Genomic DNA, 108,205 nt, shown 5'->3' on the forward strand with positions numbered 1-108,205 from the left:
ACGGTGGAGTTCCGCGTGGCCGAGGACGCGACCCTCGCGCCCGGCACCAAGCTCGATATCGGGCATTTCGTGGCCGGTCAGAAGATCGACGTCACTGGCGTGACCCAGGGCAAGGGCTTCGCCGGCGCCATGAAGCGCTGGAACTTCTCGGGCCTCGAGGCGTCGCACGGCGTCTCGATCAGCCACCGTTCGCATGGTTCGACCGGCAACCGTCAGGATCCGGGCAAGACCTTCAAGAACAAGAAGATGGCCGGCCATATGGGCGGCGAGCGCGTGACGACGCAGAACCTGGTCATTGCCGGGCATGATGCGGAGCGCGGGCTGCTTCTGGTGAAGGGTGCCATTCCGGGCTCGAAGGGCAGCTACGTGCTGGTGCGCGATGCGGTGAAGCATGCGCGTCATGCCGATGCGCCGTACCCGGCAGGGCTTGCCGCAGACGCTGGGGCGCAAGGGTAAAGATCATGGCGATCCAGCTTCCTGTCATCAATCTCGACAACGCCTCCGTCGGCCAGGTCGACCTGCCGGAGGCGCTGTTCGGCGTCGCCCCGCGGGCCGACATCATGGCCCGCGTGGTGCATTGGCAGCTCGCCAAGCGCCGCGCCGGGACCCACAAGGCCAAGGGCATGGGCGAAGTGTCCGGCACCACCAAGAAGCCGTACCGGCAGAAGGGCACCGGCAATGCGCGCCAGGGCTCGCTGCGTGCGCCGCAGTACCGCAAGGGTGGCGTCGTGCACGGGCCGGTGGTGCGTGACCACGGCTATAACCTGAACAAGAAGGTCCGCCGCCTCGGCCTGATCTGCGCGCTTTCCGCCAAGGTGGCGGCCGGCAAGCTAGTCGTGCTGGATGCGGCCACCGCCAGCGACGAGGCCAAGACCTCGGCGATGGTGGCGCAGCTGAAGAAGCTGGGCTGGGACAGCGCGCTGGTGGTGGATGCGACGGTGGATGCGGGCTTCGCCCGGGTCACGCGTAACATCCCCAAGATCGATGTGCTGCCGACCATCGGCGCCAATGTCTATGACATCCTGAACCACGACGTGCTCGCGGTGACGCGCGCCGGCCTCGAGGCTCTGGCGGCGCGGCTGAACGGCGCGACCAAGGAGTCCGAGGCATGAGCGAGACGGCAACCAAGCCGCGCGGCAAGGTCCTGTCCGCGGAGCGCCTGTACCAGGTGATCCTGGCGCCGGTGGTGACGGAGAAGGCGACGCGACTGAACGAGAGCAGCCAGGTCACCTTCAAGGTGACGCTCGACGCGACCAAGCCGGAGATCCGGCAGGCGGTCGAGAAGCTGTTCAGCGTGAATGTCGAGGCGGTGAACACGCTGGTGATGAAGGGCAAGGCCAAGCGGTTCCGCGGTCGCAAGGGCCAGCGGTCCGATTGGAAGAAGGCGGTGGTCAAGCTGCAGGCCGGCCAGACCATCGACCTCACGACGGGGCTCGCGTAACGCCATGGCACTGAAGCATTTTAATCCCGTCACCCCGTCGCTGCGCGGGACGGTCCTTGTGGACCGTTCCGACCTGTGGAAGGGCAAGCCGGTCAAGGGCCTGACCGAGGGCAAGTCGCACTCGGGCGGCCGCAACAACCATGGCCGCACGACGGTCCGGTTCCGGGGCGGCGGACACAAGCAGTCCTACCGCATCGTCGACTTCAAGCGACGCAAGTTCGATGTGGCCGCGACGGTCGAGCGTCTGGAATATGACCCGAACCGTACGGCCTGGATCGCGCTGCTGAAGTATGCCGATGGCGAGCTGGCCTACATCATCGCGCCGCAGCGCCTGAAGGCGGGCGACAGCGTGGTGTCGGGCGAGAAGGTCGACATCAAGCCCGGCAATGCAATGCCGCTGGCGAATATCCCGGTCGGCACCATCATCCATTGCCTGGAGATGAAGCCGGGTGCGGGCGCCAAGATCGCGCGCTCCGCTGGCACCTTCTGCCAGCTGGTCGGCAAGGATGCCGGCTATGCGCAGGTCAAGCTGATGTCTGGTGAGGTTCGCCTGGTGCGGGCCGAGTGCATGGCCGCCATCGGCGCCGTGTCCAACCCGGACAACAGCAACCAGGAGATCGGCAAGGCCGGCCGCAAGCGTTGGATGGGCTTCCGCCCGCACAACCGCGGCGTGGTCATGAACCCGGTCGACCATCCGCATGGTGGTGGTGAGGGCCGGACGTCCGGCGGCCGCCATCCGGTTACCCCGTGGGGCAAGCCCACCAAGGGTGCCAAGACCCGTAACAACAAGCGTACGGACCGGCTTATCGTCCGGCGCCGCAACGCGACGAAGGGCTGACGGCGATGTCGCGCAGCGTCTGGAAGGGGCCGTTCGTCGACGGCTACCTGCTCAACAAGGCAGAGGCAGCCCGCGCTTCGGGTCGCAACGAGATCATCAAGATCTGGTCGCGCCGGAGCACGATCCTGCCGCAATTCGTCGGCCTGACCTTCGGTGTCTACAACGGCAAGAAGTTCATCCCGGTGCAGGTGAACGAGAACATGGTGGGCCACAAGTTCGGCGAGTTCTCGCCGACGCGCACCTTCACCGGACATTCGTCCGACAAGAAGGCGAAGCGAGGCTGACATGAGCAAGCCGAAGCACGAGCGCGGTCTCGCTGAGACCGAGGCGCAGGCGATCGCGAAGAACATTCGCATCAGCCCGCGCAAGCTGAACCTGGTGGCGGGGCTGATCCGCGGCCGCACGGCGCAGGACGCCGTCGCGACGCTGACCTTCTCCAAGCGCCGCATCGCCCAGACCGTCCGCAAGACGCTGGAGAGCGCGATCGCGAATGCCGAGAACAACCACAGCCTGGATGTCGACCGCCTGGTCGTCACCAAGGCCGAGGTCGGCCGCGCCGTGGTGATGAAGCGTTTCCATGCGCGTGGCCGCGGCCGCTCCTCGCAGGTCGAGAAGTGGTTCAGCCATCTGAAGATCGTGGTGGCGGAGCAGACTGTTCCGGCGCCGGCGGCACAGCAGGAGGCCGCGTAACATGGGTCACAAAGTCAATCCGATCGGTCTCCGGCTCGGCATCAACCGCACCTGGGACAGCCGCTGGTTCGCGGAGCGCGACTATGCGCGGATGCTGCATGAGGACCTGAAGCTGCGGAAGACGCTGCGTGAGCGCCTGAAGGGCGCAGGCGTCAGCCGCGTGGTCATCGAGCGTCCGGCGAAGAAGCCCCGCGTGACGATCCATGCCGCCCGTCCGGGCGTCGTGATCGGCAAGAAGGGCGCCGACATCGAGAACCTGCGCAAGGACCTGGCGAAGATGGCCGGGGCCGAGGTCTCGCTGAACATCGTCGAGATCCGCAAGCCGGAGATCGACAGCACGCTGGTGGCCGAGAGCATCGCGCAGCAGCTGGAGCGCCGCGTGGCCTTCCGCCGCGCCATGAAGCGCGCCGTGCAGTCCGCCATGCGCCTCGGCGCCGGCGGCATCCGCATCAACTGCTCCGGCCGTCTGGGCGGGGCGGAGATTGCGCGCATGGAGTGGTACCGCGAAGGCCGCGTGCCGCTGCACACGCTGCGCGCGGATATCGATTTCGGGACGGCGACCGCGAAGACCACCTACGGCACCTGCGGTGTCAAGGTGTGGATCTTCAAGGGCGAGGTCATGGCCCATGATCCGATGGCGCAGGACAAGCGCGCCGCGGAACAAGCGCCTCAGCGCTGAGAGTAATGCATCATGCTGCAGCCTAAGCGCACGACGTTTCGCAAGGCCCATAAGGGCCGCATCAAGGGTATCGCCCGTGGCGGCTTTACCCTGACCTTCGGCGGTTTCGGCCTGAAGGCGCTGGAGCCCGAGCGGGTGACGGCGCGGCAGATCGAGGCAGCGCGGCGCGCCATCACGCGCGCCATGAAGCGCCAGGGGCGGGTGTGGATCCGGATCTTCCCGGATGTGCCCGTCTCGACCAAGCCGGCCGAAGTCCGCATGGGCTCCGGCAAGGGCGCGCCGGAGTACTGGGTGGCACGGGTCAAGCCGGGCCGCATCATGTTCGAGCTCGACGGTGTCTCTGGTGAGATCGCCCGTGAGGCGCTCGAGCTCGGGGCGGCGAAGCTGCCGATCAAGACGAAGATCGTGACGCGCCTCGGCGCCACGGCGGAGGCCTGAGATGGCGGAGACGAAGATCGCGGACGTGCGGGCCAAGTCCCCGGACGAGCTGCAGGAGATGCTGGTGAACCTGCGGAAGGAGCAGTTCAACCTGCGCTTCCAGCGGGCCACCGGGCAACTGGAGGCGACGGGCCGCATCAAGCAGGTGCGGCGCGACATTGCCCGGGCGAAGACGATCATGGCCGAGCGCGCCCGCGCTTCGGCAAAGCAAGCTTAAGGGGTTCGGGCGATGCCGAGGCGCGTCCTCACGGGCCGGGTGGTCAGCGACAAGACCGACAAGACGATCACCGTCTTGGTCGAGCGTCGCGTGATGCATCCGCTCTACAAGAAGTTCATCCGCCGTTCCAAGAAGTACGCTGCGCATGACGCGGCGAACCTCTGCAAGGAAGGCGACCTGGTGTCGATCGAGGAATGCCGCCCGATCAGCAAGAACAAGTCCTGGCTGGTCATCGCGCGGAATGGCGATGCGGTTGAGCGTCCGGAGGGCTTCGATGCCCCGGTCGTCGCCGCGAAGCCTGCCGCCGATGCGCCTGCTTCGGCAAGCTGAGGCGGATAGGACATGATCCAGGTCGAATCCAACCTCGACGTCGCCGACAATTCCGGCGCGCGCCGCGTCCAGTGCATCAAGGTGCTGGGCGGGTCGAAGCGCCGCACGGCTTCCGTCGGTGACATCATCGTCGTTTCCGTCAAGGAAGCGATCCCCCGCGCCAAGGTAAAGAAGGGCGAGGTGCATCGCGCCGTCATCGTCCGCACGGCCTATCCCGTGCGGCGCATCGACGGCACTGCGATCCGCTTCGACAACAATGCCGCGGTGCTGATCAACAAGCAGGGCGAGCCGATCGGAACCCGTATCTTCGGACCGGTCGTGCGCGAGCTGCGTGGGCGCAAGTTCATGAAGATCATCTCGCTGGCGCCGGAGGTCCTGTAAGGCCATGGCCGCGAAGATCAAGAAGGGCGACCGGGTCGAGGTTCTCGCCGGTCGCGACAAGGGCAAGAAGGGCGATGTCATTCGCGTCGTGCCCGAGGAAAACCGCGCCTTCGTGCAGGGCGTGAACATGGTGAAGCGCCATACCAAGCCGCAGGGCATGGGCAAGCCGGGTGGCATCGTGGAGAAGGAGGGTCCGATCGACCTCTCCAACCTCGCGCTGATCGACCCGGTGTCCGGCAAGGCCACGCGGGTGGGCTTCAAGGTGCTTGAGGATGGCCGCAAGGTTCGCGTGGCCAGGCCTTCGGGTGAGGTGATCGACCGATGAGCGGAACCAAGAAGGGCGGCAAGGCTCCGGCCAAGTCCACCCCGCCGAAGAAGTCCAATGCGCCGGCCGCCGCCAAGGGTGGCGAGCAGCGCGTCGCGCCGGCCGCCCCGGCGGCGGTGGCCAAGGCCGGTGCGGCCAAGGCTTCCCCGGCCGAGCTGCCGCGCATGCGGCGCCGGTATGAGGACGAGATCCGCAAGGCGCTCTCCGCCGAGTTCGGCTACAAGAACCCGATGGAAGTGCCGAAGCTCGAGAAGATCGTCATCAACATGGGTGTGGGCGAAGCCGCCGGCGACCAGAAGAAGCTCGATGCGGCGGTGGCGGACCTGATGGCGATCTCCGGCCAGAAGCCGGTGAAGACCAAGGCGCGCAAGGCGATCGCGGGCTTCAAGATCCGCGAAGGCCAGGCGATCGGCTGCAAGGTCACGCTGCGCAAGGGCCGGATGTTCGAGTTCCTCGACCGCCTGGTGACCATCGCCCTGCCGCGCGTGCGCGACTTCCGTGGTATCCCGGGCAATCGTGGCTTCGACGGCCGTGGCAACTATGCCATGGGCCTGAAGGAGCAGATCGTGTTCCCCGAGATCAACTACGACAAGGTGGACACGGTGCGCGGCATGGACATCCAGTTCGTGACCACCGCGAAGACCGACAAGGAAGCCAAGGCCCTGCTCAAGGCCTTCGACCTTCCTTTCGCCAACTGATTTGGAAAACCGCCCGGCATCGCGCCGGGCAGGTTCCGGAGGATTTTAGACGGCATGGCCAAGACCTCGTCTGTCGAGAAGAACAAGCGTCGTGAACGGCTCTCGAAGCTGCATGCGCCCAAGCGCGCCGCCCTCAAGGCGGTGGTGATGGACCGCGATCTGCCGGTGGAGGAGCGCTTCGAAGCGACGCTGAAGCTGGCGCAGCTGCCGCGCAACGGCGCCAAGGTGCGCGTGCGCCTGCGTTGCGAGCTCACCGGCCGTCCCCGCGGGAACTACCGCAAGTTCAAGCTCAGCCGTAACCAGCTCCGTGATCTCGCCAATACTGGCCAGATCCCCGGGCTGGTTAAGGCCAGCTGGTAAGGAGGGCCGCGAATGTCGCTGTCCGATCCGCTGGGTGACATGCTCACCCGTATCCGCAATGCTCAGCGTGCGCGGCAGAGCCGCTGCGTGGCGCCGGCCTCGAAGCTGCGGGAGAATGTTCTCGATGTGCTGAAGCGCGAGGGTTACATCCGCGCCTTCGCCACGGAGCAGCTCCGCCCCGGCATCAAGGTGATCAGCATCGAGCTGAAGTATTCTGAGGGCGAGCCCGCCATCAAGGAAATCGCGCGCGTGTCCAAGCCGGGCCGCCGCGTCTATTCCAAGATCGCGGAGCTGCCGAAGTTCTACTCCGGCCTCGGCATCTCCATCCTGTCCACGCCGAAGGGCGTGATGAGCGACAATGAGGCCCGCGCTGCCAATGTTGGCGGCGAAGTCCTCTGCCGCGTATTCTGACGGGAGGATAGGCATGTCTCGCGTCGGCAAATATCCGGTCCCGGTTCCGGCAGGCGTCCAGGTGGCGCTGCAGGACCGCAAGATCGTGGCCAAGGGCAAGAACGGCGAGCTTTCGCTGGACCTGACCGAGGAAGTGGACGTCACCATCGAGGGTGGCCAGGTGGCGGTGGCGCCGCGTGGGTCGGACCGCAAGGCCCGCACCATGTGGGGCACCACGCGCAGCCTGATCCAGTCCATGGTGACGGGCGTCTCCACCGGCTTCACCCGGAACATGGAGATCACCGGCACCGGTTATCGTGCGGCGGTGCAGGGGAAGGAGCTGGTGCTCAACCTCGGCTACAGCCACGATATCCGCTATCCCATCCCGGCGGGCATCAAGATCACCTGCGAGAAGCCGACCTCCATCAAGGTGGAAGGCGCGGACAAGCGCCAGGTTGGCCAGGTGGCCTCTGAGATCCGCGCGTATCGCGGCCCCGAGCCCTACAAGGGCAAGGGCGTGCGCTACGACAACGAGGTGATCCTCCGGAAGGAGGGTAAGAAGAAGTAATGGCCGACAAGAAGCTCGCACTGACGGCGCGCCGCCGCTCGCGGCTGCGCTACCAGCTCAAGATGAAGTCCGGCGGGCGCGTGCGCCTGTCCGTCTTCCGCTCGGGCAAGCACATCTACGCCCAGGTCATCGACGATAAGGCTGGCCGCACCCTGGCGGCTGCCTCCTCGCTCGAGAAGGCGATGCGGGAGGAGCTGAAGACCGGCGCCGACCGCGATGCCGCGGCGGCCGTGGGCAAGCTGGTGGCGGAGCGCGCGCTCGCCGCCGGCGTGGTGGAAGTGGTGTTCGATCGCGGGCCGTATATCTATCACGGCCGGGTCAAGGCTCTCGCGGAGGCTGCCCGCGAGGGCGGCCTCTCCTTCTGAGGAGTTCGGGAATGGCACGGGAACCCAGGAGCGGCGAGGGCGGCGGTGGCGGTGAGGGCGGCGATCGCCGTCGGGGCCGCGGTCGCGACCGCAACGAGAACCGGCAGGAGCGGCAGGACGGCGACGAGCTGAAGGACAAGCTCGTCACGATCAACCGCGTGGCCAAGGTGGTGAAGGGCGGCCGTCGCTTCAGCTTCGCGGCGCTCGTGGTCGTCGGCGACCAGAAGGGCCGCGTCGGCTGGGGTGCCGGCAAGGCGCGCGAGGTGCCGGAGGCGATCCGCAAGGCGACGGAGCGTGCGAAGCGCACGATGATCCGCGTGCCGATGCGCGAAGGCCGCACGCTGCACCACGACCAGGTGGGCGAGTTCGGCGCTGGCCGCGTGATCCTGCGCGCCGCCCCGGCCGGTACCGGCATCATCGCCGGCGGCCCGATGCGCGCGGTGTTCGAGACGCTGGGCATGGGCGATGTCGTCGCCAAGTGCACCGGCACGACGAACCCGCATAACATGGTGAAGGCGACCTTCGCCGCGCTCGGCCGCTGCACCAGCCCGCGGGCTGTGGCCGCGCGCCGCGGCAAGAAGGTCTCGGACCTGCTGGGCCCGCGCAAGGATGCGGATCCGGCGGCGGAGGCGGTGGCCAATGTCTGAGAGCAAGAAGACCGTGAAGGTGACCCAGACCGGGTCGCCGATCGGCCGGAAGCCGGGTCAGCGGGAGACGCTGATCGGCCTCGGCCTCAACAAGATCCGCCGGAGCAGCGAGCTGGAGGATACTCCCGCGGTGCGCGGCATGATCCGGAAGGTCGCCCACCTGGTGAAGGTGGACGGGGAATAACATGAAGCTCAACGAAATCCGCGACAACGACGGCGCCCGGCCGAAGTTCAAGCGCATCGGCCGGGGCATCGGCTCCGGCAAGGGCAAGACCTCCGGCCGCGGCGTGAAGGGTCAGAAGGCCCGCACGGGCGTGACGCTGAATGGGTTCGAGGGCGGCCAGCTCCCGATCTATCGGCGCCTGCCGAAGCGCGGCTTCGTCAACCCGTTCCGCAAGCTGTATGCGCCGCTGAACCTCGGCACGCTGGACAAGGCGATCGCCGAAGGGCGCCTGCCGTCCGAGGGTGCGATCGACGAGGCGATGCTGCAGGCGGCCGGCGTGGTCAGCAATGCGCCGCGCTATGCCGGCGTGCGGCTGCTCGGGACCGGTGCGATCACCCGCGCGGTGACGCTGACCGTCTCCGGTGCCTCTGCCACGGCTGCGGCGGCGATCGCGGCGGCCGGTGGCACGCTGACCGTTCTGGTCGCGCCCGCCGAAGCCCCGGCCGAGGGCTGAGGCTTCTGCCAGGCTTTCGCCGCCCTTGCACCCGCCGGGTGCGGGCGGCACTTTAGGGGAGCTGCGACGCGGCGTCCCGGGCCCGCCTTCTGGCGTGGCTTGGGGGCGCCGCTTTCGCGAGGAGGGATCGCATATGGCGTCCGCCGCCGAACAGCTTGCGGCCAATCTGAACCTCGGGGTGCTGGCCAAGGCGACCGAGCTGAAGAACCGGCTGTGGTTCACCCTGGGCGCTCTGATCGTCTACCGGATCGGCTCCTATGTGCCGGTGCCCGGGGTCGATGCCGGGGTCATGGCCGAGCTGCTGGCCCAGATGGGCGGCGGCATCCTCGGCATGTTCGACATGTTCACCGGCGGTTCGCTGGGGCGCATGACGATCTTCGCGCTCAACATCATGCCCTACATCTCGGCCAGCATCATCGTGCAGCTGATGACCGCCGCCATCCCGTCCTGGGAGGCCTTGAAGAAGGAAGGCGAGTCGGGCCGCAAGAAGCTGAACCAGTACACCCGCTACCTGACGCTGTTCATCGCCATCTTCCAGGCCTATGGCATCGCCGTGGGGCTGGAGAGCCTGCGCGGCAGCTTCGGCGCGGCGGTGCATGATCCGGGCTGGTTCTTCCGCATCTCGACCGTCATCACGCTGGTCGGCGGCACCATGTTCCTGATGTGGCTGGGCGAACAGATCACCGCCCGCGGCATCGGCAACGGCATCAGCCTGATCATCTTCGCCGGCATCGTGGCGAACCTGCCCTCGGCGCTGGCCAGCACGCTGGAGCTGGGCCGGACCGGCGCGCTGTCCACGTTCTTCATCATCGCCTTCCTGGCCATCGCGCTGCTGGTCATCGCCTTCGTGGTCTTCATCGAGCGCGCCCAGCGGCGCATTCCCGTGCAGTATCCGAAGCGCCAGGTCGGCAACCGGATGTTCGGCGGCGAGAACACCCATCTGCCACTGAAGCTGAACACCGCCGGCGTCATGCCGCCGATCTTCGCTTCCTCCCTGCTGCTGCTGCCGGCGACCTTCGCCGCCTTCCGCACCGACCAGACGGAGCAGTCCTGGGTCACCGACGTGGCGAATCTGCTGGCGCACGGGCAGCCGCTGTACATGGCGCTGTACCTGGCGCTGATCGTCTTCTTCGCCTTCTTCTACACCGCGGTGGTCTTCAACCCGCAGGAGACCGCGGACAACCTCCGCAAGTATGGCGGCTTCGTTCCGGGCATCCGGCCGGGCCAGCCGACGGCGCAGTATTTCGACCGCGTGCTGACGCGGCTGACGGCGGTGGGCGCCATCTACCTGGCCATCGTCTGCATCCTGCCGGAACTGCTGATCGCGAATTACGGCGTGCCCTTCTACTTCGGCGGCACCTCGCTCCTGATCATCGTCTCCGTCACCATGGACACGGTGGCCCAGGTGCAGTCACACTTGTTCGCCCATCAGTATGAGGGGCTGATCAAGAAGGCACGGCTCGGTGGCCGCGGCACGCAACCTGGGGGACGCGGTCGATGAGATTGATTCTGCTGGGGCCCCCGGGCGCCGGCAAGGGCACCCAGGCCAAGCGGCTGGAGGAGCGCTACGGCGTGGTCCAGATCGCCACCGGGGATATGCTGCGCGCCGAGGTGAAGTCGGGCTCCGCCATCGGACTGGAGGCCAAGGCGATCATGGAGCGCGGTGAGCTGGTGCCGGATAGCATCCTGATCGGCATGCTGGCCGCCCGCGTGCAGGCGCCGGATGTGCAGAAGGGCTTCATCCTGGACGGCTTCCCGCGCACCGTGCCGCAGGCCCAGGCGCTGGACGGCATGCTGGCCGAGAAGGCGTTGCCGCTGGACCAGGTGATTGAGCTGAAGGTGGATGACGCGGCCCTGGTCGAGCGAATCGCCGGCCGCTTCACCTGCGCCAAATGTGGCGAGGGGTACCACGACCGCTTCAAGGCCCCGAAGACGCCCGGCACCTGCGATGTCTGCGGCGGCACGGAATTCACCCGTCGCGCCGATGACAGGGCGGAGACGGTGGCCGCGCGGCTGGAAGCCTATCACCGGCAGACCGCGCCGCTGCTGCCGCATTACGCGGCGCAGGGGAAGCTGCAGCAGGTGGATGGCATGGCGGAGATGGACGAGGTGACGCGGCAATTGGCCGCGCTGCTCGACCGGAAACCCTTCTGACTTGACTCCCCTGGCGGGGTCGGTGTAGCACCCGGGCCCTGCGGTTCGGAGGTTCCTCCGGCCGCTCTTCGCCGTTGCATGCCCGGTTGGGGTCGGTTCGCGGGAGTCGCGGCCCGCACCCAGGGTGGGCAGGGCCAGGGTGGGCCGGTCCCCTGGGGGCTGTTTTGTTTCGGGCTGCAGGCCCGGTTTTTGGAGCGGGCCGCAAGCCCGGTTTTTGAAGCGGGTCTTCGGCCCGATGAGGAGAGAGGCACCGTGGCGCGTATCGCCGGCGTGAACATCCCAACCAACAAGCGGGTGCTCATCTCGCTCCGCTACATCTATGGCATCGGTCCGCAGAACGCGAAGGTGATCTGCGAGCAGCTCGGGATCCCCGAGGATCGCCGCGTGAACCAGATGACGGACGAAGAGATCCTCCGCGTGCGCGAGCTGATCGACCGGGAATACCGCGTCGAGGGCGACCTCCGCCGTGAAGAGGCGATGAACAAGAAGCGGCTGATGGACATGGCCTGCTACCGCGGCCTCCGCCACCGCAAGGGCCTGCCCGTCCGTGGCCAGCGCACGCACACCAATGCGCGCACCCGCAAGGGCAAGGCCGTGGCGATCGCCGGCAAGAAGAAGGTGACGAAGTAAGATGGCGCGCGAACCCCGCGGCGGTGCCGGCTCCCGTCCCCGCAAGAAGGAGAGGAAGAACATTTCCTCTGGCGTGGCGCATGTCCTCGCCTCCTTCAACAATACCGTGGTGACCATCACCGACGCGCAGGGCAATGCGATCGCCTGGTCGTCGGCTGGTAGCCAGGGCTTCAAGGGCAGCCGCAAGAGCACGCCCTATGCCGCCCAGGTGGCCGCCGAGGATGCCGGCAAGAAGGCCCGCGAGCATGGCATGGAGACGCTGGAGATCCAGGTCTCCGGTCCCGGCTCGGGGCGTGAATCGGCGCTGCGCGCGCTTCAGGCCGTTGGCTTCTACGTCACGGCCATCCGCGACGTGACGCCCATCCCGCACAATGGCTGCCGCCCCCGGAAGCGCCGCCGCGTCTGATTTGGACGCGGGTGGTGCATCGGTGCAGGCAGGGGAATAGACCGTGATCGAGAAGAACTGGCGTTCGCTGATCGAGACCAAGAAGGACGTCGAGCTCGGCGCCGATCCGACGCGGCTCGCGACGCTGATCGCCGAGCCGCTGGAGCGCGGCTTCGGCATGACGCTGGGCAATGCGCTGCGGCGCATCCTGCTGTCCTCCCTGCAGGGCGCGGCCGTGACGGCCGTGCGCATCGATGGCGCGCTGCATGAATTCAGCAGCCTCCAGGGCGTGCGGGAAGACGTGACGGACATCGTCCTGAACGTGAAGCAGCTGGCCGTGCGTATGCAGGGCGATGGGCCGAAGCGTCTGCAGCTGACCGCCACGGGGCCGGGCGAGGTCACCGCCGGCCAGATCCAGACCACGGGCGATATCGAGATCGCGAACCCCGACTTGGTGATCTGCTCGCTCGATGACGGCGCCAAGCTGTCCATGGAGCTGACGGTCGACACCGGCAAGGGCTATGTCCCGGCCAGCGAGAACCGCCCCGAGGATGCGCCGATCGGCCTGATCCCGATCGATGCCATCTACTCCCCGGTGCGCCGCGTGGCCTATCAGGTTCAGCCCACCCGCGTCGGCCAGAAGACCGACTACGACAAGCTGGTCCTGACGGTCGAGACCGACGGCACGGTGACGCCGGAGGATGCGGTGGGCATCGCCGCCCGCATCCTGCAGGAGCAGCTGCAGCTCTTCATCAACTTCGAGGAGCCGCGCCAGCGTGTGGTGGAGGAGATCCGCGACGACCTCCCCTTCAACCGCAACCTGCTGCGCAAGGTCGACGAGCTGGAGCTTTCGGTCCGTTCGGCGAACTGCCTGAAGAACGACAACATCGTCTACATCGGCGACCTTGTTCAGAAGACCGAGCAGGAGATGCTCCGCACGCCGAACTTCGGCCGCAAGTCACTGAACGAGATCAAGGAAGTCCTCGCCTCCATGGGCCTCGGCCTGGGCATCACCGTGCCCGGCTGGCCGCCTGAGAATATCGAGGACCTGGCGAAGAAGCTCGAGGAGCCCTTCTGAGGGCTACTTTGGGCGGGCGGAGGGGCAGTCACGCTCCCCGACTAAGAGTGTGAAACTGCGCTGCACATCTACACCGGGCCCCCGCCGAGGCGGGGATTTCGGGTTCTCTAAGGAAACAGGACCATGCGTCACGGCGTATCCGGCCGTAAGCTCGGCGTCACCACCAGCCACCGGCTCGCGATGCTCCGCAGCATGGCGACTGCCCTGCTGAAGCACGAGCAGATCTCCACCACCCTGCCAAAGGCGAAAGAGCTGCGCCCCTATGTCGAGCGCATCATCACGCTCGGCAAGCGCGGTGACCTGCATGCGCGGCGCCAGGCCTATGCGCAGATTCGCGACCCGAAGGTGGTGGACAAGCTCTTCTCCACCATCGCGGATCGCTACAAGACCCGCGCCGGCGGCTATACCCGCGTGCTGAAGGCCGGCGTCCGTTACGGCGACGCGGCCGACATGGCGGTGATCGAGCTGATCGAGCGCGACGTCGCGGCCAAGGGCCTCGACAGCGGCCCGCGGCCGGAGACGGTGCCGAGCGAGGCGGACGAGGCCTGAGGCCTCATCCCCTTTCAGAGAAGCGAGACAGGGCGCCGCGAGGCGCCCTTTTTCATGCGCGCCAGCCATGGGCAAAGCCTGTCACCGCCATAGATCCATCCGGGGTTGAGGCAGTGATTGCGGTGTCGCTATGAATCCGGCACCGAGCCGGCGCGCAGGAGTCGCGACCTGGCGGCAATGCAGCGGGATGAGTGGCTGATGGCGAAGGAAGCAGCGGATCGGCTGAGCAGGCTGAGTGACAAGGTGCTTGACCAGGTGACAGGTGGCTTGGTTCCCCCGGGCCTGATCATCGTGACCAATCCGCACGCCTTCCCTGAGGGCTCGCAACCGCCGAACCTCGACGACACGATCATCAGCACCGACCGTGCAAACGTCATCAATGCCGGCGCCGGGGCCGATGGCATCGTCACCGGGGACTACCAGGACTTCATCCATGCGGGTGACGGCGCCGATTCGGTGCTTGCGGGGGGCGGCGACGATGTGATCCGCGGCGAAGGGGGCGCCGACCTGCTCTTCGGGGAGCGGGGCAACGACCTGTTCCTCTGGCGCAGCGGCGACGGGGCGGACACCATTGTGGGCGGCCAGGGCACGGACACGCTGGGGCTGACGCTGAATGCGCATGTCTCGCTCGAGGATGTCTTCGCCGGCCTGCAGATGGCGCCCGGCGGCAGCGCGCGGATCGAGGGCGATCGCATCGTCCTGGAGGGCGAGGCGGCGACGCTGATTGTGGAAGGCACCAGGCTCACGCTCTTCCAGCTCGAATACATCCAACTCACCCAGGAATCGCTGGAGGGCATGGCCGGCAACGACATCCGGACCGGGCATGACCGCGCCCAGATCCTGACCGGGGAGGGCGGCGACGACACGCTCGAAGGGGCGGGTGGGCAGGACACCATCGCCGGCGGTGTGGGCGATGATCTCATCATCTGGTCGCCCGGCGACGGCAATGACTGGATTTCGGGCGGGGATGGGCGCGACACGCTGCTGCTAAAGATCCCCGTCTCCTATCCGCTGGAGCAGGTGCTGGCCGGGATCGAGATGGCCGATGGCGCCCCGCGCCCCACAATCGTCGGGGACCAGATCTCGCTGCAGGGGTCTGGCACCCTCACCATCGGCGGCGAGACGATCCAGTTCTCTGGGATCGAGAGCATCCGCCTCTCACCGGTCTCGGCGGGCACGGCAGGGGATGACCTGATCCTCGGGCGCTCGATCGGCGAGGTGATCACGGGGGAGGCGGGCAACGATACGCTGATCGGCCAGGGCGGGGCGGACCGCATCGAGGGCGGCGCGGGCTCCGACCTGATCATCTGGTCGTCCGGCGATGGCTCGGACACGATCGATGGCGGGTCGGGCGTGGACACGCTGCGGCTGGAGGATTCCGGCTTCGCGACGGCGCAGGACCTGCTTGGCGCCATGGCCCTGCGGCCCGGCAGCGCCATGCCCTCGGTCCTGCCCGATGGGCGCCTGCAGGTGGCGGGCGTGACGGGCAGCATCGTCGTGCAGGGCCAGATCATCGAGTTCAGCAACATCGAATACATCGAGCTCGGCGGCTTCATGTACTTCCAGGGCCGAGGGGGCTGATCCGCGGGGCAGGATCACTCCTCCCGCGCCACATGGCGTCGCAGTTCCGGCCCGGGCACCATGCAGGTCTCGGTGCGCCCGAACAGGCGGTAGCGGTTGCGGGCGATGCGGTCATAGATCCAGTCGCGCAGCCGCTTCGGCACATGCCGCAGGTGCCGCGCCCAGCCATGGCGCGGCAGCCGGGACAACACCTGGATCGCCGCGTCCGACTTCATATAGGCGATGCCGTCGATCACCACGGCATTGCTCTCCGGCACCACCGGGTCGATGCCGAGCAGCCCCGCCAGCCGCTGGCCCAGCGGATCCTGCACGGCGGTGAAGCGGAAGCGCGCGGCCGGGTCGCGCGCCGCGACGAAGCGGAAGGCTGCCGAGCAGATGACGCAGACCCCGTCATACAGCACCGTGCCATCGGGGATGCCCTGCACCGGCCGCGGCGCCCAGCGATCCGGCCTCATCGCCGCCGCGCCCCGCGCAACTCCAGCCGCGTCAGCCAGAAGCCCGCGCCGATGATGATGGCCACCCCCAGCAGCATCCCCGGCTCCGGCACCTCGTCGAAGACCAGCCAGCCGAACAGGATCGCCCAGAGGATCATGGCATATTGCCAGGGCACCACCACGGGCGCCGGCGCTAGCGCCAGGGACCGCGTCACGGCCAGATGCGCCGCCACCCCCACCACCCCCAGCAGCATCAGCAGCCCCGCATCCACCCAACTCACCGGCACCCAGCCGAAGGGCGCCAGAACCAGGCCGAGGATCAGCGCCGCGCCCATCTGGTAGGTCGCCAGCACGGTGGCGGAGGTGCCGCGCAGTTCCCGCGTCGTCAGCAGATAGCCGGAATAGAGCAGCATGCCGACGATCGCGACCAGCGTCGGCAGCACCCCATTGTCCAGCCCCGCACCCAGCGCTACCACCACGCCGACGAAGCCCAGCACCACGGCGGCGAAGCGCTTGCGCTCCAGCCGCTCGCGCAGGATCACCGCGCTGCCCAGCGCCACGAAGATCGGCGTCGCCATCCAGAAGGCCATGGTATCCGCCAGCGGCATCATGGAGACGGCCCAGTAGAAGCAGGCCACCTCCAGCGTGCCGCAGACAATGCGCAGCAGTTGCAGCCGCGGCCGGGGCGGGCGCAGCAGCGGCACCGCGCCCTCCCGCGCGATCAGCGGCGCCAGCACCAGAAGGGCGGCGAGGCTGCGCAGCACCAGCACCTGCGCCACGGCATAGGTGGCGACCAGCCACTTGCCGAGCACATCGTTCAGCGAAAAGCCGAGCACCGCGACCGACATCAGCAGGATGCCGGCCAGGTTGCGGTTGAGGGCCTGTCTGGGCATCCGATTCAGACCTCCGGTGCTCGGCCCGTGCCGGACCTGCGCCCTGCGGTCATCGGATGCCTCACTCGGCGCGGATATTCGCCTCGCGCACCAGGGTTGCCATGCTGGCGCGGCCCTCGGACACGAAGCGGGCGAAGTCGGCGGGGCGGGTGGCCATGGGCACGCAGCCGATCTGCACCAGGCGCTGGCGAATGGCGGGCACGGCCACCGCCTCGACCAAGGCATCGGACAGCGCCTGCACCACCGCGGGCGGGGTACCGGCAGGGCCGAAGAGCCCGGCCCATTCGTTGGATTCGAAGCCCGCATGGCCGCTTTCGGCGATGGTCGGCACATCCGGCCGGCTTTCCACCCGTTCCAGCGTGCCCACCGCCAGGAAGCGCGCCCGCCCGGCATCCACCACAGGCCCGGCCGAGACCAGGGTGGTGAAGACCGCGTCGATCGCCCCCGAGGCCAGGTCCTGCGCCGCCGCTGCGCCGCCGCGATAGGGCACGTGGATCACCTCGATTCCCGCGCGCCGGGCGAAGGCCACGAGGCCCAGATGGCCCGCGGTCGCATTGCCCTGCGTGCCCACGGTGATCGCCCCCGGCCGCGCCTTCGCCGCCGCCACGAATTCCGCCAGCGTGGTCGCCGGGAAATCGGTCTTCACCGCGATGGCGGAAGGAAAGGCCACCACCAGGCTGATGGGCGTGAAGGCGGTGGCATAGTCGAAGGTCAGCCCGCGCAGCAGCGCCGGGTTCACGAGGTGGGAGGAGGCATCCCAGAGGAAGCTGTGCCCATCCGTCGCCCGCGCGATCTCCGCCCCGCCCAGGCTGCCGCTGGCGCCGGTGCGGTTCTCCACCACGAAGTTCTGGCCGAGTTTCTGGCCCATATGCGGCGTGATCACCCGCGCCGCGCTATCCGCCGCCCCACCGGCCGAGAAGGGCACGATCAGGCGGATGGAACGCTGCGGCCAGGCGGCCTGGGCTTGCGCCCGGGTGGCCAGGGCCAGGGCAGGGGCGGCGGCCAGCAGGGCGCGGCGGGTCGGTCGCATGGGGTCTCTCCAGTCAGGGAAGGGGGTCAACCGACCTCGATCTTCGCGTCGCGCACCAGCCGGCCCATGATCTCCCGCTGCTCCGCCACGTAGCGGGCGAAAGCCTCGGGTTCGGTGCCCACTGGCAGGGCGCCCAGCGTATCCAGGCGAGCGCGGACATTGGCATCGGCCAAGGCGTGCTTCGCCGCCTCATACAGCCGCTGCGTCACGGCGGGCGGCAGGCCGGCGGGGGCGTAGAGCCCGTTCCATTCGTTCAGCTCGTAGCCGGCAAAGCCCTGCTCGGCGACGGTGGGCACCTCCGGCAGGCTGGGGATGCGCGTGGCCGTGCTGACCGCCAGCGCCCGCAGCCGCCCATCCCGCGCCAATTGCAGGGAGGAGGAGACGGTACCGAAGACGAAGCTGATGGCACCCCCCAGCAGGTCCTGCAGCGCCGGCGTGCCGCCGCGATAGGGCACGTGCTGGATATCCAGCCCCGCCCGGTTGAGGAACAGCGCGGCCGCCAGATGCGCCGCCGTGGCATTGCCCGAGGAGCCGTAGGACAGGGACCCCTGCCGTGCCTTCGCCCATTCGACGAATTCCGGCAGCGTCTTCGCCGGCACCACCGCCGGGTTCACCACCAGCAATTGCGGCAGCACCACCACTTGGCTGATCGGGGTGAAGGCGGTGGCATAGTCGAAGGACAGGCCGCGCAGCAGATGCGGGTTCACCGTATGGGCCAGGGCGTCGATCATGATGGTCTGGCCATCCGGCGCGCTGCGCGCCAGCTCCGCCGCCGCAATCGAGCCGCCGGCCCCGGCCCGGTTCTCCACCACCACCGGCTGGCCGAGGAGCGCCCCCATCGGCGTCGCCAGCAGGCGGGAGGTGGTATCCACCCCGCCGCCGGGCGGATAGGGCGCCAGCAGGCGGATCGGGCGGGATGGGGCCCATTGGGCGGAAGCGGGAGGGGCCAGGAAGGGCGCGGCCAGCAGGCCGGCCGCCAGCGCGCGGCGGGTGAGGGTGGTCATGGCGCGTTCCTCCGCTGAGTTTGGCGCAACATGCCCGGGCGCACCGGTTCCCGCCACCCTGGATCGGGCTAGAATGGGGCGATGAGCAAACCGCCCGATCTCTTCGGCAGCGTGGAGGCCGAGGCGCCGGCCACCCCGCCCGGCCCCCGCCCCCTGGCCGACCGGCTGCGGCCGCGCAGCCTGGCCGAGGTGGTGGGCCAGGATCACCTGGTGGGGCCGGAGGGCACGGTCACCGGCATGCTGGCCCGCGGCAGTCTCTCCTCCATCATCCTCTGGGGGCCGCCGGGGGTGGGGAAGACCACCATCGCGCGGCTGCTGGCCGAAGCCGCGGGGCTGTCCTTCGTCGCGCTCTCGGCCGTGTTCTCGGGCGTGGCGGACCTGAAGCGCGCCTTCGACGAAGCCCGCATGCGCCGCCGCAATGGGCGCGGCACGCTGCTCTTCGTGGACGAGATCCACCGTTTCAACCGCGCGCAGCAGGACGGCTTCTTGCCCGTTGTCGAGGACGGGACAGTGACGCTGGTTGGCGCCACCACCGAAAACCCCTCCTTCGCCCTGAACGGCGCGCTGCTGTCGCGCTGCCAGGTGCTGGTGCTGAAGCGGCTGGATGAGGCCGCGCTGGCCGACCTGATGGCCCGCGCCGAGGCCGAGGAGGCCCGCCCCCTGCCGCTGATGCCGGAGGCCCGCGACAGCCTCGCCGGCATGGCCGATGGCGATGGCCGCTACCTGCTGAACATGGTGGAGCAGCTGCTGTCGCTGCCACCGGGCGGCGAGGCGCTGGACCCCGCGGCGCTCGCCGCACTGCTGGCGAAGCGCGCCGCGCTCTACGACAAGGACCGGGAGGAGCACTACAACCTCATCTCCGCGCTGCACAAATCGCTGCGCGGCTCGGACCCGGATGCGGCGCTCTACTGGTTCGCCCGCATGCTCACGGGCGGCGAGGACCCGCGCTACATCGCCCGCCGCCTGCTGCGTTTTGCCAGCGAGGATGTCGGCATGGCCGATCCCCGCGCGCTGCAGATCGCGCTTGCGGGGTGGGAGGCCTATGAGCGGCTGGGCTCGCCGGAAGGGGAACTGGCGCTGGCGCAGGTCGTCGTGCATCTCGGCACCGCGCCGAAATCCAATGCGCTGTATGCGGGGTTTGGCGCGGCGATGCGCGCCGCGAAGGAAACCGGCAGCTTGATGCCGCCGCCGAATATCCTGAATGCACCGACGAAGCTGATGAAGGAACTCGGCTACGGCGAGGGCTACGAATACGACCACGACGCCGAGGAAGGTTTTTCGGGCGCCGACTACTGGCCGCCGGGGATGCCGAGACAGCGCTTCTACAGCCCGACGGAGCGCGGGGCGGAGGCGGCGGTGGCGGCGCGGATGGCGGAGTGGGACGCGCTGCGGAAGAGGAAGCGCAAGCGGTGAACAGGCCCCACCTGAAAAGCCCTCTCCCCCAAACGGGGGGGGAGGGTTGGGTGGGGGGGGCCTCACAAGTTGGTCCGGGGCATCGCTGCCCCCCCACCCCACCCTCCCCCCTAAGCAGGGGGGAGGGCTCGTGACAAACCTCCTCCTCGTCGCCCTCGGCGGCGCCCTCGGCTCCGTCCTGCGCTACGCCATCTCGCTGCTCGCCGTTGCGCAATTCGGCACCGCCTTCCCCTGGGGCACCCTGGCCGTGAACATCCTCGGCAGCGCCGCCATCGGCCTGGCGGCCGCGTTGGGCGTGCAGGGGGAGTTGCGGCTGCTGCTGGTCACCGGCCTGCTCGGCGGCTTCACCACCTTCTCCGCCTTCAGCCTGGAGACGGGGCTGCTCTTCGAGCGCAGCCCCTGGCTCGCCGCCGCCTATGTCGCGGCGTCCCTGGTGCTGGGGCTGGCCGCCTTCGCGCTGACCTACGGGCTACTCCGCCGGTAGCCTATTCATCGGCATCCACGGCATTCGCCAAGAAGCGGCGCCGGTGCAGCGCCGCGCTGCCGAACTGGTTCGCCAGCACCATCGCCTTCCGCAGATACAGGCCGACATCGTATTCGTCCGTGTAGCCGATGGCGCCATGCAGCTGCACCGCGGCGCGCGTGACCAGCAGCGCGGCCTCCGCCGCCCGCACCTTGGCGCGGGAGACGGCGGCGCGGCGCGCTGCGGGGGTGGCGCCGGCATCGAGCGTGGCGGCCGCGGCCTCCACGCTAGCGCGGGTCAGTGTCACCTGGATCTGCAGATCCACCGCGCGGTGCTGCAGCGCCTGGAAACTGCCGATCGGCTTGCCGAATTGCTGGCGGGTGCGGAGGTAGTCGAGCGTCATCGCAAAACTGCGCTCCATCACGCCCAAAAGCATCGCGGCGGTCGCCAGCGCCGCCTCGTCCAGCGCCTGGTCCAGCGCCTCGACGGGCAGGGCGTCGATCCGCGTGCCGCCAGCGGTGATGCGGCCGTAGTGGCCACCATCCTGCGTCTCCAGGATCTCGGGCACGGCTTCCGCCGCATGCAGCGCAAAGCCGCCATCCTCCCGCACCGGCAGCAGGAAGCCAGTGGCGCCGGCCGCCATCGGCACGAAGACCCGCGCCGCCCCCGGCGTGCCGGGCGCCTCCAGCGTATCCGCACGCTCCTGCCAGGCCGTCAGCGGCAGCGCCTCGCCCGCCAGCAGCGCCTCCAGACCCGCGGTATCGCCACACCCCGCCAGCAGCGCGGCCGAGAGCACCCCCGGCACCAATGGCTCCGGCGCCAGGCCGCGGCCGAGCTCCTCCGCCAGCGCGCAATACTCGGCCATGCCGAGCCCCGTGCCGCCGAGCTCCTCCGACACGCGCAGCCCGACCCATCCCATCTCCGCCATCTGCCGCCACAGCGCGGCATCGAAGCCCGGCCGCGTGAAGCGCAGCGCGCGGACTCGGGACAGGTCGCCGCCGCGGGGTGCGACGGCGCCGGCGCTGTCGCGGATCATCTCGACCATGCTCATGCGACGATGCCCGCCTGGGCCAGCCGCTCGCTCTCGGCCGCCTCCGTGCCGAGCCATTCGGACAGCACCTCCGCCGTATGCTGCCCGAGGGCAGGCGGTGCGCGCCGATAGGCGACGGGCGTGTCGGAAAACCGCACCGGATTGGCGATGGTCGGCGCGCCATCCGGCGTCTGCGCAAACACCTCGCGATGCCGGATCTGCGGATCCTCCGCCACCGCCGCAAAATCGTTGATGGGGCCGGAGGAGACGCCAACGGCGTTCAGCGCATCCATCCACTCCTGCGCCCGCCGCTTGCGAAAAGCCTCCTGCAGGATCGGCAGCAGCACGTCCCGGTTCGCCATGCGCTGCGGATTGGTGGCGAAGCGCGGGTCGGCCGGCACGTCCAGCACCTGGCAGAGATTCGCGAATTGCCGGTCATTCCCCACAGCCACCATCAGAGGCCGGTCGGCGGTGGAGAAGGCCTGCCAGGGCGTGTTGATCTGGGACGCCGTGCCCGCCCGCACCGGCATGCGGCCGGAGACCAGGTGGTTCATCGCGATATGCGAATGCGCCGCCACCTGCGCATCCAGCAGCGCCAGGTCGATATGCTGCCCCTTGCCGCTCACGGTGTCGCGGTGATGCAGCGCGGCGAGGATGGCGACCGTCGCATACATCCCCGCATTGATGTCGGAGACGCTGTAGCCCACCACGGCCGGTCCTGCGCCCGGCTCGCCATCGGCCACGCCGGTCACGCTCATCAGCCCCGACATCGCCTGGAAGATCGGGTCGTAGCCCGGCAGCGCGGCATAGGGGCCGGACTGGCCGAAGCCGGTGATGGAGCAATAGACCAGCTTCGGATTCACCTCGGCCAGCGAGGCGTAATCGAGCCCGTATTTGCGCAAGCCACCGGTCTTGAAGTTCTCGATGAAGACATCGGCCTTCGCCGCCATGGCGCGCAGCAGCGCCGCGCCCTCGGGCTTGGCGATGTCCAGCGCGATGGAGCGCTTGTTGCGGTTCATCGCCAGGAAGGACGACGTCTCCCCCACCGGCTTCCCATCCGCGCCGGTCTTCCGAAACCCCATGCGCCGCACATCGTCGCCGCCGCCGGGCTGCTCGATCTTCACCACCTCCGCGCCGAAGTCGCCGAGCATCTGCGCCGCCCATGGCCCGGCGAAGACGCGCGTCATGTCCAGCACGCGGATTTTTGGCAGGGCACTCATGCGGGAAGATCCAGAACGGCGCGCGATAACACGTTGCGCAGGATTTCGGAGGAGCCGCCGAAGATGGTCGACGGCCGCGCCAGCAGGAATTGCCCCGCCGGATGCAGCGCCGGCCCCGGCATCGGGTGCAGCAGGCCCGCATGTTCGCCGGCCATGTCCAGCTGCGCGTCGGTGATGCGTTGGAACAGCTCGGTGGCGACGATCTTCAGGATCGAAACCTCCGCCCCCAGCGTCTCGCCGCGCTTCAGCGCCGCCGAGTAGCGTTCGTACAGCGCCTTCAGATCGGCCAGCTCCAGCCGGAAGCGCGCGTATTGATCGAGGAAGGCCGGATCCTCCGCCCGCCCCATCGCTTCCGCCAGCCGCTTCAGCGCGGCCAGCCCGTTGGCGGAGAGGTGCGGCGACCCGATGGCGATGCGCTCGAACCCCAGCAGCGCCTTGGCATAGGTCCAGCCCTTGTTGACCGCGCCGACCAGCATGTCCTTGGGCACGCGGACATTGTCGAAGAAGACCTCGCAGAACTCGTCATGCAGGTCGAGGTTCAGGATCGGCCGCACGGAAATGCCCGGGCTGTCCATCGGCAGCAGCAGGAACGAGATCCCCTCCTGCTTCTTCACCGTCTTGTCCGTGCGGGCGAGCACAAAGATCCAGTTGGCGTCGTTGGCGAAGGTGATCCAGGTTTTCTGGCCGTTCAGCACCCAGTGGTCGCCGGCATCCATCGCTTCCAGCCGCAGCGCGGCGAGGTCCGAGCCCGCATTCGGTTCGGAATAGCCCTGCGCCCAGATATCCTCGCCCGAGAGGATGCGCGGCAGGAAGCGCGCCTGCTGTTCGGCGGAGCCGTGCTTGATCAGCAGCGGCCCCAGCATCAGCACGCCCATGTCGCTGATCCGCGGCGCGCCGTGGCGCTCCAGCTCCTCGATCAGGATGAGCTGCTTGGCCGCATCCAGCCCCATGCCGCCATGCTCGACCGGCCAGGCCGGCGCCAGCCAGCCCTTTTCGGACAGCTTCAGATACCAGGGCTTGTTGTCCCGCCAATGCAGGCGGCGCTGCGGGTGGCGCAGCTCGGGCGGGCAGTTCGCCTCGATCCAGGCACGCACATGCGCGCGAAAGGCGACCTCGTCCAAGGCATCGAGGCTTTCGCCCATCATTTCCCCCGCTTAGGTCAGTTGCATGACCTTTATCCAGTGCCTGCGCGACTGTCCATCCCGTGCTATGGCCCCTTGCATGACCGTGCAGTTGAAGAAAGTCGCCGCCGATGAGGGCGATACCCGTCTGGACCGCTGGCTGAAGCGCCATGTGCCGGCGCTCACCCAGGGCGCGCTGCAGAAGATGCTGCGCACCGGCCAGATCCGCGTCGATGGCAAGCGGGCGGAGGCGAATACGCGCCTGCTCGCCGGCCAGGAAGTCCGCATCCCGCCCGTGACGGAAAACTCCAACGCCGCCCTGCCGCGCACGCCGAAACCGGTGGATGAGCGTGACGCCAAGGCCTTGCTGCGGATGATCATCCACAAGGATGCCGAGGTGCTGGTGCTGGACAAGCCGCATGGCCTGCCCGTGCAGGGCGGCCCCGGCATCACGAAACACCTGGACGGCATGCTGGACGCCCTGCAGCTGGATGCCGCCGAGCGCCCGCGCCTGGTGCACCGGCTGGACCGGGACACCTCGGGCGTGTTGGTGCTGGCCCGCACCGTGGGCTCGGCCGCGAAACTCGCCGCCGCCTTCCGCACGCGCGATGTGGAGAAGACCTATTGGGCCGTGGTCCTCGGCGAGCCCAGCCCGCCCGCCGGGCGCATCAACATGGCCCTCATCCGCCAGGGTGGTCCGCGCGGCGAACGCACCGCCCCGGCCGAGCAGGGCGATGACGGCGTGCATGCCATCACCGATTTCCGCACGCTGGATGCGGTGCGCCGCAAGGCCGCCTGGCTGGAGATGAAGCCGCTGACCGGCCGCACCCACCAGCTGCGCGTGCATGCGGCGGAGGCGCTGGGCTGCCCGATCGTCTCGGACGGCAAGTATGGCGGCATGGCCGCGCATATGGAGGGGCTGCCGCCGCAGCTGCACCTGCATGCCCGGGCGCTGCGCCTGCCGCATCCCACCGGCGGCTATCTGGAAGTGGCAGCGCCGCTGCCGCAGCACATGAAGGAAACCTTCGCCTTCCTGGGCTTCGAGGCGCCGCGCACGCCAAAGCCGCGCCGGGTGAGTTGAAGACCGCCGCTGCCTCTGCGTGAGGCTGGGATGGTAGGGTGGGGCATGATCAAGCCCTCTCCCCACCGCCGCCAGCGCCGCTGGCCCTGGATCCTTCTGGCCGTCGTCATCGGCCTGCCCGCCCTGGCACTGGGCGCCGCGCTGCTGCTGCTGGATGCCGAATCGCTGCGGCCGCGCCTGGTGGCCGCGGTGGAGCGCGCCACCGGCCGGACCTTCACGGTTGGCGAGATGCGCCTGGCCCTGTCGTTGGTGCCCACGGTCGAGCTGCGCGACGTCACCCTGTCCAACCCCGAGGGCGCGAGCCGCCCGAACATGCTGACAGCCAGCCGCGTCCAGGTGCAGGCCGCGCTGCTGCCGCTGCTGTCGCGCGAAATCCGCATCTCCCGCATTGAGCTGGAGCAGCCGGACCTGCTGCTGGAGGTCGACGCCCAGGGCCGCGGCAATTGGCAATTCGCCCGCGCGGCGCGCGAGGCCGCGCCCGCCGCCCCGGCGCCGGAACAGGCGGTTCAGCAGGCGCTGGCCCTCGGCATCGACGCCCTGCGGCTGGAAGGCGGCCGCATCGGCTGGCGCGACGCCCGCAATGGCATGGCGGAGACGGTGGAGATCACCCGGCTGGAGGCCACCGCACCGCTCGGCGGCGGCATGACCGCGGAAGGCGAGGTGGTGCTGCGCGGCCAGCCGGTGGCGCTGCGCGCGGAAACCGGCGGCCTCGCGGCCTTCGGCGGCCCGGCGCCCTGGCCGGTGGCCGCCACGCTCGGCATCGCCGGCGCCGAGGCGCGGGTGAATGGCACGCTCACCGGCCAGGCCTGGACCGGCACGGCGGAGGCGCGGGCGCCGGAGCTGGCGCGCCTGTCCCCCCTGCTGCCCGGCACCACCCTGCCGCCGCTGCGCGAGGTGACGGCCTCCGCCGCCGCCTCCGGCACCGGCGGCGCGGTCTCCGAGATCCGCGACCTGAAGCTGGCGGTGGGCGAATCCGACCTCGCCACGCTGCGCCCGGGCCTGGTGCTGCGCCGCGCGGAACTGGCCGCGCCGGGCCTCGCCGCGCCGATCACCCTCTCGGGCGAGCTGGTGCTGGATGGCCAGGTGCTGCGCCTGTCCGGCACGGCCGGCACGCCCGCGCTGCTGCTGGCCGGCGCCACGGGCCCGCTGCCGGTCGATCTGCGCCTGGAAGGCCAGGGAATCGCCGGCACCGCCCGCGGCACCATCGCCCAGCCGCGCGCATTGCGCGGCCTGGACCTGGCGGTGACGGCGGAGGCGGCGGATCTCGCGCCCTTCGGCCTGGAAGGGGCCGGTCGCATGGCCGGGCGGCTCGCCATGCCGGGCCCGGGCCTGGCCGGCGGCGCGCGCCTCACCGGCCTGACCGCCAGCCTGCCCGCCGCCGAGATGCGGGGCGACCTGGCGCTGGCCTCGGGCGCGCGCACCCGCGTCTCGGGCAGCCTCGCCTTCCCGCGGCTGGACATCGATGCGCTGCGCAATGCCCGCCCCGCGGCCGCGCCGGCCAGCCCGCCCCCGGCCAACCCCGCCCCGGCGGCGCCCGCCCCCGCGCCGGCGCCCGCCGCCAGCGACAACCGGGTGATCCCGTTCACCCCGCTGCCCTTCGCCGCGCTGCGCGGCTTCGATGCCGATCTGCGCCTGACCGCGCCCGAGGTCACCGCCGGCGGCCAGGAATGGCGGCAGGTCTCGGCGCGGCTGGTGGTGGACGGCGGCGAGGCCCGGCTGGCCCCCTTCACCGCGCAGACGCCCGCCGGCCCGCTGACGCTGGAGGTGCAGGCGGATGCGAACCAGACCCCGCCCCGCCTGCGCGTCGTGGCGCGCTCGCCGGGCCTCGATCTCGCCGCACTGTCGCGCGCCGCGGGGCGGGACCCGCTGTTGAACGGCCGCGCCCAGCTGGATGCGGACCTGGCCGGGCAGGGCGGGGATCTGCGCGCCGTGGCGGCGACGGCGGGCGGGCATCTGGGCCTGGCGCTGGTCGATGGCAGCCTGCCGCGCCGCCTGCTGCGCGCCTTGCCGCAGCAGGTGCTGGGCGCCGTGCTGCCCCCTGGCGACGGCGACATTCCGCTGCGCTGCTTCGCGCTGCGCGCGCCCGCCGAGGGCGGCGTGCTGCGGGTGGAGACGCTTTATGCCGAAGGCGCGCTCGGGCGGGTCGGCGGCGCCGGCACCATCGACATGCGCGACGAGACCCTGGCGCTGCGACTGCAGACGGATCTCCGCACCGCGCGCATCGCGCTGCGCGCGCCGGTGAACATCGCCGGGCGCTGGACCGCGCCGCGCGTGGGCGTGGAGCCGACGGCGGCCGCGGCGGCCGGCATCGGCGCTTTCCTCTCGCAGCAGGAAACGCCGGATCGCAACCTGCAGGCCCTCGCGCAGATCCTGGGCGCCGCCGGCAATCGCGGCGGCGCGGCGCCGGCGCTGGGCAGTTGCGGCCCAGCCCTGGCGGCGGCGCGTGGCGGCGTGGAAGGACCGGCGCCGACCACTGCTGGCGCACCGGAAGCGCCGGCGGAGGAGGCCGCGCCCGCGCCCCAGGGCACGCAGCAGGGCCAGCGTCCGACGGTGCCCAATGCCGCCGACCTTCTGCGCGGGCTGCTCGGCCGCTGACGGTTCCCAAGCCTCGGCTTCCGGCCTAATAGTGGCGCAGGGAGTGGCATGATGAATTGGAACCGCGTCCTGGGCGCGCTGCTCAACGGGGCCACCCGTTCGCCGCGCCGCCGCCGACGCAGCACCGGCCTGGGCGGCGGCAATGTGGCGCTGGCGCGCAACCTGGCGCGCCTCGCCACGGTGGCCATCGAGGCCATGTCGCGCCCCGGCCAGCCAGCCCCGCCCGCGCCGCGCCAGTCCCCCCGCCGGTCCGACGCCGGCCCGGCCCGCTCCGCCCGCCTGCCCGAATGGACCGCAGCACCTGCCCCGAGGCCTTCCCCCTATACGCCCCCCGCCGAGGCGCCGGAGGCGCCGATGGTGGAGGAGGCCGAGGGCCTGCTGCTGATCCGCGCCATGATCGCCGCCGCCAAGGCGGATGGCACGGTGGAGGCCGAGGAACGCCGCGCCATCGCCGAACAGCTGGACGGCGCCGGGCTGGATGCCGAGGAGCGCGACTTCGTCCTGGCCGATTTCGAGAAGCCGCTGACGCCCGAAGCCCTGGCACAGCAGGCGACGGACCCGATGATGCGGGCCAGGCTCTATGCCGCCGCGGTGGCGGCGATGGGCGAGATCACGGCGCCGGAGCGCGCCTGGCTGGACCGGCTGCGCCAGGCGCTCGGCCTGGACCGGCAGGCGGCGTCGACAATCGAGGAAAGGCTGGCGGCATGAGCGGCACGGATGGGCTGACCCGGGACCAGTTGGCGCTGCGCGCCCGCGCCCGCGAACTGGCGCAGGAGGCGGCGGCCCAGGCGGCGGAAACCGATCGCAGCGGCCAGTACCCCTGGCCGATGGTGAAGAAGATGGCGGAAGCCGGCTTCACCGGCCTGACCATCCCGCGCGAATGGGGCGGCCCCGGCGGGTCCGTGCTCGATGCCGTGCTGGTGGTGGAGGAATTCTCGAAGGCCTGCGCGGTCTGCGGGCGGATCGCGGTGGAGGCCAATATGGGCGCGGTGGGCGCCGTGATGGCCTATGGCACGGAGGCGCAGAAGAAGCTGGCCGCCGGACTGGTGCTGGCCGGCGACAAGCCCGCCATCTGCATCACCGAGCCCGAGGCCGGCTCCGCCGCCACCGAGATGGCGACCACGGCGGAGCGACGCGGCGACCGCTGGGTGATCAATGGCCGCAAGACCTGGATCACCGGCGGCGGTGTCTCCCGCCTCCACCTGATCTTCGCCCGCGTCATGGAAGACGGCGCCTTCAAGGGAATCGGCGGCTTCCTGGTGGTGCGGGACGGGGAGGGCCGCCCGGAAGGGCTGGTGGTCTCCCGCCGCATCCCCTCCCTCGGCCTCTGCGGCATGCCGGAGGCGGAGCTGGAATTTCGCGAGCTGGAAGTGGCGGACGATATGGTGCTGCGCGCCCCCGGTGGTTGGCAGCGCGGCTTCGGGCGGCTGATCGATGCCTATAACGGCCAGCGCGTCGGCGCGGCGACGGTGGCGCTCGGCCTGGCCGCCGGCGCCTATGAGCACGCCGTGGGGCGCGCCAACGACCGCCGGCAATTCGGCCGGCCGATCGCGGAATTCCAGGGCCTCGGCTGGATGCTGGCCGATATGTCGATCGAGGTGGAGGCCGCCCGCGCTTTGGTCCACCGCGCCGCCCGCAGCGCCGGACCGGCCGGCTTCCCGGACCGCCTCGCCGCCGCCCAGGCCAAGGTCTTTGCCAGCGAGATGGCGATCAGGGTCACCAATACCGCCCTGCAGGTCTGGGGTGCCGCGGGCTATTCCCGGGACAATCCCATGGAACGCTACCTGCGCGACGCCCGCATGTTTGCCATCGCCGGCGGCACCGCCCAGGTGCTGCGCAACCAGGTGGCTGAGCAGATTCTGGGCCGCAAGCTGCCGCAGACCCGGGACGGTTTTTTGCGCGTCATCGCGGAGGAGGGCGCGGCCGGGAAGCTCGCAGCCGACTGAGCCTGACCCGGAAGGTCGGCGGCTGAGGGCCGGTCGCGGATTTTTCGTTCTGGCCAGGACGGCAACGCCGCCGATGCTGGTTGCATCGGCAAGTTGCCGGACGCCGCCAGGGCCGAAAAGCCGCACTGGACCGACCCGCCGACCTTCTGGGTCAGGCTTGGAGGTTGACTCATCTCCCCCCGCCGCCTATCTCGCCCGCCTTCGCAGGACCATGACCATGAAGATCCGCAATAGCCTCAAGACCGCCAAGACGCGGGACAAGAACTGCATCGTGGTGCGCCGCCGTGGCCGCACCTATGTGCTGAACAAGAAGAATCCCCGGCTGAAGGCCCGCCAGGGCTGAAGCTGCGGCCCCCTGTTTAAGGGGGCGGTTCGGATTCGTCGCGCCGCGGCTGGGGCAACCCGGTCGCGGCGCGACGCATTTGAATTACATCGCGGCGCGACGCATTTGGCGCTCAGCGCGGATAGAGCCGCTCCTGGCCGCGCGCGCCGCTGCCGCCCTGGGTCCAGCTGCCGGTCAGCGTGCCGTCCCGCTGCAGCTCATGCAGCGCGACGCCCGTCTCCCCCTGGCGCGAGACATAGCCCACGGCCAGCCGCGATCCCTGGCGCAGCGCCAGGCCCTGGGTCACGCCGCTGCCGGTGCGCCAGGTCACCTGCCAGACCTCCGGCCCCACCGGCTTGAACTGCACCTCCCCCTGATAGACCGCGCCGTCACGGCCGCGGCCTTCCAGCACATAGGTGCCGGCCTGCTGCGCCAGGGCCGGCGCCGCGCACAGCGCCAGCAGGGCGGCGAGGATCAGCCGGGTCATCGCGGCGACAGCGTCTCGCGCCCCAGCCCGCCCTCCTGGCCCGAGGTCCAGAGGCCCACCAGGCTGCCATCCGGCCGCACCTCATACAGCGCGCTGCCCAGCACCCCGCCATGCCGATAGGCGACCGACAGCATGCCGCGGCTGTCGACCGCCACGCCCTGAATGGTCTCCCCGCCGACCCGCCAGGTGAGCCGCCAGGTCTGCGGGCCGGTCGGGCTGAGCTGGGCGGCGCCGGTATAGCGGCTGCCATCGGCGCCCACCCCCTCCACCACATAGGCGCCGGCGCGCTGCGCCTGGGCTCCGGTCGTGAATAGGAGGGGTGCCAACAATGTGGCGGTGGCGATCAGACGGCGCATGGCGAATCCTCCTTCGTGTCGGACGCGCATCATGACGCCGGATTGCGAAGGAATCCTGAGCCGCTTGCCGCCCCCGCCCGGCAAGGCCATCTTCATGCCAGCCAGCCGCCAAGGGAGCGCCCAGACGCCATGATCGCCCTGCCGCCGCCCAAGCCGGAGATCCTGGCCCGCCGCGATGAGATCGTGGCCGCGCTGCTCGGCCTGCTGTCCGCCGATGCCGTGATCCATGAGGCGCTGCGCATGCGCCCCTATGAGACCGATGGCCTGACCGCCTATCGCCAGATGCCGCTGGCGGTTGTGCTGCCCTCGACCACCGAGCAGGTGGCCGCGGTGATGCGCTACTGCCACCAGAACGGTATCCGCGTGGTCCCCCGCGGCGCCGGCACCAGCCTCTCGGGCGGAGCCCTGCCGCTGGAGGATGCGGTGGTGATCGGCGTGATGCGCATGAACCGCATCCTGGAGATCGACTTCGACGACCGGCTGGCGGTGGTGGAGGCGGGCGTGACCAACCTCGGCATCACCAAGGCGGTGGAGCATGAGGGCTTCTTCTACGCGCCCGACCCTTCCTCGCAGCTCGCCTGCATGATCGGCGGCAACGTCAACATGAATTCGGGCGGCGCGCATTGCCTGAAATACGGCGTCACCGCCAACAACCTGCTCGGGCTGAAGCTGGTGACGCCCACCGGCGAGATCGTCGAGGTCGGCGGCGACCACCTGGATTCGGCGGGCTATGACTGGCTCGGCCTGATGACGGGCAGCGAGGGCATGCTCGGCATCGTCACCGAGGTCACCGTCCGCATCCTGCGCGGCCCGGAAGGCGCGCGCGCCATGCTCGCCGCCTTCAAGGGCACGGAAATCGCGGGCGCGGCCGTCGATGCCATCATCGGCTCGGGCATCATCCCCGTCGCGCTGGAATTCATGGACAAGCCCTGCATCCATGCCTGCGAGGCCTTCGCCCATGCCGGCTATCCGCTGGATGCCGAGGCGATGCTGATCATCGAGGTGGAGGGCAGCGTGGCGGAGCAGGACGCGCTGCTCGGCCGCATCAAGGAGATCTGCGCCCGCTTCGACCCGATCAGCCTGAAGGTCGCGACCAGCGCCGAGGAATCGATGGCGATCTGGAAGGGCCGCAAGGGCGCCTTCGGCGCGGTGGGGCGCATCTCGCCGGACTATCTCTGCATGGACGGCACCATCCCGACCGGCGAGCTGCCCTTCGTGCTGAAGCGCATCGGCGAGATGAGCGTGCAATACGGGCTGCAGGTGGCGAATGTCTTCCATGCCGGCGACGGCAACCTCCATCCGCTGATCATGTTCGATGCCAACGACCCGGCCAGCTTCCGCAAGGCCGAGGATTTTGGCGCGGACATCCTGAAGCTGTGCGTGGAAGTCGGCGGCTGCCTGACCGGCGAACACGGCGTGGGCGTGGAGAAGCGGGACCTGATGGGCGTGCAGTTCCTGCCGCACGAACTGACGCAGCAGCGCGCCATCAAATCCGCCTTCGACCCGGGCTGGCTGCTGAACCCGCACAAGGTCTTCCCGCTGACCGAACACGCATGAGCGCCTTGCTGAGCCCGGCCGACGAGTCCGGCCTCATCGCCGCCGTGCAGCAGGCCATCGCCGCGCGCACGCCGCTGGCCATCGAGGGCCATGGCAGCAAGCGGGGCCTGCTGCGCCCGGTGCAGGCGGCGGCCACGCTGACCACGCGCGGGCTGACCGGCATCACCCTCTACAAGCCGACCGAGCTGGTGCTCTCGGCCCGCGCCGGCACGCCGCTGCCGGAGATCGAGGCGGCGCTGGCCGAGCAGGGGCAGATGCTGGCGCCGGAGCCGCCGGATACGCGCGGCCTTTTCGGCGTATCGGAAGCCGCCACCATCGGCGGCATCGTCGCCACCAACCTCTCCGGTCCGCGCCGCATCACGGCGGGGTCGATCCGCGACCATCTGCTCGGCATCCGCTTCGTCAACGGGGCGGGGGAGGTGGTGCGCAGTGGCGGGCGGGTGCTGAAGAACGTCACCGGCCTCGACCTCTGCAAGCTGCTGGCCGGCAGCCATGGCACGCTGGGCGTGCTGACCGAGGTGACGCTGAAGGTGCTGCCGGCCGCGCGCGCCAGCGCGACGCTGGCGGTCGCCGTGCCGGACCTGGCCGCCGGGGTGCGGGCGCTGTCCGCCGGCCTCACCAGCCCCTATGGCGTCACCGGCGCCGCGCTGCGGCTTCAGGCCCATGGCGCCACCGCGCTGCTGCGGCTGGAGGATTTTCCGGACTCCGTTACCTACCGCGCCAGCCGGCTGCGCGAGGATTTGTCCCCACTCGGCCAAGTGACGCTGCTGGAGGACTCCACGGCGCTCTGGCGCGGTATCCGCGATGCCGAGGCGCTGGGCGCAGCCGATGAGGATGCCATCTGGCGCCTCTCCCTCCGCCCCAGCGCCGCGCCCGCCCTGGCGGCGAAGCTTCAGGCGGCGTTCCGGGCAAAACTGCTGCTGGACTGGGGCGGCGGGCTGGTCTGGGTCGCGGGGCCGGCGACGGAGGCCGCGCATGCCGCCGTGATGCAGGCCACCTCCGCGGCGCGCGGCAGCTTCACCCTGTTCCGCGCCCCCGCGCCATTGCGCGCCGCCGTGCCCGTCCTGACCGAGGAGGCGCCGGCCCTGGCCGCGATCGGCGCCCGTGTGAAGGCGGCGCTCGATCCGCATGGCCTCTTCAATCCCGGCCGCATGAGGTCCAGCACGTGAGTCGTCCCCGCATTGCCATCCTCGGCCTGCACCTCGAGGTGAATGCCTTCTCCCCGCCCACCACGCGGCACGACTTCCAGCAGCAATCCTGGGCGGAGGGGGAGGAGATCACGGCGCAGGCGCGCGCCGCCACCAGCGCCCTGCCGGCCGAGATCCCCGGCTTCTATGCGCGGATGGACGCGACCGGGGAGTGGGAGCCGGTGCCCCTGATCCTCATCACCGCGCCGCCCGGCGGCATCATGGCGCCCGGCATCTTTCCGGAGTTCCTGGAGATCATCCAGACCGGCCTGGCGGCCGCCGGCCGCATCGACGGCGTCTATGTCGCCAGCCACGGCGCCAGCCGCGCGGCGGAGGAGGCGGATACCGATGGCGCCGTGCTGCAATTGCTGCGCGACCTGCTGGGGCCGGATGTGCCGATCGTCGGCACGCTCGACCTGCATTGCAATGTCTCCGACCGGCAGGTGGAACTCGCCGACCTGCTGATCGCCTATCGCACCAACCCCCATGTCGATATGCGGGAGCGCGCGGCCGAGGCCGCGGATGCGCTGCGCCGGATCCTGGAGACCGGCGAGCGGCCCGAGACGCATTTCATCCGCCTGCCGCTGACGCCGCCCACCGTCACCCTGCTGACGGCGGAGGAATCGCCCTATGCCGATGCGATCCGGGCAGGGGTCCTGGCGCGGGAGGAGGATCCGAACCTGCTCGGCGTCTCCGTCACCGGCGGCTTCGTCTATACCGATATCGCGAAATGCGGCCTCTGCGTCTGGGCCTCCGCCCGGCCCGGCCATGTCGGTGCCGCGGTGGATGTGGCGGAGCGGCTGTCGAACGACATCTGGCAGCAGCGCGCCGCCCTGTCCCGCAGCCTGACCCCGATCGAGGAGGCGGTGGCCGCGGCGGTGGCGGTGGGCACCGACACCGCCTTGCCGCGGCTGATCCTGGCCGATGTGGCGGATAATCCCGGTGGCGGTGGCGGCGGCAATACCACGGCGCTGCTGGCGGCACTCCACGCGGCGGGCGCGCGGGGCGTGGTCTTCGGCGTGCTGGTGGACCCGGACCTCGCCGCCGCCGCCCATGCGGCGGGGCAGGGTGCGCGGATCGAGGCGGTGGCCAATGCCACGCCCGGCCCCTTCGCCGAAACCTTCCGCGCCACGGCCCATGTTCGCGCCCTGTCGGATGGGGCCGGCATCGGCCGCCGCGGCACCCTCGCGGGACGCGCCTTCTCCATCGGGCCGGCGGCGCTGCTGGAGCTGGAGGGCAGCGGGTTGTTGCTGGCCGTGGGGTCGCTGCGGCGGCAGCTGCTGGACCCGGCGATGCTGGAGATCCTGGGGGTGGAGGTGGAGGCGGCGCGCACCATCGTGGTAAAGTCGCGCGGGCATTTCCGCGCCGGCTTCGACATCTATGCGACGCCCGACCGCATACTGGAGGTGGATGCGCCGGGCCTAGTCAGCCCGGTGCTGTCCCGCTTCGATTTCCGCGGCCTGCCGCGCCCGGTCTATCCGCTGGATGCGGAGGCAAGCTGGGGCTGAAGCCGGCGGTCAGGCCTGGCGGCGGTCGCCGCGGCGGCGGTCGGTGCGGATCTCGTCCGTGCCCACCGGCGGCGCGACCCGCAGCAGTGCCTGCTGGCGCGCGGCCTCGGCGGCGCCGAGCCAGGCGGCGCGGGTCTGGTTGTCGATCTCGGTGACGGGGCGGTGGTCGGTCATGGTCTCGCGCATTCTGCGGTTCCTCCAGATCGGTGGGGTGGCCTTGGCGGTCGTTGCGGCTCACGTTGCGTTTTGCAGCGCGTACCGCGACGAGAGCCTTTCACCCAGGTGAAGAGGCAAGCGCCATGCCGCGGCCAAGGTTCCCCTGGAGCCTCGCGCATCGGCGCACGGCGCCTTTCGCCGTGGCCTGCGTCAGCCTATGTTCAGCCCGGGTGGGGGACCGAGGATGCAGACCAGCTTCACCGAGGCCCAACTGCGGGACCCGGATACGGCCGAGAGCAACCGCATCCTGCGCACCTGCGTCCATTGCGGCTTCTGCACCGCCACCTGCCCGACCTTCCTGCTGCTGGGCGACGAGCTGGATAGCCCGCGCGGCCGCATCTACCTGATCAAGGACATGCTGGAGAACGACCGGCCGGCGACGGAGGAGGTGGTGCGGCATGTCGACCGCTGCCTCTCCTGCCTGTCCTGCATGACCACCTGCCCCTCCGGCGTGAACTACATGCACCTGGTCGATCACGCCCGGCGCCATATCGAGGAGACCTACCAGCGCCCGCCCGCCGAGCGCGCCCTGCGCCGGCTGCTCTCCGCCTTGCTGCCCTATCCCGGCCGGTTCCGGGCGGCGCTGCGGGGCGCCGCGCTCGGTCGGCACTTTGCCCGCTTCGTGCCCGGCACCTCGATGCCGGCGCAGCGGCTGCGCGCCATGCTGAAGCTGGCGCCTGCCAAGGTCCCGGCGCCGGGCGCGCTGGATCGGCCGGGGGTGCATCGTGCGCAAGGGCCGCGCCGGGGCCGGGTCGCGCTGCTGGCTGGCTGCGCCCAGCGCGTGCTGGCGCCCTCGATCAATGACGCCACCATCCGCCTGCTGACGCGGATGGGCCTCGATGTGGTGGTGCGGCAGGAGTCCGGCTGCTGCGGCGCGCTCGACCACCATATGGGCCACCACGACCCGGCAATGCGCCTGGCGCGGGCCAATATCGCGGCCTGGACGGCGGAGCTCGAGGGGGAGGGGCTGGATGCGGTGGTGGTCAACGCCTCCGGCTGCGGCACCACGGTGAAGGACTACGGCTTCATGTTCCGCACCGAGCCCGAAGCCGCCGCCGCCGCGCGCATCTCCGCGCTCACGCTGGACATCTCCGAGCTTCTACAGAAATTCGACTATGCGCCGAGCCGCGAGAAGCCGGGCCTGACGGTCGCCTACCACGCCGCCTGTTCCCTCCAGCACGGCCAGAAGATCACCGCCGCGCCGAAGGAGCTTTTGAAGCGGGCGGGTTTTGCGGTGAAGGAACCGGCGGAGGGCCATATCTGCTGCGGCAGCGCCGGCACCTACAACCTGATGCAGCCCGAGATCGCCGGGCAACTGCGCGACCGCAAGCTGGCCAATCTGGACCGCACCCGCGCCGATGTGATCGCGGCCGGCAACATCGGCTGCCTCACCCAGCTTTCGGGCGGCGCCATGCCCACCATCCATACGGTGGAGCTGCTGGACTGGATGGCTGGCGGGCCGGAGCCCGCCGCACTGCGCCCTGTCCTGGCGGAACGGGCGAAGGACCGCGCCCTTCTGCGGGAGGCCGGGCACAACCTGGCGGGCTGATTGGCCTTGCATGCGGGCGGGGGGATGCCGGAGGCTGGGCGCATGATCCGTTCCGCCGCGCTGCTGCTTCTCCTCGCGTTGCCGGTCCAGGCGCAAACGCCGCCGCCGCGGCCCGGCGCCGCGGAGGCGCGCCAGGCCGAGCTCGACCGGCTGTTCGAGGCGCTGAAGACCGCACCCGACCAGGGCGGCGGCCAGATCGTGGAGGCGCGCATCCGCGCGCTGTGGAGCCAGGCCGTCTCCCCGGCCGCGGGCCTGCTGCTGCGCCGCGGCCAGCGCAACCTGCAGGCGCAGGAGACGGCGGAGGCGCTGGAGGATTTCGACGCCGCTTTGGTGCTGGAACCGGGCGCGCCCGATGCCTGGCTGCTGCGCGCCGCCGCCTATGACCGCCTGGGCGACCGCGTCGCCGCGGCGCGGGACCTGCAGCAGGCGCTGCTGCTGGAACCCCGCCATTTCGGCGCGCTGCTGCAGCTGTCCCAGCTGCAGGAGGAGGCAGGCGACCTGCGCGGCGCGCTGCGCAGCCTGGACGCCGCGCTGGCGCTGCACCCGCAACTGCCCGGTGGCGCCATGCGGCGGCGCGACCTGCAAAGGCGGGCGGAGGGAGAGGCGCTGTAAGCGGGCTGCGGAAAAAGCCCTTCCCCCTGCGGGTGGAGAGGGCTTTTTCCGCAGCCTGTTTGGCGGGCGCAACCCGCGGATGGCGCAGCCTGCGGCAAGCGCCGATCTTCCGCCCGAGTTCGAGAGGCCGCCCCGATGCCCGAAGCCCCCCTGTCGATCGATGACCTGCGCTGGCAGGCGGTCCTGGACCGCCAGGCGCAGCCGGAATGTGGCGATTTCCGCCTGGGCGTGACCAGCCAGGGCATCTACTGCCGCCCCGGCTGCCCGGCCCGCACGCCGCTGCGCCGCAATGTCCGCTTCTTCGCCGATGCCGCCAGCGCCGAGGCCGCCGGCTTCCGCGCCTGCAAGCGCTGCGACCCGAAGGGAGAGCGCGCCCGCATGCAGGCCGAGGCCGTGGCCGCCGCCTGTGCGCTGATCGAGGCGGCGGAGACCATCCCGAGCCTGGAGACGCTGGCCGCCCGCGCCGGCTATGCCCGCCACCATTTCCTGCGCCTGTTCCGCGAAATCACCGGCGTCACCCCGCGCAGCTATGCCGAGGCGGTGCGCGCCCGCCGCCTGCAGGCGGCACTCGCCGCCGGCGACCGGGTGGCGGAGGCGGTGGCTGGCGCCGGCTTCGGCAGCGAGAGCCGCGTCTATGAGGACACCGCCCGACACCTCGGCATGACGCCCGGCGCGGCCCGGCGCGGCGGCCAGGGGGAGACCATCCGCATCGCCCATGCCGAAAGCGCCATGGGCCCGCTGCTGGTCGGTGCCACGGAAGCGGGCATCTGCTTCATCGGCTTCGCCGAGCCGCCCGAGGCGCTGGAGGGCGACCTGCGCGCCCGCTTCCCCAAGGCGCGGCTGGAGGCGGCGCCGGAGGCGCTGGCCGATGCGGTGCGCCAGGTGGCGGCCTTCCTGGCGGAGCCCAGCGCCGCGCTGGCCCTGCCGCTTGACCTGCGCGGCACCGCCTTCCAGCGCAGGGTCTGGGAAGCGCTGGTGCGGATTCCCCTGGGCGAGACCCGCACCTATTCCGGCCTGGCAGCGGAGATGGGGATGCCGGCGGCGACTCGCGCCGTGGCGCGGGCCTGCGCCCGCAACCCGGTCTCCCTGATGGTGCCCTGCCATCGCGTGGTGGGCGCCAGCGGCGACCTCACTGGCTATCGCTGGGGCGTGCCGCGCAAGGCGGCGCTGCTGGCGGGCGAGAAGCGGGCGCGGGGGCGCTGAAGCACGATCGGCTCACGCTGAATCAGCGCGGGCCGATGTCATGGTTCGGGGACGATCGCGTCTGCAGCACGAGATCTGCCCAGTCGGACAGATCGTGCTGTAGCGGCTACCGCGGCGTGGCAGGCGGCACGGCCGGCGCAGGGGCGGCCGGGGCCGGCGGCACCACGGCGGGCGGCACCACGGCGGGCGGCGGCACGGCGGGTGCGGCCGGGTCGGGTGCAGCCGGGGCGGGGGCAGCCGGCGCGGCCGCGGCAGCCGGCGGAGCCTCGCGCGGCACCAGGCGTTCCCGCGCATTGGCGGGCGCGCCGACGATGGTCCACTCGCCCTCCATGCTGCCATCCGGGTTCAGCGTGTAGATGCCGATGCCCGGCCGCTGCGACAGGCCATAGGCCACCGCCACGGTGCGGCCGGAGGCGAAGCCCACGCCTTCCACCGATTGGTTGCCGATGCGCCAGAGGATGGCGAAGGAGGCGAGGCCGACGGTGCGGATCTGCGCCACGCCGGTATAGCTGCTGCCATCCAGGTTGGTGCCGGTCACGTCATAGAGGCCGGCGCGCTGCGCCGAGGCCGGGGTGGCGGCCAGCGCGGCCAGCGCGGGAATGGCGGCCGCCAGGGCAAGGCTGCGGATCTTCATCGAGGCTGCTCCGAGAGGTCCGCGCACAAAAGGCGGGTGCGGCGCTCAAGGCAAGAGGCGCCGCTAAAGCACTATCCGATAACACTCAATCAGTGTTATCGGACTTCGTGCTTTAGAAACAATAACTTCTAGAGCACGAGATCCGTCCGAGAGGACGGATCGTGCTCTAGGGCCGGCGATGGCCGTCACTTCACGATGGCGACTCGCAGCGCATTGGTGGTGCCCGGTGTGCCGAAGGGCACGCCGGCGGTCACCACCACCTCGTCGCCCGATTTCGCGAAGCCTTCCATGCTGGCGGCGCGGATCGCCTTGGCGACCATGTCCGTCATGGAATGCAGCTCCACCGTCGTCATGGGGTGCACGCCCCAGACCACCGCCATGCGCCGCGCCGTCTGCAGGCTGGCGGTCAGGCCGAGGATCGGGCAGCTCGGCCGTTCCCGCGCCACGCGCAGCATGGTGGATCCGGTGGAGGTGAAGGTGGCGATCGCCTCCGCCTCGATGGTCTGCGCCACCTGGCGGGCGGCGGCGGCGATGGCGCTGGCGGAATTGCGCTCCGGCGCCGGGCGGTTCGCATCCGTCAGCTTGCGCCATTCCGGGTCCTGCTCAACGCGCGCGATGATGCGGTCCATGATGTTCACCGCCTCGAAGGGGAACTGCCCGGCGGCGGTCTCGGCGGACAGCATCACGCAATCGGCGCCATCGAAGACCGCCGTCGCCACGTCCTGCGCCTCGGCGCGGGTGGGGGAGGGGGCGGTGATCATGCTCTCCAGCATCTGGGTCGCCACCACCACCGGTTTGCCGAGGATGCGGCAGGCGCGGACGATCTGCTTCTGGATCAGCGGCACTTCCTCCGGCGGGCATTCCACGCCGAGGTCGCCGCGCGCCACCATGACGCAATCGGCCCCCGCCAGGATGGCGTCGAGATTCTCGACCGCCTGCGGCTTCTCCATCTTCACCATGATCCAGGCGCGGCCGGCGGCGATCTCCTTCGCCTCGATCACATCCTCCGCCCGCTGCACGAAGGACAGGCCGATATATTCCACGCCCTGTTCCAGCACGAAGTCGAGGTCGGCGCGGTCCTTTTCCGTCAGCGCCGGGATCGGCAGCACCACGTCGGGCACGTTCACGCCCTTGCGGTCCGACAGCGGGCCGCCGACCACCACCTGGGTCTCCAGGTGATCCTCCCGCTTATGGGTCACGCGCAGGCGCAGCTTGCCGTCATCCAGCAGCAGCGTGGTGCCGATGCCAGCGGCGGCGATGATCTCGGGGTGTGGCAGCTGCACGCGGCGCACGTCGCCGGGATTGGGCGAAAGGTCGAGGCGGAAGCTCTGGCCGGTCTGCAACTGCACCCGGCCGGCCTGGAACTTTCCGACGCGCAGCTTGGGGCCCTGGACGTCGGCCAGGATGCCGATCGGGCGGCCGACCTTCTCCTCCAACGCCCGGATCGTCGCGATCCGTGCCGCGTGATCCTCGTGGCTGCCATGGCTGAAGTTCAGCCGGAAGACATCGGCGCCGGCGCGGAACAGACGCTCGATGACCTCGGGCGAGGAGGAGGCCGGGCCGAGGGTCGCGATGATCTTGGTGCGGCGCCGGCGGCGCAGCGGGGGACGGCTCGGCATAGGTCGGATGGTTCCTTCGCGACGGGGCGCTTCCGGTGGCTCCGGCACATCCGGACGGACCGAAGCGGGCGGCACGCCCAGCGCGCGGGCCACCTCGGCCACGCGATCTTCCGGCACCCGGCGCCATTGGGAGACGGCGGCGGTGGAAATGCCGAGGGCGGTTGCGATACGGGTGACGGCGCCGCGCTGGGTCAGCAGGGCTTCGAGGGTGGGGTCGCGCATGGCGCTAAGTTAGCATCAATAAGCGACAGGGGCCAGATGGCGAATTTTACTTAATATAAGTAAGCTATGGGGCGCGCCTTGGGGTCGCCTTCACCCACTGCGTCCTTCCTGCCACACCCCTCCCGGAAATTTTTCGTCCCTGCCACCTTTTCCAGGGAACCCGCGTTGGGGTGGCCAGGACGCTGCTGCCGGACCCTCCACCCCCGGCGCGGAATGGCTCGTCCAGCCAGGAGAATAGGTTATGAATATCCGGAATGCGCTGCTCGCGACGACCATGTTGCTGCTGCCGCTCGGTGCCGCCCAGGCCCAGCAGGTGAGCGGCATTTATATTGGCGCCGGCGCGGGCGTGAACTGGCTGCAGGACGCGAATATCAACGCGACGGGCACGCTGGCCGATACGCTGCGCGCGCGCGGCAACACCACCGGCGGCGACGTGTCCTTCGACATGGGCTGGGTGGGCGTGGTCAGCCTGGGCTACGGCTTCGGCAACGGCCTGCGGACCGAGATCGAGGGCAGCTACCGCGAGAACGAGGTGGACACCATCAGCGGCTTCCGCGGCGCCGGCCAGGTCCGCGCCTCCGGCACCGCGCGCAGCTACGGCGTGATGGCCAATGCCCTGTATGACTTCGACATCGGCGCCAATTTCGGCGGCGTGTCCTTCATGCCGTATGTCGGCGTCGGCGCCGGCTATATCTGGCGCGAGTTCGACGGCGTCCGCGCCAATGTTCTCGGCGGCAGCGTGAACAGCGACGGCACCGATGGCCGCTTCGCCTACCAGGCGATCGCGGGTGTCTCCATGCCGCTGACGCAGTATGCGCCGGGCCTGGCGCTGACCGCGGAATACCGCTTCCTCGGCACGCTGGAGCATGACATCGACACCAGCTCGGGCGGTGGGTCCTTCTCCGTGGCCCGCACCGGCACGAAGTCAGAGAACTACAACCACTCCATCCTGATCGGTCTGCGCTACGCCTTCGGCCAGACCAGCCCGGCCCCGGTGGTTGCCCCGGCCCCCGCGCCGATGCCCGCCGCCGCCCCGGCGCCGGCCCGTACCTACCTGGTGTTCTTCGACTTCGATCGCGCCGACCTGACCGACCGTGCCCGCCAGATCATCGGCGATGCGGCGCAGAGCGCGACCAGCCAGCGGGTGACGCGCATCGAAGTGGCCGGCCACGCCGACCGCTCCGGCTCGCCGCAGTACAACCAGCGCCTGTCTGAGCGCCGCGCCGGCGCCGTGGCCTCCGAGCTGGAGCGCCGTGGCATCCAGCGCAACCAGATCAGCGTCCAGGCCTTCGGCGAGAGCCGCCCGCTGGTGCCGACCGCCGACGGTGTGCGCGAGCCGCAGAACCGCCGCGTGGAAATCGTCCTGCGCTGAGCAGGACCTTCGTCCAGGCGACCGGGCCGGGGGAGCAATCCCCCGGCCTTTCTTCGTTTCAGGCCACCAGCACGGCCCGCAGGTCGTTCACATTGGTCAGGGTTGGGCCCGTGACCAGCAGATCGCCCAGCGACTGGAACAGGGCGTAGCTGTCATGCCGGCCGAGCAGCGCGCGGGGGTCCAGCCCGGCAGCGCGTGCACGGGCCAGGGTATCGGGCGTGGCGATGGCGCCCGCATTGTCCTCCGACCCGTCGATCCCGTCGGTATCCCCCATCAGCGCCCAGATGCCCGGCGCACCAGCCAAGGCCACGGCGCAGCCGAGCAGGGATTCGCCGTTGCGCCCGCCGCGACCGCCACCCTCGGGCCCGATGGTCACCGTGGTCTCCCCGCCCGAGAGCAGGATGCAGGGGCCGGGCAGGGGGTGGCCATGGGCGCGGGCGGAGAGCGCGATGCCGGCCAGGGCCTTGCCCAGCTCCCGCGCCTCGCCTTCCAAAGCATCGCCGAGGATCAGGGGCGCGAGGCCCAGTTCGCGGCCCTTGGCGGCCGCGGCTTCCAGCGCCATGCGGGGCGTGGCGATGAAGCGGTAATCCACCTGGCCCAGGCGCGGATCGCCAGGTTTGGGCGTTTCCTCGGTCGCTGCGGCCAAATGCGCGACCACCGCCGGCGGCAGCTCCATCCGGTAATGCGCGACGAGCCCGCGCGCCTGTTCGAAGCTGGTCGGGTCCGGCACGGTGGGGCCGGAAGCGATGGCGGCGGGGTCATCCCCCGGCACGTCCGAGATCGCCAGCGTCACCACCCGCGCCGGCGCCGCGGCCAGCGCCAACCTTCCGCCGGAAAAGGCGGATAGATGCCGGCGGATGCAGTTCATCTCGTTGATCGTGGCGCCGGAGGCGAGCAGGGCGCGGTTCACGGCCATCAGCTCGTCCAGCGTCAGCCCCGGCGCCGGCAGGGTGGTCAGCGCCGAGCCGCCGCCGGAGACCAGGAACAGCACCAGGTCGCGCTCCGTCAGCCCCGCCACCGCGTCCAGCAGGCGTTGCGCCGCTTCGGCGCCGGCGGCATCGGGCACGGGGTGGGAGGCTTCCAGCACCTCGACCCGGCTTGTGGGGTAGCCATGGCCGTAGCGGGTGACGACCAGGCCGGCCAGCGCCTGGTCGGGCCAGGCCGCCTCCACCGCCGCCGCCATCACCGCCGCCGACTTGCCGGCCCCCACCACCACCACGCGGCCGTCCCGCGGCGGCTCCGGCAGGTGGCGGGCCAGCACGATGCGCGGGTCGGCGCTTGCCACGGCGGCGGCGAAAATCTCCTGCAACGCCGCGCGGGCGGTGGCATCGGTCCAGGCCATCTCGGTCTCCCTCTTGCCGCCAGTATGGCGAAGCGGGGCGGGATGGACCATCTAGCGGGGAAGTTCAGGAGGACCCCGATGCCCGAGATCGACGCCGCCACCCAGACCGAGCTCGAAGCCGCCGCCTTCCGCCGCCTGGTGCAGCATCTGCGCGAACGCAGCGACGTGCAGAACATCGACATGATGAACCTGGCCGGCTTCTGCCGGAACTGCCTCTCCCGCTGGTACCGCGAGGAAGCCGCGACCAAGGGCGTGACCATCACGGACCCGGAGGCGCGGGAGATCGTCTATGGCATGCCCTACAAGGAATGGCAGGCGCTGCACCAGAAGGAGGCGACGGCGGAGCAGAAGGCGAAGTTTGCTGCGGCTAATCCCGGGCATTGAGGTCGGGGAGGGAAGCATTCCCTCCCCAAGCCTCGCCCCAAAGTCCCAAAAATAGATGAGGGGTCCGGGGAGAATACCTTCTCCCCGGCCTTGCTTCCTCCCGTTTGCGCCACCCCCACCCCAGCGCTATACGCCGCGCCTCAACTTCGTGCCCCGGAGGCCTTCGATGAGTGATTTCGACGCGCAGGAGGCCCAGGCCAGCCGCGACCGCCAGGAGAAGGACCCGGATCCCGAGGTCGGCGGGATTGCCGTTGACCGCCTGCGCTCGATCATCGAGCGGGTGGAGCGGCTGGAGGAGGAGCGCAAGGCGCTCGCCGGCGACATCAAGGACATTTTCTCCGAGGCCAAGTCGGCCGGCTTCGACGTGAAGGTGATCAAGCAGATCATCTCGCTGCGGAAGAAGGAGCCGGCGGAGGTGGAGGAGCAGGAGACGCTGCTCGATCTTTACCGCCGCGCGCTGGGCATGTAGCGGAAGGCCGTCCAGGGACAGAGGGGCGGCGCGATGTTCTACGAACCGAAGCACGGCAAGCGGGGCCATGGCCTGCCCTTCGACCCGATCAAGGCCATCGTCGCGCCGCGGCCCATCGGCTGGATCTCCAGCCTGGACGCCAAGGGCCGCCCGAACCTGGCGCCCTACAGCTTCTTCAACCTGGTGAAGGGGCAGCCGCCGATCGTGGTCTTCGGCAGCGAGGGGCTGAAGCACTCCGCCGCCAATGCCTTCGAGACGCGCGAATTCGTCTTCAACCTGGTCACCCGGCCGCTGTTCGACGCGATGAATATCTCCTCCGGCGCCCATGCCGAGGGTGAGAACGAGTTCGAGGCCGCGGGCCTGACCATGGCGCCGTGCAACTTCGTCAAGGCGCCGCGCGTCGCCGAAAGCCCGGCCAGCTTCGAATGCAAGGTGCTGCAGGCGATGGAGCTGCACGACCTGGACGGCAATCCGACCGACGGCTTCATGGTGCTGGGCCAGGTCGTCGGCATCCATATCGACGAGCGCTACATCGTCGATGGCCGCTTCGATGCGGTCGCCGCCCAGACCATCGCCCGCTGCGGCTATCGCGACTACAGCCAGGTGACCGAGATGTTCGAGGCGCTGCGCCCGACCGATGGCGGCGCCTTCACGCCCACGACCAGCGACCGCACGTGAAGACCGCGATCATCACCGCGGCCGGCCGGGGCATCGGCGCGGCGGTGGCGCGGCGCCTGTCGGCCGACGGGTTCCGCGTGGCGGTCATGTCGCCCTCCGGCAATGCGGAGAAGCTGGCGGCGGAGCTGCCGGATGCGCTGGGCGTCACTGGCTCCGTCACGGAACCCGCCGACCTGCAAAGGCTGGTGGACGGCACGCTGAAAAAATTCGGGCGGATCGACGCGCTGGTGAACAATGCGGGCCACCCGCCCAAGGCGCCGCTCTTCGACCTGACCGATGACCAGTGGCATGCCGGCTTCGACATGGTGATGCTCTCAGCCATCCGCGCGCTGCGGCTGGTGTTGCCGGGGATGAAGGCGCAGGGCGCGGGGTCCGTCGTGAACCTGTCCTCCTATGCGGCGCTGGAGCCGGAATCGGATTTCCCGGCGACCACGCTGCGCGCCGCGCTCGGCGCCTGGACCAAGCTGGCGGCGGATGAGCTGGCGCCGGCGGGCATCCGCGTGAACGCCGTGCTGCCCGGCTTCGTCGACAGCCTGCCGGAGAAGGAAGCCCGCCGCGCCCGCATCCCGCTCGGCCGCTACGCGCGGGCGGAGGAGATCGCGGCGGCGGTGGCCTGGCTGGTTTCGGACCAGGCCTCCTATGTCACCGGGCAGAGCCTGCGCGTCGATGGCGGGCTGACGCGGCACGTATGACGCGCCGCCCTACAGCACGAAGTCAGCGGCGGTCAGCGTCACTGTCGACATGATCTGGATGGCGAAGTCGGCCTTGCCGTCGCCATTCACATCCGCCTGCACCTGCGTCGTCGCGCCCATCGCCTCGAACCGCAGCTCTCGCGCATGGTTGCCGAAGGCCGCATCGCCGATGAAGGCGAAGGCCTGGTTGCCCGACACGGTCGTATCGGCGTCGATCGACCAGAGGTGGAGGCGATCCCCCTCCGCCTGGTTGAAGTCGCGGATGCGGTCGCGTCCTGTGGCGGCCACCGTGCTGTCGCCGATCGAAAGATAGCGGAAGGTATCGGCCTCGGCGCCGCCGAACAGGAAATCCGCCCCGGCGCCGCCCACCAGCCAGTCCTTCCCCGCTTCGCCATACAACCGGTCGATGCCGCCCTGGCCGCTGAGCGTGTCGCCGCCGCCGCCGCCGCTCAGCGTCTCGGTTCCCCCCGTGCCCGTCAGCGCATCGTCGAAGTTGCCGCCGCGCACGGCCTCGAAGCCCGAGAAGCTGTCGCCCTCGGCGCCGCCTTCGGCCTGGCCGGTCGCCAGGTCCACCGTGACCGCCACCGACGCATCGGTGTAGGAGAGGATGTCGAGGCCGGCGCCGCCCTCCATCAGGTCGGCGCCATCGCCACCGATCACCAGGTCGTCGCCATCCCCGCCCAGCAGCGTGTCCTCGCCGGCATCGCCGCCCAGCGTATCGTCCCCGCCACCGCCCGTGATCGAATCCAGACCTGCGCGACCGAAGAGCATGTCGGCCGTCGCGCCGCCCAGGATCGTGTCGTCGCCGTTGCCGCCATCCACTTGGCCGAAGGTCTGGCCGAGCGTGGCATCGAAGACGTCATTGCCGGCGGACAGATAGACATTGCCGTCGATGGTGCCGGTGTTGATCACGTGCTCGGCGCCGGCGCCACTGACCAGGGCGGAGTAACCCTCGGTGGCCGAAATCACGCCCGAATTCAACACATCCGAAGCCTGGCCAGCTGCGCTGCCAATCGTGATCGCGGTGCCCTGGACAGAGGCGATGGTGCCGGTGTTGACGATGCTGGCACCACCGGTGGAGACCTTGACCGTCTCGCCATTCCACCAGCCCCCGTCATCCGAACCGATGCTCTGGATCAGCCCGCTATTGTTCAGCTCGAGCCTGTTGCTGGACAGGATGCCGCCGCCGGCCGTGATCTCGCCGCTGTTCAGCACGAGGCCGTAGCCGGTCATGCGGACGCCGTAGTCCTCGGCCTGGATGTACCCGGCATTGGTCACGTGGTGGAAGCTGCCTTGCAGGTAAAGCCCGTTGGCCCCGCTGATGATGCTGCCATCCGTGGTGACGCGGATATTGGCGCCGCTGCCGGTGTTGATGCCATTGCCCAGCGCCGTGAAGATGTCGCCCGACAGCATCACGACCACCTCCTCGGTGCCGTTCACGCCGTGGCTGCCAAGGCCGGTGGTGGCCAGGACGGCATCGGGTCCGACCATGAGCGTGTCGTAGCTGCCGAGCTGGTAGACCGGCGCATTGGACGCGTTCGTGGTCTGGTCGGCATTGGTGAAGATCGTCGCCATGCTGGCATTCCCCGTAAGGCTGAGCGGCGGCCGAGGCCGCGATGCCGCCGTTCTAGGGGTCTTCCATGTCGAACATGTTCCGCCGCCACGTCGCGCCGTGCTGCGGCGGAGGAGATACGGCGCAGCCTATGTCGCGTCAGGCACGCCCGGTTTCGCCGCGTTTCACCGCTTGGTGAGGCTCTCCACCGCCGCCGCATGCTGCTGCAGCACCAGCCGCCGCTTCACCTTCATGGTCGGCGTCAGCAGGCCGTTCTCCACGGTGAAGGGCTCCACCACCGTGCTGGCGCGGATGCGCTCGATGTTCGAGAGCTTGCCGTTCACCCGGGCGATGGCGGCCTGCACCTTCTCCGCCGCGCCCTCGGCCGGCACCACCAGCGCCACGATGGCGGGGCGGCCCTCGCCGGCGACCACCGCCTGGGCGATCTCGGGCTCGGCCATCAGCAGGCCTTCCAGCTTGGCGGGGCTGACCATGTCGCCGCCAAGGGTCTTGATGAAGTCCCGCTTGCGGTCGGTGATGCGGATATAGCCGTCCGTGATCTCGCCCACGTCGCCGGTGTGCAGCCAGCCGTCGATCAGGGCGCGGGCGGTGCTCTCGGCGTCGTTCCAGTAGCCGTCCATCACCAGGTCGCCGCGCACACAAAGCTCGCCATCCTCGGCGATGCGCGCCTCCACCCCCGGCAGGGGCGGGCCCACGGTGGTTCGGCGGTTTTCCCAGGGCGGGTTCACGCTGATGACCGGGCCGGCCTCGGTCTGGCCATAGCCCTGAATGACGGGCAGGCCGAAGGCGAGGAAGAAGCCCGAGAGGTCCGGGTCCAGCCGCGCCCCGCCCGAGACCAGCGCCAGCAGCTTGCCGCCGAAGCGGTCCCGGATTTTTGCCCCGACCAGCCGGTCCAGAACGGCATGCTGCGCGCGTTCGAACAGGGAAAGCCGGCCGTCCAGCCGCTTCAGCCCCAGCGCCAGGGCGCGCGCAAACAGCTTGGCCTTGAACCCGCCGTCCTTCTCCACCTGCGCCTCGATCCGCCCCCGCAGAACCTCGAACAGGCGGGGCACGGCGGTGATGACGGTGGGCTGCACCTCCTTCAGCTCCGCCGCCAGCCGGTCGGCGCCGCGCGAATAGACCACCTCCAGCCCCGGCGAGGGCAGCAGGAAGCCGCCCACCGTATGCTCGTAGCTGTGCGACAGCGGCAGGAAGGAGAGGTAGGGCGTGCCGTCCAGGTGCAGCCGCGTCGCGATCCGGGCCACGCCCTCCCGGTTCGCCAGCATGGCGCGGTGCGGCAGCATCACCCCCTTGGGCAGGCCGCCGGTGCCGCTGGTATAGACGAGGCAGGCCAGGCGCCCGGGCGGAATCTGCTCCGCCTCCGCCGCCAGCAGGTCGAGGTCGGCGGGGGTGGCCAGCGCCGCGTCCCAGTCCAGGCAGCCCTGCGTGCCGGGCTCCATGCAGACCAGCTTTTCCAGAGTCACCCCGCGCTGGGCCGCGCCCTGCAGCACGCGCTCGGCCAGCTTGCCGGTCGAGACGATGGCGAAGCTGGCGCCGCTATCGGCCAGGATGTGGCCATGATCGGCGACGGTATTGGTGGTGTAGGTGGGCACCGTCACGGCGCCGATCGCCATGATCGCGGTATCGGCGATGGGGAATTCCGGCCGGTTTTCCGAGACCAGCAGCACCCGGTCGCCGGGCGAAACGCCCTGGGCCCGCAGGAAGGCGGCCAGGGCGGCGACGCGCTGGCCGAATTCGCCCCAGCTGGTGCGCTGCCACCCGCCCTGCCAATGCCGCAGCATGGGCCGGCCGCGCCAGCCGCGCGCCAGGTCCAGCATCATATGCGGCAGGCTGTTCCAGCCCCGCGCTCCGGCGCTTTCCATCCCCGACAGGCTCTCCCGGTATTGGGGCGGGATCATGCCATGCGGGCAGGCCTGGGCCAAATCGCCGCGCGGCTCCGGCGGGCCGCGCGCGGGGCAGGGGCGCCGATATCAGGCCGCGCGCAGCTCCACCATGAAGCGGCCGACCTCCGCCCGCAGCTTCTCCGCCTGGCGCGACAGCTCGCTGGAGGCGGCACGCACTTCATCCGCCGCATGGCCGGTGCGTTCGGCATCGGCATTCACGCCATTGGCGTGGTCGGCCGCTGCCGCGGTGCCGCGGGCGGCCTCGGTCACCGCCCGGTTGATCGCCTGGGTCGCCTCGGCCTGCTGGCCGGCGGTTTCCGCCACCTGGCTGGTCGCCTCGCCCACCGCGGCGATGATGCGGGCGATGTCGGAAATGGCGGCCACGGTGCGGCTGGTCTCGGCCTGCATGGCGTTGATCTGGCCGCTGATCTCGTCGGTGGCCTTGGCGGTCTGCGCCGCCAGCGCCTTCACCTCCCCCGCCACGACGGCAAAACCCTTGCCGGCCTCCCCGGCACGGGCCGCCTCGATGGTCGCGTTCAGCGCCAGCAGGTTGGTCTGGCCGGCGATATCCGTGATCATCTGCACCACCGCGCCGATCCGGTCCGCGGCCTCGGACAGGCTGCGCACATTGCGATCGGCCTCCTGCGCCGCGCCGGTGGCAGCGCGGGCCTGGTCGGCGCCGTGGCGGATCTGCTGGGTGACGGCGTTGAAGGACGCGGCGAGCTCCTCCGCCGCGCCGGCCACCGTCTCCACGCTGCCATTGGCGCGGGAGGCGGCATCGGCCACGGCGGCGGCATGGGCGCTGCCATCGGCGGCGATGCCGGCCATGCCATGGGCGGTGGCATCCAGCTGGGTGGAGGCCGCGGCCACCGCTTCCAGCATGCTGCCGGCCTGTTCCTCGAACTGCCGCAGCAGCGCATCCACCCGTTCCACGCGGGCCAGGCGCTGCGCCTGTTCGCGCGCCCGCGCCTCGGTTTCTGCCACCCGCTCCAGGGATCCGGCGCGCAGCGTCTCCACCGCCTCCGCCATCTCGCCCAGCTCATCGGTCCGGCCGCGGCCGGGCACCGCCAGCGTCAGGTCGCCGGCGGCAATGCCGCCGACGCTGGCGGTCAGCGCGCGGATCGGCCCGACCAGCCGGCGCAGCAGCAGCACCGCGCCGCCCAGCGCGGCCACGAAGCACAGCGCGGCAAGGCCGATGGCCAGCGCCAGGCCGGTCTGCGCCTCGGCGATGCTGCGATCCGCGATCGCGGCAGCCTCATCCAGCGCGGCGTCGCGCAGCACCAGGATTTCCGCCTGGGCGGGACGGGACCAACTGCGGAATTCGGCGAAGCTGGTGGTCCAGGGCGTCTCCGGCGCGGCCAGGCGCTGCCGGGCGGTGGCCACCTGGCGGCGCCAATGCGGCTCGTTCTGCTCAACGAAGCTCTGCTTCTGCGAGGCGAGCGCCGCTTCCAGCGCGGTGGAGGCGGTGCTGGCCGCCAGCAGGCGCTGCACCGAGGTCCAGGCCTGGTCAACGCCGGCGGTCAGCGCCTCCGCCGTCTGCACCGCCTGCGGCGTCACCGCCGTGCCGCTGAGCCAGGTGGAGATCAGCGCATTGCGGCGCCCAGCCTGGTCGCGCATGTCCATGACGGTGGAGGAGGCCTCGATCAGCAGCGCCAGTTCCGGCGCCGTGCGGGCCACGTCCCGCGCCGCGGCGGCGGAAACGCCCAGCAGCGTGGCCACCGCCGCATTGCGCGCGGCGGTCCCGGCGGCGGGCAGGGCGGCATCGCGGCGGTCCGCCGGCAGGGCCAGGGCCTGGTCGACCCGGGCCCGGAAGGCCGCCAGCTGTTCCGCCACCCGGCGCACCGCGGCCGCATCCAGCCCGGCCCGCGCGGCGCTGGCGCTGCTCGCCTCCAGCAGCCGGATGGTGGCGGCGGCATCGCCGGCCACCTGGGTGCGGTTCGGATTGGCCTCCCGCAGCACGCTGCTGTAGCCGCCGATCTCCACCGCCACGGCGCTGACCGCCCGCTGCGCGTCGCTCGCCGCCTGCAGCGCGGCCACCGCCTGCTCCGTCCGTCCCATATCCCGCGCCGCGCCCGCCGCCAGCCAGAGCGAGGCGATCAGCCCCGGGATCGCGACCAGGCAGAAGCCCAGGATGAACATGGTTCGGATGCGCATGCGGAAACCTTCTGGTAGCCGGCCAAGGCCCGCAGTCTGGGGCCGAATGGTTGCCAATTCCGAAGCATCACGCCCAATTGCCGGCTGCCCGTTGGCCTCGCGCCGGGGCGGGCTATATGCAGAGGCGTGACCCAGAACAGCGCCCCCGCATCCCTTCCCGATTCGTCCCACGCCGCGCCGCTTCCGGCCTGGGACCTGTCCGACCTCTATGCCTCGCCGGGCGATCCGCGGCTGCAGGCGGATCTCGACCGGGCGGAGGCCGAGGCCAAGGCCTTCCATTCCGCCCATGCAGGCCGCCTGGCCCATTCCTCAGGCGATGCCCTGGCCGCGGCCATCGCCACCTATGAGCGGATCGAGGAGGTGCTGGGTCGGGCCATGTCCTATGCCCAGCTGTTGTTCTCCGGCGATGCGCAATCGGCCGAGAATGGCCGCTTCTACCAGACGGTGCAGGAGCGGGTGACGGCGATCAGCAGCCACCTGCTGTTCCTGACGCTGGAGATCAACCGGCTGGAGGATGCGGCGCTGGAGGCGAAGCTGCGGCAATCCGCGGCGCTCGCCCGCTGGCAGCCCTGGCTGCGCGACCTGCGGGTCTTCCGCGCCCACCAGCTGTCCGACGAGCTGGAAAAGCTGCTGCATGAGAAGGAGGTCACCGGCCGGTCCGCCTGGAACCGCCTGTTCGATGAGACGGTGGCGGGCATGCGCGTGCCGGTGGGGGGCGAGGAGCTGACCGTCTCCGCCGCGCTGAACAATCTTTCGTCCAGCGACCGCGCGGTGCGTGCCGCGGCCGCGCAGGGCGTCTCGGCGGCCTTTGGCGAGCGGGTGCGGCTGTTCTCGCTGATCACCAATACGCTGGCCAAGGACAAGGAGATCATTGACGGCTGGCGCCGCTACCCGCGCCCCACCTCCGCCCGCAACCGCGCCAATATGGTGGAGGACGAGGTGGTGGATGCGCTGGTCTCCGCCGTCTGGTCCAGCCTGCCGCGGCTGTCGCACCGCTACTACGCCATGAAGGCGAAGTGGCTGGGCCTGCCGAAGCTGCAGCACTGGGACCGCAACGCGCCGCTGCCGGAGGATACCGACAGCACCATCCCCTGGCCGGAGGCGGTGGACCGCGTGCGCGCCGCCTATCGCGCCTTCAGCCCGGAGCTGGAGCGCGTCGCCGCGCCCTTCTTCGAGAAGCCCTGGATCGACGCCGCGCTGCGCCCCGGCAAGGCGTCGGGGGCCTTCGCCCATCCGACGGTGCCGAGCGCGCATCCCTATCTGCTGCTGAACTACCACGGCAAGGCGCGGGACGTGATGACGCTGGCGCATGAACTGGGCCATGGCGTGCACCAGGTGCTGGCGGCCCGGCAGGGCTACCTGATGTCCTCGACGCCGCTGACGCTGGCCGAGACCGCCAGCGTCTTCGGCGAGATGCTGACCTTCCGCGCCGTGCTGGATGCCGAGACCGACCCGAAGAAGCGGCGCATGCTGCTGGCCGGCAAGGTGGAGGACATGCTGAACACGGTGGTCCGCCAGATCGCCTTCTACCGCTTCGAAACGCTGCTGCACGATGAGCGCCGCAAGGGCGAGCTGTCGCATGAGCGGATCGGCGAGATCTGGATGCAGGTGCAGACCGAGAGCCTGGGCCCGGCCTTCGACTTCACGCCGGACTACAGCGTCTACTGGGCCTATATCCCGCACTTCGTGCACACGCCCTTCTACGTCTACGCCTATGCCTTCGGCGATTGCCTGGTGAATGCGCTGTATGGCGTGTTCCGGGAGGGGCATCCGCGCTTCCAGGAGAAGTACCTGGAGATGCTGAAGGCCGGCGGGACGAAGCGGCACAAGGATCTGCTGGCGCCCTTCGGCCTCGATGCCTCCGACCCCGCCTTCTGGAACAAGGGGCTGGACGTGATCTCGGGCTTCATCGACGAGCTGGAGCGTGCCTCCCAGGACGACCAGGCCGCGCGCCCCGACGCGCCGCTCAAGAGGGCTGGCTGAACCGATGCCCGATAACCGGCCGGCCGATCGCAAGGAATCCACTCTCTTCGGGGAGATGCGGCGCATGGTGCGCACCTCCGGCGCCGTGGGCGGCATCGCCGCGCGCGTGGCGGGGGAGCGGTTCCTCGGCATCAAGACCGACAAGACCGCGCATGCGGAGGATCTGAAGCAGATCCTGGGCGGGCTGAAGGGCCCGCTGATGAAGGTGGCGCAGTTCCTGTCCACGGTGCCGGAGGCGCTGCCGGAGGAATACGCGCAGGAACTGGCCACGCTGCAATCCAATGCCCCGCCGATGGGCTGGGCCTTCGTGCGCCGCCGCATGCAAGGCGAACTCGGCCCCGCCTGGCAGTCCCGCTTTACCAGTTTCAGCCAGGAAGCGGTGGCGGCCGCCAGCCTCGGCCAGGTGCATCGCGCGACGCTGCCGGATGGGCGGGATGTCGCCTGCAAGCTGCAATACCCGGACATGCCGAGCGTGGTGGAGGCCGATCTGCGCCAGCTGAAGATGGCGCTGAACCTCTATCGCCGCATGGACAGCACGCTGGACAATGCCGAGGCCTACCAGGAACTTTCGGCCCGGCTGCGGGAGGAACTCGACTACGAGCGCGAGGCCAGCCACATGCGGCTGTACGGCGCCATGCTGGCCGGCACGCCCGGCGTCGCCGTGCCCACCGCGGTGCCGGAACTGACCACCAAGCGCCTGCTGACCATGTCCTGGCTGGAGGGCCGCCCGATCCTGCGCCGGCTGGAGGAAGACCCGCCGGAGGAGGAGCGCAATGCCTATGCCCGCGCCCTGTTCCGCGCCTGGTACGTGCCCTTCTACCGCTACGGCGTGATCCACGGCGATCCCCACCTCGGCAACTACCAGGTGCGGCCGGATGCCGAGGTGGGGCATGGCGTGAACCTGCTCGACTTCGGCGTGATCCGCATCTTCCCCGCCAGCTTCGTCACCGGCGTGGTGATGCTGTACGAGGCGGTGCGCGACGACGACCGCGAGAAGGCCGCGCATGCCTATGGCATCTGGGGTTTCCGGAACCTGTCCAAGGAGACGATGGAGGTTCTGAACCTCTGGGCGCGCTTCCTGTACGAGCCGTTGGTCGAGGACAAGGTCCGCTCCATCACGCCGTCCGACGACCCCAGCTATGGCCGCAAGGTCGCCCAGACGGTGCATGAGGGGCTGAAGCGGACCGGCGGGGTGAAGATCCCGCGCGAATTCCCGCTGATGGACCGCGCGGCGATCGGCCTGGGCAGCGTCTTCTTCCGCCTCAAGGCGCAGGCCAATTGGCACCGGCTGTTCATGGAGCTGGTGCACGACCATTCGGAAGCCGCGGTGGCCGAGCGCCAGCGCGCCGCGGTGCTGGCCGCCGGCGTGCCGGACAGCCTGGTAGGCTGACCCGGAAGGCGCGCCCCGGCGGGGCGCGCTCCCCGAGGGTCAGTCCAGCGTGGCGCCCGAGGCTTCGACCAGCCCCTTCCAGAACTGCTCCTGCTCCTGCAGGTAGCGGCCATAGGCGGCCGGGCTCTCGTCCCAGACCGGGGTGAAGCCCAGCGGCTCCATCCGCGCCTTGAAATCATCCGAACGGGCGATCTGCACCAGCGCCTCATGCAGGCGGTTGACGATCGGCTCCGGCGTACCGGCCGGCGCGTTCACCGCGTACCAGCTCTGCATGTCGATGCCCTGGTTCGGGAAGAGCTCCTTCATGCTCGGCACCTCGCGCAGTTCCGGCACATAGGTCACGCGATCGGCGGAGCCCACGGCGAGCGCCCGGAAGCGGCCCTCCCGCACATGCGGCATCAGCGCCGGGATCACGTCGAACATCATGTCGATATTGCCAGACAGCAGGTCCGCGATGGCGGGGCCGCCGCCGCGATAGGGCACATGGGTGATCTCCATGCCCGCCGCGGCGTTGATGCGCGCCAGCGTCAGGTGGCTGACCGTGCCGGCGCCGGAGGAGCCCATGGTGACGGCGCCGCGTTCGCGCTTCGCCGCGGCCACCAGGTCCGCGAAGCTGCGCCAGGGCTTGTCGGCATTCACCACCAGCAACACCGTTCCCGTGGTCACCCGCGTCACCGGCGTCAGGTCGCGGATCGGGTCGAAGGGCATGGAGCGGCGGAACAGGAACTTGTTGGCGGCCAGGATGGTCGCCGTGCCGAGCAGCACGGTGTAGCCATCCTTCGGCGCCTTCGCGACCACGTCGCCGCCGATATTGCCGCCAGCGCCGCCGCGATTGTCCACGGTGATGGTCTGGCCGAGGATCGGCTGCAGGCGCTCTGCCAGCAGGCGGCCGGTGATGTCCACGGCGCCGCCGGGGGCGAAGGGCACCACGATGCGGATCGGCCGCTGCGGCCAATTGCCCTGGGCGAGGGACGGGGTGGCCAGCGGCAGGGCGGCGGCGGCGCCGAGCAGGGTCCGGCGCGACAGGGGGGGAAGTTTCATGCAGAGGCTCCGAGGGAAATGATGATCCGGCCAGTCCAACGCCCGGCGCTGGCAAATGTCGATGGCGCGCCGCATGCTGCCTTTTCCAGAAGGAATCCGCCATGCACCGCCGCACCCTGATGCTCGCTGCCCCCGCCATCGTGGCAGCCTCCGGCGCCCGGGCACAGGCCGCCCCGCTGCCCTTCTACACCGCCGGGCCGGGCAGTGCATTCCTGCCCTATGGCGAGGCCCTGGCGCGGTTCCTGTCCCCCAGGGGCGTGGCGGTGGAGGTCCGGCGCTCCGCCGGCAGCCTCGAGAACCTTCGGCGCGTGGAGGATGAGCCGGGCGCCATCGGCACCGCCTTCCTCGGCAGCGTGGTGGATGCCCTGCAGGGCACGCCGGCCGCCGGCGGGCGGCGGCATCGTGCGGTGCGCGCGCTGTCCCCGATGTATGAGACGGGCTTCATGGCCGCCGCGCCGCGGGCCCGCGGCCTGGTGCGCTTCGCCGACCTTGCGGGCCGGAAGGTGGGCTGCGGCCCGGCGCGCGGCCCGGCCGAAACCTTCTTCCGCGCCGCAGCCGAGGTCGCTGGCATTTCCGCCGAGATCGTCTCCGGCGACAGCGCACCGCTGGCCGAGGCCGTTCTGCGCGGCGAGATCGATGCGCTGTGGCAGGGCGCCGTCTTGCCGATCCCGGCGCTGGTCCGGGTGGCGGATGGCGTGGACAGCGTCATCATCGGGCCGGGAGAGGAGATTGCCCGCGGCGTCGTCGCGCGCCTGCCCCACCTGGCGCCGCTGACGGTTGCCGCCGGCACCTATCGCGGGCAGGACGCCCCCGTATTCTCCTTCGCCGCCTGGAATTTCGTCATCGCCAATGCGGCGCTGCCGGAGGAGGTGGCCTATGCCCTGACCCGCGCGGTCCTGTCGTCCAGCGATCCACGTCGGGAGATTTCCGCGGCCGCTGCCGGAACACGGGCGGAAAATGCCGGAACCAACCGGGTGCTGACCTTCCACCCCGGTGCCGCGCAGGCGCTGCGGGAGGCGGGCGCGGCGGTGCCGGAGATCGCCGCGCCGGCCTGACGACCTCAGCCCGGCACGAGGCGGGCCGAGACCGGTTGCACCGGGGCGGCGGCCAGGTCGGCGCGCATCGCCGCCTCATCGGTCCATTGCGCGCCGGCCGGCAGGCGGCGGGCGCGCCAGGTCAGCGTCACCTCCGCCAGGCGGAAGGGCCAGGGGGCGATGGCGATGCTGCCATTGCCCTCGCTCAGCGCCAGCTTCACCGAGCTGCCATCCGCCATGGGCGCGGTGCCGACGCCGCCGATGGTCTCGATGCCCCCGCAGACCGCCAGGCTCAGCGCATCCGTCACCGCGACAAGTGCCGCGGCCGTCTGCACCTGCGCCTCCGTCGCGCCGAGATGGGCGGCCAGGTCATGCTGCACCACGGCCTGTTCCGTCAGGTAGCGTTCCGCCGCCTCGGCATCCTCCCGGTCCAGCTGGTGGCGGTCGGCGTAGCTGCCGTAGATCAGGCTGCCATGCCGGCTGACCAGCAGTGCCACCCAGGGGCCCCAGCTGGCCAGCGCCCGGGCCACGCCGGCGGCCCACATTGGCGCATGGGACCGGGCGCCGACGGCGCGGAAGACATGCGGGCGGCCGGTGGTGGCATCCAGCGTCGGCGCCGCCTCCCAGTCCATCCAGGCGACATCGTGCTGGGCGCAGGCGGTCGCCACCTCCTCGAAGGGGTCGAGGGCGGCGAAGCCGGGCGCGCCCCAGGCGCGGGCGAGTTGGCCGGAGACCAGCGCATGCATGGGCTGGCTGATCGCCAGGGTGGAACCGTCGGGCAGGTCGCGGAGGAGCATTCGAGGAGGATGGGCGCCGGCCCGGGGGCCGGCAATCCCCGTTTCGCGGCCGTTCCGCAGCCCGCCGGAACGTGGCGTCCTTGCAAGACTTGCAACACGCCTTCATATGGCGCCGACTTCGGAAGCTAAGCAAACGGGTGCCGGAAGCAGGTAGGGGGTCGCATTGATGCGCGTTGCGGTATTGCGCGAAAGGCGTGGGGCGGAGACGCGGGTGGCCGCGACGCCGGAGACGGCGAAGAAGCTCATCGCCATGGGTTGCACCGTGGCGGTGGAGGCCGGCGCCGGCCTCGCCTCGGGCTTCCCGGACAATCTCTATGCCGAGGCGGGGGCGGAGATCGCCCCGGATGCGGCCAGCGCCCTGGCCAATGCCGGGCTGGTGCTGAAGGTGCGCGCCCCGCTCGGCACCGGGGAGGGTGAGGTGGACGAGCTCGCCCTGATCCCGCGCGGCGCGATCCTGGTCGGCACGCTCGGCGCCAACCGCGCCATGGCCGAAACCTATGCGCAGATGGGCATCGAGGCCTGTTCCATGGAGCTGCTGCCGCGCATCACCCGCGCGCAGTCGATGGACGTGCTGTCCTCCCAGGCCAACCTGGCAGGGTATCGCGCTGTGATCGAGGCGGCCGACGCCTTCGACCGCGGCTTCCCCATGCTGATGACGGCCGCCGGCACCATCCCCGCCGCCAATGTCTTCATCATGGGCGCGGGCGTCGCCGGCCTGCAGGCCATCGCCACCGCGCGCCGCCTGGGCGGCCGCGTCTCCGCCACCGATGTGCGGCCGGCGGCGAAGGAGGAGATCAAGTCCCTCGGCGCCACCTTCGTCGGCTATGAGGATGAGGAGAGCAAGGCGGCGCAGACCGCGGGCGGCTATGCCAAGCAGCTCTCGGCCGAATTCTACGCCAAGCAGGCCGAGGTGGTGGCCGCGCATATCGCCAAGCAGGACATCGTGGTCACCACGGCCCTGGTGCAGGGCCGCAAGGCGCCGATCCTGGTGAATGAGGCGATGGTCGCCTCGATGAAGCCGGGCAGCGTCATCGTGGACATCGCGGCCGATGCCGGCGGCAATTGCGCCGCCACCGTGCCGGGCGAGATGACGGTGACCGGCAACGGCGTGAAGATCCTCGGCTACCGCAACTGGCCGGGCCGGATTTCCGGCGCCTCCTCCGCGCTCTATGCGCGCAACCTGCTGACCTTCCTGACCACCTTCTGGGACAAGGAGGCATCGAAGCCGGTGCTGAAGGAAGACGATGACATCGTGAAGGGCGTGCAGCTGACCCGCGGCGGGGCCGTGGTGCACGCCTCGCTCCCGGCCGCCTGAGGAGATCGCCCGATGAACCCGCAACAGATCGCCAATGAGGCGGCCTCCCTTTCCGACCGCGCCGCGCAGCTCGCCGAGCATGCCCGCCAGCTGGCGGAGGTCGCCGCCCCCGTCGCCGCCGCCGCCGAGCCCTTCCTGCTGCTGCTGACCATCTTCCTGATGGCCTGCTTCGTCGGCTACTACGTGGTGTGGAACGTGACCCCGGCGCTGCATTCGCCGCTGATGGGCGTCACCAACGCCATCTCCTCCGTCATCGTGGTGGGCGCCATCCTGGCCACCGGCCTTGCCGATAGCTGGGCCGCCAAGGCCTTCGGCTTCATCGCCGTGACCCTCGCCTCCGTGAACATCTTCGGTGGCTTCATGGTGACGCGACGCATGCTCGCGATGTTCAAGAAGAAGGGCAGCTGAGCATGGCACAGACCCTTTCGACGCTGGCCTACCTGGTCGCGTCCGTCCTGTTCATCATGGCGCTGCGGGGCCTTTCGAACCCCGAGACCAGCCGCCAGGGCAACCTGTTCGGCATGGTCGGCATGGGCATCGCGATCGTCGCGACCCTGCTGAAGCCGGGCATGGGCGCGGGCGGCATCGTGCTGGTGCTGGCCGGCCTCGCCATCGGCGGCACCATCGGCACGCTGCTGGCGCAGCGCATCCAGATGACCTCCCTGCCGCAGCTGGTCGCGGCCTTCCACAGCCTGGTCGGCATGGCCGCCGTCTTCGTGGCGGCGGCCGCCTTCTACTCGCCCGAGAGCTTCGGCATCGGCTATGCGGGCAACATCAAGGGCGCGTCCCTGGTGGAGATGTCGCTGGGCCTGGCGATCGGCGCCATCACCTTCTCCGGCTCCGTGATCGCCTTCGCGAAGCTGGACGGGCGCATGTCCGGCTCGCCGATCATCTTCAAGGGCCAGCACATGCTGAACGCGGCGCTGGGCGCGCTGCTGCTGGTGCTGGTGATCGCCTTCGTCGCGACGGGCTCGCCCTTCCTGTTCTGGCTGATCGCGATCCTGTCCTTCGTGCTCGGCTTCCTGCTGATCATCCCGATCGGCGGCGCGGACATGCCCGTGGTTGTCTCCATGCTGAACAGCTATTCCGGCTGGGCGGCGGCGGGCATCGGCTTCACCATCGGCAACCTTCTGCTGATCGTCACGGGAGCCCTGGTCGGCGCCTCCGGCGCCATCCTGTCCTACATCATGTGCAAGGGCATGAACCGCAGCATCATCAACGTGCTGCTGGGCGGCTTTGGCAGTGACTCGGGCGCCGCGGCCGGCCCGGGTGCGGGCGGCGCGGACCGTGCGCCGGTGAAGGCGGGCAGCCCCGAGGACGCCGCCTACATCATGAAGAACGCCCAGAAGATCATCATCGTGCCGGGCTACGGCATGGCGGTGGCGCAGGCGCAGCAGGTGGTCCGCGAAATGGCCGACCTGCTGAAGAAGGAAGGCGCCGAGATCTCCTACGCCATCCACCCCGTCGCGGGCCGCATGCCCGGCCATATGAACGTGCTGCTGGCCGAGGCGAACGTGCCCTATGACGAAGTGCATGAGCTGGAGGAGATCAACGCCGAATTCGCCGAGGCCGATGTGGCCTATGTGATCGGCGCCAACGACGTGACCAACCCGGCGGCGAAGACCGACAAGAGCTCCGCCATCTACGGCATGCCGATCCTGGACGTGGAGAAGGCGAAGACGGTGTTCTTCGTGAAGCGCGGCATGGCCAGCGGCTATGCCGGCGTGGAGAACGAGCTGTTCTTCCGCCCCAACACCATGATGCTGTTCGGCGATGCCAAGAAGGTGACGCAGCAGATCGTGCAGAGCCTTCAGAAGTAGCCTCGCGCACCCCCGGCCTCAGCAGGCCGGGGGCTGCAGGTGAGGGGCCCGCATGGACGAGTTCCTGCTTTTCACCGCGGTGGGCTTCCTGGCGCAGATGGTCGATGGCGCCTGCGGCATGGCCTATGGGCTGACGGCCACCACCGTGCTGGTCTCGCTGGGCACCCATCCGGCGGTGGCCAGCGCCAGCGTGCATGCGGCAGAGGTCTTCACCACCGGCGCTTCCGGCTTCGCCCATTGGCGGCTTCGCAATGTCGATCCGCGGCTGGTGGCGCGGCTGGCGCTGCCCGGCATGGCGGGCGGCATCGCCGGGGCGCTGCTGGCCTCCAGCCTGCCCATGCAGGTCATCCGCCCGGTGGTCAGCGCCTATCTGCTCGGCATGGGGGCGCTGATCCTCTGGCGCGCCTGGCGGCCGCCGGAGGCGCAAGCGGGGCGGCCGGTGACGCTGCTGGGCCTCGGCGGCGGCTTCCTGGATGCGGCGGGCGGCGGCGGCTGGGGACCGATCGTCACCTCCACCCTGATCGGCCGCGGCGATGTGCCGCGCATCGCCATCGGCTCGACCAATGCGGCCGAGTTCTTCGTCACCCTGGCCATCACGGCCGCCTTCTTCACCGCCATCGGGCTGGAGCTGTGGCAGGCGATCCTCGGCCTGGTGGTGGGCGGCGTGCTGGCCGCGCCCCTGGCCGCCCTGGTGGCGCGGCAGGTGCCGGCGCGCGGGCTGATGCTGCTGGTGGGCCTGGTCATCATGCTGCTGTCGCTGCGCAGCCTGGCCGGGGCGCTGTCCTAGCGGGAGGGCAGGGTGGCGAGCGCGCGGGCGAAGGCGGTCAGCGTCTGGTCCACATCCCGCGCCTCATGCGCCGTCGAGACGTAGAACTTGCTCTCGCCCTTCAGGATGCCGTCCTGGCGCAGCACGCGGTTCACATGCGCCTGCATGGCCCGGTCCGCGCGCAGCGTGGCGCGGTAGTCGCGTACCTCGCCCGTGGCATAGACCACGTCGAAGAGGGTGGGTTCGCCCACGACCTGCGCCGGCAGGCCGGCGCGGGCGATCTGCTCGGCCAGGCCCTGCATCAGCGCCCGGCCTGTGGCGAAGACCGCCTCATAGGTGCCGGGGCGGCGCAGGATCTCCAGCGTCTTGAGGCCGGCCACGGCGGCCACGGGATTGCCGGAGAGCGTGCCCACCTGCATCAGGAAGCCGTCCTCGCCGACCAGCGCCTTGTCGAAATGCGCCATGATCTCGGCCCGGCCCGCGACGGCGGCCAGCGGAAAGCCGCCGCCGATGGTTTTGCCCAAGGTGCAGAGATCCGGCGTCACCCCGTAGAATGCCTGGGCGCCGCCATAGGCAAAACGGAAGCCGGTGACGACCTCGTCGAAGATCAGCACCAGCCCATGCTTCGTGCACAGCGCGCGCAGACCTTCGAGGAATCCCGGTGCAGGGGGGATCAGCCGCTGCAGCGGCTCCACGATGATGCCGGCGATGGTCTCGCCCTCGGCCTCCACCAGCCTGGTCACGGCCTCGAGGTCGTTGAAGGGGGCGACCAGCACGTCCTCGGCCACCGATTTCGGGATACCTGCCGAATCGGGAACGGGCCGGGGGAAATTGGCCAGGTGGCGCGGCGCCAGGCTCATCAGCCCGTAGTCGCTCATGCCGTGGTAGCCGCCCTCGAACTTCAGGATCTTGTCGCGGCCGCGGAAGGCGCGGGCCAGGCGCATGGCATAGAGGTCCGCCTCGGTGCCGGAGCCCACGAAGCGCAGCTGTTCCGCGCAGGGCACGGCATCCACGATCGCCTCGGCCAGCGCAATGCCATGCTCGTTATTGGCGAAGAAGGTGGTGCCGCGGCTGAGCTGGTCCTGCACCACCTCCGTCACCTCGGGGTGGCAATGGCCGATGAACATCGGCCCGGAGCCCAGCAGGTAATCCACGTATTCGCGGTCGGCCACGTCCCAGACCCGACCGCCGAGGCCGCGTTCCAGGATCACCTCGGGGGCGAAATTCCCGAATCCGCCGGCCGGCAGCACCCGCCGCGCCCGCGCCAGCAGCGCCTGTTCCCGATCCCCGAACCCGTCCATCGCCTGCCCCCATCGCGAGAGCGGCCAGTAGACAGAATGCGGCGCGGCAGGCAAAGCCCCGGACAGCACAAAGCCGCGGCTGGCGGAGGTGTCTCCGCACCGCGGTGCTTCGGCCTATCGGATGGCTGCCGGGGAGGGCGGCCAGGAAAGCGGTGGGCGGGGGCGGGTCCGGGTCCCGGCGGGGCCGGGACGGCGGATTAGAAGCCCTCGCGCTCCAGGCGCTTGCGCTCCACCTTGCGGGCGCGACGAACGGCTTCCGCGGCCTCGCGGGCGCGGCGCTCGGACGGCTTCTCGTAATGGCGGCGGAGCTTCATTTCACGGAACACACCCTCACGCTGGAGCTTCTTCTTCAGCGCCTTCAGGGCCTGGTCGATGTTATTGTCGCGGACGACGACCTGCACGCGGTGGAACCTCCTGGTTCGGATGATTAAGAATCGGGAAAGCGGATGCGCGCCAGCCGGTCCGGAAGATGGTCCGAACCGTCCAGCGCGAGGGCGGGAGCCTTAGCACAGGATTCGTGTGCGGCGAAAGGCCTCCCGCAGCCCGCCGCGCGCATTACCTTACAGCGCGAACCGTCGGACATTCCAGCCGCCATGGCTCTGCTCAAGATCGCCCGCATGGGCCACCCGGTCCTGACCCGCCCCGCTCTGCCGGTGGAGGATCCGACCGCGCCCGAGATCCGCCGCCTGGTGGCCGATATGGCGGAGACCATGGAGGATGCCTCCGGCCTCGGCCTTGCCGCGCCGCAGGTGCATGTCGGGCTGCGGCTTTTCGTCTGGCGCGGCGGCGCCGGCAATATCCTCGCTTTGATCAACCCCGAGATCGAACCGGTGGGTGAGGAGATGGAGGAAGGCTGGGAGGGGTGCCTGTCCATCCCCGGCCTGCGCGGCGCCGTGCCGCGCGCCGCCCGCATCCGCTTCCGCGGCTTCGATATCGAGGGGCGTCTGATGGAGGGCGAGGCGGCGGGGCTGGCGGCCCGCGTCATCCAGCATGAGACGGACCACCTGGACGGCGTGCTCTATCCGATGCGCATGCCGGACCTGTCCCGATTCGGTTTCAACGAGGAATTGCATCGCGCCGCCACCCAGGCGGCGCGCGCGGCCAATGACCAACCGCCGCAGGAGAGCACATGATGATCGAGCGCAGCGAGGAACGCGACCAGGCGCTGAAGGCGGCGCTGCCGCATGTGCCGGCGCTCGGCTGGACCCGCGCCGCCCTCTCCGCGGGCCTGGCCGATCTCGGCCGAGACCCGCTGGAGCAGGACTGGCTCTTCCCCCGAGGCCCGGTGGAGGCGATCGAGGCCTGGTGCGACCTGGCGGACCGCGAGATGGCGGAGGCCGCCGCCGCGGAGGATCTCGAATCGCTGCGCATCCCCGCCCGCATCCGCCGTCTGGTGCTGATCCGCCTGGAACAGGCCGCGCCGGCGCGGGAGGCGGTGCGCCGGGCGCTGGCGCAGCAATCGCTGCCCTGGAACCTCGCCTCCGCCGCGCGGACGGTGGGGCGCACCGCGGATGCCATCTGGGTCGCGGCGGGCGACAGCTCCAACGACATCTCCTGGTACACGCGCCGGGCGACGCTGGCCGCCGTCTATGGCGCCACCCTGGCCTTCTGGCTGCAGGACGAATCGCCGGATGCCGAGGAGACCGAGGCCTTCCTGGACCGCCGCCTGGCCGGACTGGCCCGGTTCCAACGCAGGAAACGAAAGGCCTGACGCCGCGTTGACCCTGCCGCAAACCTGCGGAGGGCTTCATGAAGGGTATCCTGCTTTGGCTGATCGGCTTGCCGATCCCGATTATCATCGTCCTCTACCTGATTGGAATCTTGTGAAGACAGCCCTGCGCTTCGGTGCTGTCTTTCGGCTGCGGATGCTGTAGAGACGGGCTGTGACGGGACGCCAGGGAGCCGGGGGGCTCGGCCGTGCGGTCGGCTTGCGCAACATTGGTTGCGTTGGCGCGGCCGATACGGCAGGCAGGGGGTCCCAAGGGGGAGGTTCCCACGCCATGCGCCGCAAGTTTTCCGTTCGTCTTCTGCTCGCCGGCGCCGCCGTGGCCATCGGCGGCCCCGCCATCGCCCAGTCCTGCGTCCAGTCCAGCGAGCGTACGGCCTTCGAGCTGCGCGCCCTGCAGAGCCAGCTGATGGTCGCCGCCATCACCTGCCAGCGGGACAACGACTACAACGCCTTCGTCCGGAAGTTCCAGGGCGATCTCGGCGGCGCCTACAACACCATCCGCACCCATTTCCGACGCACCCAGGGCGCCCAGGGGCAGCGCGCGCTGGACGGCTACATCACCACGCTGGCGAATGAGCAGTCGCAGGACGGCATCCGCCAGGGCTCGCGCTTCTGCTCGAACATCACGCCGCTGTTCCAGGTGGCGCTGGCGCAGCCCAACGCCAGCTCGCTGGTCGATATCTCGCTCGAGCGCAATGTGCTGAACCCGGTCACGGACACCATCTGCCCGGAACGCGCGACGCCCGCGACCTCCCCCACCCGTCGCGCCGCCAGCAACCGCTCCGCCGCGGTCTCCCGCAACCGCTGATCGCGGCTTCCGGGTGAAGCGCTTCTGGGACGAGGCGCGGACCGCCGAGGCCGAGGGCGGCTTCGCCATCCTGCTGGATGGCAAGCCGCTTCGCCTGCCAGGCGGCGGCACGCTGCGCCTGCCTGGCCTGCGTTTGGCGGAGGCGGTGGCCGCCGAATGGCAGCAGGCCGGCGGCACCAAGGGCGGCGAGATGCGGCCCGAGGAGGTGCCGCTGACCCGCCTGGTCGGCACCGCGGAGGAACGCATCGCCGCGGCGCGGGACGGCACCGTCACCGCGCTCGCCCGCTATGGCGAGACCGAGCTGCTCTGCTACCGCGCGGACCACGGCAAGCTGGCCGCCCGCCAGGCGGAGCTTTGGGACCCCTGGCTGGCCTGGGCGGCCCGGTCGCTGGATGCGCCGCTGCGCGCGACCTCCGGCATCATGCCCGTCTCCCAGCCGCCCCATGCGCTCGCCGCCCTGCGGCGCGCGGTGGAGCGGCATTCGGTGCTGGGCCTGGCGGCGCTGGGCGTGGCGGTGCCGGCGCTCGGCAGCCTGGTGCTGGGGCTGGCCGTGACGGGCGGGCATCTCGACCCCGCGGAGGCGCATCGCCTCTCGACGCTGGAGGAGGTGCACCAGGAGGCGCTCTGGGGCGCCGACCCTGAGAACCTGGCCAAGCGCGCCGCCGCCGCCGCCGATGTGGCCCTGGCCGCGCGGCTGGTGCAGCTTTCCGCCGGATGATCGCCCGGCTGCTGACCATCGCCGGACGGGTGCAGGGGGTCGGCTATCGCGACTGGGCGGTGAAGCAGGCCCTGCGGCTGGGGCTGCGCGGCTGGGTGCGCAACCGGCCGGATGGCAGCGTGCAGGCGCTGGTGGCGGGGCAGGGTGCCGCCGTGCAGGCCATGGCCGAGGCCTGCCGCCGCGGCCCGCTCCTCGCCCGCGTCGCATCCGTCACCGAAGCGCCGGCCGAACCGCCGGCGGAGGAAGGCTTTGCGCGCCGCGCGGATGGCTGAGCGGGATTTATGCTGCACTGCCGAAAAAACCTTGTCCGAAGGGGCGATCTGGCCTATGGCTCCGTCCGTCGGCGGGTGATTGCCCGCCGCGCCCCGGCCGCGTGAGCGGGCCTGGCGTCGTCACTCCGCAAGGCGGGGGACAGGGCGCCTGGAGGCCCGGACCGGGGCGCTGCCGTCGCCCGAAAGGCGTGGCTCTGCGGACAAGATCGGACCGGCCCCGGCACGCGGGTTGGCCCACCGCCACCCAACCGCCCGCGCTATCGCCGGGCGGCCTGACCGGATTTTTGCATTTCATGAGCTTCAGTGAACTCGGCCTCTCTCCGCGCATCCTCCAGGCGCTGACCGAAGAGGGCTACACCACGCCGACGCCGATCCAGCGCGACGCCATCCCGCATGCCCTGACGGGGCGCGACATCCTGGGCATCGCGCAGACCGGCACCGGCAAGACCGCCGCCTTCGGCCTGCCGCTGCTGCATCTGCTGGCCGAATCCAAGGGCCGCCCGCCGCGCGGCGGCTGCCGCGCCCTGATCCTGTCGCCGACGCGCGAACTGGCCAGCCAGATCGCCGACAGCCTGAAGAATTACGGCCGCCACCTTGGCCTCTCCGTCTCCGTCATCTTCGGCGGCGTGCCGCATGGCCCGCAGCGCCGCGCGCTGGCCAATGGCATCGATATCCTGGTGGCCACCCCGGGCCGGCTGCAGGACCATATGGATGAGGGTTCCGCGCGCCTCGACATGGTCAATGCGCTGGTGCTGGATGAGGCCGACCAGATGCTGGACAAGGGCTTCTGGCCCGCCATCCGGCGCATCCTGCCGAAGCTGCCGTCCAAGCGGCACACCATGTTCTTCTCCGCCACCATGCCGGCGGAAGTGGCCAAGCTGTCCGCGGAAATCCTGAAGGACCCGATCCGCATCGAGGTGGCGCCCGTCTCCTCGACCGCGGAGCGCGTGACGCAGCGCCTGGTGGTCATCGAGCAGGGCCGCAAGCGCGGCAAGCTGGCCGAGCTGCTGAAGGGTGAGGGCGTTGGCCGCGCGCTGATCTTCACCCGCACCAAGCACGGTGCCGACCGCGTGGTGAAGAACCTGGAGGCCGACGGCATCGCCGCCAATGCCATCCATGGCAACAAGTCCCAGGGCCAGCGGGAACGCGCGCTGGCCGACTTCAAGTCGAACCGCGCCCCGGTGCTGGTCGCCACCGACATCGCCGCCCGCGGCATCGACGTGGATGGCGTGACGCATGTGATCCAGCACGACATGCCGGACACGCCCGAGGCCTATGTCCACCGCATCGGCCGCACCGCGCGCGCCGGCGCCAGCGGCATCGCCATTGCCATGTGCGCGCCGGATGAGCGGGAGAAGCTGTGGGCGGTGGAGAAGCTGATCCGCATCTCGATCCCCGCGACGGATGAGCGCCAGGATGTGAGCGTGCCGATGCATCGCACCGGCGGGCGTCCGGATGCGGTGAAGCCGGCCGGTGGCAATCGCGGGCGCAACAGCCCGTCCCGCGGGCGCAACGGCGGCGGCGGTGGCGGCCAGGGCCGCAGCGGGCAGGGAGCCCCCCGCGGCGGAGCCGCACCTGCCCCCCGCGGCGGAGCCGCACCGGCCCCCCGCGGCGGAGCCGCACCTGCCCCCCGCGGCAATGCCGCGCCGGCGGGCCGCAGCGGCGACCAGCCGGCGCGCCGACCGGCCGCGGCGGCGGCGGGCCAGAAGGACCGCAACTGGCGCGACGGCGACTTCCGCGACGGCGGCGGCACCCCCGCCTTCATCCGCACCCGCTGAGGCGCGGCTGCGGTGCGGGAGACCGTGCTGATGAAGGGTGAGATGGCCACCAGGGTCATCGTCACCACCGACTCCGGCACCGATGTGCTGGACGAGGAAGACGAGGTGCTGGAGTCCCATCCGGAGGACCAGCACGAGGCCATCCTGGCGCGCTTCCTGGCGCAGGGATGGGAAATCGAGGAGGACGGGCCCTAAAGGCCGGTCCTCCTGGCCTTGTCCGCAGCCGCCCGCATGCCAGGATGCGGCGAGCGGAAAACGTAACAAGGACCCTTCGCATGGCATCGCCGACCCCCATTGCAGCCGGGCAGGCGATGCCGCAGGCGGCGGTGGCACGCGCCAGCCTGGCGCGGCTTCTGCTGACCGGGCTGGCCGCCATGCTGGCCATCGGCCTGGTCGCGCCGCTGCTGGTGCTGCTGCTGCCCTTTCCCATCGCCATCGCGCTCGGCGGGCTCGGCGCCTTCATCCTGGGCGTGGTGCTGGCCATCCGGCTGCGCGCCGGCGCCCTTGTTGCGCTCGGCCTGGTCGCGCTGTTCGGCTTCGTCGGCGTCGCCTCCGAGACCCAGCTCTGGTTCGCCCTGCGCCATGCGCCGGAAGTGGCGCTGCCGAGCATCGCAGAGGCGCCCGACCACCCGGAGGCCACCCGCTTCACCTTCCCAGAAGCCATGGCCCGCGCGGACCTGCTGGGCGAGGCGCGCAGCACCACGCCGCGCAGCGCCGGCCCGCCGCTGGAACTTTCGGCCTTTGCCGTGCCGCTCGTGCCGCCGGGCTGGACCGCGGCGGAACCCATCGCCGCCTGGCTGGTCTGCCAGCAGCCTCGTGGCAGGGAAAGCTGCGCCGCCACGCTGCCGCCGCGCCTGACCCAGGCCTTCCGCGCCACCCCGAGGCCGGAGGCGGCGCAGGCGGCGCTCACGCGGCATAGGCTGACGGCAGTGTCCGCCCCCGCCTGGCTCAGCGCGACGGATGACATCTCGACCGAGCGTGTGCAGGCCGGATGGATGGCGCTGGCCTGGCCGGTGCTGGCCTGGCTGGCCTGGGCGGTGGGCGTCGCGGTCTATCGGATGGTGTCGCTGCCGCGGCGGCGGGGTTAGAGCGTTTTCAAGCCTCGCGGCTTCGCAAGGCGACTCGGAAAACGCGTCAAGACAATGAGCTAGAGCTGTTTCACCGTCTTTGCTTTCGGTGAAACAGCTCTAAAGCACTATCCGATAATACTGAATCAGTGTTCTCGGATTTCGTGCTTTAGAAACAATAACTCCTAGAGCACGAGATCCGTCCGAGAGGACGGATCGTGCTCTAGCCGAAGACCTCGGTCCAGGCTGCCATCAGCGCCGAATCCGCCTCCTCCATCGTCGCCAGCACGCCCAGCTTGTGCAGGCTGGTGACGCCGGCATCGGCGATGCCGCAGGGCACGATGCCGGCGAAATGGGTGAGGTCCGGGTCCACGTTCAGCGCGACCCCATGCCAGGACACCCAGCGGGTGACGCGCACGCCGATGGCGCCGATCTTTTCCTCGGTCCCGCGGGCCTTGTCGGCCACCCAGATGCCGATGCGGCCGTCCCGCCGCTCGCCGCGGATATTGAAGCGGTCCAGTGCGCGGATCAGCCATTCCTCCAGGCCCCGCACATAGTCCCGCACGTCGCGCGCGCGCACCGTGCCGTGGTCCCGTGTCAGGTCCAGCATGACATAGCCGGTGCGCTGGCCCGGCCCGTGATAGGTCCATTGCCCGCCGCGCCCTGCGGCCACCGCGGGGAAGCGCGTCTCCAGCAGATCCTCCGGCCGGGCGGAGGTGCCGGCGGTATAGGTGGGCTCATGCTCCACCAGCCAGACCGTCTCCGGCGCCGTGCCGTTGCGGATGGCGGCGACGCGCGCGGCCATGGTCTCCAGCGCCAGCGCATAGGGCAGGCGCCCCGGCGCGATGGACCATTCGGGAGAGGCGGTGAGGGCCCCTGTGGGGGCGCCGAGAGGGGGCGTTGTCGGGTGCGTTGTCATCGGCTATAGGCGCGTCCCTACCCGATATGCGGTCGTGGCGGAATGGTAGACGCGCCAGCTTGAGGTGCTGGTGGGGGCAACCCCGTGGAAGTTCGAATCTTCTCGACCGCACCATCCTCCGGGTCCTGACAAGCCGCGCACAACAGGTGGTCCACGCTCCGTGCCGATGACGCGCGCGGCATGCGGCCCGGTGCGCGGGCGCAGGCGAAGGCGGCGGCGGGCCGCAGCCGGCTGGCTGGCAATGCGCAGCGCGGGGCAGGGCGCCGGGCTTTCGGGGCGCAGCGCGCATTCCATCACCAGATCGCCGGTGGCCGGCAGCGTGCCGACCAGTTCGAAGCCCATCCGGCGATACAGCGCCAGCGCGCCGTCATTGCCCGGCACCACGATCAGCCGGATGCGGCGGCAGCCGGGCACCGCGGCCATGCCTGCCATGATGCGCGCCAGGATGCGGCGGCCGAGCCCGCGGCCCTGGTGCGATCGGGCCAGGATGAACCAGCCCAGCCACCAGCAGCTGGAATCCCGGGCATCGGGGTGGATGACATGGAAGCCGATCATTCGGCCCTCGGCCTCAATAGCCGTCAGGGAATGGGCGGCGCCGCGGCGGACGCTGGCGGTGATCTCGGAAAGCGGCCCGAGAAAGTCCTCGACCTGGTCGGCATCCAGATCCATGCGATGGATGATGTCCAGTTCAGTCCTGGATATCGTTCTGTAGTGAAGGGCCTGCCGGGCCCGCGGGGGAAGCATGATGTCCTGCTGTGGTTGTTGACGCAGGCGCCAGACGCGCATTTCTTCTGCTGGGCGACACCTGTCGTGCTGATTAGATCGTATTGGCCGCGCTGAAATCAAATCGGGCCGGGCGAGAGCGGATCATGACAGTTGCAATATTTCCCGGCGCCTTGCGCGGTTCCAGGAAATCGGCGGCATCGACTTGCCGCCGCCGGCAAGGTCACGCGACGGTCCGGCCGCAAAAAATATTTCTTCCGAAAGGCCGGCCGCTGTCGGCCGGGCCCCAGGCTCCGCCGGGCGACGGGTCGCGGCGCCCCGCGATATCGCCTATAGCGGAGCGCGGAGGTGGCGATGGACGAGGATTTTCGCAGGGCAGCGCTGGACTATCACCGGCTGCCGCGCCCCGGGAAGCTCAGCGTGGAGCCGACCAAGCGCATGGCGACGCAGCGCGACCTCGGCCTGGCCTATTCCCCCGGCGTCGCCGCCGCCTGCGAGGAGATCGCCAAGGACCCCGACGCCGCCTGGGACTATACCGCGCGCGGCAACATGGTTGCCGTCATCACCAATGGCACGGCGGTGCTCGGGCTGGGCGCCATCGGCGCGCTGGCCTCCAAGCCGGTGATGGAGGGCAAGGCTGTCCTCTTCAAGAAGTTCGCCGGCATCGATTCCATCGACCTGGAAGTCGAGCAGCGCGACCCCCAGAAATTCATCGAGGCGGTGGCCGCGCTGGAGCCCAGCTTCGGCGCCATCAACCTCGAGGACATCAAGGCGCCCGAGTGCTTCGAGATCGAGCGCAGCCTGCGGGCGCGCATGAACATTCCCGTCTTCCATGACGACCAGCACGGCACCGCCATCATCGTCGCCGCCGCCGTGCGCAACGGGCTGCTGCTGCAGGGCAAGAAGCTGGCCGATGTGAAGCTGGTGAATACCGGCGGCGGCGCCGCGGCGATCGCCTGCCTGGACCTGCTGGTGGCCATGGGGCTGACGCGCGAGAACGTCACCATCTGCGACATCGACGGCGTGGTCTGGAAGGGCCGCCCGAACACGGATCCCTTCAAGGCGGCCTATGCGCAGGAGACGGAGGCGCGGCGGCTGGAGGAGGTGCTGCCCGGCGCCGATGTCTTCCTGGGCCTGTCGGCCCCGCGGATCCTGAAGGCGGAATGGCTGCCCATGCTGGCGCCGCGCCCGCTGGTGCTGGCGCTCGCCAATCCCGAGCCCGAGATTCTGCCGGAGGCCGTGCGCGCTGTGCGCCCGGATGCGATCGTGGCGACCGGCCGCACGGACTACCCGAACCAGGTCAACAACGTCCTCTGCTTCCCCTTCATCTTCCGGGGCGCGCTGGATGTGGGTGCGACCACGATCAATGAGGACATGAAGGTTGCCGCCGCCAATGCCATCGCGGCACTCGCGCGGATGGAGGCGAGCGAGGTCGTGGCGGCCGCCTATGGCGGCAACGCGCCCACCTTCGGCCCGGACTATATCATCCCGAAGCCCTTCGACCCGCGGCTGATCCTGGAGATCGCGCCGGCGGTCGCCAAGGCCGCCATGGATAGCGGCGTCGCCCGCCGCCCCATCACGGATATGCCGAAGTACCGGCAGGAGCTGGAGCGCTTCGTCTTCCGCTCCGGCAATCTGATGCGCCCGATCTTCGAGGCCGCGCGCAAGCGCCCCGCCCGCATCGTCTATGCGGAAGGCGAGGATGAGCGCGTGCTGCGCGCCGTGCAGACCGTGCTGGATGACGGCCTGGCCGAGCCCATCCTGATCGGCCGGCGCGACGTCATCGAAGCCAAATGCGCCGCCATGGGCCTGCGCATGAACTTCGATGAATCCGTGCGCGTGCTGGACCCGGCTGCGGATGAGGCGGTCTTCGGGCCGCTGGCCGCCCTGTACAAGGCCAAGGTCGGCCGCAAGGGCATTCCGCCCGATGCGGCGGCGCGCCGCGTCGGCAACCGTCCCACTGTGGCGGCTGCGCTGCTGCTGGAGGCGGGGCTGGCGGATGGCTGCCTCTGCGGCGGCAGCGGCGACTGGTTCCGCCATTGGCACCACGCCTATGACGTGATCGGCAAGCGGGCAGAGGTGGCCCGCGTCTATGCGCTATCCGCGCTGATCGTCCCCAACGGCCACCTGTTCTTCGTCGACACGCATCTGACCGTGGACCCGACCGCCGCCCAGATCGTCGACATGACGCTGCTGGCCGCCGAGCAGATCCGCGCCTTCGGCCTGACGCCCAAGGCGGCGCTGCTGTCCCATTCCAGCTTCGGCGCCTCCGGCGCGCCCTCCGCCCGCAAGATGCGCGACGCGCTGCGCCTGCTGCGGGAGACGTCGCCGGATTTCGAGGTGGATGGCGAGATGCATGCCGATGCCGCGCTGGTGCAGGCCATTCGCGACCGCGCGGTGGCCGACAGCCCGCTGACCGATGCGGCGAACCTGCTGGTGATGCCGACGCTGGATGCGGCGAATATCAGCTTCAACCTGCTGAAGGCGGCGGGCGAGGGGCTTCAGGTGGGCCCGATGCTGCTCGGCATGGCGAAGCCCATCCATGTGCTGGTGCCCAGCGTCACCGCGCGCGGCATCGTCAATATGACGGCGCTGGCGGCGGCGCAGTCGAATGGGATGCTGCCGGGGGTGTGACCATAGGGGCCAGCGCCGGGTCGTCGGCCCGCACCCGCTGCTCGAAGGTCACGCGGTAGCGGCGGCCGCCCTGCATGGCAATCGCCAGCGGCAGCAGCAGGGCCAGGCCCAGCACGGCCTGCGCCACCGCCTCGGCCGGCTCCTCCGCGCCGCGGAGCCCGGGGGCGAGGCCCAGCGCGGCGATCTGCAGCAGGCTGTCCGCCACCAGGAAGACCCAGAAATAGGCGAGGCGGAAATGCCGCCAGCGGCGGAACCACAGCACCGCCGCGGCAAGCGTCAGGGCGACGGAGACCAGCAGGTCCAGGTTCAGCAGCAGCGCATCCGGCGCGCCGGGCGGGCGCCATTCCCGCAGCAGCAGGATGGGCATGGCCAGCACCGTCAGCGCCAGGAAGAAGGACGGCACGCGCAGCCAGCCGCCCATGCCGTGCAGCGCATGGGCCTGCGCCACTTCGGGGCTGACCCGAACCCATTCGGCCATGCCAGGTCCTTCCGCTTCCCTGCGCCTCCTGTCTAAGGGCGCATGACGCCTGCGTGAAGCGACGGACCTGCGGCGCTCCGCGGCGTTGCCCCCCGGGGATGGCCGGGGGAGACCGATGGCGCTGCTGACACGTGAGGACCTGCGCCACCAGTCGCGCTTCGCCTGGCTCTGCCTCGCCGCGCTGGCGGCCGCGGCGATCGCCCTGTGGCTGCTGGACAAGCGCGCCGCTGCCGGCGGCACGCTGGCCGCCATCGCGGGCTGCCTCGGCGTGATGCTGCCGCCGCGGGAACGCATGGCGGCGCTGCCGACGCTGCTGCGGCGCCTGCCGCGGGACCTGGATGCGACGCCGGTGCTGGCCAGCCTGCTCAGCACGCCCGGCTATGGGCTGAACTGGTTCCACGGCGCGAACCCCTATGACGAGGTGGTGCACCTGGTCAGCGGATTGTTGGCCGGCGCCGTGCTGGCCGGGTTGGTGCTGGCCGATGGCCGGCCGCGCGGAGCCTGGGCCCTGGCCCGGCACGGCCTGATCTTCGGCCTGGCCCTCGCCGTGGGGTGGGAGGTTCTGGAATGGGCGCTCGGCATCATCGGCAACACCGTCGACACGATCACCGACATCATACTGACCACAATGGGGGCCGCGGTCGGCGCCGTGCTGTGGCAGCGCGGCCGCCGCTAGCGCCATGCGCATCGCCACTTGGAACATCCATCGCGGCCGCCCCGCCTTCGGCCGCTTCCGCCCGGACCGCATCCTGGCCGTGCTGGCGGAGCTGCGCCCCGACCTGATCGCGCTGCAGGAGGCGCAGCACTATCTGCGCCGCGTCACGCCCATGCTGCCCGAGGCCGCGCTCGCCGAGCTCGGCCTGGTGCCGCTGCGGCCGGACCCCGCCCAGCAGGGCTATCGCAGCAACCTGGTGCTGGTCCGCCGGGACACGGCGCTGCTGGCGCCGCCGCGCGGCCTGCGGCTGGGGGGGTGGGAGCCGCGCGGGGCGATCCTGGCCGATCTCGACCTCGGCACCGGCCCCTTCCGGCTGCTGGCCGCGCATCTCAGCCTGGGCGCGGCGACGCGGCGGGCGCAGGCCCGGCTGCTGCTGGCGGCGATGCATCCGGAATGGCCCAGCCTGCTGCTGGGCGACCTGAACGAATGGCGGCCGCAGGGCTCCGCGCTGGGCGTGCTGGCGGCGGCCATGGGCCCGGTGAACCGGCTGCCCACCTTCCCCAGCTTCCGCCCCCTGCTGCCGCTGGACCATATCCTGGCGCGGCCGGCGGCGGGGGTGGCCGGGCTCGCGGTGCATGACACGCCGGCCGCCCGCCGCGCCTCGGACCACCTGCCGCTGGTGGCAAGCCTCGCCTTCCTCTGGCGATAGGCGCCGCGCGGGGCCACATGCCCCGCATGAACAACCTGCCCGAGAAGCCAGGCTCCCAGGCCGTCGCGGCCTTCCTGCAGAAGGTGGCGTCGATGCCCGCCGTGGCGCCCGCGCCCGGCACGGCGGGGCGGCTGATCTTCGCCATGGATGCGACGGCCAGCCGCCAACCGAGCTGGGATCGCGCCTGCCACCTGCAGGCGGAGATGTTCGGCGCGGTGGGCGAGGTGGGCCGACTGGCCGTCAGCCTGGCCTATTTCCGCGGCTTTCGCGAATTCGCCGCCACCCCCTTCCTGACCAATGCCCAGGACCTGGCCCGGCGGATGACCGGCGTGACCTGCCTCGGTGGGCAGACCCAGGTGGAGCGGCTGCTGCGCCATGCGCTGGAGGAGACGCAGCGCCACAAGGTGAACGCCCTGGTCTTCATCGGCGATGCCTTCGAGGAGGATGTGGACGCCGCCTGCCACCTCGCCGGCCAGCTTGGCCTGCGCGGCACGCCGGCCTTCTGCTTCCAGGAAGGCGCGGATCCGGTGGCGCGCAATGCGCTGCGGCAGGTGGCGAAGCTCTCCGGCGGCGCCTGGGCGCCCTTCGATGCCGGCAGCGCCACCGCGCTGCGCGACCTGCTGCGGGCGGTGGCGGTCTTCGCCACCGGCGGCCGGCCCGCCTTGCTGCGCCTGGGCGGGTCGGTGGCGCAGGGCATTGCCGGGCAGCTTCCGGCCCCCGCCGCACGCGGCGGCTGAGCCATGGCCTGGCTGATCCTGGGCCTGCTCGGCCTGGTCGGGCTGCTCGGCCTGCTGAAGCTGTTCGTGGCGGCGAAGCCCGCCCAGGTGAAGGCTGCGCTGGCCTTCCTGGCGGCGGGGTTGGGCCTGGCCTTGCTGGTCGCGCTGCTGGCCAGCGGCCGTGGCGCGCAGGCCATCTGGGCGCTGGTCCTCTTCGGGCCGGTGATCTGGCGCTGGTGGCAGGGCCGCCGCGCCGCCGGCACCTTTGCCCGCGGCGGCGCGGCCAGCCCGGGCCAGGCCTCGGATGTCGAGACCGCCTGGCTCGCCATGGCGCTGGACCATGACAGCGGGCGGATGACCGGGCGGGTGAAGGCCGGGCGCTACGCCGGCGCGGATCTCGCCCAGCTCGACCTGCCGGATCTGCTGGCGCTGATGGCGGAGCTTGCCGCCCAGGATCCGGAGGGGATGCCGCTGCTGGAAGCCTGGCTCGATCGCAGCCACCCCGACTGGCGCGAAGCCGCCCCGCCGCCGCCGCCCGGCGGGCCGATGGGCCGGGCGGAGGCACTGGCGGTGCTCGGCCTGGCCGAAGGCGCCTCGCCCGAGGCAATCCGCGCCGCGCATCGCCGCCTGATGCGCAGCGCCCATCCGGACCAGGGCGGGTCGGACTGGCTCGCCGCCCGGCTGAATGCGGCGCGGGACGCGCTGCTGCCCTGATCCGCAACAACCCTGCGAAAGCGTGAAGTATTTCAACGCGCGCGGGGCGGGTCATGACAGGTCGCCGCGACGGCGCGTGGTGGACGGCCCGCGGCGGGCGTGGCACTCCTGCGCTGTCAACCTGCCGAGGGAAATCACCACCCGTGCGCAAGCCGCTCCGCAAGGCCGTCCTGCCCGTCGCCGGTCTCGGCACCCGCTTCCTGCCCGCCACCAAGCAGATGGCGAAAGAAATGCTGCCGGTGGTCGACAAGCCGCTGATCCAATACGCGGTGGAAGAAGCCCGCGCCGCGGGCATCGAGCAGTTCTGCTTCGTCACTGGCCGCGGCAAGACCATGCTGGTGGACCAGTTCGACGTCGCCTACGAGCTGGAGCGCACGCTGACCGAGCGCAACAAGACCAAGGAATTGGCCATGTTGCATGAACAGGCGCTGCCGCCGGGCTCCGTCGTCTCCACCCGCCAGCAGGTGCCGCTCGGCCTCGGCCACGCCATCTGGTGCGCGCGGGCCTTCGTGGGGGACGAGCCCTTCGCCATCCTGCTGCCGGACGACCTGATGCTCTGCGACGTCTCCTGCACCAAGCAGTTGGTGGACGCCTACAACGAGACCGGCGGCAATGTGGTGGCGATCGAGACCGTGCCGAAGGAGCGTGTTTCCTCCTACGGCGTGATCGACCCGGGCGCCACCAGCGGCAGGCTGGTGGAGGTGAAGGGCCTGGTGGAGAAGCCGCCGGTCGAAAAGGCGCCGTCCAACCTGACCGTGATCGGCCGCTATGTGCTGATGCCGGAGGTGATGGGGCATCTGGCGAAGCAGGAGCGGGGCGCGGGCAACGAGATCCAGCTGACCGACAGCATGGCCAAGCTGATCGGCAGCCAGCCCTTCCACGGCGTGCTGTATGAGGGCCGCCGCTTCGACTGCGGCGACAAGGCCGGCTATCTGGAAGCGCAGGTGGCCTTCGCCCTGGCGCGGCCGGACATGGCGCCCGCCATGCAGGCCATCCTGAAGAAATACGCGCAATAGGCCACGGAAGGTCGTCTGGAGTCCTCTCCCCCTTCGGGTGGAGGGGGCCTTTCCGCAGCCTGTCGATCCGAAAGGAAAACCGCCGCCGATGACCGCCTTCAACCACCGCTTCGACCCGACCTCGCTGCGCGAATACGACATCCGCGGCATCGTCGGTCAGACCCTGCATCCGGAAGACGCCTTCGCCATCGGCCGCTGCTTCGGCTCCATGGTCTCCCGCGCCGGCGGCACCAAGGTCGCGGTGGGCTATGACGGCCGGCTGTCCTCGCCGGAGCTGGAGGCGCAGCTGGTGGCCGGGCTGCGCGCCTGCGGCCTGCAGGTGGCCAAGATCGGCTGCGGGCCGACGCCGATGCTGTATTTCGCCTCCTACGCCCTGAAGGCGGATGGCGCGATCATGGTCACCGGCAGCCACAACCCGCCAGACTACAACGGCTTCAAGATGATGCTGGGCGGCAAGCCCTTCTACGGCGCGCAGATCCAGGAAATCGGCCGCATGGCGGCGGAGGGCGACGTGGTGCCCACCGCCGTGGGCAGCGACGAATCGGTGGATGTCTCCGAACGCTACGTCGCCCGCATGATGCAGGACTGGGACGGCGGCGATCGCGCCCTGAAGGTGGTCTGGGACCCCGGCAACGGCTCCGGCGCCGAGATCGTCAAGCTGCTGACGGCGCAGCTGCCGGGCACCCACTACATCATCAACGGCTCCATCGACGGCACCTTCCCTGCGCATCACCCGGACCCGACGGTGGCCAAGAACCTGGAGCAGATCATCGCGGAGGTCGCCAAGCAGGGCGCCGATCTCGGCATCGCCTTCGACGGCGATGCGGACCGCATCGGCGTGGTGGATGGCGAGGGCCATATCCTGTTCGGCGACCAGCTGCTGGTGGTGCTGGCGCGGGACGTGCTGAAGGCCAAGCCCGGCGGCGTGATTATCGCCGATGTGAAGGCCAGCCAGGTGCTGTTCGACGAGATCGCCAAGGCGGGCGGCACGCCGCTGATGTGGAAGACCGGGCACAGCCTGATCAAGTCCAAGATGGCGGAAACGGGCAGCCCGCTGGCCGGCGAGATGTCCGGCCACATCTTCTTCGCCGACAAGTGGTACGGCTTCGACGACGCGCCCTATTCCGCCGTCCGCCTGCTGGGCATCATCGCCCGCAGCCAGGACACGCTGGGCCAGATGCGCGCCGGCCTGCCGCAGGTGATCAATACGCCGGAGCTGCGCTTCGACTGCCCGGATACCCGCAAGTTCGGCGTCATCGCGGAGGTGAAGCAGCGCCTGGCCGCCGAGGGCGCCAAGGTCCAGGACGTGGATGGCGTCCGCGTGCTGACCGAGGATGGCTGGTGGCTGCTGCGCGCCTCCAATACCCAGGCCGTGCTGGTGGCCCGCGCCGAGGCCTCCTCCGAGGCCGGGCTCGATCGGCTGAAGGCCGATATCGCCCGCCAGCTGCAGGCCTCCGGCCTGCCGGTGCCGGACTTTTCGGGTGAGAACGCCGGCCACTGACAGGGCGGTCGTCGAGGCGGGCGAGTTCGAGCTCTTCCTCTACGGTACGCTGCTGGATCCCGCGGTGCTGCGGCTGCGCTCCGGCCGGCGCTTCCCGCGCGGGGCAGCGCGGCCCGCGGTGCTGCGGGGCTGGCGCCGGGTGGGCCTGCGCGGCGCCCCCTGGCCCACGCTGATCCGCGCCCGCCACCACCTTGTGCCGGGCCTGCTGCTGCCGCTGTCGGGCGGGCCACTGCGGCGACTGATGGCCTATGAGGGCGCGGCCTATCGCCTGCGGCCGGTCCGCCTGCACCTGGCCCGACCTGCAACTGGCCTTCGCCGCGGCTTCGCCTGGATCGCGCATCCGATGCTGGCGGGTAATTGATCGCCGTCGATGGGTTCCGGTCGAGTGCCGCTTGCCCAACAGACTTGCATGGTTGCGTGTGCAAGGTGGAACATTAATGCACGCATGGCGTTCGGTATGCGGATCCCATGGCGGACGGAGTTGGCTATGTCAGGAGTCATCAGGAAGGTCCTCGTGGTCGAGGATGAGGCCCTGGTCGCCATGCTCGTGGAGGACGCGCTCCTCGATGCCGGTTTCCAGGTGATCGGGCCGGCCGCGACGGTGGAGGAAGCGCTGCAGTTCCTGGACGGTGAGCGTCCGGATGCCGTGGTGCTGGACCTCAACCTGGCCGGCGAGACCTCGACCCCCGTCGCGGATCTGCTGGCCTCCCGCGGGATCCCCTATGTGATCGCCACCGGCTATGGCGCCTCCGGCCTGCCGCCGGGGCATCAGCATGCCATGGTGCTGGCCAAGCCCTATGACCCCGGCGAACTCACCGCCATGCTGGGGCGCCTCTGCGCCGCCTGACGGCGGTGGGGATCAGGTCGCGGCCGGCCAGCGCGGCGCGGGCGCCGCGGCGCTGCCGTCCGGGCCGGACGCGGTGGCGGGGGCGGCGCGGCGGAAGACCAGCGTGAACTCCGCGCCCATGCCGCTATCCTCCGGCGCATTGGCCGCGATGATCCGGCCGCCGAGGCCGCGCATGATGGTGCGGGAGATGGACAGGCCCAGCCCGGTGCCCAGGCCGGGCGGCTTGGTGGTGTAGAAGGGCTCGAAGAGCTTCTCCAGCACCTCCGGCGCCAGGCCTGGGCCGGTATCCAACACCCGTAGCGTCACCACCTCGGACTCGCCGCGCCCCACCTCGGCCTCGATGCGCAGGCGCCGGCGTTCGGGCGGGCGTTCCAGCAGGGCGTCGCGCGCATTCAGCACCAGGTTCAGTAGCACCTGCTCCACCAGGATGATCTGCCCGACCACCGGCGGCAGCACATCCGGCAGGCGCAGCTGCACCTGCACGCCGGCATCGCGCAGCGCCTGGCCGGCCAGCACCATCATCCCCTGCACGGCGGCGCCGAGATCCACCGGCTCCAGCGCCGAGACATCGACGCGGGAGAAGGCGCGCAGCTGGGTGACGATGGCCTTGGCACGATCGGCCTGCGCCATGATGCGGCGCAGCCGGACCAGGGCCTCGGCCAGGCCCTCCTCGCCTTCCTCCAGCGCCTCCGCCGCGTTTTCCGCGGCGAGCGACATGATGGCGATGGGCTGGTTCAGCTCATGCGCCAGCCCCGCCGCCATCTCCCCCAGCGTGGCGAACTTGGCGGCGGTCGCGGCCTGCAGCGCCAGCTCGCGCTCCGCCGAGATATCCTCCAGCGCACCCGCCACCTCGATCCCCGCCGTGGTGCGGGCGGTGGCGCGCAGCGTCTCCCGCAGCCACATCCAGGCGCCATCGGCGCGGCGGAAGCGGAATTCGGCGGTGGCGGTGGCCTCCCGCCGCAGCCGGTCCTCGATCTCGGGGCCCAGCGGCAGGCTGGCGGCATCGATGCCGCGCAGGCGCCAGCCCGGGCGCAGCGCCGCTTCCGGCGTCCAGCCGGTCAGCCGCTCGATCGCCGGGCCGATCTCGGTCAGGCGCAGTGCGCCGCCCGCATCGATGATGCCGCGATAGCCGACAGCGGGCAGCGCTTCCTCCAACGGCTGCGCGCCGGGCCGCCCGGCCGGCGGCCGCCGCAGCAAGGCCAGGCTTAGCGCCAGCAGGCTGGCCAGCAGCGCGCCGAGCCAGGCGAGCCAGCCGGCCTCCGCCGCCGCCTGCGCCAGCGGCCGCGGGTCATAGGCCGCCAGCAGCACCAGCTCCGGCATCACCGGCATGGTCGCGAGCACGAGCGCCGGTAGCCCGCCCCCGGCCGGGCGCAGCAGCGGCCCTGCCTGGGGCGGCGCCGGCCAGGCGGCGCCCGGCGGCGCGGCGCCACCGCTGGCCAGCGGCATGCCATCCGGCCGCAGCAGCGCCAGGCCGAGGCCGGGCAGCAGCGCGGAATCACCCAGCGCGGCCTCCAGCCGCCGTGGATCCAGCGCCACCACCGCGATGCCGGCGAAGCTGCCGCGCGCATCGGCCAGGGGCTGGCTGGCCAGCAGGCTGCGCGGCCCGCCCGGCAGGTCCAGCAGGGCAGGGGTCAGCAGCAGCTCCGCCCGCCCGGCGCGGTGCCGGGCGAAGGCCTCGCGCTCCGCCAGGGACCGACCGACCAGCGGCGCGTGGCTGGACCAGGTGACGCGGCCATTGGCGTCTGTGACCGCCGCGAATTGCAGACCCTCGCGCCCCAGCCGCCCGGCCCAGCCGGCGGGCAAGCCACGCGGCTCGATCGCCGCGAGCAGTTCCAGCGCGGTCTCGAGCGGCAGCGCCACCTGCCGCCGAGCGGCCTGCACGGCGCCTTCCGCCACGGCGAGCGCCGCCTGCTCGGCCTGCTCCGTGCGGTCCTGCGCGAACCAGGCGGCCGCGCCCCAGGCCAGCCCGGAGACGACCACGCCCGCCAGAAGGGCCGCGCGGCGCGGGGCGGCGGGGCGGTCTGCATGGGGCAGGTGCTTGCGGGCGATGGGATCAGGCCCCTTTCACCGGGCAAAGAGTCGAGCAGCGTTACCGGATTCGGCACCGAGTCGCATCGCAGGATAAGCCATGCTTCGCGAAGCCGCACCCGCAACGGGCTGGCCTTGTGGGGCCTAGGGCCTGCGGAAAGTTGGGGCCGGAATGTGGCCGGCGAGGGGTTTTTCGGGCTGGGAAGGGAGCCAGCGGAGCCGATGGCTTTCCATCGGCGAGCATGGTGGACAGCACCCAGCGCGGAAAAGCACCGCGCGGACGCGCCCGCAGCTCAACTGTCCGCAGGCCCTAGGCTTCGGCGCGTTCCAGCGCCCCCAGCCGCGCGGCCAGGTCGTCCTCCCGGCACAGCATCAGCCCGATCAGCCCGGCCCCCACCACGCGGTGAAAGCGGTCGCCCAGCGGCACGCCATCGCCATTGTCGAAATCCACCGCCAAGCCGCCCTGGCCGCATTCCGCCTGCAGCACGCAGCGGACCGTCTCGCCCGGCTGCAGATCCAGCCCCCGCCAGGGGCCGGGCTGCGTCCCACGGGCGCGCAGACGCAGCGCGAGCGGCCGGGGTGGTGCGCGCAATTCCAGCACCAGGCGCATCGGCGTGCCGGCGGGCTGGTCCGTCGGCAGGGAGAGGGTGGCGATGCCGTCACGCATCCAGACGCCGAACTCCTCCTGCCACCACCAGGCCAGGCCATCACGCACCCGTTCCGCCCAGGCCATGGCGAGGGAGGGCAGACCCTCGCCGCGCCAGCCCATCGGCAGGTGGCGGCCGAGCGGCAGCAGGCGCGGCGCCTCGGGCGGCTCCTCGGGCTCGGCCAGGGCGGCCAGCACCTCCCGCGCCGCATCCGGCCAGTCGCGCCGGGCGGCGCCGCGGTCGATGCGGGATTCGAGGGCGGCGCGCTGCGCCGGATCGGTCAGCAGCATCTCCAGCTTCGCGACCAGGTCCGGCTGGTCCTGCGGGGCGAAGAAGACCGCGCCCGGGGCGCCGGCCTCCAGCAGGCCGGAATGGGCGGGGATCACGGCGAGCTTGCCGGCGGCCAGGCTCTCGCTGACCGGCAGGCCCCAGCCCTCATGGAAGGAGTTGTAGACGGTGAACAGGCAGCGCCCATAAAGCCCGGCCAAAGCGAGGTCGGAGACGCCGGACTGCACCGTGACCTTGCGCTTCAGGTCCGGCGAACCCTCCAGCAGCGCCAGCGCCGCATCCGCCCGCCAGCCCGGGCGGCCGACGCAGACCAGCCGCGGCACGCGATCCGCCCCCAGCCGGCGGATCAGCGACAGCCAGGCCTGGAAGACCATCAGATGGTTCTTCCGCGATTCCAGCGTCGCGACGAACAGGACGAAGTCCTCGCCGGGGCGGGGAGTGCGCAGGGCCTCGGCGGCCTGGGCGGCGGCGATGGGGGAAGCGCCGGCCTCGGCGGCCAGGCGGATCAGCCGCGCCGGCGCCACCGGGCCGAGCGGCGCGGCGAAGCGGGCATGGTCGGCGATGGTGGCCCGCGAATTGGCGAGGATGCCATCCGCATGCAGCGACAGCGCGGCGAACCAGCGGGCATAGAGCCGCACCGTCAGGTCCAGGCAATGCTCCGGCATGGCCAGCGGCACGCAGTCATGCACGAAGGCGACATAGCGGATGGGGATGGTCGCGCGCAGCCGGCGCAATCCCCGGAAATACTCCTGCACCCCCCAGGCATTGCCCAGCGAGCAGAGCGTGCAGCCGGCGACGATCGGCGCATCCGGCCGGGCATCGGCCGTGGCGAGGGCGGCGGTGGCGCTGCGCCAGGCCGGGTCGTCCTCGCGCCCGCCGATGCGGGCCAGCGCCAGCACGCGGCGGAAGGCCGCTTCCTCGACATGCCACCAGCGCCAGGTGCCGCCATCGAAGGCCACCAGGACCACATTGGCCGGGCGCTGCGGGCTGGCCAGCAGGGCGCCGAGAATGCCCATCTGCACGCGCTGGATGCCGGTGGGGGTGCGGGCGGCGCGCAGATAGTCCAGCAGGTCCGTCACATCGAAGGCGAGCTGCGTCGGCGGGCCGGTCGGACGGGGCGGCGGGGCCCGGTAGGGGTCCTCCGGCGGGGGCTCCGTGCGATGGCGCAGCAGGGCGACGACATGGCGCAGGTCGGGGCTGCCCGGGGCGAGGGCCAGGGCGCGGGCCAGCGCCTCCGCCGCCTCTCGCCCGCGGCCCAGGAAGCGCAGCACGTGGCCGGCCTGCAGCACCGGGTCCGGATCGTCCGGCGCCAGCATCGCGGCATGCCGGTAATGCGGCAGGGCGCCTTCCGGGTCGCCCTGTTCCTTGCGGGTATGGCCGAGCTGGACGTGGATCTGCCAATGCCGCGGGCGCTCGGCCAGGTATTCGCGATAGGCCGCCTCCGCCCCCGCCCAGTCCCGCGCGTCGCGCAGCGCATCGGCGCGGGCGCGGATCGCATCCGGGCTGGGAGGCCCGGTGGGGGGCTCGGGGTGGTCGGGCGCCAGGTCCTCTTCCATCCTTCGGGTCGTCTCCGCTGCGCTGCCTGATTAGCTGATCCGGGCGCCGTGCGGAATCGCCTCAGGCCGGATCGATGCGCCGGCCGCTGGCCCCGTCGAAGACGTGGAAGGCCTCCCAGGGCAGGATGATGGGCAGGACGCCGCCGATGTCGCTGGCCGGGATGGGCAGGCGCGCGGTCAGCACCTCGCCGCCCCGGATTGTTCCGTGGATGACGGTTTCCGAGCCAAGCGGCTCCACCAGGTCCACCGCCAGGTCCAGGCCGCCCTGGCCGAGCTGGATGTGTTCGGGGCGGATGCCGAGGGTGAGCGGCTGGCCCGCCTGCCCGGCGCGGGGCCCGTCCGGGAAGCCGATGGTCAGGCCGGCCTTCAGCGCGGCGGCCCCGCCGCCCGGCTCCAGCGTCGCCGCAAGGAAGTTCATGGCGGGCGAGCCGATGAAGCTGGCGACATAGGTATCCGCCGGCCGGCCCCAGACCTCCATGGGGGAGGCGACCTGCGCGGCGCGGCCCTGGTGCATCACCACCAGCCGGTCGCCCAGCGTCATCGCCTCCACCTGGTCATGCGTCACGAACAGGGAGGTGACGCCGAGGCGCTTCTGCAGGCGGCGGATCTCGGCGCGCATCTGCACGCGCAGCTTGGCGTCGAGGTTGGACAGCGGTTCGTCGAACAGGAACAGCTTGGGTTCGCGCACCACGGCGCGGCCCATGGCGACGCGCTGGCGCTGGCCGCCCGAGAGCTGGCGCGGCTTGCGATCGAGCAGCGCGCCGATCTCCAGCATCTGCGCCGCCTCATCCACCCGGCGCTTGATCTCGGCCGTGCTCATGCCGCGGATCTTCAGGCCATAGGCCATGTTCTCGAAGACCGACATGTGGGGGTAGAGCGCGTAGTTCTGGAACACCATGGCGATGTCGCGGTCCGCCGGCTCCAGCGCGGTGACATCGCGGCCATCGATGCGGACCTCGCCTGAGGAGGCGGTTTCCAGGCCGGCCACGATGCGCAGCAGGGTGGACTTGCCGCAGCCGGAGGCGCCGACGACGACGATCATCTCGCCATCGGCGACCTCGAGGTCGATGCCGTGCAGCACCTGGGTGGCGCCGAACTGCTTCTTGACCGAGTTCAGGGTGAGCGTGGCCATTACTTCTCAGTCTCCGTCAGGCCCTTCACGAACCAGCGCTGCATGAACACCACCACTGCCACGGGCGGCAGCATGGCGAGCACGGCGGTGGCCATGATGATGTTCCATTCGTTCTGCGCGTCGCCATTGCCGATCATCTTGGTCATGCCGACGACGACCGTCTCGAGGTCCCGGTCGGAGACGATGAGCAGGGGCCAGAGATACTGGTTCCAGCCATAGATGAAGAGGATGACGAAGAGCGCCGCGATGTTCGTGACCGACAGCGGCAGCACGACATCCTTGAAGAAGCGCAGCGGCCCGGCGCCGTCTATCTTGGCCGCTTCCACATATTCGTCCGGGATGGTCAGGAAGAACTGCCGGAACAGCAGCGTGGCGGTGGCCGAGGCGATCAGCGGCACCACCAGCCCGGTCATGGTGTTGATCAGCCCGAGGTTCACCATCACCTCGAAGGTCGGGATGATCCGCACCTCGACCGGCAGCATGAGGGTGATGAAGATCAGCCAGAAGGCGATCATGCGGCCGGGGAAGCTGAAGAAGACCACGGCATAGGCCGAGAGCAGGGAGATCGCGATCTTCCCCACCGCGATCAGCACCGCCATGTTCAGGCTGTTCCACAGCATCACCCAGGCGGGGACGGAGCGCGTGGTGCGCGTGGCCTCGCCGCCCGTCATCCAGGCGGAGACGTAGTTGGAGATGCCGAGCGGCCCGAACCACAGCGGCACGTCGCCGCGGCCGATGGTGGAGGCGTCATGCGTCGAGCCGACCAGCGTCAGCCAGATCGGGAAGGCGAAGATCAGCACGCCCAGCGTCAGCGTGACATAGGCGATCCAGCGGTTGCGCGCATTGCGGCGCAGCGTGGCGCGGGCGAGGCGGTCTTCATTGCCCTCTCCCCCCTGGAGGAGAGGGTTGAGTGAGGGGGTCATTGCAGCCTTGCCCGAACCAAGATCGTTGCGCGATGCTTTCATCACCGATGCCTATCCCGAACCTGCACGACCGCGCCCGACGCCTGCGTCGGGATGCGACAGACGCCGAGCTGATCCTCTGGCGCCTGCTGCGAACCCGGCAGGTGGCGCTGAAATTCCGACGTCAGCATCCCGTGCCGCCCTACGTCGCGGACTTCGCCTGCGTCGCGTTGCGGCTGGTGGTGGAGTTGGATGGCGGGCAGCACGGCGGCCCGCGCGATGTGGCGCGGGATACGGCGATGCGCGCCAAGGGTTGGATCGTGCTGCGCTACTGGAACAATGAGGTGCTGGAGAATCCGGACGGTGTGCTTGCGGATATCCTGCGTGTGGCAGCGGAGGTGAAGCCGGCGCCATAAGCCCTCTCCACCCAACGGGGGGAGAGGGTTTGGGTGAGGGGGGCTGCGCAGGCTGGAAACAGCCCTGCGGCTAGCGCTGTGCTTCCGTCCCTGCCAGCACGGCTCACGAAGATTGAGGGCAAAGCCCCCCTCACCCAACCCTCTCCCCCCGTCGGGGGGAGAGGGCTTTCCATGGAAGTCCATCAGTAATGCACCTTCCGCTCGATGAAGCGGAACTGCACCGCGGTCAGCAGGATCACGATCACCATCAGGATCACGCTCTGCGCGGCGGAGGAGCCGAAGTTCAGGTTCTGCACGCCGTCGACATAGACCTTGTAGATCAGCGTCGTCGTCGCCTGGCCCGGGCCGCCGCCGGTCAGCGCGTGGATCGTGCCGAAGGTGTCGAAGAAGGCGTAGACGATATTGACCACCAGCAGGAAGAAGGAGGTGGGGGCCAGCAGGGGAAAAATGATCGTCCAGAAGCGCCGCATCGGCCGCGCGCCGTCGATCGCCGCCGCCTCCAGCACCGATTTCGGGATCGACTGCAGGCCCGCCATGAAGAAGATGAAGTTATAGGAGACCTGCTTCCAGGCCGCGGCCAGGATCACCAGCAGCAGCGCCTGGTCGCCGTTCAGCTTGTAGTCCCAGGGGACGCCGAGGCCGTTCAGCATGCGGCCGAAAAGCCCGATCTGCGGGTGGAACATGAACAGCCACAGCACGGCGGCAATCGCCGGCGCCACGGCATAGGGCCAGATCAGCATGGTCTTGTAGGCGTTGGCGCCGCGGATCGCCTTGTCCGCCTGCACCGCGAGATACAGCGCCGCCGCCAGCGCCAGGAAGGCGACGGAGGTGGAGAAGATCACAGTGGTCCAGCCGGAGGCCAGGTAGTTCGGGTCCGCCAGAACCTCGGTGAAATTCTCGAGGCCGACGAATTGCCGCGACAGGCCGAAGGCGTCTTCCCGCAGGAAGGATCCATAGATGGCCTGGCCCGCAGGCCAGAAGAAGAAGACCCCGGTGATCAGAAGCTGCGGCAGCAGCAGCAGCCATGGCAGGGCGATGCCCTTGAAGATGACCTTCTTCCGCAACCCCCTGGTCCCCCTTCAAATGCCAAAGGGGCGGGCGCAAGGCCCACCCCCCGGTTCACCTCAACGCTTTGGCATCAGCCGCCGCGATTCGCACGCTCGAAGTTGCGCAGCACCGCATTGCCGCGCGTCGTCATGTTGGTCAGCGCCTGTTCCGGGGTCTGCTGGCCCTGCAGCGCGCGCTCCATCTCCTCCTGCATGATCACGCGGATCTCGACGAAGCCGCCGAGGCGGATGCCGCGGGTATTCTCCGAGGAGGCGCCGCGCAGCATCTGCTCGATCGGCACATCGGCGCCGATATTGGCCGGCTGGTTGTAGAAGCCGGTGGCGCGGGCGGATTCGAAGCCGCTGCGGGTGATCGGCAGGTAGCCGGTGTCCATGTGCCACTTGCCGGCCACTTCCGGGCGGGCGGTGTAGGCGAAGAACTCGGCGATGCCGCGCAGCTCAGCCGCGCTGCGCTGGGTGTTCGGGCCGCGGTTCATCACCCAGAGGCTGGCGCCGCCGATGATGGCATTGGCCGGCTGCGTGCCCTCATAGGTCGGCAGCATGGCCACGCCCCAGTCGAAGCGCGCCTCCCGCTGCACCCGGGCGCGGAAGCCGGAGGAGGTGAGCATGATGGCGCATTCGCCGTTCGGGAACAGCGCCTCGCCGGCATTGTCGCGGCCGCCCCAGCGGAACAGGCCTTCCTTCTGCCAGTTCACCAGGTTGGTCAGGTGGCGCAGCACCAGCGGGTTGTTCACCCGCAGCTCCGCATTGGCGCCGCCGAAGCCGTTGCCCTGCGTCGCCAGCGGGATGTTGTGGATGGCGCTGAACTGCTCCAGGTGCAGCCAGGTCGGCCAGGCGGTCGACATCGGGCAGGCATGGCCGGAGGCCTTGAGCGCCTGCAGCGCCTGGCCGACGCCTTCCCAGGTGGTCGGGAACTGGTCGGCGTTCAGGTTGGCGCGGCGGAAGGCGTCCTTGTTGTAGTAGACGATGGCGGTGCTGCTGTTGAAGGGCATCGCCATCTGCCGGCCATCGGCGGCGGCATAGTAGCCGCGCACGCCGGGCAGGAAGTCGTCGAAGTTGATGTTCACGCCGGTCTGCGACAGCAGCTCATGCGTCGGGATGATGGCGCGGCCGGCATTGATCATGGTGCCGGTGCCGACCTCGAACATCTGCACCAGATGCGGCGCCTGGCCGGCGCGGAAGGCAGCGATGGCGGCGACCATCGTCTCCGGATAGCTGCCGCGGAAGGTCGGCACGATGCGGTACTGGGTCTGGCTGTCGTTGAAGCCGGCGACCAGGCGCTCCAGAAGCCCGCCCAGCGGCTGAGACAGGCCGTGCCAGAACTGGATCTCGGTGCGGTCCTGCGCTTGGGCCTGCCCCTGGGCGACAGGCCCGATCAGGCCAGCGAGCGCAACGGCGCCCGCCATCAATGTACGGCGGAACATGGGCAAATCTCTCCCCGTGAAGGTGACGGCGGGCTCTAGACGGCCTGCGTTGCGGGGATTTTACAGTTTTATGTCAGTTGGGTGAAGGGGATGACTTCTCACATGATCTGGCTCGCCGCCCGCAACCCGGAGATCATGGAGGAGCGCAGCAGATGCGCCCGCGCTTTCACCGGATCCGCCGCCGTGGCCTGCAGGTCCGCCAGCAGGGCGGCGCGCTTGGCCGCGTCCGTTTCCCGCATCCGGGCGCGGTTGCGGTCGGCCTGGGCGATGATCTCCTGCGCCGCGATCGGCTGGCGCCGGCGGGTGTAGCGGTCGAGCAGGCTGGCCTCGGCCTCCCCGCGCCAGACCGGGGCGAGGGTCTCGGCCAGCTCCATCGCGTCCTGGATGCCGCCATTCATGCCCATGCCGCCGGAGGGCGAGTTCAGATGCGCCGAGTCTCCGGCCAGCAGCAGGCGGCCGATGCGGTAGGTTTCGACGATGCGCTGATGGATGCGGTAGGGGCGCAGGTCCGGCACTTCGTAGGGTGTGGGTTTCGGGTGGATGGCCTGCAGCTTGCGCTCGATGGCGGCCGGCTCCAGCGCCTGCTCGATCGTCTCGCCGGGCGCGGGATAGAGGCTGGCGCGCCATTTGCCCGGGACGCGCAGCAGGGAGAAGGTGCCGGAGAAGGCCGGGTGCTCGGTCCAGAAGTAGTTGACGTTGGACAGGCCCTCGAAGACCTCATGGAAGGGGAAGGGGGTGGTCGCCAGGATGGTGGTCTCGGGATAGGTGTCGCCCGGGAATTCGAGCCCCATGGCGCGGCGGATCACGCTGCGCGCGCCGTCGCAGCCCACTGCATAGGGCGCCTCGAAGGCCTCGAAGCCGCTGCCGGACAGCGCGACATGGTCCGTGCCATGCACCACGGTATCCACCTTGGCGCCGAAGCGGACCTCCACCGTCCCGGCATGTTCCGCCGCCAGCTTGGCCAGGATGATCCGGGACAATTTCCACTGCTCGGCCTGCAGCCGGTAGGGATGGGCGGTGTCGTCCTTCAGGACGGACAGGTCGAAGACCGCCCGCGCGCCATCCTCATGCCGGCGGATCTGCCAGGTCGGCGTCACCAGCCCCTGCGCGATCAGCGGCTGCGCCACGCCCAGGCTGTCCAGCATGTCGAGCGAGGGCGGGTGGAAGGTGGAGGCCCGCAGCGCCTCCGAAATGTCGTCCTCCGCCTCCAGCACCAGGCTCGGCAGTCCCATGGTCGCCAGCTTCAGGGCCAGCACCAGTCCCACCGGGCCGGCCCCGACAATGGCGATTCGGCGGTCGCTTTCACTCATGGGCCTCGGGGTCCTGACGTCGCTGCGGGTTGGCTTGTCCGGACAGGATAGCGGCGACGCGGCGCGCCGTGCAGCCGGGGCGGGTGCGTCCCTTCGGCAACAGGGCGGGGCGGGCGGTTGAAACCTGCCCTGTGTCGTATTGTTGCTGAGAATGACTCGCATTATCAGAGAGGCGAAATCTCAGGGAACCTCCTCATGTCGTCTGCCAGGCCCCGCGGCCCCGCCCGATTCTCCCCGCTGCTCGCCCTGGCCGGGCTCGCCGCGCTTCCGGCCCTGGCCCAGGCTCCGGCCGAGGGGGAGGGCGCGCTGCTGCTCGGCGAGGTCTCCGTCACCGCCACCCGCGCGCCGCGCCCGGTGGAGCAGATCCCGCAGACGGTGCAGGTGATCGGGCGAGAGGAAATCGAGCGCCAGCTCGCCTTCGGCAACAACCCCGCGGCTGCCATCTCCCGCCTGGTCCCCGGCTTCTCCATGACGACGGAGACCATCTCCGGTGCCTCCGAGACCTTCCGCGGCCGCGACGTGCTGGTGCTGCTGGATGGCGTGCCGCTGAACACGCCGCTGCGCGACGTCTCCCGCATCCTGGCGCTGATCGACCTCAATGCCATCGAGCGGATCGAGACGGTGGCCGGTGGGTCCTCCCTGTATGGCGCCGGCGCCACCGGCGGCACCATCAACCTGATCACCCGCCGCGGCACGGAGCCGGGGGTGCGCTTCACGGCCGATGCCTCCGTCCGCGCCTTCACCGCGAATCCGGGCCGCTCGATCCAGCCGCAGCTGTCGCTCGGCGCCAGCGGCCGCACCGATGGCGGCTTCGACTATGCGCTGACCGCGACGGGCCGGCAGACCAATGTCACCTATGACGGCGCGGGGCGGGAAATGCCCTCGGATGCGCTGCTCGGCCAGGGCGGCGGCGACCGCACGCGCTTCGGCAACTTCACCGGCCGCATCGGCTACGACATCGACTCGGCGCGCCGCATCGAGCTCAGCGGCACCTTCATCAACCTGGAGCAGGACCCGAGCTACCTCACCACCTATACCGCGCCGCGCGCCGCGCCGGATTTCTCCACCGCCTATACCGGCGAGTCGGTCTATGAGCGCAGCCTCTCCGTCTCCGCCCGCTACACGGACCAGGACTTCGCCCTGGGCCGGCTTGCGGTGACGGGCTTCCACAACGACATCAACAAGCGCTTCAGCTATTCGCGCTACGCCTATCCGGCCAACAGCGTCGTCTACTATTCCGGCAATCCGTCCTTGCCGACCGACCCCGCCAACCAGACCACGCTGAACTCCCTGCGCTCCGGCCTCAATGTCACCGTCGACACACCGCTGACGGCGCTGATGGACGGGCTGCTGCTGACCTGGGGCGGCGATCTGGGGCGGGAGCGGACCTCGCAGGAACTGCTCGACGGCCGCCAGGTCTTCTCGCCGCTGGAGCAGACCAGCACCGCCGCCTTCGGCCAGCTGCAGGTCCCGGTGGGGGAGCGAATCACGCTGCGCGGCGGCCTGCGCTATGAGCGCTTCGACCTGGATGTCGAGGACTTCACCCGCCCCACCGCCTATTTCGGCATCAGCCCCAGCGCCGCCTATGTGCTGCCCGCGCTGAATGTCACCGGCGGCAGCTTCAGCTACGACGCGCTGACCGCCAATCTCGGCGCCACCTTCCGCCTGAGCCCGACGGAGGAGATCTATGGCGGCTGGAGCCAGGGCTTCGCTCTGCCGGATGTGGGATCCTTCACCCGCCGCGCCGGCCTCTCGCTGACCTATGCCTGCACCGTCGCGCGGCCGAACTGCCTGCCCTCCGGCACCCGCGTCTCCTACGCCTCCATCGCGCCGGAGGCGCAGCTGGTGGACAGCTACGAATTCGGCATCCGCCACCGCTCGCCGGGCTTCAATGCCGGGCTGGTCGGCTTCGCCAGCACCTCCGATGAGGGCGTCACCTTCGACCCCGGCACCAACCGCATCTCGCAGCAGAAGGAGCTGATCTATGGCGTGGAGGCGCATGCGGACTATGCGCTGACGGAGAACTTCCGCCTCGGCGGCATGCTGACCTGGCGCGAGGGGCGCTACGATTCCAACGCCGACGGCAAGCTGGACGCGGCGCTGCCCAACAACCGTATCCCGAGCCCGATCCGCGGCGCGCTCAGCGGCACCTACAGCTTCGATGGCGGCACCGTGCTGCGCGTCGAAGGCGTGGCCTTCAGCGGCCGCAACGAGACCATCGACATGCGCGGTACCCGCTACAAGCTGTCCCAGGGCGCCACCATGAACATCAGCGCCGCGACGCCGATCGGCGGCGGCCAGGGCTATGTGGCGGTGGAGAACCTGTTCGACGCCGCCTACCAGAACCCCACCGCCAGCGCCGTGCGCAACCTGCCGGTGGAGGCGCTGGGCCGCGTCGTGACGCTCGGCTACCGGATCACCTTCTGACCATGGTCCGGCTCGACACCGAAGCGGGTGGCCTGCTGCGCCTGGCGCTGGACGTGCCGACGATGCCGACGGATGAGGCCGACTACCTCGCCGCCCTGCATCGCATCGGCGCGCAGCCGGGGCCCTTCGTGCTGCTGGCCCGCTTTGCCGGCCAGGCGATGCTGTCCCAGGCCGGGGAGCGTGCGCAGGCGCTGTGGTTCAAGGCGACCCGCGCGCACATGAACGAAACCTGTCGCGCCCTGGCGATGGTCCGCCCCGGCAAGGCGGGCAGCCGCTCGGCCGAGGTCTTCGGCAAGCTCTGGACCTTTCCCGTCGCGGTCTTCGAGGAGGAGGACGCGGCCCGCGCCTTCCTCCGGCCCTTCATGGAGCCACCGGGATGAGCGCGACCACGATGGAGCAGGCCCGCATCGGCCGCATGCGGCTTTTCGTGGTGTTGGCGGCGCTGTACCTGGCGCAGGCGATCCCTAGCTACCTGCTGGTCGCCGCCCTGCCGCCGATCATGCGCGAGGCCGGCGTTTCCCGCACCGACCTCTCGAACCTCAGCTTGCTGTTCCTGCCGCTGGTGCTGAAATTCCTCTGGGCGCCGCTGGTCGACCGGCTGCGCCCCTTCGCCCGCGCGCAGCGCGCCGGCTGGGTGGTGCTGACCCAGGTGGGCGTCATCCTCTGCATCCTGTCGCTGATCCTGGTCGGGCCGCGCGATGTCTGGAGCATCATCGCCATCGGCTTCATGACCTCGCTGCTGGTCTCGACGCAGGACATCGCGACGGATGGCTATGCGGCCAAGTATCTGCCGGTGGCGGATCGCGGCATCGGCAATGCGATCCAGGGCGGCGCGATCGCCATCGGCGTGGTGGTGGGCGGCACGCTGGGGCTGGTGCTGCACCATCATTTCGGCTGGACCGTGATGCTGCTGACGGTGGCGGCCATCTCCACCCTGCCGCTGGTCGCCGCCTTCGCGATGCGGGAACCGCCGCCGGGGCCGCTTGAATCGCGCAGCATGCCCTCCCTGCGCGCCTTCCTGCGGCGGCCGGATGCCCGGGCGGTGCTGTGGATCGCGCTGCTGTATCGCGCCAGCGAGGGGCTGGTGAAGGCGCTGGAGGGGCCGTACCTGGTGGATGCCGGCGTGCCGCTGGACTGGATCGGCTATATCTCCGGCCTCTCGGCGGTCACCGCCGGCCTGGCGGGCACCGGCATCGCCGCCTGGATGGTGCAGAAGCGCGGCCTGTCCTTCACCCTGTCGCTGCTCGGCCATGCGCGCACGCTGTGCTTCCTGCTCTTCGCGCTGCATGCGGCGGGGCTGGTCACGGGCTTCGTGCCGCTGTTCGGCGCCGCGGGCTTCCAGACGCTGATCCGCTACATGGAGATCGTGGCGCTCTACAGCCTGTTCATGGCGGTGGCCTCGCCGGAGCAGCCGGGCACGGACTTCACCGTGCTCGCCTGCGCCCAGCTCATCGTCTACATGGCCGGATCCTTCGTCGCCGGGCGGCTGGCGGATGCGGCGGGCTATGCCGCGGTCTTCGGCCTGGCCACGCTGCTGTCGCTGGTCGCCGTGATCGGCACGCTGGGCCTGATCCGCCGCGCCAGGACGATGGCGGCGATCCCGGGCTGACGCCGTTGGACGACCTGCGAAGCGGCAGGCTCGGAGGTTTTCTAGTCCTCCGAGACCATCGAAAGATCGGCGGCGAATTCCGCCTGCAGGCCGCCGGGATCGAAGCGGAGATCCGCATGGCGCGATCCGCAGATGCCCATGCGGATCAGCCGGGCGCCGAAGCCGGTTTCCGCCGGCATGCGCACCGGCGGGCCGCCGCTCTCGCGCCAGCGCATCAGGAAGCGCCCGTCCTCGATCCGCCAGTCGATCGCCACCAGGCCCTGCTCGCGGCTCAATGCGCCGTATTTCACCGCATTGGTCGCCAGCTCATGCAGCAGCAGGGAAAGCGATAGCGCGGCGCGCGAGCCGATGCTGAAGTCGTTCCCCGCGAGCCGGAATCGCGCGCCCTCCGTCTCCAGCCGCAGCACCGTGTCCAGCAGCCGGTGCAGCGTGGTGGCGGACCAGCTGGTCTGCACCAGCACGTCATGCGCGCGGCTGAGCGTCGCCAGACGGCTCTGCAGCGAATGCGAGGCCTCCGGATCGGCATCGCGCAGCGTCTGGATCGCCAGGGCCTGGACCATGGCGAAGGTGTTCTTCACCCGGTGCGACAGCTCCTCCATCAGCAGCTGCTTCTGCTCCTCCCGGCTGCGGCGGTCGGTGATGTCCACCGCGGTGCCGGAAAAGCGCAGCGGCCGGCCCTCCTCGTCCCGCACCAGCCGGCCGCGGCATTCCACCCAGCGCAGCGTCCTGCCGGGCGGGGCCACGCGGTATTCCACGCGGAAATCGGCCCCTTCCTCGAAGACCGCGCGGATTCTCTCGCGCAGCGGGGCGATGTCCTCGGGGACGACGAATTCCTGGTATTCCTCCATGGTCAGGCCGGAGGCGGTCCGGTCCAGCGGCAGCCCGTAGAGGCGGGCGAAGCGCGCATCCCCGGTCAGTCGGTTGGTCTCCACCGGCCAGTCCCAGAGCCCGACGCTGCCCGAGGCATCGAGCGCCATCTGCAGCCTTTCGTCCTTCAGCAGCAGCGCCTGCTCGCTCGCCTTGCGATCGGTGATATCGAGCACGAGGCAGGAGAAGCGGTCGCCCTGCTCCGGCGCGCTGCGCACCTCGAACCAGCGGTGCCGGTCCGGCAGGCGCCATTCGAAGGCCTGCGGCGCACCGGTCTCCACCGTGCGTACCAGCTGGCCGAGCAGCGCGGGATCGGCGCCCCAGGGCAGCTCGCGCAGCCGCGTGCCCATGGCGCAAGGCAAGAGGTTGGCCTGTTCGAGGAAGGCGCCATTGCTTTCCATCAGCCGGGCATCGCAGGCGCGGCCCTCGGCATCGCGCAGCAGCTCCCCCACCAGGAAGCCCTCGCGCATATTCCCGAACAGCGCGCGCCAGCGCGCCTCGCTGGCCACCAGCCGCTCCAGCGTCGCCTCCAGCATCCGGCGGTTGGCGGCCTCCGCACGGGCGCTGCGGCGGAGCTCGAGCTGCGCCATCACCTGCCGCGACAGGGCCAGCAGCGCTTCCGCCTGCTGTTCGGTGAGGCCGCCGGGGCGCGGCGCGGTATCGATGACGCAAAGCGTGCCGAGCGCGTGGCCATCCGGCGTTTCCAGCACCGCGCCGGCATAGAAGCGCAGATGCGGCTCCTCGGTCACCAGCGGGTTCGCCCGCGTGCGGTCATCCGCCTCCAGGTCGGTGATCTGGAACAGGCTGCGGCCCTGGATGGCATGGGCGCAGACCGATTGGCTGCGCGGCGTGCCCTCGGCGGGCAGGCCGACCCGCGCCTTGAACCACTGCCGGTCCGCCCCGACCAGGCTGACGATGGCAATCGGTACGTCGCAAATCTGAGATGCGATGCGAACGATATCGTCGAAGGCCTGCTCGGACTCCGTATCGAGGATGTCGTAGCGGTCGAGTGCGGAAAGCCGCAGCGCCTCGGCGGAGGGCTCGGTCGAGGTCATCAGGCGAAGGTCAACCCGGGATAGCGGAGGAGGGCGGGCTTCCTGCGCCCTTGGAGCGGAAAGCACCAGCATCCCTTTGGAGGGGCGCCATGCAGCCGAGGCGTGACTTGCGCCGCAATTCAGTCACGCGGCGCGCGCCGCAACGAATCCCGGATAGGCAAGCGCCGGAGGCCGGGCACGCGCCCGGAATGGAAAATGCAGGGTGCGAGGCCCTGCGCCCAGCCCCGTGCCGGTCAGTGGCGGACCGCTTCCGCCCCGGCCTGCGGGTCCAGCCGGGCGGCGTGCTGGCCGCCTTCCGCCATCACTGATCCTCGCGGGCCAGCAGCCCTTCCAGATAGGTGCCGTAGCCGCTGTTGCGCAGCGGCGCGGCCAGGGCGCGCAGCGCATCGCCATCGATGAAGCCCATCCGCCAGGCCACTTCCTCGGGGGCTGCCACCTTCTGCCCGGTGCGCTTCTCGATGGCGCGGACGAATTCGCCGGCCTCCAGCAGGCTGTCATGCGTGCCGGTGTCGAGCCAGGCATAGCCGCGGCCGAGCCGCACCACGCGCAGCGAGCCTTCTTCCAGATAGACGCGGTTGAGGTCGGTGATCTCCAGCTCCCCGCGCGGGGAGGGGACGAGGGCCTTGGCCAGCGCGGCGGCGCGGCCATCGTAGAAATACAGCCCCGTCACCGCCCAGTCGGAGCGCGGCCGGGTGGGCTTTTCCTCGATGGTCTGGGCGCGGCTTTCGCCATCGAACTCCACCACGCCGTAGCGGTGCGGGTCGGCCACGCGATAGGCGAAGACGGTGGCGCCCTGGCTGGCCGCATTCTCCTGCGCTTCCCGCAGCCGTGCCTCCAGGTCGTGGCCATGAAACAGGTTGTCCCCCAGCACCAGGGCGGAGGGTTCGCCTGCGAGAAAATCCTCGGCCAGGACGAAGGCATGGGCGATGCCGCGCGGCTTGTCCTGCTCGGCGTATTCCAGCTTCAGGCCCCAGCGCGCGCCATCCCCCAGCAGGCGCTGGAACAGCGGCAGGTCGTGCGGGGTGGAGATGATCATGATCTCCCGGATCCCGGCCAGCATCAGCACCGAGAGCGGGTAGTAGACCATCGGCTTGTCGAAGACCGGCAGCAGCTGCTTCGAGACGGCGAGTGTCGCCGGGTGCAGGCGCGTGCCCGATCCGCCAGCCAGCACGATGCCCTTCATAGCCCATTCTCCCCAGCTGGTCCGACCAGCGCATCCAGGCACAGCGCCAGAGACCGACGCCAATCGGCCGGCTGGATGCCATGTACCCGGCGAATGTGGCTGCAATCGAGCCGCCCATCGGCGGGACGGGCGGCGCGTGTCGGGTAGTCCGTCGTTGCGATGGCGGCAAGTCTCGGCCGCTTGTGCCCGCGTTGCGCCGCCTGGTCCAGGATTTCGGCGGTGAAGCCGTGCCAGGTGGTATGCGGTGCGCCGGTCAGGTGGAACAGGCCGAAGGCGGCGTCGCCGGCCGGCGCTGCCAGCAGGCGGGGGGCCATGGCGGCCACGGCCTCGGCCAGGTCGGCGGCGAAGGTCGGCGCGCCGTGCTGGTCCGCCACCACGCGCAGCTCCTCCCGCTCCGCCGCCAGGCGCAGCATGGTCTTGACGAAATTGGCGCCATCCGCGCTGCAGACCCAGGCGGTGCGCAGCACCACGCTGCGGGGGTTGGCCGCCAGAACCGCGCCTTCCCCTTCCGCCTTGCTGCGGCCATAGACGCCGAGGGGGGAGGGGGCGTCGGTCTCCAGATAGGGCGCGCCCTTCCGCCCGTCGAAGACATAGTCGGTGGAGAAATGCACGAAGGGCGCGCCGATCGCCGCCGCCGCGGCGGCGAGGCGCGCGGCGCCGTCCCGGTTCACCGCGAAGGCCAGCGCCTCCTGGTCCTCGGCGCGGTCCACCGCGGTATAGGCGGCGGCATTCACCACCAGCTCCGGCGCCGCCGCGCGCATCGCGCGGGCGACGGAGGAGTCCTCCGTCAGGTCCAGCTCCGGCGGCTCCAGCGCCACCACCTCATGCCCGGCGAAGCGTCGCAGCAGCGCCTGCGCCACCTGGCCCTGGCGGCCCGCGACCAGGATGCGCATCAGAAGGCCGGCCCGAGATCGGCCAGGCGCGGCGCCCGGCGGTCCTTGTCCGACAGCGTGGCGGCGACGCCGGCCAGGCCCCAGTCGATGCCGAGCGCCGGGTCGTCCCAGGCCAGCGACCGGTCGCAGTCCGGCGCATAGAGGGCGGTGACCTTGTAGGCGACCTCCGTCTCCTCCTCCCGCGTCGCGAAGCCATGGGCGAAGCCGGGCGGCACCCACATCATCCGGCCGTCCGCGGCCGAAAGCTCCACCGCCACATGCCGGCCGAAGCTGGGCGAGGCGGCGCGGAGGTCCACCGCCACATCGAGGATGCGGCCGCGCAGAACCCGGATGAGCTTGCCTTGCGCATGCGGGTTCACCTGGAAATGCAGGCCGCGCACCGTGCCGATGGCCACCGAGAGGGACTGGTTGTCCTGGACGAATTCATCGCCGATGCCGATGGCGGCGAAGTCCCGGCGCGAATAGGTCTCGACGAAGGCGCCGCGCGCATCGGCGAAGCGGCGCACGGACACCAGAAGCGGGCCCTCGATGGCGAAGGCCGCGGCCTCGACATTGCCGGCGCGGCGGACCTCGGCGGCTGGCGGCCCGATCCCGTCCGGCATGGCGACCTCTCCTCTCTGACCATTGGCTCAGGCCTGCGGGTGACCTCGGCGCGCGCTGCGCGGGTCCCATCATCTCAATCAGGAGCGTTCTGGAACGTCTCCGCCGCAGATACACCTATCGCGAGACAAATCGTTTCATAATACAACCAAGGCCTTGCGGGAAGGTCGCCGCCGCGGCCGCGGCCCGGATTCCACGCAATCGCCTAATCCTCCCGCTCCGGCTCCGGCTCCCCGCCCGCCGCCAGCTTCTCCACCAGGTCGAGCTGCCGCGGCAGGCATATGCTGCGCAGGTCGTAGCGGGCGATGATGTCGGCGCGGCCCTGGGCGGCCAGCCCGGCATGGCCTTCCGGATCCGCCAGCACCTTCAGCACCGTCTTCGCCAGGGTGTCGGGCTCGAAGAAGGGGGCCAGCAGGCCGTTGCGGCCGTGCTGCACCACCTCGGTCACCGGCCGGGTCTCGGAGCCGACGATCAGCGCGCCGCAGGCCATGGCTTCCAGCATCGACCAGGACAGCACGAAGGGATAGGTCAGATAGACATGCGCCCGCGTCACGCGGAACAGCTGGTGCAAATCGTCATGCGCGACGCGGCCGGTGAAGTGGATGCGTGACAGGTCGAGCTGACCTTCCAGCTCCGCCAGCATCTTCGCCTTCCAGTTCTCCGCCCCCTCCGGCTTGCGGCCGTAGGAGATCTCGTTGCCGCCGACAATGACGGTCTGCAGCTTCGGGCGTTCGCGCTGCAGCCGGGGCAGGGCGCGCATGAAGCTGGGGAAGCCGCGATAGGGCTCCAGGTTGCGCGCGACATACGAAATCACCTCGTCGCCCCGGCGGAATTCGCGCCCGCCCGCCATGCGGAACACCGCCTGCGGATCGGGCGCGCAGCGCTGCGTATCCACGCCCTCATGCAGGCAGGAGATCCGGCGCCGCGCCCAGTCCGGGTAGCGCGACCACTGCCAGCGCGTCGGGCTGATGCCCCAGTCGGCGGCCTGCAGGGAGATCAGCTGGGTGGCGTTCAGCACGCGGATGCGCGCCGCATCGTCCAGCCCCACCTGCTGATCCGGATCGAAGCCCAGGTCCTGGCCGACCGAATTGTAGTAGAATTCCCAGTAGAACAGCGTGCGCGCCTGCGGGAAGACGTCCTTCAGGAACAGGCCCTCGCCCCAGCCGGGGTGGCAGACGATGATGTCCGGCTTCAGCCCCTTGTCGCGCAGCTGCACCAGCTTGTTGGCCAGGTGCTGGCCACGGCGGGTGGAGGCTTCCAGCGAGCGCAGGTAGCGGTGGGTCTGGTCCCCGGCGCCTTTCGGCTGGCCATAGGCGATGTAGTTCACCCCCGGCGCGGCATAGCCCGGCTTCTCCCCCACCCCCCAGACCTGCACCCCCTGCCGCTGCGCCAGAGCGGGGGCGAGATGGGCGTATTGGCCCGGGAAGTTCTGGTGGATGAACATCGCCTTCAGGGGGCGGCGTGGCAGCAGAAGGGCCATCATGTCTCCGACGGGCGGCAGGCTGGCCGCGAAACTGTAAGGCGGCGCGCGCAGGGTCAAGCGGCCCCAAACCCCGTCGCGGGGCTGGCGGGCTGTTCGGCGAAGGGCGCTCCTGGCAGATTGCCGAGGGTATTGTTTTGTAGGGCAGCCTGCCCACAGGGGAAGAAACGCATGGCGGAAGGCACCAGGGGCAGCCGGAAGCGGCCGGAGGATCTGCGCAGCCATCGCTGGTACGGCGTGGACGATCTGCGCGCCTTCGGCCACCGGTCCCGCATGCTGCAGATGGGTTTTTCGGAATCCGATTTCCGCGGCAAGCCGGTGATCGGGATCATCAACACCTGGTCGGAGCTGAGCCCCTGCCACTTCCATTTCCGCACCCGGGCGGAGGAGGTGAAGCGCGGCGTCTGGCAGGCCGGCGGCTTCCCGGTGGAACTACCGGCGCATCCGGTCACCGAGCAGTACATGAAGCCCACCAGCATGCTCTATCGCAACCTGCTGGCCATGGAGACGGAGGAACTGGCCCGCAGCCAGCCCTGCGACGGGCTGGTGCTGCTGGGCGGCTGCGACAAGACGCCGCCCGGCCTGGTGATGGGCGCGCTCTCGGCCGGGCTGCCCTTCATCTTCGTCCCCGCCGGGCCGATGAACAGCGGCAGCTGGCGCGGCAAGACGCTGGGCTCGGGGTCCGACGCCTGGAAATACCATGCGGAGCTGCGGGCCGGCACCATCACGCCGGCGCAGTGGAAGGACATGGAGGGCGGCATGGCCCGCTCCTTCGGCACCTGCATGACCGCCGGCACGGCGGCCACCATGATGCTGGCGGTGGAGGCGATGGGCTTGACCCTGCCCGGCGCCAGCTCGATCCCGGCCGCCGATTCCGCGCATCCCCGCATGGCGACCGATTCGGGCAAGCGCATCGTCGAGATGGTCTGGGATGATGAGACGCCGGCAAAGCTGCTGAGCCAGGGCAGCATCGACAATGCCGTGGCCGCCACCATGGCCTTCGGCGGATCGACCAATGCCATCATCCACATCATCGCCATGGCACGCCGCGCCGGGCTGGAGCTGGATCTGGAGCGCTTCGACGCCATCAGCCGCCGCGTGCCGCTGATCGCCAATCTGCGCCCAAATGGCGACACCTACCTGATGGCGGACTTCTTCTTCGCCGGTGGCAGCCGCGCCTTCCTGAACCGGCTCTCACCCCATCTGGACCTCAGCGCGAAGACGGTCTCCGGCGCCACGCTGGGCGAAGACATCGCCGGCGCCGATGTCTTCAACGCGGAGATCATCCGACCGCTCGACCGCCCGCTGCAGGCGGAGGGCGGGCTCGCCGTGCTGAAGGGCTCGCTGGCGCCGCGTGGCGCCGTCATCAAGACCAGTGCGGCCGATCCGCGGCTGCTGAGCCATACCGGCCCGGCCGTGGTCTTCGAGAACTACGCGGACCTGAAGAAGCGCCTGGACGATCCGGACCTCGATGTGACGGCCGACAGCGTTCTGGTGCTGCGCTCCGCCGGGCCCCAGGGCGGCCCCGGCATGCCGGAATGGGGCATGATGCCGATCCCCCAGAAGCTGCTGAAGCAGGGGGTGCGGGACATGGTGCGCCTGTCCGATGCCCGCATGTCCGGCACAAGCTACGGCACCTGCGTGCTGCATGTGGCGCCCGAAAGCCATGTCGGCGGGCCCCTGGCCCTGGTGCGAGAGGGCGACCTGATCCGGCTGGACGTGCCGAACCGCAAGCTGGACCTGCTGGTGGAGGAGGCCGAGCTGGCCCGCCGCCAGGCCGCCTGGCAGGCCCCCACCCGCCGCTATGCGCGCGGCTGGACTTCCATGTACCTGGACCAGGTGACCCAGGCGGATGTGGGCTGCGACCTGCGCTTCCTGGAGGCCGGGGAGGCGACGCCGGAGCCCGACATCTACTGAGAGCCTGACCCAGGAGATCCGCGGGTCGGTCCAGTGCGGCTTTTCCGTCCTGGCGGCGTCCGGCAACCTGCGGATGCCACCAGCATCGGCGGCCTTGCCGGTCCTGGCCCGGGACGAAAATCCGCGACCCGTCCTCAGCCGGCAACCTCTTGGGTCAGGCTCTGGGGCATCGCCCTAGGGCTCGCCTTAGCGGCGGGCCTTCCGCGAGGGACGGCTGGCGGCCGGGGCCTCGGCCTTCTTCGATCGGGCGCGCGGCATGGCGGGGGCGGGGCCGGCATCATCCTCCACCACCGGCGCCGGGCCCAGCCGGGCCGGGCTTTCCGTCAGCGTCGCGCCGATGCCGGGGTGATGCGCCGCCCCGGCCAAGTCGGATGGCGGCGCGGCCGCGGCCTGCTCCGCCATCTCGCGGCTGGCGCGCGCCCAATGCGCCTCTTGCCGGCCCTGCGGGCGGCCCTCCTGCTCCCAGATCTCATGGGCACGCTGGCGAATGCGGTCCTCGTCGGACATGGCTGTCTCCCTGGCTGAAGGCCGGGCCCGGCCCGTCCCCGCGACGTGCGGCGGTCAGGGCGGGTCAATCCTCCGGATGATCCGTTGCGAACGGCGAGCCCCGGCCCGGGTTCCGTGCGCCGTCTTCCAGCCGGCAGGCGCCGGGCGCGGGCGCGGTGCAGCGGCCGAACTGGCAGCAGGAGGGGCCCAGCAGCAGCAGCATCGCCAGGGTCAGGGCGAACAGGCCGCGCCGCAGCCGCGGCCGTGGCGCCACTGCCGGGGGGCGGCGGCGGAAGGGTGATTCGCTCAGCATGCGGCGCTCGGGTCGGATCCCCTGATGCGTTTTCTGGGTGGCCTGGCGCGGCTACGCGGCGTGGGAATGCCCTAGCAGCCGCGGATCAGCAGCCGGGCGCGCAGCCCGCCCTTTGGCATCCGCCAGGCATCCAGCCGCCCGCCCTGTAGCGCCGCCAGCCGCCGGGCGATGGCGAGGGCCAGGCGCCGCGCCGCCTCCGCCTCCTCCCCCGGCTGCGTGGCGCCCGAGGCGATCAGCAGGTCGAGCCGCGCCTGCCCGCCGGCCGCCTCCAGCGCCAGCTCGGCCCGGCCGCCGGCCGCGCCGCCCAGCGTCGTGCCGCCCAGAAGCGCCATGGCGCGGGCCAGCCTTTCATCGTCCAGCAGGAAGGCCCGCTCCGGCTCCGCCTGCAGCACCGCCGGCCGGTCACAAGCCAGGCCCAGCGCCGCGAGAGCTTCGGCGACACGGTCGAGCAGGCGCTGCGGCGAGACCGGCGCGCGCCGCGGCTGCGCCACCCCGGCCTGCAGCGCCACCAGGTCCATCAGCTCGTCCAGCAGATGCAGCAGCCGCCGCGGCGCCCCGGCTTTAACAGGCGGGCGCGGCGCGGCGCGCAGCAGGTCGCCCAGCGGACCGTGCAGGTCGCGGGCGATGCCCTCGATCCCATTGCCGGCGGGGTCCAGCCGCTGGGCCAGGGTCCGCAGCAGCGCCTCCGCCGCACGGCAGGGGCTCAGCGGCAGTTCCTGTGCCCAGGCGGCCGGTTCCGCCCGCGGGGGCGCCGGCGACGCCTGGCGCGGCTGCGGATCCGGGATCGGCGCCAGCAGGCCGGAAGCGGTGGGCCGGCGGGTCCAGGCAATCGGGGCATGGATGGTGCCGCTGGCGCGACGTGGCGGCCAGCTGGCCTCCGGCGCGCCGGCCAGCCAGGCGGGCGCCGATGGCGCCCCAGGCTCCGCCGACTGCTCCGCCGCCTGCTCCGCCTCCTGCCAGGCTTCCGCGGCCACGGCGGCGCGGCGCAGCGCGGCGCGGGCCAGCGCGTCCTGCACCATGCGGGCCAGCTCGCTCGCGCGCATCGGCTTGTGCAGCGTGCCGAAGGCGCCGAGGCGCGCGGCGGCCATGCCCTGGGCGGCGGAGGCATAGCCGGTGACCAGCACCACCTCCAGCGCCTGGGCCTGGCTGCGGCCGCGCAGCGCCGTCTCGGCCAGCGCCAGGCCATCGGTGCCGGGCATGCGGATATCGGTGACCAGCACGGCGACATCCGGACGGCGCCGAAGCAGGTCCAGCGCCGCCTCGGTGGAGCCGGCCGAGACCACCTGCAGCCCGCGCCGGCCGAGCGCGCCGGCCAGCTCCTCCCGCACGTCCCAATCGTCGTCGACGATCAGGACGGCACCCTCGGCCGGGACCGGCTCCGCCTCGCCGGAACGCAGGCGGGGCAGGCGGAGCGTGCTGGGCGGTCGCGGGCCGCCAAGGCCGATCGGCAGGTTCATCATCTGGCTCCGTCTCGCATCGCGGCCCCTGGGCTGGGGTCCCTGGGCTGGGGTCCCTGGGCTGGGCTCCCTGGGGCTGGGCTCCCTGGGCGGGCCCGGACCGCCCTGGAAGGCGAGGCGATAAATGGAGCGAAGGGGCGTCAGCGTGTTGTCGCTTTTGGTATTAAGAATTCTGCCAAGTGCGGCGCCGGGCGCTCGACGTCGTGCGACATCTTCGGGTAAACGGTTAAGTCAAGAAATGTCTCCATTTGTGGAGACGCCCCCCGCTCCGGGAGACTCAGCATGACCTCGGCGACAATGCGCGCCCAGCGCGGTGGTGTGGAAGCCGGGGTCGTGGAGCGGGAGAAGCGCGCCGAGGACCAGGCGTTGCTGGGCCAGGCGATGATGCCGCTGGTGCTGCTGGCGGATGATGAGCGGGAACTGACGGACGAGATGGCGGCCTATTTGGCCCGCTACGGCCTGCGGACCATCGTCGCCAATTCCTTCGCCGCCGCCGTCGCGGTGGTGGAGACCCACCGGCTGGATGCGATCATCCTGGACCAGCGCCTGGGCCCGGTGGACACGCTGCCGCACCTGCCCGAACTGCGCGCCCGGACCGAGGCGCCGATCCTGATCGTCACCGGCAACCGGGAGGAAACGGACCGCGTGCTGGGGCTGGAACTTGGCGCCGACGATTTCCTGGTGAAGCCGGTCTCGGGGCGCGAATTGGTGGCGCGCCTGCGCGCGCGGATCCGCCGCCCCGGCAATGCCCTGCCGGCGCCGCGCCGCGACCGCTGGCGGCTGCAGGCGGTGGAACGGCGCCTGGTGCGGCCGGATGGCAGCCAGCTGGAGCTGACCGGGGCGGAATTCGACCTGCTGGCGGTGCTGGCCGCCATGCCGGGCGAGGTGCAGACGCGGGAGGCGCTGACCCAGCAGGTGTTCCGCCGCGCCTGGCGGCCGGGGGACCGCGCGGTGGATAACGCGGTGCTGCATCTGCGCCAGAAACTGGCGCCGGAGCTGGGCGAGCGCTGCATCATCACCATCCGCCAGGTCGGCTATGTCTTCATCGGCTTCCCGAACAGCTGAGGCCTAAGGAAGGCCCCTCGCAGGCCGTTCAGCCAATGTCGTAATAACGAGACATTCGGCGAAAATTGGCGACAATTGACTTGCCTGTCGTCTTCCCCCCCATTGGAACCTGGGTGGATTGGCGCCGCTCTGGTGGCAGATCGGCGCCGAAGGCGGAACGGCATGGGCTTCATCGCGTTCCGCCCGCTTGACCGAGGGGACAAGCATGGCTGACGGAGCGATCACCAAGGTTCAGGCAATCGGGCCATCCGGCGCCGCGGTTCCAGAGACGCGGCCGGAGGCGGACGGGGGTGCCAAAGGATCTGCGGGCGGGGCTGCGGGCGCGGCTGCGGGCGCCTTGGCGCGCGACCGGTTGCCTGCTGCCTCGGGCCAGGCCCAGCTGGGACAGGCGCTTCCCGGGCAGGCGCTTCAGGGGCAGGAAGGGCAGCGCGCGGAACTCGAGGCCCAGTGGTGGCGCGATTCCGTCATCTACCAGCTTCATCCGAAATCCTTCATGGACGGCAATGACGACGGCATCGGCGACTTCGCCGGGCTGATCTCGCGGCTGGACCACGTGGCCGGGCTGGGCGCGGATGCCATCTGGCTGCTGCCCTTCTACCCCTCGCCGCGGCGCGACGACGGCTACGACATCAGCGAATACACCGGCGTGCATCCGGATTACGGCAAGCTGGCCGATTTCCGCCGCCTGGTGCGCGAAGCCCATGCCCGCGGCCTGAAGGTGATCACGGAACTGGTGATCAACCATACCAGCGACGAGCACCCCTGGTTCCAGCGCGCCCGCAATGCGCCGCCCGGGTCCTGGCAGCGGGATTTCTACGTCTGGTCGGACGACCCCAACCGCTACGACGGCACCCGCATCATCTTCCTGGACAGCGAGAAGTCCAACTGGGCCTGGGACCCGGTGGCCAAGTCCTACTACTGGCACCGCTTCTACAGCCACCAGCCCGACCTGAATTTCGACAACCCGCGGGTGCTCGAAGCCGTTCTGCGCGTCATGCGCTTCTGGCTCGACCTCGGCGTGGACGGGCTTCGCCTGGATGCCGTGCCCTACCTGGTCGAGCGCGACGGCACCAACAACGAGAACCTGCCCGAGACCCACACCATCCTGAAGCGCATCCGCGCGGCGCTGGAGGATCGCTACCCGAACCGCATGCTGCTGGCCGAAGCCAACCAGTGGCCGGAGGATGTGCAGGCCTATTTCGGCGATGGCGACGAATGCCACATGTGCTTCCACTTCCCGCTGATGCCGCGGATGTACATGTCTGTGGCGCAGGAGGATCGCTTCCCCATCACGGATATCCTGCGGCAGACGCCGGAAATCCCCGATGGCTGCCAATGGGCGGTGTTCCTGCGCAACCATGACGAGCTGACGCTCGAGATGGTCACCGACTCCGAGCGTGACACGCTGTGGTCCGTCTATGCCGCCGACCGGCGGGCGCGCATCAACCTCGGCATCCGCCGTCGCCTGTCGCCGCTGATGGAGAATGACCGCCGGCGCATCGAGCTGATGAACGGGCTGCTGCTGTCCATGCCGGGCACGCCGGTGATCTACTACGGCGACGAGATCGGCATGGGCGACAATGTCTTCCTGCGCGACCGCGACGGCGTGCGCACGCCGATGCAGTGGTCGCCGGATCGCAATGGCGGCTTTTCGCGCGTCGATCCCGCGGCGCTGGTGCTGC

113 protein-coding genes, 1 tRNA gene and 1 pseudogene (2 of these 115 cut by a window edge) are annotated in these 108,205 nt (G+C 70.5%); 77 read left to right on the top strand and 38 right to left on the bottom strand.

Annotated elements, in window-relative coordinates:
• The 27 genes from rplC to J3S20_RS18190 form a co-directional block, all read left to right on the top strand.
• On the top strand, positions 1-456 hold the 3' portion of the coding sequence (gene rplC / locus J3S20_RS18060) for a 50S ribosomal protein L3 (RefSeq protein ID WP_216837903.1). The gene continues 264 nt to the left of window position 1, outside the view; only the last 456 of its 720 coding nucleotides appear in the window; its start codon lies off the left edge, out of view; the stop codon is at positions 454-456.
• Between the two features lie 11 nt (positions 457-467).
• Positions 468-1,112 carry a 50S ribosomal protein L4 gene (rplD, locus tag J3S20_RS18065; RefSeq protein WP_216838154.1) on the top strand — a complete coding sequence of 215 codons (645 nt, stop codon included), beginning with the start codon at positions 468-470 and terminating at the stop codon, positions 1,110-1,112.
• A 32-nt stretch (positions 1,113-1,144) separates the two neighbouring features.
• Positions 1,145-1,441 carry a 50S ribosomal protein L23 gene (locus J3S20_RS18070; protein WP_439598537.1) on the top strand — a complete coding sequence of 99 codons (297 nt, stop codon included), beginning with the start codon at positions 1,145-1,147 and terminating at the stop codon, positions 1,439-1,441.
• Positions 1,442-1,445: 4 nt separating this feature from the next.
• Positions 1,446-2,279, top strand: coding sequence for a 50S ribosomal protein L2 (gene rplB / locus J3S20_RS18075; protein ID WP_216837905.1), 834 nt, complete (start codon positions 1,446-1,448; stop codon positions 2,277-2,279).
• A 5-nt stretch (positions 2,280-2,284) separates the two neighbouring features.
• A complete protein-coding gene (rpsS, locus tag J3S20_RS18080) occupies positions 2,285-2,563 on the top strand; it encodes a 30S ribosomal protein S19 (protein ID WP_216837906.1) in 279 nt (92 codons plus the stop codon).
• Between the two features lies 1 nt (position 2,564).
• Positions 2,565-2,969, top strand: coding sequence for a 50S ribosomal protein L22 (gene rplV / locus J3S20_RS18085; protein WP_216837907.1), 405 nt, complete (start codon positions 2,565-2,567; stop codon positions 2,967-2,969).
• Position 2,970: 1 nt separating this feature from the next.
• Entirely contained in the window at positions 2,971-3,648 is a 678-nt protein-coding gene (gene rpsC / locus J3S20_RS18090; RefSeq protein WP_216837908.1) for a 30S ribosomal protein S3, read from the top strand.
• A 12-nt stretch (positions 3,649-3,660) separates the two neighbouring features.
• On the top strand, positions 3,661-4,086 hold the full coding sequence (gene rplP / locus J3S20_RS18095) for a 50S ribosomal protein L16 (RefSeq protein WP_216837909.1): 426 nt from the start codon (positions 3,661-3,663) through the stop codon (positions 4,084-4,086).
• A 1-nt stretch (position 4,087) separates the two neighbouring features.
• Positions 4,088-4,303: a 50S ribosomal protein L29 gene (gene rpmC / locus J3S20_RS18100; protein WP_216837910.1), complete on the top strand. Its 216-nt coding sequence runs from the start codon at positions 4,088-4,090 to the stop codon at positions 4,301-4,303.
• 12 nt (positions 4,304-4,315) lie between these two features.
• Positions 4,316-4,633, top strand: a complete 318-nt coding sequence (gene rpsQ, locus J3S20_RS18105; RefSeq protein WP_216837911.1) for a 30S ribosomal protein S17 — start codon at positions 4,316-4,318, stop codon at positions 4,631-4,633.
• Between the two features lie 12 nt (positions 4,634-4,645).
• Entirely contained in the window at positions 4,646-5,014 is a 369-nt protein-coding gene (rplN, locus tag J3S20_RS18110; protein WP_168034753.1) for a 50S ribosomal protein L14, read from the top strand.
• A 4-nt stretch (positions 5,015-5,018) separates the two neighbouring features.
• Positions 5,019-5,339, top strand: coding sequence for a 50S ribosomal protein L24 (gene rplX / locus J3S20_RS18115; protein WP_216837912.1), 321 nt, complete (start codon positions 5,019-5,021; stop codon positions 5,337-5,339).
• Positions 5,340-5,503: 164 nt separating this feature from the next.
• Positions 5,504-6,037 (top strand): 50S ribosomal protein L5, encoded by a 534-nt coding sequence (rplE, locus tag J3S20_RS18120; RefSeq protein WP_216838155.1) that lies wholly within the window; start codon positions 5,504-5,506, stop codon positions 6,035-6,037.
• A gap of 54 nt (positions 6,038-6,091) precedes the next feature.
• The gene (gene rpsN / locus J3S20_RS18125) at positions 6,092-6,397 is read left to right on the top strand and encodes a 30S ribosomal protein S14 (RefSeq protein WP_216837913.1); all 306 of its coding nucleotides are present in this window, start codon (positions 6,092-6,094) and stop codon (positions 6,395-6,397) included.
• Between the two features lie 12 nt (positions 6,398-6,409).
• A complete protein-coding gene (gene rpsH / locus J3S20_RS18130) occupies positions 6,410-6,808 on the top strand; it encodes a 30S ribosomal protein S8 (protein WP_216837914.1) in 399 nt (132 codons plus the stop codon).
• Between the two features lie 13 nt (positions 6,809-6,821).
• Positions 6,822-7,355 carry a 50S ribosomal protein L6 gene (gene rplF, locus J3S20_RS18135; RefSeq protein WP_216837915.1) on the top strand — a complete coding sequence of 178 codons (534 nt, stop codon included), beginning with the start codon at positions 6,822-6,824 and terminating at the stop codon, positions 7,353-7,355.
• Positions 7,355-7,720: a 50S ribosomal protein L18 gene (gene rplR / locus J3S20_RS18140; protein ID WP_216837916.1), complete on the top strand. Its 366-nt coding sequence runs from the start codon at positions 7,355-7,357 to the stop codon at positions 7,718-7,720. Before rplF ends, rplR begins: the two co-directional genes overlap by 1 nt.
• An 11-nt stretch (positions 7,721-7,731) precedes the next feature.
• Entirely contained in the window at positions 7,732-8,367 is a 636-nt protein-coding gene (gene rpsE / locus J3S20_RS18145; RefSeq protein ID WP_216837917.1) for a 30S ribosomal protein S5, read from the top strand.
• Complete coding sequence (gene rpmD / locus J3S20_RS18150; protein ID WP_216837918.1) at positions 8,360-8,551, top strand: 50S ribosomal protein L30; 192 nt, start codon at positions 8,360-8,362, stop codon at positions 8,549-8,551. The genes rpsE and rpmD overlap by 8 nt, the downstream gene beginning before the upstream one ends.
• A 1-nt stretch (position 8,552) precedes the next feature.
• Complete coding sequence (rplO, locus tag J3S20_RS18155; RefSeq protein WP_216837919.1) at positions 8,553-9,044, top strand: 50S ribosomal protein L15; 492 nt, start codon at positions 8,553-8,555, stop codon at positions 9,042-9,044.
• Positions 9,045-9,177: 133 nt separating this feature from the next.
• A complete protein-coding gene (gene secY, locus J3S20_RS18160) occupies positions 9,178-10,545 on the top strand; it encodes a preprotein translocase subunit SecY (RefSeq protein ID WP_216837920.1) in 1,368 nt (455 codons plus the stop codon).
• Positions 10,542-11,198, top strand: coding sequence for an adenylate kinase (locus J3S20_RS18165; RefSeq protein WP_216837921.1), 657 nt, complete (start codon positions 10,542-10,544; stop codon positions 11,196-11,198). The genes secY and J3S20_RS18165 overlap by 4 nt, the downstream gene beginning before the upstream one ends.
• A gap of 252 nt (positions 11,199-11,450) precedes the next feature.
• Positions 11,451-11,828, top strand: a complete 378-nt coding sequence (rpsM, locus tag J3S20_RS18170; RefSeq protein WP_216837922.1) for a 30S ribosomal protein S13 — start codon at positions 11,451-11,453, stop codon at positions 11,826-11,828.
• Between the two features lies 1 nt (position 11,829).
• Positions 11,830-12,234, top strand: coding sequence for a 30S ribosomal protein S11 (rpsK, locus tag J3S20_RS18175; RefSeq protein WP_216837923.1), 405 nt, complete (start codon positions 11,830-11,832; stop codon positions 12,232-12,234).
• 43 nt (positions 12,235-12,277) lie between these two features.
• Positions 12,278-13,291, top strand: a complete 1,014-nt coding sequence (locus tag J3S20_RS18180; RefSeq protein ID WP_216837924.1) for a DNA-directed RNA polymerase subunit alpha — start codon at positions 12,278-12,280, stop codon at positions 13,289-13,291.
• A gap of 123 nt (positions 13,292-13,414) precedes the next feature.
• Positions 13,415-13,840: a 50S ribosomal protein L17 gene (gene rplQ / locus J3S20_RS18185; RefSeq protein ID WP_216837925.1), complete on the top strand. Its 426-nt coding sequence runs from the start codon at positions 13,415-13,417 to the stop codon at positions 13,838-13,840.
• 198 nt (positions 13,841-14,038) lie between these two features.
• Positions 14,039-15,421, top strand: coding sequence for a calcium-binding protein (locus J3S20_RS18190; protein WP_216837926.1), 1,383 nt, complete (start codon positions 14,039-14,041; stop codon positions 15,419-15,421).
• Between the two features lie 14 nt (positions 15,422-15,435).
• On the opposite strand, the gene J3S20_RS18195 is transcribed toward J3S20_RS18190, so the two are convergent.
• The 4 genes from J3S20_RS18195 to J3S20_RS18210 all read right to left on the bottom strand — a co-directional run bounded on the left by J3S20_RS18195 (position 15,436) and on the right by J3S20_RS18210 (position 18,782).
• Positions 15,436-15,876: a thiol-disulfide oxidoreductase DCC family protein gene (locus tag J3S20_RS18195; RefSeq protein ID WP_216837927.1), complete on the bottom strand. Its 441-nt coding sequence runs from the start codon at positions 15,874-15,876 to the stop codon at positions 15,436-15,438.
• Positions 15,873-16,748, bottom strand: coding sequence for a DMT family transporter (locus J3S20_RS18200; RefSeq protein ID WP_216837928.1), 876 nt, complete (start codon positions 16,746-16,748; stop codon positions 15,873-15,875). The genes J3S20_RS18195 and J3S20_RS18200 overlap by 4 nt, the downstream gene beginning before the upstream one ends.
• Before the next feature lie 61 nt (positions 16,749-16,809).
• The gene (locus J3S20_RS18205) at positions 16,810-17,778 is read right to left on the bottom strand and encodes a Bug family tripartite tricarboxylate transporter substrate binding protein (RefSeq protein WP_216837929.1); all 969 of its coding nucleotides are present in this window, start codon (positions 17,776-17,778) and stop codon (positions 16,810-16,812) included.
• A gap of 26 nt (positions 17,779-17,804) precedes the next feature.
• The gene (locus tag J3S20_RS18210) at positions 17,805-18,782 is read right to left on the bottom strand and encodes a Bug family tripartite tricarboxylate transporter substrate binding protein (protein WP_216837930.1); all 978 of its coding nucleotides are present in this window, start codon (positions 18,780-18,782) and stop codon (positions 17,805-17,807) included.
• Between the two features lie 81 nt (positions 18,783-18,863).
• On the opposite strand from J3S20_RS18210, the gene J3S20_RS18215 reads away from it, so the two are divergent.
• A complete protein-coding gene (locus J3S20_RS18215; RefSeq protein WP_216837931.1) occupies positions 18,864-20,195 on the top strand; it encodes a replication-associated recombination protein A in 1,332 nt (443 codons plus the stop codon).
• A gap of 130 nt (positions 20,196-20,325) precedes the next feature.
• Complete coding sequence (locus J3S20_RS18220) at positions 20,326-20,679, top strand: fluoride efflux transporter FluC (protein WP_216837932.1); 354 nt, start codon at positions 20,326-20,328, stop codon at positions 20,677-20,679.
• A 1-nt stretch (position 20,680) separates the two neighbouring features.
• Here J3S20_RS18220 and J3S20_RS18225 read toward each other — a convergent pair whose 3' ends face one another.
• The 3 genes from J3S20_RS18225 to J3S20_RS18235 are packed head-to-tail and all read right to left on the bottom strand — an operon-like array spanning position 20,681 to position 24,029.
• Positions 20,681-21,709, bottom strand: a complete 1,029-nt coding sequence (locus J3S20_RS18225) for an acyl-CoA dehydrogenase family protein (RefSeq protein ID WP_216837933.1) — start codon at positions 21,707-21,709, stop codon at positions 20,681-20,683.
• Positions 21,706-22,908, bottom strand: coding sequence for a CaiB/BaiF CoA transferase family protein (locus J3S20_RS18230; RefSeq protein ID WP_216837934.1), 1,203 nt, complete (start codon positions 22,906-22,908; stop codon positions 21,706-21,708). The genes J3S20_RS18225 and J3S20_RS18230 overlap by 4 nt, the downstream gene beginning before the upstream one ends.
• On the bottom strand, positions 22,905-24,029 hold the full coding sequence (locus J3S20_RS18235) for an acyl-CoA dehydrogenase family protein (protein WP_246602972.1): 1,125 nt from the start codon (positions 24,027-24,029) through the stop codon (positions 22,905-22,907). Before J3S20_RS18235 ends, J3S20_RS18230 begins: the two co-directional genes overlap by 4 nt.
• Before the next feature lie 100 nt (positions 24,030-24,129).
• Here J3S20_RS18235 and J3S20_RS18240 point away from each other — a divergent pair, with 100 nt between their 5' ends.
• The 5 genes from J3S20_RS18240 (at position 24,130) to ykgO (ending at position 29,994) form a co-directional block, all read left to right on the top strand.
• Positions 24,130-25,110, top strand: coding sequence for an RluA family pseudouridine synthase (locus J3S20_RS18240; RefSeq protein WP_216837936.1), 981 nt, complete (start codon positions 24,130-24,132; stop codon positions 25,108-25,110).
• A 45-nt stretch (positions 25,111-25,155) separates the two neighbouring features.
• A complete protein-coding gene (locus J3S20_RS18245) occupies positions 25,156-27,705 on the top strand; it encodes an AsmA family protein (RefSeq protein ID WP_216837937.1) in 2,550 nt (849 codons plus the stop codon).
• 48 nt (positions 27,706-27,753) lie between these two features.
• Positions 27,754-28,413 carry a DUF533 domain-containing protein gene (locus J3S20_RS18250; protein WP_216837938.1) on the top strand — a complete coding sequence of 220 codons (660 nt, stop codon included), beginning with the start codon at positions 27,754-27,756 and terminating at the stop codon, positions 28,411-28,413.
• Entirely contained in the window at positions 28,410-29,651 is a 1,242-nt protein-coding gene (gene acdA, locus J3S20_RS18255; protein ID WP_216837939.1) for a 3-sulfinopropanoyl-CoA desulfinase, read from the top strand. Before J3S20_RS18250 ends, acdA begins: the two co-directional genes overlap by 4 nt.
• Positions 29,652-29,868: 217 nt before the next feature.
• Positions 29,869-29,994 (top strand): type B 50S ribosomal protein L36, encoded by a 126-nt coding sequence (gene ykgO, locus J3S20_RS18260; protein ID WP_168050529.1) that lies wholly within the window; start codon positions 29,869-29,871, stop codon positions 29,992-29,994.
• Between the two features lie 112 nt (positions 29,995-30,106).
• Here ykgO and J3S20_RS18265 read toward each other — a convergent pair whose 3' ends face one another.
• Positions 30,107-30,460, bottom strand: coding sequence for a hypothetical protein (locus tag J3S20_RS18265; protein ID WP_216837940.1), 354 nt, complete (start codon positions 30,458-30,460; stop codon positions 30,107-30,109).
• On the bottom strand, positions 30,457-30,816 hold the full coding sequence (locus tag J3S20_RS18270; RefSeq protein WP_216837941.1) for a hypothetical protein: 360 nt from the start codon (positions 30,814-30,816) through the stop codon (positions 30,457-30,459). The genes J3S20_RS18265 and J3S20_RS18270 overlap by 4 nt, the downstream gene beginning before the upstream one ends.
• A 129-nt stretch (positions 30,817-30,945) precedes the next feature.
• Here J3S20_RS18270 and J3S20_RS18275 point away from each other — a divergent pair, with 129 nt between their 5' ends.
• Genes J3S20_RS18275 through J3S20_RS31135 form a run of 3 tightly spaced genes read left to right on the top strand, consistent with a single transcriptional unit; the run spans position 30,946 to position 35,068 of the window.
• Positions 30,946-32,373: an FAD-linked oxidase C-terminal domain-containing protein gene (locus J3S20_RS18275; protein WP_216837942.1), complete on the top strand. Its 1,428-nt coding sequence runs from the start codon at positions 30,946-30,948 to the stop codon at positions 32,371-32,373.
• Positions 32,370-33,542 carry a glycolate oxidase subunit GlcE gene (gene glcE, locus J3S20_RS18280; protein ID WP_216837943.1) on the top strand — a complete coding sequence of 391 codons (1,173 nt, stop codon included), beginning with the start codon at positions 32,370-32,372 and terminating at the stop codon, positions 33,540-33,542. Before J3S20_RS18275 ends, glcE begins: the two co-directional genes overlap by 4 nt.
• Positions 33,539-35,068: a M81 family metallopeptidase gene (locus J3S20_RS31135; protein WP_216837944.1), complete on the top strand. Its 1,530-nt coding sequence runs from the start codon at positions 33,539-33,541 to the stop codon at positions 35,066-35,068. Before glcE ends, J3S20_RS31135 begins: the two co-directional genes overlap by 4 nt.
• 9 nt (positions 35,069-35,077) lie before the next feature.
• Here the strand turns inward: J3S20_RS31135 and J3S20_RS18290 are convergent, their stop codons facing one another.
• The gene (locus J3S20_RS18290; RefSeq protein ID WP_216837945.1) at positions 35,078-35,254 is read right to left on the bottom strand and encodes a hypothetical protein; all 177 of its coding nucleotides are present in this window, start codon (positions 35,252-35,254) and stop codon (positions 35,078-35,080) included.
• 214 nt (positions 35,255-35,468) lie between these two features.
• Between J3S20_RS18290 and glcF the strand changes: the two genes are divergently transcribed.
• The 3 genes from glcF to ada all read left to right on the top strand — a co-directional run bounded on the left by glcF (position 35,469) and on the right by ada (position 38,648).
• Positions 35,469-36,833 carry a glycolate oxidase subunit GlcF gene (gene glcF / locus J3S20_RS18295; RefSeq protein ID WP_216837946.1) on the top strand — a complete coding sequence of 455 codons (1,365 nt, stop codon included), beginning with the start codon at positions 35,469-35,471 and terminating at the stop codon, positions 36,831-36,833.
• Positions 36,834-36,875: 42 nt separating this feature from the next.
• On the top strand, positions 36,876-37,445 hold the full coding sequence (locus J3S20_RS18300) for a tetratricopeptide repeat protein (protein WP_216837947.1): 570 nt from the start codon (positions 36,876-36,878) through the stop codon (positions 37,443-37,445).
• A gap of 135 nt (positions 37,446-37,580) precedes the next feature.
• The gene (gene ada, locus J3S20_RS18305; RefSeq protein WP_216837948.1) at positions 37,581-38,648 is read left to right on the top strand and encodes a bifunctional DNA-binding transcriptional regulator/O6-methylguanine-DNA methyltransferase Ada; all 1,068 of its coding nucleotides are present in this window, start codon (positions 37,581-37,583) and stop codon (positions 38,646-38,648) included.
• Positions 38,649-38,754: 106 nt separating this feature from the next.
• Here ada and J3S20_RS18310 read toward each other — a convergent pair whose 3' ends face one another.
• Together J3S20_RS18310 and pyk are read right to left on the bottom strand one after the other, a co-directional pair.
• Positions 38,755-39,282: a hypothetical protein gene (locus tag J3S20_RS18310; protein ID WP_216837949.1), complete on the bottom strand. Its 528-nt coding sequence runs from the start codon at positions 39,280-39,282 to the stop codon at positions 38,755-38,757.
• Between the two features lie 185 nt (positions 39,283-39,467).
• Positions 39,468-40,901: a pyruvate kinase gene (gene pyk, locus J3S20_RS18315; RefSeq protein WP_216838156.1), complete on the bottom strand. Its 1,434-nt coding sequence runs from the start codon at positions 40,899-40,901 to the stop codon at positions 39,468-39,470.
• Between the two features lie 463 nt (positions 40,902-41,364).
• Here pyk and J3S20_RS18320 point away from each other — a divergent pair, with 463 nt between their 5' ends.
• Positions 41,365-42,495: an OmpA family protein gene (locus J3S20_RS18320; RefSeq protein WP_216837950.1), complete on the top strand. Its 1,131-nt coding sequence runs from the start codon at positions 41,365-41,367 to the stop codon at positions 42,493-42,495.
• Between the two features lie 58 nt (positions 42,496-42,553).
• Here J3S20_RS18320 and J3S20_RS18325 read toward each other — a convergent pair whose 3' ends face one another.
• Entirely contained in the window at positions 42,554-43,837 is a 1,284-nt protein-coding gene (locus J3S20_RS18325; protein WP_216837951.1) for a glycerate kinase type-2 family protein, read from the bottom strand.
• A gap of 78 nt (positions 43,838-43,915) precedes the next feature.
• On the opposite strand from J3S20_RS18325, the gene J3S20_RS18330 reads away from it, so the two are divergent.
• The 4 genes from J3S20_RS18330 to J3S20_RS18345 all read left to right on the top strand — a co-directional run bounded on the left by J3S20_RS18330 (position 43,916) and on the right by J3S20_RS18345 (position 46,060).
• Positions 43,916-44,221: a DUF1244 domain-containing protein gene (locus J3S20_RS18330; RefSeq protein ID WP_216837952.1), complete on the top strand. Its 306-nt coding sequence runs from the start codon at positions 43,916-43,918 to the stop codon at positions 44,219-44,221.
• 166 nt (positions 44,222-44,387) lie between these two features.
• Positions 44,388-44,690 (top strand): DUF2312 domain-containing protein, encoded by a 303-nt coding sequence (locus J3S20_RS18335; protein ID WP_209443290.1) that lies wholly within the window; start codon positions 44,388-44,390, stop codon positions 44,688-44,690.
• Between the two features lie 33 nt (positions 44,691-44,723).
• Entirely contained in the window at positions 44,724-45,368 is a 645-nt protein-coding gene (locus tag J3S20_RS18340; protein WP_216837953.1) for a flavin reductase family protein, read from the top strand.
• Positions 45,365-46,060 carry an SDR family oxidoreductase gene (locus J3S20_RS18345; RefSeq protein ID WP_216837954.1) on the top strand — a complete coding sequence of 232 codons (696 nt, stop codon included), beginning with the start codon at positions 45,365-45,367 and terminating at the stop codon, positions 46,058-46,060. The genes J3S20_RS18340 and J3S20_RS18345 overlap by 4 nt, the downstream gene beginning before the upstream one ends.
• A 9-nt stretch (positions 46,061-46,069) precedes the next feature.
• Here the strand turns inward: J3S20_RS18345 and J3S20_RS18350 are convergent, their stop codons facing one another.
• The 3 genes from J3S20_RS18350 to J3S20_RS18360 all read right to left on the bottom strand — a co-directional run bounded on the left by J3S20_RS18350 (position 46,070) and on the right by J3S20_RS18360 (position 51,670).
• The gene (locus J3S20_RS18350; RefSeq protein WP_216837955.1) at positions 46,070-47,635 is read right to left on the bottom strand and encodes a calcium-binding protein; all 1,566 of its coding nucleotides are present in this window, start codon (positions 47,633-47,635) and stop codon (positions 46,070-46,072) included.
• Positions 47,636-47,797: 162 nt separating this feature from the next.
• Complete coding sequence (locus J3S20_RS18355; RefSeq protein WP_246602973.1) at positions 47,798-49,531, bottom strand: AMP-dependent synthetase/ligase; 1,734 nt, start codon at positions 49,529-49,531, stop codon at positions 47,798-47,800.
• A 72-nt stretch (positions 49,532-49,603) separates the two neighbouring features.
• Entirely contained in the window at positions 49,604-51,670 is a 2,067-nt protein-coding gene (locus J3S20_RS18360; RefSeq protein WP_216837956.1) for a methyl-accepting chemotaxis protein, read from the bottom strand.
• 126 nt (positions 51,671-51,796) lie between these two features.
• Between J3S20_RS18360 and J3S20_RS18365 the strand changes: the two genes are divergently transcribed.
• Positions 51,797-53,653: a M3 family oligoendopeptidase gene (locus tag J3S20_RS18365; protein WP_343215247.1), complete on the top strand. Its 1,857-nt coding sequence runs from the start codon at positions 51,797-51,799 to the stop codon at positions 53,651-53,653.
• 64 nt (positions 53,654-53,717) lie between these two features.
• A complete protein-coding gene (locus J3S20_RS18370; RefSeq protein WP_246602975.1) occupies positions 53,718-55,043 on the top strand; it encodes an ABC1 kinase family protein in 1,326 nt (441 codons plus the stop codon).
• A 39-nt stretch (positions 55,044-55,082) separates the two neighbouring features.
• On the opposite strand, the gene J3S20_RS18375 is transcribed toward J3S20_RS18370, so the two are convergent.
• On the bottom strand, positions 55,083-56,084 hold the full coding sequence (locus tag J3S20_RS18375) for a Bug family tripartite tricarboxylate transporter substrate binding protein (RefSeq protein WP_216837958.1): 1,002 nt from the start codon (positions 56,082-56,084) through the stop codon (positions 55,083-55,085).
• A 101-nt stretch (positions 56,085-56,185) separates the two neighbouring features.
• On the opposite strand from J3S20_RS18375, the gene J3S20_RS18380 reads away from it, so the two are divergent.
• Positions 56,186-57,139, top strand: a complete 954-nt coding sequence (locus J3S20_RS18380; RefSeq protein ID WP_216837959.1) for a TAXI family TRAP transporter solute-binding subunit — start codon at positions 56,186-56,188, stop codon at positions 57,137-57,139.
• A 5-nt stretch (positions 57,140-57,144) separates the two neighbouring features.
• Here the strand turns inward: J3S20_RS18380 and J3S20_RS18385 are convergent, their stop codons facing one another.
• A complete protein-coding gene (locus J3S20_RS18385) occupies positions 57,145-57,915 on the bottom strand; it encodes a DUF3891 family protein (protein ID WP_216837960.1) in 771 nt (256 codons plus the stop codon).
• A 166-nt stretch (positions 57,916-58,081) separates the two neighbouring features.
• On the opposite strand from J3S20_RS18385, the gene J3S20_RS18390 reads away from it, so the two are divergent.
• The 4 genes from J3S20_RS18390 to J3S20_RS18405 are packed head-to-tail and all read left to right on the top strand — an operon-like array spanning position 58,082 to position 61,837.
• Positions 58,082-59,230, top strand: a complete 1,149-nt coding sequence (locus tag J3S20_RS18390; protein ID WP_216837961.1) for a Re/Si-specific NAD(P)(+) transhydrogenase subunit alpha — start codon at positions 58,082-58,084, stop codon at positions 59,228-59,230.
• Between the two features lie 12 nt (positions 59,231-59,242).
• On the top strand, positions 59,243-59,638 hold the full coding sequence (locus tag J3S20_RS18395; protein ID WP_216837962.1) for an NAD(P) transhydrogenase subunit alpha: 396 nt from the start codon (positions 59,243-59,245) through the stop codon (positions 59,636-59,638).
• Positions 59,639-59,640: 2 nt separating this feature from the next.
• Positions 59,641-61,050, top strand: a complete 1,410-nt coding sequence (locus tag J3S20_RS18400) for an NAD(P)(+) transhydrogenase (Re/Si-specific) subunit beta (RefSeq protein WP_216837963.1) — start codon at positions 59,641-59,643, stop codon at positions 61,048-61,050.
• A gap of 52 nt (positions 61,051-61,102) precedes the next feature.
• The gene (locus J3S20_RS18405; RefSeq protein WP_216837964.1) at positions 61,103-61,837 is read left to right on the top strand and encodes a sulfite exporter TauE/SafE family protein; all 735 of its coding nucleotides are present in this window, start codon (positions 61,103-61,105) and stop codon (positions 61,835-61,837) included.
• Here J3S20_RS18405 and J3S20_RS18410 read toward each other — a convergent pair.
• Together J3S20_RS18410 and rpsU are read right to left on the bottom strand one after the other, a co-directional pair.
• Positions 61,834-63,117, bottom strand: coding sequence for an aspartate aminotransferase family protein (locus J3S20_RS18410; protein WP_216837965.1), 1,284 nt, complete (start codon positions 63,115-63,117; stop codon positions 61,834-61,836). The two genes, J3S20_RS18405 and J3S20_RS18410, sit on opposite strands and share 4 nt — an antisense overlap.
• A 197-nt stretch (positions 63,118-63,314) precedes the next feature.
• A complete protein-coding gene (gene rpsU, locus J3S20_RS18415) occupies positions 63,315-63,518 on the bottom strand; it encodes a 30S ribosomal protein S21 (RefSeq protein ID WP_007006360.1) in 204 nt (67 codons plus the stop codon).
• A 192-nt stretch (positions 63,519-63,710) separates the two neighbouring features.
• Here rpsU and def point away from each other — a divergent pair, with 192 nt between their 5' ends.
• From def to J3S20_RS18455, 8 genes are all read left to right on the top strand, one after another.
• The gene (def, locus tag J3S20_RS18420; RefSeq protein ID WP_216837966.1) at positions 63,711-64,250 is read left to right on the top strand and encodes a peptide deformylase; all 540 of its coding nucleotides are present in this window, start codon (positions 63,711-63,713) and stop codon (positions 64,248-64,250) included.
• Positions 64,247-64,828, top strand: coding sequence for a COQ9 family protein (locus J3S20_RS18425; protein WP_246602976.1), 582 nt, complete (start codon positions 64,247-64,249; stop codon positions 64,826-64,828). The genes def and J3S20_RS18425 overlap by 4 nt, the downstream gene beginning before the upstream one ends.
• Positions 64,829-65,117: 289 nt before the next feature.
• A complete protein-coding gene (locus J3S20_RS18430) occupies positions 65,118-65,654 on the top strand; it encodes a hypothetical protein (protein WP_216837967.1) in 537 nt (178 codons plus the stop codon).
• A 13-nt stretch (positions 65,655-65,667) separates the two neighbouring features.
• Entirely contained in the window at positions 65,668-66,372 is a 705-nt protein-coding gene (locus J3S20_RS18435; RefSeq protein ID WP_216837968.1) for an ATP12 family chaperone protein, read from the top strand.
• Complete coding sequence (locus J3S20_RS18440; RefSeq protein ID WP_216837969.1) at positions 66,369-66,644, top strand: acylphosphatase; 276 nt, start codon at positions 66,369-66,371, stop codon at positions 66,642-66,644. Before J3S20_RS18435 ends, J3S20_RS18440 begins: the two co-directional genes overlap by 4 nt.
• A gap of 293 nt (positions 66,645-66,937) precedes the next feature.
• Positions 66,938-68,422, top strand: a complete 1,485-nt coding sequence (locus J3S20_RS18445) for a DEAD/DEAH box helicase (protein ID WP_216837970.1) — start codon at positions 66,938-66,940, stop codon at positions 68,420-68,422.
• 12 nt (positions 68,423-68,434) lie between these two features.
• Positions 68,435-68,617 (top strand): hypothetical protein, encoded by a 183-nt coding sequence (locus J3S20_RS18450; RefSeq protein ID WP_216837971.1) that lies wholly within the window; start codon positions 68,435-68,437, stop codon positions 68,615-68,617.
• Between the two features lie 80 nt (positions 68,618-68,697).
• A complete protein-coding gene (locus tag J3S20_RS18455) occupies positions 68,698-69,510 on the top strand; it encodes a hypothetical protein (protein ID WP_216837972.1) in 813 nt (270 codons plus the stop codon).
• 202 nt (positions 69,511-69,712) lie between these two features.
• Here J3S20_RS18455 and lipB read toward each other — a convergent pair whose 3' ends face one another.
• The gene (gene lipB / locus J3S20_RS18460; protein ID WP_216837973.1) at positions 69,713-70,408 is read right to left on the bottom strand and encodes a lipoyl(octanoyl) transferase LipB; all 696 of its coding nucleotides are present in this window, start codon (positions 70,406-70,408) and stop codon (positions 69,713-69,715) included.
• Positions 70,409-70,436: 28 nt separating this feature from the next.
• Between lipB and J3S20_RS18465 the strand changes: the two genes are divergently transcribed.
• Positions 70,437-70,522 (top strand) — tRNA-Leu (locus tag J3S20_RS18465).
• A 273-nt stretch (positions 70,523-70,795) separates the two neighbouring features.
• On the opposite strand, the pseudogene J3S20_RS31260 reads toward J3S20_RS18465, so the two are convergent.
• Positions 70,796-71,194 (bottom strand): annotated as a pseudogene (locus tag J3S20_RS31260) (GNAT family N-acetyltransferase); the annotation flags it as partial.
• 291 nt (positions 71,195-71,485) lie between these two features.
• Between J3S20_RS31260 and J3S20_RS18475 the strand changes: the two are divergent.
• Positions 71,486-73,765, top strand: a complete 2,280-nt coding sequence (locus J3S20_RS18475) for an NADP-dependent malic enzyme (RefSeq protein WP_216837974.1) — start codon at positions 71,486-71,488, stop codon at positions 73,763-73,765.
• Here J3S20_RS18475 and J3S20_RS18480 read toward each other — a convergent pair.
• The gene (locus J3S20_RS18480; RefSeq protein WP_216837975.1) at positions 73,710-74,243 is read right to left on the bottom strand and encodes a hypothetical protein; all 534 of its coding nucleotides are present in this window, start codon (positions 74,241-74,243) and stop codon (positions 73,710-73,712) included. The two genes, J3S20_RS18475 and J3S20_RS18480, sit on opposite strands and share 56 nt — an antisense overlap.
• A gap of 115 nt (positions 74,244-74,358) precedes the next feature.
• On the opposite strand from J3S20_RS18480, the gene J3S20_RS18485 reads away from it, so the two are divergent.
• From J3S20_RS18485 to J3S20_RS18520, 8 genes are all read left to right on the top strand, one after another.
• Positions 74,359-74,919: a DUF2238 domain-containing protein gene (locus tag J3S20_RS18485; RefSeq protein WP_216837976.1), complete on the top strand. Its 561-nt coding sequence runs from the start codon at positions 74,359-74,361 to the stop codon at positions 74,917-74,919.
• Positions 74,920-74,923: 4 nt separating this feature from the next.
• Positions 74,924-75,607 (top strand): endonuclease/exonuclease/phosphatase family protein, encoded by a 684-nt coding sequence (locus J3S20_RS18490; RefSeq protein ID WP_216837977.1) that lies wholly within the window; start codon positions 74,924-74,926, stop codon positions 75,605-75,607.
• 26 nt (positions 75,608-75,633) lie between these two features.
• Positions 75,634-76,344, top strand: coding sequence for a VWA domain-containing protein (locus tag J3S20_RS18495; protein ID WP_216837978.1), 711 nt, complete (start codon positions 75,634-75,636; stop codon positions 76,342-76,344).
• Positions 76,345-76,347: 3 nt separating this feature from the next.
• Positions 76,348-77,037, top strand: coding sequence for a J domain-containing protein (locus J3S20_RS18500; RefSeq protein WP_216838169.1), 690 nt, complete (start codon positions 76,348-76,350; stop codon positions 77,035-77,037).
• A 143-nt stretch (positions 77,038-77,180) separates the two neighbouring features.
• Positions 77,181-78,053, top strand: a complete 873-nt coding sequence (galU, locus tag J3S20_RS18505) for a UTP--glucose-1-phosphate uridylyltransferase GalU (RefSeq protein WP_216837979.1) — start codon at positions 77,181-77,183, stop codon at positions 78,051-78,053.
• A gap of 88 nt (positions 78,054-78,141) precedes the next feature.
• Positions 78,142-79,554, top strand: coding sequence for a phosphoglucomutase/phosphomannomutase PgmG (gene pgmG / locus J3S20_RS18510; RefSeq protein WP_216837980.1), 1,413 nt, complete (start codon positions 78,142-78,144; stop codon positions 79,552-79,554).
• On the top strand, positions 79,535-79,915 hold the full coding sequence (locus J3S20_RS18515) for a gamma-glutamylcyclotransferase family protein (protein ID WP_216837981.1): 381 nt from the start codon (positions 79,535-79,537) through the stop codon (positions 79,913-79,915). Before pgmG ends, J3S20_RS18515 begins: the two co-directional genes overlap by 20 nt.
• Before the next feature lie 126 nt (positions 79,916-80,041).
• Positions 80,042-80,401: a response regulator gene (locus tag J3S20_RS18520; RefSeq protein WP_216837982.1), complete on the top strand. Its 360-nt coding sequence runs from the start codon at positions 80,042-80,044 to the stop codon at positions 80,399-80,401.
• 12 nt (positions 80,402-80,413) lie between these two features.
• Here J3S20_RS18520 and J3S20_RS31140 read toward each other — a convergent pair whose 3' ends face one another.
• The 4 genes from J3S20_RS31140 to ugpE form a co-directional block, all read right to left on the bottom strand.
• Complete coding sequence (locus J3S20_RS31140) at positions 80,414-82,381, bottom strand: ATP-binding protein (RefSeq protein WP_216837983.1); 1,968 nt, start codon at positions 82,379-82,381, stop codon at positions 80,414-80,416.
• A gap of 358 nt (positions 82,382-82,739) precedes the next feature.
• Positions 82,740-84,920: a glycosyltransferase gene (locus J3S20_RS18530; RefSeq protein WP_216837984.1), complete on the bottom strand. Its 2,181-nt coding sequence runs from the start codon at positions 84,918-84,920 to the stop codon at positions 82,740-82,742.
• Between the two features lie 61 nt (positions 84,921-84,981).
• On the bottom strand, positions 84,982-86,052 hold the full coding sequence (gene ugpC, locus J3S20_RS18535) for a sn-glycerol-3-phosphate ABC transporter ATP-binding protein UgpC (RefSeq protein WP_216837985.1): 1,071 nt from the start codon (positions 86,050-86,052) through the stop codon (positions 84,982-84,984).
• Positions 86,052-86,975, bottom strand: coding sequence for a sn-glycerol-3-phosphate ABC transporter permease UgpE (gene ugpE / locus J3S20_RS18540; protein WP_216837986.1), 924 nt, complete (start codon positions 86,973-86,975; stop codon positions 86,052-86,054). Before ugpE ends, ugpC begins: the two co-directional genes overlap by 1 nt.
• A gap of 47 nt (positions 86,976-87,022) precedes the next feature.
• On the opposite strand from ugpE, the gene J3S20_RS18545 reads away from it, so the two are divergent.
• Positions 87,023-87,370 (top strand): endonuclease domain-containing protein, encoded by a 348-nt coding sequence (locus J3S20_RS18545; RefSeq protein ID WP_216837987.1) that lies wholly within the window; start codon positions 87,023-87,025, stop codon positions 87,368-87,370.
• Positions 87,371-87,552: 182 nt separating this feature from the next.
• Here J3S20_RS18545 and ugpA read toward each other — a convergent pair whose 3' ends face one another.
• The 3 genes from ugpA to J3S20_RS18560 form a co-directional block, all read right to left on the bottom strand.
• The gene (ugpA, locus tag J3S20_RS18550; RefSeq protein WP_216837988.1) at positions 87,553-88,434 is read right to left on the bottom strand and encodes a sn-glycerol-3-phosphate ABC transporter permease UgpA; all 882 of its coding nucleotides are present in this window, start codon (positions 88,432-88,434) and stop codon (positions 87,553-87,555) included.
• A 74-nt stretch (positions 88,435-88,508) separates the two neighbouring features.
• Positions 88,509-89,861, bottom strand: a complete 1,353-nt coding sequence (gene ugpB, locus J3S20_RS18555) for a sn-glycerol-3-phosphate ABC transporter substrate-binding protein UgpB (RefSeq protein ID WP_216837989.1) — start codon at positions 89,859-89,861, stop codon at positions 88,509-88,511.
• A 98-nt stretch (positions 89,862-89,959) separates the two neighbouring features.
• Positions 89,960-91,171 (bottom strand): FAD-dependent oxidoreductase, encoded by a 1,212-nt coding sequence (locus J3S20_RS18560; RefSeq protein ID WP_216837990.1) that lies wholly within the window; start codon positions 91,169-91,171, stop codon positions 89,960-89,962.
• Between the two features lie 195 nt (positions 91,172-91,366).
• On the opposite strand from J3S20_RS18560, the gene J3S20_RS18565 reads away from it, so the two are divergent.
• Genes J3S20_RS18565 through J3S20_RS18575 form a run of 3 tightly spaced genes read left to right on the top strand, consistent with a single transcriptional unit; the run spans position 91,367 to position 95,207 of the window.
• The gene (locus tag J3S20_RS18565; protein WP_216837991.1) at positions 91,367-93,598 is read left to right on the top strand and encodes a TonB-dependent receptor; all 2,232 of its coding nucleotides are present in this window, start codon (positions 91,367-91,369) and stop codon (positions 93,596-93,598) included.
• A gap of 2 nt (positions 93,599-93,600) precedes the next feature.
• The gene (locus tag J3S20_RS18570) at positions 93,601-93,978 is read left to right on the top strand and encodes a hypothetical protein (RefSeq protein ID WP_216837992.1); all 378 of its coding nucleotides are present in this window, start codon (positions 93,601-93,603) and stop codon (positions 93,976-93,978) included.
• Positions 93,975-95,207: a RhtX/FptX family siderophore transporter gene (locus J3S20_RS18575; RefSeq protein WP_216837993.1), complete on the top strand. Its 1,233-nt coding sequence runs from the start codon at positions 93,975-93,977 to the stop codon at positions 95,205-95,207. Before J3S20_RS18570 ends, J3S20_RS18575 begins: the two co-directional genes overlap by 4 nt.
• Positions 95,208-95,248: 41 nt before the next feature.
• On the opposite strand, the gene J3S20_RS18580 is transcribed toward J3S20_RS18575, so the two are convergent.
• The 5 genes from J3S20_RS18580 to J3S20_RS18600 all read right to left on the bottom strand — a co-directional run bounded on the left by J3S20_RS18580 (position 95,249) and on the right by J3S20_RS18600 (position 101,288).
• Positions 95,249-97,129, bottom strand: a complete 1,881-nt coding sequence (locus tag J3S20_RS18580) for an HWE histidine kinase domain-containing protein (protein ID WP_216837994.1) — start codon at positions 97,127-97,129, stop codon at positions 95,249-95,251.
• A gap of 301 nt (positions 97,130-97,430) precedes the next feature.
• Positions 97,431-98,312, bottom strand: coding sequence for a glucose-1-phosphate thymidylyltransferase RfbA (gene rfbA / locus J3S20_RS18585; RefSeq protein ID WP_216837995.1), 882 nt, complete (start codon positions 98,310-98,312; stop codon positions 97,431-97,433).
• A complete protein-coding gene (rfbD, locus tag J3S20_RS18590; RefSeq protein WP_216837996.1) occupies positions 98,309-99,205 on the bottom strand; it encodes a dTDP-4-dehydrorhamnose reductase in 897 nt (298 codons plus the stop codon). Before rfbD ends, rfbA begins: the two co-directional genes overlap by 4 nt.
• Positions 99,205-99,807 (bottom strand): dTDP-4-dehydrorhamnose 3,5-epimerase, encoded by a 603-nt coding sequence (gene rfbC / locus J3S20_RS18595; protein WP_216837997.1) that lies wholly within the window; start codon positions 99,805-99,807, stop codon positions 99,205-99,207. The genes rfbD and rfbC overlap by 1 nt, the downstream gene beginning before the upstream one ends.
• A 203-nt stretch (positions 99,808-100,010) precedes the next feature.
• Positions 100,011-101,288 carry a glycosyltransferase family 4 protein gene (locus J3S20_RS18600; protein ID WP_246602978.1) on the bottom strand — a complete coding sequence of 426 codons (1,278 nt, stop codon included), beginning with the start codon at positions 101,286-101,288 and terminating at the stop codon, positions 100,011-100,013.
• Positions 101,289-101,456: 168 nt separating this feature from the next.
• On the opposite strand from J3S20_RS18600, the gene araD reads away from it, so the two are divergent.
• The gene (araD, locus tag J3S20_RS18605) at positions 101,457-103,202 is read left to right on the top strand and encodes an L-arabinonate dehydratase (protein WP_216837998.1); all 1,746 of its coding nucleotides are present in this window, start codon (positions 101,457-101,459) and stop codon (positions 103,200-103,202) included.
• A 186-nt stretch (positions 103,203-103,388) separates the two neighbouring features.
• Here araD and J3S20_RS18610 read toward each other — a convergent pair whose 3' ends face one another.
• The 3 genes from J3S20_RS18610 to J3S20_RS18620 all read right to left on the bottom strand — a co-directional run bounded on the left by J3S20_RS18610 (position 103,389) and on the right by J3S20_RS18620 (position 105,461).
• Positions 103,389-103,709 (bottom strand): DUF2934 domain-containing protein, encoded by a 321-nt coding sequence (locus tag J3S20_RS18610; RefSeq protein WP_216837999.1) that lies wholly within the window; start codon positions 103,707-103,709, stop codon positions 103,389-103,391.
• A 64-nt stretch (positions 103,710-103,773) separates the two neighbouring features.
• The gene (locus J3S20_RS18615; RefSeq protein ID WP_216838000.1) at positions 103,774-104,001 is read right to left on the bottom strand and encodes a hypothetical protein; all 228 of its coding nucleotides are present in this window, start codon (positions 103,999-104,001) and stop codon (positions 103,774-103,776) included.
• A 71-nt stretch (positions 104,002-104,072) separates the two neighbouring features.
• A complete protein-coding gene (locus tag J3S20_RS18620) occupies positions 104,073-105,461 on the bottom strand; it encodes a response regulator (protein ID WP_216838001.1) in 1,389 nt (462 codons plus the stop codon).
• 279 nt (positions 105,462-105,740) lie between these two features.
• On the opposite strand from J3S20_RS18620, the gene J3S20_RS18625 reads away from it, so the two are divergent.
• Both J3S20_RS18625 and treS read left to right on the top strand, forming a co-directional pair.
• Positions 105,741-106,523 carry a response regulator transcription factor gene (locus J3S20_RS18625; protein ID WP_216838002.1) on the top strand — a complete coding sequence of 261 codons (783 nt, stop codon included), beginning with the start codon at positions 105,741-105,743 and terminating at the stop codon, positions 106,521-106,523.
• Between the two features lie 493 nt (positions 106,524-107,016).
• Positions 107,017-108,205: the start of a maltose alpha-D-glucosyltransferase gene (gene treS, locus J3S20_RS18630; protein WP_408872051.1), read on the top strand. The gene runs 2,000 nt beyond the window's last position; the window shows 1,189 of its 3,189 coding nt (coding positions 1-1,189); the start codon lies at positions 107,017-107,019; the stop codon falls past the right edge of the window.

The organism is Falsiroseomonas tokyonensis (assembly GCF_019024325.1).
In the GTDB taxonomy this organism is placed as follows: Bacteria; Pseudomonadota; Alphaproteobacteria; order Acetobacterales; family Acetobacteraceae; genus Falsiroseomonas; species Falsiroseomonas tokyonensis.

What these genes read in the sequence shown, in the direction of transcription:
- J3S20_RS18210 (WP_216837930.1), bottom strand. Translation starts at nt 18,782, where the DNA reads ATGACCACCCTCACCCGCCGCGCGCTGGCGGCCGGCCTGCTGGCCGCG.
- rpmD (WP_216837918.1), top strand. Translation starts at nt 8,360, where the DNA reads ATGTCTGAGAGCAAGAAGACCGTGAAGGTGACCCAGACCGGGTCGCCG.
- rplV (WP_216837907.1), top strand. Translation starts at nt 2,565, where the DNA reads ATGAGCAAGCCGAAGCACGAGCGCGGTCTCGCTGAGACCGAGGCGCAG.
- rplB (WP_216837905.1), top strand. Translation starts at nt 1,446, where the DNA reads ATGGCACTGAAGCATTTTAATCCCGTCACCCCGTCGCTGCGCGGGACG.
- J3S20_RS18455 (WP_216837972.1), top strand. Translation starts at nt 68,698, where the DNA reads ATGGCATCGCCGACCCCCATTGCAGCCGGGCAGGCGATGCCGCAGGCG.
- J3S20_RS18610 (WP_216837999.1), bottom strand. Translation starts at nt 103,709, where the DNA reads ATGTCCGACGAGGACCGCATTCGCCAGCGTGCCCATGAGATCTGGGAG.
- J3S20_RS18195 (WP_216837927.1), bottom strand. Translation starts at nt 15,876, where the DNA reads ATGAGGCCGGATCGCTGGGCGCCGCGGCCGGTGCAGGGCATCCCCGAT.
- ada (WP_216837948.1), top strand. Translation starts at nt 37,581, where the DNA reads ATGCCCGAAGCCCCCCTGTCGATCGATGACCTGCGCTGGCAGGCGGTC.
- pgmG (WP_216837980.1), top strand. Translation starts at nt 78,142, where the DNA reads ATGACCGCCTTCAACCACCGCTTCGACCCGACCTCGCTGCGCGAATAC.
- J3S20_RS18200 (WP_216837928.1), bottom strand. Translation starts at nt 16,748, where the DNA reads ATGCCCAGACAGGCCCTCAACCGCAACCTGGCCGGCATCCTGCTGATG.
- def (WP_216837966.1), top strand. Translation starts at nt 63,711, where the DNA reads ATGGCTCTGCTCAAGATCGCCCGCATGGGCCACCCGGTCCTGACCCGC.
- J3S20_RS18245 (WP_216837937.1), top strand. Translation starts at nt 25,156, where the DNA reads ATGATCAAGCCCTCTCCCCACCGCCGCCAGCGCCGCTGGCCCTGGATC.
- J3S20_RS18530 (WP_216837984.1), bottom strand. Translation starts at nt 84,920, where the DNA reads ATGGAAGAGGACCTGGCGCCCGACCACCCCGAGCCCCCCACCGGGCCT.
- J3S20_RS18380 (WP_216837959.1), top strand. Translation starts at nt 56,186, where the DNA reads ATGCACCGCCGCACCCTGATGCTCGCTGCCCCCGCCATCGTGGCAGCC.
- J3S20_RS18600 (WP_246602978.1), bottom strand. Translation starts at nt 101,288, where the DNA reads ATGATGGCCCTTCTGCTGCCACGCCGCCCCCTGAAGGCGATGTTCATC.
- J3S20_RS18205 (WP_216837929.1), bottom strand. Translation starts at nt 17,778, where the DNA reads ATGCGACCGACCCGCCGCGCCCTGCTGGCCGCCGCCCCTGCCCTGGCC.
- J3S20_RS18625 (WP_216838002.1), top strand. Translation starts at nt 105,741, where the DNA reads ATGACCTCGGCGACAATGCGCGCCCAGCGCGGTGGTGTGGAAGCCGGG.
- J3S20_RS18215 (WP_216837931.1), top strand. Translation starts at nt 18,864, where the DNA reads ATGAGCAAACCGCCCGATCTCTTCGGCAGCGTGGAGGCCGAGGCGCCG.
- J3S20_RS18490 (WP_216837977.1), top strand. Translation starts at nt 74,924, where the DNA reads ATGCGCATCGCCACTTGGAACATCCATCGCGGCCGCCCCGCCTTCGGC.
- J3S20_RS18325 (WP_216837951.1), bottom strand. Translation starts at nt 43,837, where the DNA reads ATGGCCTGGACCGATGCCACCGCCCGCGCGGCGTTGCAGGAGATTTTC.
- pyk (WP_216838156.1), bottom strand. Translation starts at nt 40,901, where the DNA reads ATGCCGAGCCGTCCCCCGCTGCGCCGCCGGCGCCGCACCAAGATCATC.
- rfbC (WP_216837997.1), bottom strand. Translation starts at nt 99,807, where the DNA reads ATGCCGGACGGGATCGGGCCGCCAGCCGCCGAGGTCCGCCGCGCCGGC.
- rplP (WP_216837909.1), top strand. Translation starts at nt 3,661, where the DNA reads ATGCTGCAGCCTAAGCGCACGACGTTTCGCAAGGCCCATAAGGGCCGC.
- rpsE (WP_216837917.1), top strand. Translation starts at nt 7,732, where the DNA reads ATGGCACGGGAACCCAGGAGCGGCGAGGGCGGCGGTGGCGGTGAGGGC.
- rfbA (WP_216837995.1), bottom strand. Translation starts at nt 98,312, where the DNA reads ATGAAGGGCATCGTGCTGGCTGGCGGATCGGGCACGCGCCTGCACCCG.
- J3S20_RS18575 (WP_216837993.1), top strand. Translation starts at nt 93,975, where the DNA reads ATGAGCGCGACCACGATGGAGCAGGCCCGCATCGGCCGCATGCGGCTT.
- rpsC (WP_216837908.1), top strand. Translation starts at nt 2,971, where the DNA reads ATGGGTCACAAAGTCAATCCGATCGGTCTCCGGCTCGGCATCAACCGC.
- lipB (WP_216837973.1), bottom strand. Translation starts at nt 70,408, where the DNA reads ATGACAACGCACCCGACAACGCCCCCTCTCGGCGCCCCCACAGGGGCC.
- ugpB (WP_216837989.1), bottom strand. Translation starts at nt 89,861, where the DNA reads ATGTTCCGCCGTACATTGATGGCGGGCGCCGTTGCGCTCGCTGGCCTG.
- J3S20_RS18410 (WP_216837965.1), bottom strand. Translation starts at nt 63,117, where the DNA reads ATGGACGGGTTCGGGGATCGGGAACAGGCGCTGCTGGCGCGGGCGCGG.
- rplX (WP_216837912.1), top strand. Translation starts at nt 5,019, where the DNA reads ATGGCCGCGAAGATCAAGAAGGGCGACCGGGTCGAGGTTCTCGCCGGT.
- rplQ (WP_216837925.1), top strand. Translation starts at nt 13,415, where the DNA reads ATGCGTCACGGCGTATCCGGCCGTAAGCTCGGCGTCACCACCAGCCAC.
- J3S20_RS18405 (WP_216837964.1), top strand. Translation starts at nt 61,103, where the DNA reads ATGGACGAGTTCCTGCTTTTCACCGCGGTGGGCTTCCTGGCGCAGATG.
- J3S20_RS18440 (WP_216837969.1), top strand. Translation starts at nt 66,369, where the DNA reads ATGATCGCCCGGCTGCTGACCATCGCCGGACGGGTGCAGGGGGTCGGC.
- J3S20_RS18425 (WP_246602976.1), top strand. Translation starts at nt 64,247, where the DNA reads ATGATGATCGAGCGCAGCGAGGAACGCGACCAGGCGCTGAAGGCGGCG.
- ykgO (WP_168050529.1), top strand. Translation starts at nt 29,869, where the DNA reads ATGAAGATCCGCAATAGCCTCAAGACCGCCAAGACGCGGGACAAGAAC.
- J3S20_RS18310 (WP_216837949.1), bottom strand. Translation starts at nt 39,282, where the DNA reads ATGAAGATCCGCAGCCTTGCCCTGGCGGCCGCCATTCCCGCGCTGGCC.
- J3S20_RS18385 (WP_216837960.1), bottom strand. Translation starts at nt 57,915, where the DNA reads ATGCTCCTCCGCGACCTGCCCGACGGTTCCACCCTGGCGATCAGCCAG.
- J3S20_RS18360 (WP_216837956.1), bottom strand. Translation starts at nt 51,670, where the DNA reads ATGCGCATCCGAACCATGTTCATCCTGGGCTTCTGCCTGGTCGCGATC.
- rplN (WP_168034753.1), top strand. Translation starts at nt 4,646, where the DNA reads ATGATCCAGGTCGAATCCAACCTCGACGTCGCCGACAATTCCGGCGCG.
- J3S20_RS18275 (WP_216837942.1), top strand. Translation starts at nt 30,946, where the DNA reads ATGATCGCCCTGCCGCCGCCCAAGCCGGAGATCCTGGCCCGCCGCGAT.
- J3S20_RS18475 (WP_216837974.1), top strand. Translation starts at nt 71,486, where the DNA reads ATGGACGAGGATTTTCGCAGGGCAGCGCTGGACTATCACCGGCTGCCG.
- J3S20_RS18615 (WP_216838000.1), bottom strand. Translation starts at nt 104,001, where the DNA reads ATGCTGAGCGAATCACCCTTCCGCCGCCGCCCCCCGGCAGTGGCGCCA.
- J3S20_RS18335 (WP_209443290.1), top strand. Translation starts at nt 44,388, where the DNA reads ATGAGTGATTTCGACGCGCAGGAGGCCCAGGCCAGCCGCGACCGCCAG.
- rpsS (WP_216837906.1), top strand. Translation starts at nt 2,285, where the DNA reads ATGTCGCGCAGCGTCTGGAAGGGGCCGTTCGTCGACGGCTACCTGCTC.
- J3S20_RS18500 (WP_216838169.1), top strand. Translation starts at nt 76,348, where the DNA reads ATGGCCTGGCTGATCCTGGGCCTGCTCGGCCTGGTCGGGCTGCTCGGC.
- rfbD (WP_216837996.1), bottom strand. Translation starts at nt 99,205, where the DNA reads ATGCGCATCCTGGTCGCGGGCCGCCAGGGCCAGGTGGCGCAGGCGCTG.
- rplO (WP_216837919.1), top strand. Translation starts at nt 8,553, where the DNA reads ATGAAGCTCAACGAAATCCGCGACAACGACGGCGCCCGGCCGAAGTTC.
- rplR (WP_216837916.1), top strand. Translation starts at nt 7,355, where the DNA reads ATGGCCGACAAGAAGCTCGCACTGACGGCGCGCCGCCGCTCGCGGCTG.
- J3S20_RS18240 (WP_216837936.1), top strand. Translation starts at nt 24,130, where the DNA reads ATGACCGTGCAGTTGAAGAAAGTCGCCGCCGATGAGGGCGATACCCGT.
- rpsH (WP_216837914.1), top strand. Translation starts at nt 6,410, where the DNA reads ATGTCGCTGTCCGATCCGCTGGGTGACATGCTCACCCGTATCCGCAAT.
- glcF (WP_216837946.1), top strand. Translation starts at nt 35,469, where the DNA reads ATGCAGACCAGCTTCACCGAGGCCCAACTGCGGGACCCGGATACGGCC.
- J3S20_RS18580 (WP_216837994.1), bottom strand. Translation starts at nt 97,129, where the DNA reads ATGACCTCGACCGAGCCCTCCGCCGAGGCGCTGCGGCTTTCCGCACTC.
- J3S20_RS18290 (WP_216837945.1), bottom strand. Translation starts at nt 35,254, where the DNA reads ATGCGCGAGACCATGACCGACCACCGCCCCGTCACCGAGATCGACAAC.
- J3S20_RS18375 (WP_216837958.1), bottom strand. Translation starts at nt 56,084, where the DNA reads ATGAAACTTCCCCCCCTGTCGCGCCGGACCCTGCTCGGCGCCGCCGCC.
- ugpE (WP_216837986.1), bottom strand. Translation starts at nt 86,975, where the DNA reads ATGACCCCCTCACTCAACCCTCTCCTCCAGGGGGGAGAGGGCAATGAA.
- J3S20_RS18485 (WP_216837976.1), top strand. Translation starts at nt 74,359, where the DNA reads ATGGCGCTGCTGACACGTGAGGACCTGCGCCACCAGTCGCGCTTCGCC.
- J3S20_RS18570 (WP_216837992.1), top strand. Translation starts at nt 93,601, where the DNA reads ATGGTCCGGCTCGACACCGAAGCGGGTGGCCTGCTGCGCCTGGCGCTG.
- J3S20_RS18350 (WP_216837955.1), bottom strand. Translation starts at nt 47,635, where the DNA reads ATGGCGACGATCTTCACCAATGCCGACCAGACCACGAACGCGTCCAAT.
- secY (WP_216837920.1), top strand. Translation starts at nt 9,178, where the DNA reads ATGGCGTCCGCCGCCGAACAGCTTGCGGCCAATCTGAACCTCGGGGTG.
- J3S20_RS18230 (WP_216837934.1), bottom strand. Translation starts at nt 22,908, where the DNA reads ATGAGTGCCCTGCCAAAAATCCGCGTGCTGGACATGACGCGCGTCTTC.
- rpsN (WP_216837913.1), top strand. Translation starts at nt 6,092, where the DNA reads ATGGCCAAGACCTCGTCTGTCGAGAAGAACAAGCGTCGTGAACGGCTC.
- J3S20_RS18445 (WP_216837970.1), top strand. Translation starts at nt 66,938, where the DNA reads ATGAGCTTCAGTGAACTCGGCCTCTCTCCGCGCATCCTCCAGGCGCTG.
- J3S20_RS18370 (WP_246602975.1), top strand. Translation starts at nt 53,718, where the DNA reads ATGGTGCGCACCTCCGGCGCCGTGGGCGGCATCGCCGCGCGCGTGGCG.
- J3S20_RS18495 (WP_216837978.1), top strand. Translation starts at nt 75,634, where the DNA reads ATGAACAACCTGCCCGAGAAGCCAGGCTCCCAGGCCGTCGCGGCCTTC.
- J3S20_RS18480 (WP_216837975.1), bottom strand. Translation starts at nt 74,243, where the DNA reads ATGGCCGAATGGGTTCGGGTCAGCCCCGAAGTGGCGCAGGCCCATGCG.
- J3S20_RS18340 (WP_216837953.1), top strand. Translation starts at nt 44,724, where the DNA reads ATGTTCTACGAACCGAAGCACGGCAAGCGGGGCCATGGCCTGCCCTTC.
- rplE (WP_216838155.1), top strand. Translation starts at nt 5,504, where the DNA reads ATGCGGCGCCGGTATGAGGACGAGATCCGCAAGGCGCTCTCCGCCGAG.
- J3S20_RS18400 (WP_216837963.1), top strand. Translation starts at nt 59,641, where the DNA reads ATGGCACAGACCCTTTCGACGCTGGCCTACCTGGTCGCGTCCGTCCTG.
- J3S20_RS18520 (WP_216837982.1), top strand. Translation starts at nt 80,042, where the DNA reads ATGTCAGGAGTCATCAGGAAGGTCCTCGTGGTCGAGGATGAGGCCCTG.
- J3S20_RS18225 (WP_216837933.1), bottom strand. Translation starts at nt 21,709, where the DNA reads ATGAGCATGGTCGAGATGATCCGCGACAGCGCCGGCGCCGTCGCACCC.
- J3S20_RS18430 (WP_216837967.1), top strand. Translation starts at nt 65,118, where the DNA reads ATGCGCCGCAAGTTTTCCGTTCGTCTTCTGCTCGCCGGCGCCGCCGTG.
- J3S20_RS18300 (WP_216837947.1), top strand. Translation starts at nt 36,876, where the DNA reads ATGATCCGTTCCGCCGCGCTGCTGCTTCTCCTCGCGTTGCCGGTCCAG.
- J3S20_RS18265 (WP_216837940.1), bottom strand. Translation starts at nt 30,460, where the DNA reads ATGACCCGGCTGATCCTCGCCGCCCTGCTGGCGCTGTGCGCGGCGCCG.
- J3S20_RS18330 (WP_216837952.1), top strand. Translation starts at nt 43,916, where the DNA reads ATGCCCGAGATCGACGCCGCCACCCAGACCGAGCTCGAAGCCGCCGCC.
- acdA (WP_216837939.1), top strand. Translation starts at nt 28,410, where the DNA reads ATGAGCGGCACGGATGGGCTGACCCGGGACCAGTTGGCGCTGCGCGCC.
- J3S20_RS18390 (WP_216837961.1), top strand. Translation starts at nt 58,082, where the DNA reads ATGCGCGTTGCGGTATTGCGCGAAAGGCGTGGGGCGGAGACGCGGGTG.
- J3S20_RS18270 (WP_216837941.1), bottom strand. Translation starts at nt 30,816, where the DNA reads ATGCGCCGTCTGATCGCCACCGCCACATTGTTGGCACCCCTCCTATTC.
- rplF (WP_216837915.1), top strand. Translation starts at nt 6,822, where the DNA reads ATGTCTCGCGTCGGCAAATATCCGGTCCCGGTTCCGGCAGGCGTCCAG.
- J3S20_RS18560 (WP_216837990.1), bottom strand. Translation starts at nt 91,171, where the DNA reads ATGAGTGAAAGCGACCGCCGAATCGCCATTGTCGGGGCCGGCCCGGTG.
- J3S20_RS18190 (WP_216837926.1), top strand. Translation starts at nt 14,039, where the DNA reads ATGGCGAAGGAAGCAGCGGATCGGCTGAGCAGGCTGAGTGACAAGGTG.
- J3S20_RS18165 (WP_216837921.1), top strand. Translation starts at nt 10,542, where the DNA reads ATGAGATTGATTCTGCTGGGGCCCCCGGGCGCCGGCAAGGGCACCCAG.
- J3S20_RS18395 (WP_216837962.1), top strand. Translation starts at nt 59,243, where the DNA reads ATGAACCCGCAACAGATCGCCAATGAGGCGGCCTCCCTTTCCGACCGC.
- J3S20_RS18320 (WP_216837950.1), top strand. Translation starts at nt 41,365, where the DNA reads ATGAATATCCGGAATGCGCTGCTCGCGACGACCATGTTGCTGCTGCCG.
- J3S20_RS18545 (WP_216837987.1), top strand. Translation starts at nt 87,023, where the DNA reads ATGCCTATCCCGAACCTGCACGACCGCGCCCGACGCCTGCGTCGGGAT.
- rpsK (WP_216837923.1), top strand. Translation starts at nt 11,830, where the DNA reads ATGGCGCGCGAACCCCGCGGCGGTGCCGGCTCCCGTCCCCGCAAGAAG.
- J3S20_RS18620 (WP_216838001.1), bottom strand. Translation starts at nt 105,461, where the DNA reads ATGATGAACCTGCCGATCGGCCTTGGCGGCCCGCGACCGCCCAGCACG.
- rpsQ (WP_216837911.1), top strand. Translation starts at nt 4,316, where the DNA reads ATGCCGAGGCGCGTCCTCACGGGCCGGGTGGTCAGCGACAAGACCGAC.
- J3S20_RS18565 (WP_216837991.1), top strand. Translation starts at nt 91,367, where the DNA reads ATGTCGTCTGCCAGGCCCCGCGGCCCCGCCCGATTCTCCCCGCTGCTC.
- J3S20_RS18250 (WP_216837938.1), top strand. Translation starts at nt 27,754, where the DNA reads ATGATGAATTGGAACCGCGTCCTGGGCGCGCTGCTCAACGGGGCCACC.
- ugpC (WP_216837985.1), bottom strand. Translation starts at nt 86,052, where the DNA reads ATGGCCACGCTCACCCTGAACTCGGTCAAGAAGCAGTTCGGCGCCACC.
- rpmC (WP_216837910.1), top strand. Translation starts at nt 4,088, where the DNA reads ATGGCGGAGACGAAGATCGCGGACGTGCGGGCCAAGTCCCCGGACGAG.
- glcE (WP_216837943.1), top strand. Translation starts at nt 32,370, where the DNA reads ATGAGCGCCTTGCTGAGCCCGGCCGACGAGTCCGGCCTCATCGCCGCC.
- araD (WP_216837998.1), top strand. Translation starts at nt 101,457, where the DNA reads ATGGCGGAAGGCACCAGGGGCAGCCGGAAGCGGCCGGAGGATCTGCGC.
- J3S20_RS18355 (WP_246602973.1), bottom strand. Translation starts at nt 49,531, where the DNA reads ATGATCCCGCCCCAATACCGGGAGAGCCTGTCGGGGATGGAAAGCGCC.